At 38.0% G+C, this 115,343-nt stretch carries 133 protein-coding genes, 2 pseudogenes and 2 riboswitches (2 of these 137 cut by a window edge); of the genes and pseudogenes, 23 read left to right on the top strand and 112 right to left on the bottom strand.

All coding sequences use genetic code 11. The features are described 5' to 3' along the window. Together I6N90_RS07360 and I6N90_RS07365 are read right to left on the bottom strand one after the other, a co-directional pair. A protein-coding gene (locus I6N90_RS07360) for a sensor histidine kinase (RefSeq protein ID WP_197934900.1) crosses the window boundary here: on the bottom strand, nucleotides 1–580 show its beginning. 1,208 nt of this gene lie to the left of the window's left edge; 580 of the gene's 1,788 nt are visible here — the first part of the coding sequence; its start codon is at nucleotides 578–580; its stop codon lies beyond the left edge, outside the window. Continuing rightward, nucleotides 577–1,260, bottom strand: a complete 684-nt coding sequence (locus tag I6N90_RS07365; protein ID WP_197934901.1) for a response regulator transcription factor — start codon at nucleotides 1,258–1,260, stop codon at nucleotides 577–579. Before I6N90_RS07365 ends, I6N90_RS07360 begins: the two co-directional genes overlap by 4 nt. A gap of 109 nt (nucleotides 1,261–1,369) precedes the next feature. Here I6N90_RS07365 and I6N90_RS07370 point away from each other — a divergent pair, with 109 nt between their 5' ends. Next, nucleotides 1,370–2,497: a DUF418 domain-containing protein gene (locus I6N90_RS07370; protein WP_197934902.1), complete on the top strand. Its 1,128-nt coding sequence runs from the start codon at nucleotides 1,370–1,372 to the stop codon at nucleotides 2,495–2,497. A 46-nt stretch (nucleotides 2,498–2,543) separates the two neighbouring features. Here the strand turns inward: I6N90_RS07370 and I6N90_RS07375 are convergent, their stop codons facing one another. Next, nucleotides 2,544–3,971 carry an amidase family protein gene (locus tag I6N90_RS07375; protein WP_332262423.1) on the bottom strand — a complete coding sequence of 476 codons (1,428 nt, stop codon included), beginning with the start codon at nucleotides 3,969–3,971 and terminating at the stop codon, nucleotides 2,544–2,546. Between the two features lie 105 nt (nucleotides 3,972–4,076). Between I6N90_RS07375 and I6N90_RS07380 the strand changes: the two genes are divergently transcribed. After that, entirely contained in the window at nucleotides 4,077–4,547 is a 471-nt protein-coding gene (locus tag I6N90_RS07380) for an NUDIX hydrolase (RefSeq protein WP_197934903.1), read from the top strand. An 8-nt stretch (nucleotides 4,548–4,555) separates the two neighbouring features. On the opposite strand, the gene I6N90_RS07385 is transcribed toward I6N90_RS07380, so the two are convergent. After that, nucleotides 4,556–5,164, bottom strand: coding sequence for a zinc dependent phospholipase C family protein (locus I6N90_RS07385; protein ID WP_197934904.1), 609 nt, complete (start codon nucleotides 5,162–5,164; stop codon nucleotides 4,556–4,558). Nucleotides 5,165–5,331: 167 nt separating this feature from the next. Then, a pseudogene (locus I6N90_RS07390) lies at nucleotides 5,332–5,958 on the bottom strand (FMN-dependent NADH-azoreductase); the annotation flags it as partial. Between the two features lie 252 nt (nucleotides 5,959–6,210). Between I6N90_RS07390 and I6N90_RS07395 the strand changes: the two are divergent. Then, complete coding sequence (locus I6N90_RS07395; RefSeq protein WP_197934906.1) at nucleotides 6,211–6,921, top strand: TioE family transcriptional regulator; 711 nt, start codon at nucleotides 6,211–6,213, stop codon at nucleotides 6,919–6,921. A 31-nt stretch (nucleotides 6,922–6,952) separates the two neighbouring features. Here the strand turns inward: I6N90_RS07395 and I6N90_RS07400 are convergent, their stop codons facing one another. From I6N90_RS07400 to I6N90_RS07420, 5 genes are all read right to left on the bottom strand, one after another. Continuing rightward, a complete protein-coding gene (locus tag I6N90_RS07400; RefSeq protein WP_442950946.1) occupies nucleotides 6,953–7,246 on the bottom strand; it encodes a His/Gly/Thr/Pro-type tRNA ligase C-terminal domain-containing protein in 294 nt (97 codons plus the stop codon). A 403-nt stretch (nucleotides 7,247–7,649) separates the two neighbouring features. Beyond that, nucleotides 7,650–8,837, bottom strand: coding sequence for an MFS transporter (locus tag I6N90_RS07405; RefSeq protein WP_232242746.1), 1,188 nt, complete (start codon nucleotides 8,835–8,837; stop codon nucleotides 7,650–7,652). Nucleotides 8,838–8,911: 74 nt separating this feature from the next. After that, nucleotides 8,912–9,190 (bottom strand): hypothetical protein, encoded by a 279-nt coding sequence (locus I6N90_RS07410; protein WP_197934907.1) that lies wholly within the window; start codon nucleotides 9,188–9,190, stop codon nucleotides 8,912–8,914. Between the two features lie 79 nt (nucleotides 9,191–9,269). Further along, the gene (locus I6N90_RS07415; RefSeq protein WP_232242749.1) at nucleotides 9,270–9,752 is read right to left on the bottom strand and encodes a DUF6376 family protein; all 483 of its coding nucleotides are present in this window, start codon (nucleotides 9,750–9,752) and stop codon (nucleotides 9,270–9,272) included. A gap of 206 nt (nucleotides 9,753–9,958) precedes the next feature. Further along, nucleotides 9,959–11,095, bottom strand: a complete 1,137-nt coding sequence (locus I6N90_RS07420; protein WP_332262445.1) for a serine hydrolase domain-containing protein — start codon at nucleotides 11,093–11,095, stop codon at nucleotides 9,959–9,961. A 261-nt stretch (nucleotides 11,096–11,356) separates the two neighbouring features. Between I6N90_RS07420 and I6N90_RS07425 the strand changes: the two genes are divergently transcribed. Beyond that, nucleotides 11,357–11,719, top strand: coding sequence for a c-type cytochrome (locus tag I6N90_RS07425; protein ID WP_197934910.1), 363 nt, complete (start codon nucleotides 11,357–11,359; stop codon nucleotides 11,717–11,719). A gap of 79 nt (nucleotides 11,720–11,798) precedes the next feature. Here I6N90_RS07425 and I6N90_RS07430 read toward each other — a convergent pair whose 3' ends face one another. The 8 genes from I6N90_RS07430 to I6N90_RS07470 all read right to left on the bottom strand — a co-directional run bounded on the left by I6N90_RS07430 (nucleotide 11,799) and on the right by I6N90_RS07470 (nucleotide 18,070). Then, the gene (locus tag I6N90_RS07430; protein ID WP_232242751.1) at nucleotides 11,799–12,323 is read right to left on the bottom strand and encodes a YfiT family bacillithiol transferase; all 525 of its coding nucleotides are present in this window, start codon (nucleotides 12,321–12,323) and stop codon (nucleotides 11,799–11,801) included. A gap of 72 nt (nucleotides 12,324–12,395) precedes the next feature. Continuing rightward, nucleotides 12,396–13,334, bottom strand: a complete 939-nt coding sequence (locus I6N90_RS07435; protein WP_332262424.1) for a helix-turn-helix transcriptional regulator — start codon at nucleotides 13,332–13,334, stop codon at nucleotides 12,396–12,398. 98 nt (nucleotides 13,335–13,432) lie between these two features. Beyond that, complete coding sequence (locus I6N90_RS07440) at nucleotides 13,433–14,152, bottom strand: YebC/PmpR family DNA-binding transcriptional regulator (protein ID WP_197934911.1); 720 nt, start codon at nucleotides 14,150–14,152, stop codon at nucleotides 13,433–13,435. Between the two features lie 318 nt (nucleotides 14,153–14,470). Next, nucleotides 14,471–15,133, bottom strand: a complete 663-nt coding sequence (locus I6N90_RS07445; RefSeq protein WP_197934912.1) for a DNA alkylation repair protein — start codon at nucleotides 15,131–15,133, stop codon at nucleotides 14,471–14,473. A 44-nt stretch (nucleotides 15,134–15,177) separates the two neighbouring features. Further along, the gene (locus I6N90_RS07450; protein ID WP_442950947.1) at nucleotides 15,178–15,891 is read right to left on the bottom strand and encodes a class I SAM-dependent methyltransferase; all 714 of its coding nucleotides are present in this window, start codon (nucleotides 15,889–15,891) and stop codon (nucleotides 15,178–15,180) included. Between the two features lie 18 nt (nucleotides 15,892–15,909). After that, a complete protein-coding gene (locus I6N90_RS24680) occupies nucleotides 15,910–16,881 on the bottom strand; it encodes a GNAT family N-acetyltransferase (RefSeq protein ID WP_232242755.1) in 972 nt (323 codons plus the stop codon). Nucleotides 16,882–16,923: 42 nt separating this feature from the next. Continuing rightward, the gene (locus I6N90_RS07465; protein ID WP_197934914.1) at nucleotides 16,924–17,325 is read right to left on the bottom strand and encodes a hypothetical protein; all 402 of its coding nucleotides are present in this window, start codon (nucleotides 17,323–17,325) and stop codon (nucleotides 16,924–16,926) included. A gap of 208 nt (nucleotides 17,326–17,533) precedes the next feature. After that, nucleotides 17,534–18,070, bottom strand: coding sequence for a GNAT family N-acetyltransferase (locus I6N90_RS07470; protein ID WP_232242760.1), 537 nt, complete (start codon nucleotides 18,068–18,070; stop codon nucleotides 17,534–17,536). Between the two features lie 467 nt (nucleotides 18,071–18,537). On the opposite strand from I6N90_RS07470, the gene I6N90_RS07475 reads away from it, so the two are divergent. Then, nucleotides 18,538–18,924: a helix-turn-helix transcriptional regulator gene (locus I6N90_RS07475; RefSeq protein ID WP_197934915.1), complete on the top strand. Its 387-nt coding sequence runs from the start codon at nucleotides 18,538–18,540 to the stop codon at nucleotides 18,922–18,924. Between the two features lie 196 nt (nucleotides 18,925–19,120). On the opposite strand, the gene I6N90_RS07480 is transcribed toward I6N90_RS07475, so the two are convergent. From I6N90_RS07480 to I6N90_RS07605, 26 genes and pseudogenes are all read right to left on the bottom strand, one after another. Then, nucleotides 19,121–19,531: a VOC family protein gene (locus tag I6N90_RS07480; protein ID WP_197934916.1), complete on the bottom strand. Its 411-nt coding sequence runs from the start codon at nucleotides 19,529–19,531 to the stop codon at nucleotides 19,121–19,123. A gap of 12 nt (nucleotides 19,532–19,543) precedes the next feature. After that, entirely contained in the window at nucleotides 19,544–20,113 is a 570-nt protein-coding gene (locus tag I6N90_RS07485) for a histidine phosphatase family protein (protein WP_197934917.1), read from the bottom strand. 19 nt (nucleotides 20,114–20,132) lie between these two features. Next, a complete protein-coding gene (locus I6N90_RS07490; protein ID WP_197934918.1) occupies nucleotides 20,133–20,465 on the bottom strand; it encodes a low molecular weight protein tyrosine phosphatase family protein in 333 nt (110 codons plus the stop codon). A 34-nt stretch (nucleotides 20,466–20,499) separates the two neighbouring features. After that, nucleotides 20,500–21,180 carry an HAD family hydrolase gene (locus I6N90_RS07495; protein ID WP_197934919.1) on the bottom strand — a complete coding sequence of 227 codons (681 nt, stop codon included), beginning with the start codon at nucleotides 21,178–21,180 and terminating at the stop codon, nucleotides 20,500–20,502. After that, nucleotides 21,170–21,721, bottom strand: a complete 552-nt coding sequence (locus I6N90_RS07500; protein ID WP_197934920.1) for a YfiT family bacillithiol transferase — start codon at nucleotides 21,719–21,721, stop codon at nucleotides 21,170–21,172. Before I6N90_RS07500 ends, I6N90_RS07495 begins: the two co-directional genes overlap by 11 nt. Before the next feature lie 20 nt (nucleotides 21,722–21,741). Then, complete coding sequence (locus I6N90_RS07505) at nucleotides 21,742–22,254, bottom strand: hypothetical protein (protein WP_197934921.1); 513 nt, start codon at nucleotides 22,252–22,254, stop codon at nucleotides 21,742–21,744. A gap of 46 nt (nucleotides 22,255–22,300) precedes the next feature. Then, a pseudogene (locus tag I6N90_RS07510) lies at nucleotides 22,301–22,755 on the bottom strand (GrpB family protein). After that, nucleotides 22,756–22,905, bottom strand: a complete 150-nt coding sequence (locus I6N90_RS25420) for a nucleotidyltransferase family protein (protein ID WP_197935772.1) — start codon at nucleotides 22,903–22,905, stop codon at nucleotides 22,756–22,758. Nucleotides 22,906–22,963: 58 nt separating this feature from the next. Beyond that, a complete protein-coding gene (locus tag I6N90_RS07520) occupies nucleotides 22,964–23,227 on the bottom strand; it encodes a hypothetical protein (protein WP_197934922.1) in 264 nt (87 codons plus the stop codon). 209 nt (nucleotides 23,228–23,436) lie between these two features. Then, nucleotides 23,437–23,739 (bottom strand): hypothetical protein, encoded by a 303-nt coding sequence (locus tag I6N90_RS07525; RefSeq protein ID WP_197934923.1) that lies wholly within the window; start codon nucleotides 23,737–23,739, stop codon nucleotides 23,437–23,439. A 318-nt stretch (nucleotides 23,740–24,057) separates the two neighbouring features. Beyond that, nucleotides 24,058–24,921: a phosphotransferase family protein gene (locus I6N90_RS07530; RefSeq protein ID WP_332262425.1), complete on the bottom strand. Its 864-nt coding sequence runs from the start codon at nucleotides 24,919–24,921 to the stop codon at nucleotides 24,058–24,060. A gap of 76 nt (nucleotides 24,922–24,997) precedes the next feature. Then, a complete protein-coding gene (locus I6N90_RS07535; protein ID WP_197935773.1) occupies nucleotides 24,998–25,522 on the bottom strand; it encodes an SMI1/KNR4 family protein in 525 nt (174 codons plus the stop codon). 18 nt (nucleotides 25,523–25,540) lie between these two features. Continuing rightward, nucleotides 25,541–25,900, bottom strand: a complete 360-nt coding sequence (locus I6N90_RS07540) for a cupin (RefSeq protein ID WP_197934925.1) — start codon at nucleotides 25,898–25,900, stop codon at nucleotides 25,541–25,543. Next, nucleotides 25,887–26,693, bottom strand: a complete 807-nt coding sequence (locus I6N90_RS07545) for an aminoglycoside adenylyltransferase domain-containing protein (RefSeq protein ID WP_197934926.1) — start codon at nucleotides 26,691–26,693, stop codon at nucleotides 25,887–25,889. Before I6N90_RS07545 ends, I6N90_RS07540 begins: the two co-directional genes overlap by 14 nt. Nucleotides 26,694–26,777: 84 nt before the next feature. After that, nucleotides 26,778–27,290 carry a hypothetical protein gene (locus I6N90_RS07550; RefSeq protein ID WP_197934927.1) on the bottom strand — a complete coding sequence of 171 codons (513 nt, stop codon included), beginning with the start codon at nucleotides 27,288–27,290 and terminating at the stop codon, nucleotides 26,778–26,780. Between the two features lie 55 nt (nucleotides 27,291–27,345). Then, a complete protein-coding gene (locus I6N90_RS07555) occupies nucleotides 27,346–27,927 on the bottom strand; it encodes a metallophosphoesterase family protein (RefSeq protein WP_197934928.1) in 582 nt (193 codons plus the stop codon). A 29-nt stretch (nucleotides 27,928–27,956) separates the two neighbouring features. Then, nucleotides 27,957–28,301: a DinB family protein gene (locus I6N90_RS07560; protein WP_197935774.1), complete on the bottom strand. Its 345-nt coding sequence runs from the start codon at nucleotides 28,299–28,301 to the stop codon at nucleotides 27,957–27,959. A gap of 58 nt (nucleotides 28,302–28,359) precedes the next feature. Beyond that, a complete protein-coding gene (locus I6N90_RS07565; RefSeq protein WP_232242761.1) occupies nucleotides 28,360–29,010 on the bottom strand; it encodes an HAD family hydrolase in 651 nt (216 codons plus the stop codon). 171 nt (nucleotides 29,011–29,181) lie between these two features. Then, nucleotides 29,182–29,523 carry a hypothetical protein gene (locus I6N90_RS07570; RefSeq protein ID WP_197934930.1) on the bottom strand — a complete coding sequence of 114 codons (342 nt, stop codon included), beginning with the start codon at nucleotides 29,521–29,523 and terminating at the stop codon, nucleotides 29,182–29,184. 158 nt (nucleotides 29,524–29,681) lie between these two features. Further along, complete coding sequence (locus tag I6N90_RS07575; RefSeq protein ID WP_197934931.1) at nucleotides 29,682–30,173, bottom strand: hypothetical protein; 492 nt, start codon at nucleotides 30,171–30,173, stop codon at nucleotides 29,682–29,684. A gap of 208 nt (nucleotides 30,174–30,381) precedes the next feature. Then, complete coding sequence (locus tag I6N90_RS07580; RefSeq protein ID WP_197934932.1) at nucleotides 30,382–31,269, bottom strand: PhzF family phenazine biosynthesis protein; 888 nt, start codon at nucleotides 31,267–31,269, stop codon at nucleotides 30,382–30,384. A 35-nt stretch (nucleotides 31,270–31,304) separates the two neighbouring features. Continuing rightward, nucleotides 31,305–32,051 (bottom strand): hypothetical protein, encoded by a 747-nt coding sequence (locus I6N90_RS24685; protein WP_232242764.1) that lies wholly within the window; start codon nucleotides 32,049–32,051, stop codon nucleotides 31,305–31,307. A 124-nt stretch (nucleotides 32,052–32,175) separates the two neighbouring features. Further along, the gene (locus I6N90_RS07590) at nucleotides 32,176–32,316 is read right to left on the bottom strand and encodes a hypothetical protein (RefSeq protein WP_197934933.1); all 141 of its coding nucleotides are present in this window, start codon (nucleotides 32,314–32,316) and stop codon (nucleotides 32,176–32,178) included. Nucleotides 32,317–32,509: 193 nt separating this feature from the next. Next, nucleotides 32,510–32,998, bottom strand: coding sequence for an SRPBCC family protein (locus tag I6N90_RS07595; RefSeq protein WP_197934934.1), 489 nt, complete (start codon nucleotides 32,996–32,998; stop codon nucleotides 32,510–32,512). Nucleotides 32,999–33,013: 15 nt separating this feature from the next. Next, nucleotides 33,014–33,358, bottom strand: coding sequence for an ArsR/SmtB family transcription factor (locus I6N90_RS07600; protein ID WP_197934935.1), 345 nt, complete (start codon nucleotides 33,356–33,358; stop codon nucleotides 33,014–33,016). Nucleotides 33,359–33,450: 92 nt separating this feature from the next. Then, entirely contained in the window at nucleotides 33,451–34,023 is a 573-nt protein-coding gene (locus tag I6N90_RS07605; RefSeq protein WP_197934936.1) for a dihydrofolate reductase family protein, read from the bottom strand. Between the two features lie 207 nt (nucleotides 34,024–34,230). On the opposite strand from I6N90_RS07605, the gene I6N90_RS07610 reads away from it, so the two are divergent. After that, the gene (locus tag I6N90_RS07610; RefSeq protein WP_197934937.1) at nucleotides 34,231–34,713 is read left to right on the top strand and encodes an NUDIX domain-containing protein; all 483 of its coding nucleotides are present in this window, start codon (nucleotides 34,231–34,233) and stop codon (nucleotides 34,711–34,713) included. Between the two features lie 332 nt (nucleotides 34,714–35,045). Here the strand turns inward: I6N90_RS07610 and I6N90_RS07615 are convergent, their stop codons facing one another. The 17 genes from I6N90_RS07615 to I6N90_RS07690 form a co-directional block, all read right to left on the bottom strand. Beyond that, on the bottom strand, nucleotides 35,046–35,492 hold the full coding sequence (locus I6N90_RS07615; RefSeq protein WP_197934938.1) for a VOC family protein: 447 nt from the start codon (nucleotides 35,490–35,492) through the stop codon (nucleotides 35,046–35,048). Continuing rightward, on the bottom strand, nucleotides 35,455–35,604 hold the full coding sequence (locus tag I6N90_RS07620) for a hypothetical protein (protein WP_232242765.1): 150 nt from the start codon (nucleotides 35,602–35,604) through the stop codon (nucleotides 35,455–35,457). Before I6N90_RS07620 ends, I6N90_RS07615 begins: the two co-directional genes overlap by 38 nt. Nucleotides 35,605–35,690: 86 nt before the next feature. Continuing rightward, nucleotides 35,691–36,188, bottom strand: a complete 498-nt coding sequence (locus I6N90_RS07625) for a GNAT family N-acetyltransferase (RefSeq protein ID WP_197934940.1) — start codon at nucleotides 36,186–36,188, stop codon at nucleotides 35,691–35,693. A 106-nt stretch (nucleotides 36,189–36,294) separates the two neighbouring features. Next, nucleotides 36,295–36,846: a GNAT family N-acetyltransferase gene (locus tag I6N90_RS07630; protein ID WP_197935778.1), complete on the bottom strand. Its 552-nt coding sequence runs from the start codon at nucleotides 36,844–36,846 to the stop codon at nucleotides 36,295–36,297. A 14-nt stretch (nucleotides 36,847–36,860) separates the two neighbouring features. After that, complete coding sequence (locus I6N90_RS07635; RefSeq protein ID WP_197934941.1) at nucleotides 36,861–37,334, bottom strand: GNAT family N-acetyltransferase; 474 nt, start codon at nucleotides 37,332–37,334, stop codon at nucleotides 36,861–36,863. Nucleotides 37,335–37,379: 45 nt separating this feature from the next. Continuing rightward, entirely contained in the window at nucleotides 37,380–37,997 is a 618-nt protein-coding gene (locus I6N90_RS07640) for an FMN-binding negative transcriptional regulator (RefSeq protein WP_197935779.1), read from the bottom strand. Between the two features lie 187 nt (nucleotides 37,998–38,184). Then, on the bottom strand, nucleotides 38,185–38,661 hold the full coding sequence (locus tag I6N90_RS07645) for a DinB family protein (RefSeq protein ID WP_197934942.1): 477 nt from the start codon (nucleotides 38,659–38,661) through the stop codon (nucleotides 38,185–38,187). A gap of 72 nt (nucleotides 38,662–38,733) precedes the next feature. Continuing rightward, a complete protein-coding gene (locus I6N90_RS07650) occupies nucleotides 38,734–39,078 on the bottom strand; it encodes a cupin domain-containing protein (protein ID WP_197934943.1) in 345 nt (114 codons plus the stop codon). A gap of 23 nt (nucleotides 39,079–39,101) precedes the next feature. Beyond that, the gene (locus I6N90_RS24690; protein WP_197935781.1) at nucleotides 39,102–39,593 is read right to left on the bottom strand and encodes a GNAT family N-acetyltransferase; all 492 of its coding nucleotides are present in this window, start codon (nucleotides 39,591–39,593) and stop codon (nucleotides 39,102–39,104) included. Between the two features lie 9 nt (nucleotides 39,594–39,602). Then, nucleotides 39,603–40,145 (bottom strand): hypothetical protein, encoded by a 543-nt coding sequence (locus I6N90_RS07660; RefSeq protein WP_197934944.1) that lies wholly within the window; start codon nucleotides 40,143–40,145, stop codon nucleotides 39,603–39,605. Nucleotides 40,146–40,182: 37 nt separating this feature from the next. Continuing rightward, nucleotides 40,183–40,344 (bottom strand): hypothetical protein, encoded by a 162-nt coding sequence (locus I6N90_RS07665; RefSeq protein WP_197934945.1) that lies wholly within the window; start codon nucleotides 40,342–40,344, stop codon nucleotides 40,183–40,185. A gap of 27 nt (nucleotides 40,345–40,371) precedes the next feature. Next, a complete protein-coding gene (locus tag I6N90_RS07670) occupies nucleotides 40,372–41,472 on the bottom strand; it encodes a DUF5071 domain-containing protein (protein ID WP_197934946.1) in 1,101 nt (366 codons plus the stop codon). A 12-nt stretch (nucleotides 41,473–41,484) separates the two neighbouring features. Beyond that, nucleotides 41,485–42,000 carry a hypothetical protein gene (locus tag I6N90_RS07675; protein ID WP_197934947.1) on the bottom strand — a complete coding sequence of 172 codons (516 nt, stop codon included), beginning with the start codon at nucleotides 41,998–42,000 and terminating at the stop codon, nucleotides 41,485–41,487. 150 nt (nucleotides 42,001–42,150) lie between these two features. Continuing rightward, the gene (locus tag I6N90_RS25425) at nucleotides 42,151–42,330 is read right to left on the bottom strand and encodes a CDI toxin immunity protein (RefSeq protein ID WP_442950955.1); all 180 of its coding nucleotides are present in this window, start codon (nucleotides 42,328–42,330) and stop codon (nucleotides 42,151–42,153) included. 50 nt (nucleotides 42,331–42,380) lie between these two features. Then, nucleotides 42,381–42,584 carry a hypothetical protein gene (locus I6N90_RS07680; protein WP_197934948.1) on the bottom strand — a complete coding sequence of 68 codons (204 nt, stop codon included), beginning with the start codon at nucleotides 42,582–42,584 and terminating at the stop codon, nucleotides 42,381–42,383. Between the two features lie 305 nt (nucleotides 42,585–42,889). After that, nucleotides 42,890–44,446: an ABC-F family ATP-binding cassette domain-containing protein gene (locus I6N90_RS07685; protein ID WP_197934949.1), complete on the bottom strand. Its 1,557-nt coding sequence runs from the start codon at nucleotides 44,444–44,446 to the stop codon at nucleotides 42,890–42,892. 109 nt (nucleotides 44,447–44,555) lie between these two features. Continuing rightward, nucleotides 44,556–45,356 (bottom strand): helix-turn-helix transcriptional regulator, encoded by an 801-nt coding sequence (locus I6N90_RS07690; protein ID WP_197934950.1) that lies wholly within the window; start codon nucleotides 45,354–45,356, stop codon nucleotides 44,556–44,558. Between the two features lie 244 nt (nucleotides 45,357–45,600). Between I6N90_RS07690 and I6N90_RS07695 the strand changes: the two genes are divergently transcribed. Together I6N90_RS07695 and I6N90_RS07700 are read left to right on the top strand one after the other, a co-directional pair. Then, nucleotides 45,601–46,305, top strand: coding sequence for an ABC transporter ATP-binding protein (locus I6N90_RS07695; protein ID WP_197934951.1), 705 nt, complete (start codon nucleotides 45,601–45,603; stop codon nucleotides 46,303–46,305). 2 nt (nucleotides 46,306–46,307) lie between these two features. Beyond that, nucleotides 46,308–48,632, top strand: a complete 2,325-nt coding sequence (locus I6N90_RS07700; protein ID WP_197934952.1) for an ABC transporter permease — start codon at nucleotides 46,308–46,310, stop codon at nucleotides 48,630–48,632. A gap of 50 nt (nucleotides 48,633–48,682) precedes the next feature. Here I6N90_RS07700 and I6N90_RS07705 read toward each other — a convergent pair whose 3' ends face one another. Then, entirely contained in the window at nucleotides 48,683–50,275 is a 1,593-nt protein-coding gene (locus I6N90_RS07705) for an MDR family MFS transporter (protein ID WP_197934953.1), read from the bottom strand. Nucleotides 50,276–50,300: 25 nt separating this feature from the next. Beyond that, a complete protein-coding gene (locus tag I6N90_RS07710; RefSeq protein ID WP_197934954.1) occupies nucleotides 50,301–50,720 on the bottom strand; it encodes a MarR family winged helix-turn-helix transcriptional regulator in 420 nt (139 codons plus the stop codon). Between the two features lie 277 nt (nucleotides 50,721–50,997). Between I6N90_RS07710 and I6N90_RS07715 the strand changes: the two genes are divergently transcribed. Beyond that, nucleotides 50,998–51,288: a hypothetical protein gene (locus tag I6N90_RS07715; protein ID WP_197934955.1), complete on the top strand. Its 291-nt coding sequence runs from the start codon at nucleotides 50,998–51,000 to the stop codon at nucleotides 51,286–51,288. A 98-nt stretch (nucleotides 51,289–51,386) separates the two neighbouring features. On the opposite strand, the gene I6N90_RS07720 is transcribed toward I6N90_RS07715, so the two are convergent. The 3 genes from I6N90_RS07720 to pyk form a co-directional block, all read right to left on the bottom strand. Continuing rightward, nucleotides 51,387–51,653: a CD3324 family protein gene (locus I6N90_RS07720; RefSeq protein ID WP_197934956.1), complete on the bottom strand. Its 267-nt coding sequence runs from the start codon at nucleotides 51,651–51,653 to the stop codon at nucleotides 51,387–51,389. Nucleotides 51,654–52,101: 448 nt separating this feature from the next. Beyond that, nucleotides 52,102–53,058 (bottom strand): EamA family transporter, encoded by a 957-nt coding sequence (locus tag I6N90_RS07725; protein ID WP_197934957.1) that lies wholly within the window; start codon nucleotides 53,056–53,058, stop codon nucleotides 52,102–52,104. A gap of 189 nt (nucleotides 53,059–53,247) precedes the next feature. Next, nucleotides 53,248–53,357: riboswitch (purine riboswitch) on the bottom strand. Nucleotides 53,358–53,433: 76 nt separating this feature from the next. After that, the gene (pyk, locus tag I6N90_RS07730; protein WP_197934958.1) at nucleotides 53,434–54,852 is read right to left on the bottom strand and encodes a pyruvate kinase; all 1,419 of its coding nucleotides are present in this window, start codon (nucleotides 54,850–54,852) and stop codon (nucleotides 53,434–53,436) included. Nucleotides 54,853–54,961: 109 nt separating this feature from the next. Here pyk and I6N90_RS07735 point away from each other — a divergent pair, with 109 nt between their 5' ends. Beyond that, nucleotides 54,962–55,735: a helix-turn-helix domain-containing protein gene (locus tag I6N90_RS07735; RefSeq protein WP_232242767.1), complete on the top strand. Its 774-nt coding sequence runs from the start codon at nucleotides 54,962–54,964 to the stop codon at nucleotides 55,733–55,735. 61 nt (nucleotides 55,736–55,796) lie between these two features. After that, a complete protein-coding gene (locus tag I6N90_RS07740) occupies nucleotides 55,797–57,845 on the top strand; it encodes a molybdopterin oxidoreductase family protein (protein ID WP_197934959.1) in 2,049 nt (682 codons plus the stop codon). A gap of 173 nt (nucleotides 57,846–58,018) precedes the next feature. On the opposite strand, the gene I6N90_RS07745 is transcribed toward I6N90_RS07740, so the two are convergent. The 3 genes from I6N90_RS07745 to I6N90_RS07755 all read right to left on the bottom strand — a co-directional run bounded on the left by I6N90_RS07745 (nucleotide 58,019) and on the right by I6N90_RS07755 (nucleotide 60,905). Then, complete coding sequence (locus tag I6N90_RS07745; protein ID WP_197934960.1) at nucleotides 58,019–58,423, bottom strand: fibronectin type III domain-containing protein; 405 nt, start codon at nucleotides 58,421–58,423, stop codon at nucleotides 58,019–58,021. Nucleotides 58,424–58,734: 311 nt separating this feature from the next. Then, the gene (locus I6N90_RS07750) at nucleotides 58,735–59,706 is read right to left on the bottom strand and encodes a 2-hydroxyacid dehydrogenase (protein ID WP_197934961.1); all 972 of its coding nucleotides are present in this window, start codon (nucleotides 59,704–59,706) and stop codon (nucleotides 58,735–58,737) included. 23 nt (nucleotides 59,707–59,729) lie between these two features. Continuing rightward, a complete protein-coding gene (locus I6N90_RS07755) occupies nucleotides 59,730–60,905 on the bottom strand; it encodes a PstS family phosphate ABC transporter substrate-binding protein (protein WP_197934962.1) in 1,176 nt (391 codons plus the stop codon). 184 nt (nucleotides 60,906–61,089) lie between these two features. On the opposite strand from I6N90_RS07755, the gene I6N90_RS07760 reads away from it, so the two are divergent. Beyond that, nucleotides 61,090–61,236, top strand: a complete 147-nt coding sequence (locus I6N90_RS07760) for a hypothetical protein (protein ID WP_197934963.1) — start codon at nucleotides 61,090–61,092, stop codon at nucleotides 61,234–61,236. A gap of 63 nt (nucleotides 61,237–61,299) precedes the next feature. Here the strand turns inward: I6N90_RS07760 and I6N90_RS07765 are convergent, their stop codons facing one another. The 8 genes from I6N90_RS07765 to I6N90_RS07800 form a co-directional block, all read right to left on the bottom strand. Further along, nucleotides 61,300–63,135 (bottom strand): polysaccharide deacetylase family protein, encoded by a 1,836-nt coding sequence (locus I6N90_RS07765; RefSeq protein WP_197934964.1) that lies wholly within the window; start codon nucleotides 63,133–63,135, stop codon nucleotides 61,300–61,302. Nucleotides 63,136–63,144: 9 nt separating this feature from the next. After that, nucleotides 63,145–64,503 (bottom strand): MBOAT family O-acyltransferase, encoded by a 1,359-nt coding sequence (locus I6N90_RS07770; RefSeq protein ID WP_332262426.1) that lies wholly within the window; start codon nucleotides 64,501–64,503, stop codon nucleotides 63,145–63,147. A 116-nt stretch (nucleotides 64,504–64,619) separates the two neighbouring features. Continuing rightward, a complete protein-coding gene (locus tag I6N90_RS07775) occupies nucleotides 64,620–65,045 on the bottom strand; it encodes a GNAT family N-acetyltransferase (protein WP_232242770.1) in 426 nt (141 codons plus the stop codon). Nucleotides 65,046–65,486: 441 nt separating this feature from the next. Then, entirely contained in the window at nucleotides 65,487–65,744 is a 258-nt protein-coding gene (locus I6N90_RS07780; RefSeq protein ID WP_197934966.1) for a hypothetical protein, read from the bottom strand. Between the two features lies 1 nt (nucleotide 65,745). Next, entirely contained in the window at nucleotides 65,746–68,349 is a 2,604-nt protein-coding gene (locus I6N90_RS07785; RefSeq protein ID WP_197934967.1) for an ABC transporter permease, read from the bottom strand. Next, nucleotides 68,346–69,029 carry an ABC transporter ATP-binding protein gene (locus tag I6N90_RS07790; RefSeq protein ID WP_197934968.1) on the bottom strand — a complete coding sequence of 228 codons (684 nt, stop codon included), beginning with the start codon at nucleotides 69,027–69,029 and terminating at the stop codon, nucleotides 68,346–68,348. The genes I6N90_RS07785 and I6N90_RS07790 overlap by 4 nt, the downstream gene beginning before the upstream one ends. A gap of 92 nt (nucleotides 69,030–69,121) precedes the next feature. Further along, nucleotides 69,122–70,123, bottom strand: a complete 1,002-nt coding sequence (locus tag I6N90_RS07795; protein WP_197934969.1) for a sensor histidine kinase — start codon at nucleotides 70,121–70,123, stop codon at nucleotides 69,122–69,124. A gap of 1 nt (nucleotide 70,124) precedes the next feature. Then, entirely contained in the window at nucleotides 70,125–70,808 is a 684-nt protein-coding gene (locus I6N90_RS07800; protein ID WP_197934970.1) for a response regulator transcription factor, read from the bottom strand. A 567-nt stretch (nucleotides 70,809–71,375) separates the two neighbouring features. Between I6N90_RS07800 and I6N90_RS07805 the strand changes: the two genes are divergently transcribed. Together I6N90_RS07805 and I6N90_RS07810 are read left to right on the top strand one after the other, a co-directional pair. Beyond that, nucleotides 71,376–72,335, top strand: coding sequence for a cation diffusion facilitator family transporter (locus I6N90_RS07805; RefSeq protein ID WP_197934971.1), 960 nt, complete (start codon nucleotides 71,376–71,378; stop codon nucleotides 72,333–72,335). 137 nt (nucleotides 72,336–72,472) lie between these two features. Further along, the gene (locus I6N90_RS07810; protein WP_197934972.1) at nucleotides 72,473–73,018 is read left to right on the top strand and encodes a GrpB family protein; all 546 of its coding nucleotides are present in this window, start codon (nucleotides 72,473–72,475) and stop codon (nucleotides 73,016–73,018) included. A 98-nt stretch (nucleotides 73,019–73,116) separates the two neighbouring features. Here I6N90_RS07810 and I6N90_RS07815 read toward each other — a convergent pair whose 3' ends face one another. After that, nucleotides 73,117–73,797 (bottom strand): serine/threonine protein kinase, encoded by a 681-nt coding sequence (locus I6N90_RS07815; RefSeq protein WP_197934973.1) that lies wholly within the window; start codon nucleotides 73,795–73,797, stop codon nucleotides 73,117–73,119. 339 nt (nucleotides 73,798–74,136) lie between these two features. Beyond that, on the bottom strand, nucleotides 74,137–74,706 hold the full coding sequence (locus tag I6N90_RS07820; RefSeq protein ID WP_197934974.1) for a hypothetical protein: 570 nt from the start codon (nucleotides 74,704–74,706) through the stop codon (nucleotides 74,137–74,139). A 164-nt stretch (nucleotides 74,707–74,870) separates the two neighbouring features. Between I6N90_RS07820 and I6N90_RS07825 the strand changes: the two genes are divergently transcribed. After that, nucleotides 74,871–75,671 (top strand): (2Fe-2S)-binding protein, encoded by an 801-nt coding sequence (locus I6N90_RS07825; protein ID WP_197934975.1) that lies wholly within the window; start codon nucleotides 74,871–74,873, stop codon nucleotides 75,669–75,671. 54 nt (nucleotides 75,672–75,725) lie between these two features. Here I6N90_RS07825 and I6N90_RS07830 read toward each other — a convergent pair whose 3' ends face one another. Then, nucleotides 75,726–76,466: an EcsC family protein gene (locus I6N90_RS07830; RefSeq protein ID WP_197934976.1), complete on the bottom strand. Its 741-nt coding sequence runs from the start codon at nucleotides 76,464–76,466 to the stop codon at nucleotides 75,726–75,728. A gap of 281 nt (nucleotides 76,467–76,747) precedes the next feature. Here I6N90_RS07830 and I6N90_RS07835 point away from each other — a divergent pair, with 281 nt between their 5' ends. Beyond that, nucleotides 76,748–77,125 (top strand): hypothetical protein, encoded by a 378-nt coding sequence (locus I6N90_RS07835; RefSeq protein ID WP_197934977.1) that lies wholly within the window; start codon nucleotides 76,748–76,750, stop codon nucleotides 77,123–77,125. Nucleotides 77,126–77,228: 103 nt separating this feature from the next. On the opposite strand, the gene I6N90_RS07840 is transcribed toward I6N90_RS07835, so the two are convergent. The 3 genes from I6N90_RS07840 to I6N90_RS07850 form a co-directional block, all read right to left on the bottom strand. Then, complete coding sequence (locus I6N90_RS07840; protein WP_197934978.1) at nucleotides 77,229–79,055, bottom strand: APC family permease; 1,827 nt, start codon at nucleotides 79,053–79,055, stop codon at nucleotides 77,229–77,231. A 132-nt stretch (nucleotides 79,056–79,187) separates the two neighbouring features. Beyond that, a complete protein-coding gene (locus tag I6N90_RS07845; RefSeq protein WP_197934979.1) occupies nucleotides 79,188–79,619 on the bottom strand; it encodes a YciI family protein in 432 nt (143 codons plus the stop codon). 353 nt (nucleotides 79,620–79,972) lie between these two features. Then, nucleotides 79,973–80,707, bottom strand: a complete 735-nt coding sequence (locus tag I6N90_RS07850; protein ID WP_197934980.1) for a DUF1361 domain-containing protein — start codon at nucleotides 80,705–80,707, stop codon at nucleotides 79,973–79,975. 141 nt (nucleotides 80,708–80,848) lie between these two features. Here I6N90_RS07850 and I6N90_RS07855 point away from each other — a divergent pair, with 141 nt between their 5' ends. Beyond that, the gene (locus I6N90_RS07855) at nucleotides 80,849–82,036 is read left to right on the top strand and encodes a voltage-gated chloride channel family protein (RefSeq protein WP_197934981.1); all 1,188 of its coding nucleotides are present in this window, start codon (nucleotides 80,849–80,851) and stop codon (nucleotides 82,034–82,036) included. Here the strand turns inward: I6N90_RS07855 and I6N90_RS07860 are convergent. Further along, on the bottom strand, nucleotides 82,021–82,896 hold the full coding sequence (locus I6N90_RS07860) for a radical SAM/SPASM domain-containing protein (RefSeq protein WP_197934982.1): 876 nt from the start codon (nucleotides 82,894–82,896) through the stop codon (nucleotides 82,021–82,023). The genes I6N90_RS07855 and I6N90_RS07860 overlap by 16 nt on opposite strands. Nucleotides 82,897–82,954: 58 nt before the next feature. Then, complete coding sequence (locus I6N90_RS07865; protein WP_232242775.1) at nucleotides 82,955–83,428, bottom strand: thiol-disulfide oxidoreductase DCC family protein; 474 nt, start codon at nucleotides 83,426–83,428, stop codon at nucleotides 82,955–82,957. A 109-nt stretch (nucleotides 83,429–83,537) separates the two neighbouring features. Then, a riboswitch (guanidine-I (ykkC/yxkD leader) is annotated at nucleotides 83,538–83,636 on the top strand. A 73-nt stretch (nucleotides 83,637–83,709) separates the two neighbouring features. Between I6N90_RS07865 and I6N90_RS07870 the strand changes: the two genes are divergently transcribed. Next, on the top strand, nucleotides 83,710–84,084 hold the full coding sequence (locus I6N90_RS07870; RefSeq protein ID WP_197934984.1) for a DMT family transporter: 375 nt from the start codon (nucleotides 83,710–83,712) through the stop codon (nucleotides 84,082–84,084). Further along, complete coding sequence (locus I6N90_RS07875; protein ID WP_197934985.1) at nucleotides 84,081–84,395, top strand: DMT family transporter; 315 nt, start codon at nucleotides 84,081–84,083, stop codon at nucleotides 84,393–84,395. The genes I6N90_RS07870 and I6N90_RS07875 overlap by 4 nt, the downstream gene beginning before the upstream one ends. 61 nt (nucleotides 84,396–84,456) lie before the next feature. Here the strand turns inward: I6N90_RS07875 and I6N90_RS07880 are convergent, their stop codons facing one another. The 6 genes from I6N90_RS07880 to I6N90_RS07905 form a co-directional block, all read right to left on the bottom strand. After that, nucleotides 84,457–84,672, bottom strand: a complete 216-nt coding sequence (locus tag I6N90_RS07880; protein WP_197934986.1) for a cold-inducible protein YdjO-related protein — start codon at nucleotides 84,670–84,672, stop codon at nucleotides 84,457–84,459. A gap of 59 nt (nucleotides 84,673–84,731) precedes the next feature. Beyond that, nucleotides 84,732–85,817: a lactonase family protein gene (locus I6N90_RS07885; RefSeq protein ID WP_197934987.1), complete on the bottom strand. Its 1,086-nt coding sequence runs from the start codon at nucleotides 85,815–85,817 to the stop codon at nucleotides 84,732–84,734. Between the two features lie 45 nt (nucleotides 85,818–85,862). Further along, nucleotides 85,863–86,582: a DsbA family oxidoreductase gene (locus I6N90_RS07890; protein WP_197934988.1), complete on the bottom strand. Its 720-nt coding sequence runs from the start codon at nucleotides 86,580–86,582 to the stop codon at nucleotides 85,863–85,865. A gap of 139 nt (nucleotides 86,583–86,721) precedes the next feature. Further along, the gene (locus I6N90_RS07895; RefSeq protein ID WP_197934989.1) at nucleotides 86,722–87,369 is read right to left on the bottom strand and encodes a cell wall hydrolase; all 648 of its coding nucleotides are present in this window, start codon (nucleotides 87,367–87,369) and stop codon (nucleotides 86,722–86,724) included. Between the two features lie 115 nt (nucleotides 87,370–87,484). Continuing rightward, nucleotides 87,485–88,837, bottom strand: coding sequence for a DUF6080 domain-containing protein (locus tag I6N90_RS07900; RefSeq protein ID WP_197934990.1), 1,353 nt, complete (start codon nucleotides 88,835–88,837; stop codon nucleotides 87,485–87,487). A gap of 26 nt (nucleotides 88,838–88,863) precedes the next feature. Then, a complete protein-coding gene (locus tag I6N90_RS07905) occupies nucleotides 88,864–89,781 on the bottom strand; it encodes a decaprenyl-phosphate phosphoribosyltransferase (protein ID WP_197934991.1) in 918 nt (305 codons plus the stop codon). A 139-nt stretch (nucleotides 89,782–89,920) separates the two neighbouring features. Between I6N90_RS07905 and xerS the strand changes: the two genes are divergently transcribed. Beyond that, entirely contained in the window at nucleotides 89,921–91,015 is a 1,095-nt protein-coding gene (gene xerS / locus I6N90_RS07910; protein ID WP_197934992.1) for a tyrosine recombinase XerS, read from the top strand. A 75-nt stretch (nucleotides 91,016–91,090) separates the two neighbouring features. Here the strand turns inward: xerS and I6N90_RS07915 are convergent, their stop codons facing one another. The 8 genes from I6N90_RS07915 to I6N90_RS07950 form a co-directional block, all read right to left on the bottom strand. Continuing rightward, nucleotides 91,091–91,612 (bottom strand): ADP-heptose synthase, encoded by a 522-nt coding sequence (locus tag I6N90_RS07915; RefSeq protein WP_197934993.1) that lies wholly within the window; start codon nucleotides 91,610–91,612, stop codon nucleotides 91,091–91,093. Nucleotides 91,613–91,735: 123 nt separating this feature from the next. Beyond that, nucleotides 91,736–93,085: a DUF4129 domain-containing protein gene (locus I6N90_RS07920; protein ID WP_197934994.1), complete on the bottom strand. Its 1,350-nt coding sequence runs from the start codon at nucleotides 93,083–93,085 to the stop codon at nucleotides 91,736–91,738. Continuing rightward, entirely contained in the window at nucleotides 93,082–94,218 is a 1,137-nt protein-coding gene (locus I6N90_RS07925) for a DUF58 domain-containing protein (protein ID WP_197934995.1), read from the bottom strand. The genes I6N90_RS07920 and I6N90_RS07925 overlap by 4 nt, the downstream gene beginning before the upstream one ends. Nucleotides 94,219–94,228: 10 nt before the next feature. Beyond that, nucleotides 94,229–95,194: an AAA family ATPase gene (locus tag I6N90_RS07930; RefSeq protein WP_197934996.1), complete on the bottom strand. Its 966-nt coding sequence runs from the start codon at nucleotides 95,192–95,194 to the stop codon at nucleotides 94,229–94,231. Between the two features lie 12 nt (nucleotides 95,195–95,206). Then, the gene (locus tag I6N90_RS07935) at nucleotides 95,207–96,130 is read right to left on the bottom strand and encodes a polysaccharide deacetylase family protein (RefSeq protein WP_197934997.1); all 924 of its coding nucleotides are present in this window, start codon (nucleotides 96,128–96,130) and stop codon (nucleotides 95,207–95,209) included. 49 nt (nucleotides 96,131–96,179) lie between these two features. Continuing rightward, nucleotides 96,180–96,848: an MOSC domain-containing protein gene (locus I6N90_RS07940; protein WP_197934998.1), complete on the bottom strand. Its 669-nt coding sequence runs from the start codon at nucleotides 96,846–96,848 to the stop codon at nucleotides 96,180–96,182. 227 nt (nucleotides 96,849–97,075) lie between these two features. Continuing rightward, complete coding sequence (locus I6N90_RS07945; protein WP_197934999.1) at nucleotides 97,076–98,713, bottom strand: amino acid permease; 1,638 nt, start codon at nucleotides 98,711–98,713, stop codon at nucleotides 97,076–97,078. Between the two features lie 110 nt (nucleotides 98,714–98,823). After that, nucleotides 98,824–99,549, bottom strand: coding sequence for a phosphonate ABC transporter ATP-binding protein (locus tag I6N90_RS07950; protein WP_197935000.1), 726 nt, complete (start codon nucleotides 99,547–99,549; stop codon nucleotides 98,824–98,826). A gap of 155 nt (nucleotides 99,550–99,704) precedes the next feature. On the opposite strand from I6N90_RS07950, the gene I6N90_RS07955 reads away from it, so the two are divergent. Together I6N90_RS07955 and I6N90_RS07960 are read left to right on the top strand one after the other, a co-directional pair. Beyond that, the gene (locus tag I6N90_RS07955) at nucleotides 99,705–99,929 is read left to right on the top strand and encodes a hypothetical protein (RefSeq protein ID WP_197935001.1); all 225 of its coding nucleotides are present in this window, start codon (nucleotides 99,705–99,707) and stop codon (nucleotides 99,927–99,929) included. Between the two features lie 143 nt (nucleotides 99,930–100,072). Then, a complete protein-coding gene (locus I6N90_RS07960) occupies nucleotides 100,073–100,810 on the top strand; it encodes an HAD family hydrolase (protein ID WP_197935002.1) in 738 nt (245 codons plus the stop codon). 12 nt (nucleotides 100,811–100,822) lie between these two features. Here I6N90_RS07960 and I6N90_RS07965 read toward each other — a convergent pair whose 3' ends face one another. From I6N90_RS07965 to pdhA, 11 genes are all read right to left on the bottom strand, one after another. Further along, nucleotides 100,823–103,042, bottom strand: a complete 2,220-nt coding sequence (locus tag I6N90_RS07965) for a type IA DNA topoisomerase (RefSeq protein WP_197935003.1) — start codon at nucleotides 103,040–103,042, stop codon at nucleotides 100,823–100,825. 25 nt (nucleotides 103,043–103,067) lie between these two features. Continuing rightward, nucleotides 103,068–104,126 (bottom strand): glucosaminidase domain-containing protein, encoded by a 1,059-nt coding sequence (locus tag I6N90_RS07970; RefSeq protein ID WP_197935004.1) that lies wholly within the window; start codon nucleotides 104,124–104,126, stop codon nucleotides 103,068–103,070. Between the two features lie 53 nt (nucleotides 104,127–104,179). Continuing rightward, nucleotides 104,180–104,497 carry a hypothetical protein gene (locus I6N90_RS07975; protein WP_197935005.1) on the bottom strand — a complete coding sequence of 106 codons (318 nt, stop codon included), beginning with the start codon at nucleotides 104,495–104,497 and terminating at the stop codon, nucleotides 104,180–104,182. A 198-nt stretch (nucleotides 104,498–104,695) separates the two neighbouring features. Beyond that, nucleotides 104,696–106,183 carry a glutamate synthase subunit beta gene (locus I6N90_RS07980; protein ID WP_197935006.1) on the bottom strand — a complete coding sequence of 496 codons (1,488 nt, stop codon included), beginning with the start codon at nucleotides 106,181–106,183 and terminating at the stop codon, nucleotides 104,696–104,698. A gap of 221 nt (nucleotides 106,184–106,404) precedes the next feature. Next, nucleotides 106,405–106,899 carry a dihydrofolate reductase gene (locus tag I6N90_RS07985; RefSeq protein ID WP_197935007.1) on the bottom strand — a complete coding sequence of 165 codons (495 nt, stop codon included), beginning with the start codon at nucleotides 106,897–106,899 and terminating at the stop codon, nucleotides 106,405–106,407. Between the two features lie 36 nt (nucleotides 106,900–106,935). After that, the gene (locus I6N90_RS07990) at nucleotides 106,936–107,895 is read right to left on the bottom strand and encodes a thymidylate synthase (protein ID WP_197935008.1); all 960 of its coding nucleotides are present in this window, start codon (nucleotides 107,893–107,895) and stop codon (nucleotides 106,936–106,938) included. A 277-nt stretch (nucleotides 107,896–108,172) separates the two neighbouring features. Next, the gene (locus I6N90_RS07995) at nucleotides 108,173–108,703 is read right to left on the bottom strand and encodes an acyl-CoA thioesterase (protein ID WP_232242777.1); all 531 of its coding nucleotides are present in this window, start codon (nucleotides 108,701–108,703) and stop codon (nucleotides 108,173–108,175) included. Nucleotides 108,704–108,786: 83 nt separating this feature from the next. Next, on the bottom strand, nucleotides 108,787–110,202 hold the full coding sequence (gene lpdA / locus I6N90_RS08000; RefSeq protein ID WP_197935009.1) for a dihydrolipoyl dehydrogenase: 1,416 nt from the start codon (nucleotides 110,200–110,202) through the stop codon (nucleotides 108,787–108,789). 3 nt (nucleotides 110,203–110,205) lie between these two features. Continuing rightward, nucleotides 110,206–111,507 carry a dihydrolipoamide acetyltransferase family protein gene (locus tag I6N90_RS08005; protein WP_197935010.1) on the bottom strand — a complete coding sequence of 434 codons (1,302 nt, stop codon included), beginning with the start codon at nucleotides 111,505–111,507 and terminating at the stop codon, nucleotides 110,206–110,208. A 65-nt stretch (nucleotides 111,508–111,572) separates the two neighbouring features. Beyond that, nucleotides 111,573–112,550: an alpha-ketoacid dehydrogenase subunit beta gene (locus tag I6N90_RS08010; RefSeq protein WP_197935011.1), complete on the bottom strand. Its 978-nt coding sequence runs from the start codon at nucleotides 112,548–112,550 to the stop codon at nucleotides 111,573–111,575. Between the two features lie 30 nt (nucleotides 112,551–112,580). Then, nucleotides 112,581–113,648 (bottom strand): pyruvate dehydrogenase (acetyl-transferring) E1 component subunit alpha, encoded by a 1,068-nt coding sequence (gene pdhA / locus I6N90_RS08015; protein WP_197935012.1) that lies wholly within the window; start codon nucleotides 113,646–113,648, stop codon nucleotides 112,581–112,583. Nucleotides 113,649–113,933: 285 nt separating this feature from the next. Between pdhA and I6N90_RS08020 the strand changes: the two genes are divergently transcribed. Next, nucleotides 113,934–114,671, top strand: a complete 738-nt coding sequence (locus tag I6N90_RS08020; RefSeq protein ID WP_197935013.1) for an alpha/beta hydrolase — start codon at nucleotides 113,934–113,936, stop codon at nucleotides 114,669–114,671. A gap of 43 nt (nucleotides 114,672–114,714) precedes the next feature. Here the strand turns inward: I6N90_RS08020 and I6N90_RS08025 are convergent, their stop codons facing one another. Beyond that, the gene (locus I6N90_RS08025) at nucleotides 114,715–115,224 is read right to left on the bottom strand and encodes a low molecular weight protein-tyrosine-phosphatase (protein ID WP_197935014.1); all 510 of its coding nucleotides are present in this window, start codon (nucleotides 115,222–115,224) and stop codon (nucleotides 114,715–114,717) included. Between the two features lie 3 nt (nucleotides 115,225–115,227). Next, nucleotides 115,228–115,343: the end of a trimeric intracellular cation channel family protein gene (locus I6N90_RS08030; protein ID WP_197935015.1), read on the bottom strand. It continues 553 nt past the right edge of the window; 116 of the gene's 669 nt are visible here — the last part of the coding sequence; the start codon falls outside the window, past its right edge; the stop codon is at nucleotides 115,228–115,230.

A 115,343-nucleotide genomic window follows, 5' to 3' on the forward strand; every position in this document is an offset into this window, starting at 1 on the left:
GAATCGAGGAGTTTTGAGAGTCTGGAAACTCGATATTAACAACTTCCCCACTTATTGTTTGGTCAAGAATTGAAATATCTGCTTCCACAATATAACTGCTCATTATTTTCAAAGACTCCATCTCGATTAAAAAGGGATCAAGTCCCTTTCCGTACCCTTCGTCCAAAAGGATTCCTCTTACCGTTATTTCATCACCGATTCCGACCTTTTCTTTTATGAGTTTGGTCTGATCGTAGAAACTGAATAAAGGTATTTTTTCAATCATTTCTTCAGTAGTACGTATGTCGATTCGGAAGGGACTTTTATGAATGATGTCGCCATTTGGACTTATGAAAGCAACCTGCGCTTGATTTTTTTTAATAAATGCAGCTGATTCTTTGTGCACTCTCCATTCATCCCAGTTTTCGTCAACATATTGCTGAGTAAACTTTTCAAAGTTGAGTTTAAGGCTGTTCACTTTCTGATTTTCATAAAAATCTTCGAAGAATAAGAGCTGGCTTGCAGTTAGCAGTACATAAAACACGACAAAAAATGTAGCGGTTAACCCAAATAGTTTCAAGGTTACTCCGTATCGTCTCATAAATTAACCTCTAACTTATACCCAACTCCTTTAACAGTCACGATATGCTGTGCTTCAGTAGCAAGTTTAGCTCGTAACTTCTTAATATGCGTATCAACTACTCGATCATCTCCGATGTAATCAAAACCCCAAACATGATTCAGCAGTGCTTCACGTTTCATTACAATTCCTTTGTTTCGAACTAAACAACAAAGCAATTCAAATTCTTTGGGAGCCAATTCGATTTTCACTCCACATATCTCGACGTTTCTTGCTTGCTTATTGATGACAACATGACCAAATGACACGATATGATGCTCTAGCCCCACCGTTCCGTAGGCACGTTTCATAAGCATCGACGCACGCGCGATAAGAACTTTAGGGCTAAACGGTTTTGTTACAAAATCGTCGGCACCAAGCTCAAAGCCCATCAACTTGTCTTCATCGTCACTTCTTGCCGTTACTATTATGATCGGAATGGAGGACTGTTTCCGAATCAATCGGCAAACACTCCATCCATCCATTTCTGGCATTGAAATATCAAGAACGACCAAATCAATTTTTGCTTCTTGAAACCGCTCCATTGCTTCTTTACCATGCTTCGCCGCATAAACCGTCCATCTATCTCGTTCGAAATAATCAGTCATAATTTCTGTAATTCTACACTCGTCCTCTACCAACAATACTGAATAGCTCGTCATAGTTTCTCCTCTGTGTTTTTTATGTGTCCATATAACTGATATTCGAACACATAAATTACATTTCTCGAAGTTATTCTTACTCTTACCTACATAAATGGAGAGTGAGACAATGGTTTATAATCGTATAGAATTGTTTGATGGGATGAGAGGGTTCGCCTTACTAGGCATATTGCTTGTCCATATTACTGCATTTCAGCACAGCTTCGGTTACGAACCTAACGAGGATGCCCCATTAATAGATATCATCACTATTCGATTTGTACAAATTGTTGCGGAAGGAAGCTTTATTTCATTATTCGCCCTCATGTTCGGTATAGGGGTTATGTTATTAAAACGTAGTTTAGAGAAAAAAGGTATTAATCCTTACCCGATATTTTCTCGACGGTTTTTATTTCTATTTGGAGTTGGTATCGTGCATGGTGTCGTGTTATGGGAAGGTGATATTTTGTTATCATATAGTCTCGCAGCGATTTTCTTATTATTGTTTTTCATGCGATGCAAACCAATAACATGTTTAATCTGGGGTATCACATTGATGATAGGTCCACCTTTTATCTCCATTCCACTAAGGTTTTTCGGCCACATAGAAAGTTCCTACATTAATGCTATGGACATCGTTTATTTATTTTTACCATACTCAAAGTTCGTCATATTGCTAGATTATTTTTACCATTGGGCGGATGCGTTACCCATTTTTCTTATTGGAATGTATCTCTTTCAAACTACTCTATTTACGAATGCTAGAAGCAAACAAAAACGTAATCGCAATATTTCCTTAGCGTTACTTGTACTTGGATTCACTCTTAAAGCGTTGCATTATGTAGCGAAATACCCGATTGGGGAAGATATGCTTGTTATATCTCAATTTCTAGTAACGTTAGGCTACGTGTATGGAATCACTTTTCTTTATACAACAGTTGTTGGTAAGAGATTGTTTCTACCATTCGAATATATAGGTAAAATGTCCATGACGAATTATGTAGCGCATACAGTTACTTTTACTTTAATTTTTATACCCGCTGGATATTTGTTTGAAGGAATTGGCCTAATCGAAAAAATACATATTTCCTATGGCCCGATAGTCGCAGTAGTTACTATCTTCCTACAAGTATTAATTAGCAAATGGTGGTTATCCAAATTTACTGCTGGTCCTATCGAATGGGTATGGCGTCTATGGACTTACTGGAAATGGACACCGATCACAAAGCGAGACTTATCGCAGGTTGTTAACAGCTGAACAGTCTACGTTTAAAATGATAGGTCCCCATTATTTGTATAAATATTTATAAGGCAGGTGGCTTCCTAAACGTAGTTGATTGCTCATAATTATAGGCCAGTGACAACAATGTCCCCTCTGAAAATGGTTTACCCATAAATACCAAGCTTTCAGGTTGCTCGCAATTAACTCCTGCTGGAACGGTTATACTGGGATAACCTGCAACTGGACATAGACTTAAAATCTCAGTTGTCATAATCGCGTCTAAGTTCCATACGTTAAACGTTTTGTCTAGCCCTAATGTTCTTGTGCTAAGAAGATTTTTTTCGCGAGTATTTAAGTAGACTTCCTCAGTCAATGTACCTGAAGTTGCGTCGACCAACTCTAACAACTTTTGACCATATTTTAGACATGTTTCTGGATGGTCTTTATTAAAGGCAATAATGTCACTAAGCGTGCTCATTTTTGTATGACCTCTAACAGTAGAGAGATAATGATTCATTCCTGCCTTCATTTCATAAATAGAAACAGTAAAGTAATCATCTGGTGTAAAATCGAGATGTACATTTATTATTTCTGCGCCAAGATTTTTAAGTTTTATTACTGCATCACTTATGACTTGTTGCTCTTCATTGCTAAGTAATTCATTTCGTTGTGTACATATGCCAATTCGTTTCCCTGAAATACTGTTTTTTGTAGCTTCAAAATAAGATGTTTCTGGAAAATACGTTGTCTTCCAAGTTGCATCATCATTCTCATCGAACCCAGCAATAGCATCTAACATTATTGCAGCATCCTCTACCGTACGAGCAATTGGTCCAGCAGTATCTTGACTATTCGAAATAGGAATGATACCTTCTCTGCTAACTAAACCTACCGTAGGTTTAATACCTACAACGAAATTATTTCTTGATGGAACAATGATGGAGCCGTTTGTTTCAGTGCCGATTGACCCCATCGCAAAATTTGCAGCTACCGCAACTGCAGAACCTGAACTTGATCCGCCGGGAGTAAGCAACTTGTTGTATGGATTGATTACATGTCCACCTCTTGAGCTATACCCATCAGGGATGTCATTGGCGAAGAAATGAGCAAATTCACACATATTACTTTTTGCAAAAACAATAGCTCCGCTCTCTCTTAGCTTACGTATAATATAAGCATCATTCGGAGCATACAAGTCAGCTAATGCAAGTGAACCAGCACTTGTTCGCATCTTGTCACCTGTGTTTATATTGTCTTTAATGATAATTGGCACACCATGTAACAATCCTCGGGAACCTTTACTTTTACGCTCCAAATCGAGCGACTCAGCTATATGAATGGCATCGGCATTTAATTCTAATATAGAGTTAAGTGCCGGACCTTTGCGATCATAGTTAGCAATACGTTTGATATACTTTTTTGTTAGCTCTACGGAGGTTACTGTTCCTTCATCGAGTAATTTCGCCAATTGTACAATAGTAAGTTCGATGATACTATTCGTAATATTCACTCCTCTTTGTATAAATGTCCGAAATAATTATTAATTGTATGTAATAATTGGAATAGTGTACTTTTATATTATCATACATTAATGTACAGAAAGTAGGGATATGAATTGAGTCAAAATGGAATTGTACTCATAGTAAGTGTAGCCATCATTAAAGATGATAAAGTGTTGTTTATTAAGGAAAACAAACCTTATGCTCAGCGTAAATGGAATTTTCCAGCCGGTCGTATTGAACTAGGCGAGGCGATACTTGAGGCTGCCTATAGGGAAGTAAAAGAAGAAACAGGATATGAAGTAGCTCTAACAGGGACAACTGGCATTTATAATTTCATCAGTAGTTTAAATAACCATTGTGTGTTATTCCATTTTACAGCCGAGATTACTGGTGGTTCATTACTATTAGAAGAAGGAATTATTGATAGCAACTGGATTAAGATAACGGACCTTCCGCACTTGGATGAAACAGAACTTAGAGACGGGAAAGTCTTGAAGCAGATCATTCAAAATATTACAGATGATAATATCCATCCATTGACCATTTTTAATGATGTTATGTTTAACACTGAAGTTAATAGGTAAAAAATACGCTATTGTAATAATGGTTTTACATGCAAAACCCCCTGCTCGACTGAAGTCTCTATATACCCAATTATCTGATCAAACGTATATAGGTTAAGTGTTTCAGTAGTAATGTCTTTATCGTTCTCCATATCGCCTAATACGCTAGGAATGAATTGTTCAACATCTTTGGACGTAACTTCTTCTAAATCTAACACTGTTGGCGCATAAATTAGCATCCTTTTTATTTCATCTGCAAAACCATAATAGTTTAACAATTTTCCATTCAGCAATCGAAAATCATTGTGATGTAAAGTATGTATTTCTCTATTTGCTTCCATTCTATTTTTGAGCCAAGGAAGATAAAAACCTTTCACCCATATATCATCGGCAATAAGATGAGTGAAATATCCGAGTATATAATGACTATCTATGTGCGTTCTATATTTATGTAAAAATCCGTTAAAATCTAAATGTCTTGAAAGATCTTTACTATTGCCTGCAAAAAAATGCGAGATGTCTTTTGTGGGAACAGCATCGGGAGCAATATTACCGAGTAAAAATAAAGTTTTATTCTCTATCGACATATATTGGGCAATTTTATTTGCAATAATCAAGTGCATCAACCGTGACCCCATATATTCTACATCCTTTATAAAATAGTTTTATTATGCGAGTTTATCATATGTACATTCTGATTTGACCGAATTACATTCAACTATCAGTTAATTATCATTTATAATTGACAATACAAAAAGAAGAGGTGACATCATCGTCATCTCTTCTTCTATTTTTGAACGTTATTTTAGAAACTAGCAGCTACTCCAGCTACTTCTGCCAAACCTTTTGCAATGATGTCAGCAGATTGATCTTTAAATTGGTTATGACCTTCGATAATAACCTCTTCAGCGTTAACTCCGAATAAACCAAATGCTGCTTTAACTGGTTTGATTGTTGATTCAATAGATGCCATTGGCTCAACAGAATAAACGCCACCACGTGCATTTAGCAATACGACCTTCTTATCACCCACAAGACCTACTGGACCTTCAGCAGTATACTTAAACGTTTTACCAGCTTGAGCAATGTAAGACATGTAAGTTGTTAGTGGAGCGGGTGCAACAAAGTTCCATAGCGGGAATGCAATAACGATTTTATCTGCTGCAAGGAATTGATCCAAATAACGATTAGCAATATCTGCTGCCTTCTGCTCTGCATCTGTTAATGGGTAACCTTGAGCTAGTTTATATAGACCTGTAATAGCGTCGTTTCCGTAATATGGAAGCTCTACATTGAATAGATCAAGCTCTGTTATCTCGTCAGATCCATTTGCTTCTTTATAAGTGCTAAGGAATGTTTCATACATTTGTACACTTACCGCTTGGTCGGCAGGACGATCATTAACTTTAATAAACAGTACGTTAGCCATGCTGTAATCTCTCCCTTGATATCTCTTTTTAGTTTGACAATTAACAGAAAAAGGATGGTTTGTTAGATTAAACTAACTGTGCTTTGTAAAAGCACATTAACACCAAAAAAAATATGCAACTGTCTAAAGCACATTATAGGGGTGTTTATATGAAAATTCAAGCGGTATTTTTTATAACATCGTTATAACTGGCATTGCTTACAATAAACGTATTTGGTATAGTGGGAATCTACTTTCATTGGAGGTGGAACGATTATGCGGTTATATAAACCAATTGAGATTGCTCGGGAGCTTGGAATAAGTACGAGCGCGCTACGACATTATGAATCTTGGGGTGTTGTTCCCGCACCTGAACGTGCGTCTAATGGTTATCGCCTATATACAGAAGTCCATGCTGCTTACTTTCGTTGTCTTCGAAAAATGGCTTCAGGTTACGGTATCGCAATCACATGCGAAGTACTTCGTCATATTCAAAACGCCGATATGGATGCTGCTTTTTGGCTTGTAAAGGAACAACAGGCTCAGCTTCAACAAGAAAAATCTATAACGGATCAGACTTTATCGTTGCTTCAACAACCCTCACTACAGCTAACTGTTAATAAGAAGTCTAAAAACCAAATGTCCATTGGTGAAGTTGCTACTTTTACTGGTGTACAGACATCAGCTATTCGTCATTGGGAAAAAGAAGGTCTTCTCACTCCTAATCGGGATCCAGAAAACGGATATAGAGTGTTCACTCCCACTCATGTTAGACAAATTTTACTAATACGAACTCTTCGTAGAACGGTATATTTTTTAGATAATATGAAAGAAATCGTACATGCAGTCGAACATCAAGATCTGGAGAAAGCTAAAGAAGTGACGGAGCAAGCTTTGGTAAGTATTCATGAACGTAATCGTGAACAATTTTACGGTGCCCATCAATTAGTGGAGCTATGTAAAACGGTCGGTTTAGTTGTAACATGAGGCTGCACGAATGGCAGCCCCATGTAACGATTTAGTGTGCGGATTTTAGTTCAATTTCTATTCGTATTTGATCAATAAACGATTGTAATTGTTTCGATCCTACATCGCCTTCTCCCCGCTTACGAACGGATATCGTTCCATTTGTCCGTTCACTTTCTCCAAGGACAACCATATAGGGTACTTTTGAAAGCTGCGCTTCACGAATTTTGTATCCTAACTTCTCATATCGAGCGTCAACGTCTACTCTAAATCCTTCTGAGCAAAGCGCTTGCTTTACTTCGAGAGCATAATATAAGTCTACATCTGAAACCGGTAATATTTTCACTTGAACTGGCGACAGCCAAGTTGGAAATTATCCACTATAATGCTCTGTTAATATCCCCATAAATCTCTCCATTGAGCCATATAAGCACGCATCCCGCAAAGGGAGCTTGTAAACTCGTGGTTCCACCCTAATTCTGGCCTCATAATAAAATCAAGGCCCTTATTAGTATCCTGTAACGGGGATCAATCGGTGACGATTACTACCACTTGCTACGAGCAGGCGGATTCCACGTCACAGCTACAAAGGGGTAACTTCTAACTTCATCACTGAAGGAGCAGGAGCTTGCAGCAATCGCACCTCTCTCTGTGCAGGTTGAATGTTGGAGTCATGTCTTTGATCTTCGCTTAGTAGTATTGCATGGACTGAATTATAAATCCGTTTGGAATAATATACCAATACAATATTATACAGTTGTCTCCACTTGTTTTTGAGGTTTAAAGATAAATCCTAATAAAGCAAACAGCAGAAACGCGCATCCCAAAAAGATGAATATACTGTAAGGTGATATATACTTGATGCCAAATCCGCCAAGTGTTGGTCCCAAGATACTACCAATACTGAAGTGAATCGAAGTAAGAATATTGGCTGCTGGCAATATTGGACGTGGTAAAATATCGGCTGCATACGCTAGTCCCAAAGAATAGAACGATCCTACCACACCACCAGAAATAATGAACAATACAAACAGAAGTGGCACATTGTCTTGTGCGACTGGAATCATACAAAACGTTATCGATCCGATAATACCGCATGCTATTAATATCGGCTTTCGTCCAATACGATCGCTCCATATGCCAAGCGGCAGTTGCAGTATTAAGCTGCCAATTCCAAATGAGACTAGCAATAATGATATCCATTGTTGGCCTAGATCAATTCGCATGCCATATAACGGGAAGTTACTGTTCATAGATGCTTCCATCAGACCAAAGAGGAAACCTGGAATAAGGACAAACCACGCGATCCGATACGTTTTTACGTAACGATTTTCTGCTGAAGCACCGCTTGAAGGTTTTTCAGGAAACTCATTTTTCATTCTAAGTACGAGTAATAGAACAGTGAGGAAAAACGTACCCGATACAAAAAATGGAGCAAACTTGCCAAAGTGCAATAAATTTATCCCAAGTGGTCCTAAGCTGAAACCAAGACCATAGGACATTCCATATAGGGATATAAATCTACCCCGTCGATCGGCAGGACTTGAACTCACTATCCAAAGTTGAGTCGCGTAATGCAAAGCACTATCGCCAACTCCGACTAGCAGTCTTAAAATAAACCAAATTGTAAGTGATTCGGTAAATGGAAATAATACATTTGAGAAGGTTACAAGTGAGATCCCCACAATTATAACTTTTTTGTATCCAAAACGTCTTACTGGTCTCTCGATGAAAAACATCGTACAAAAAATACCGATATACATTGCAGCTGAGTTAATGCCGTTAAGATCCGAAGAAACGCCTCGTTCTTCTAGCATAATAGATAGTAGTGGTAGTAAAAGTCCTTGACTTAAACCTGCTACAACAACAACAAGCAATAAAGTGATTAAACGAACGCGACTAGTTAGTGTCGATGATGTTATTCCTTGCGCTAACAAACTTGGTGCACTCTCCTTGAGTTTCAAAAACTCTTGATGTTATCCTACACGCATGTGTTTGGATTCTGGGTTGATTAAGTAAGATCTCTAAATGATTGTATGAATGCTGTTGTATCACCTTGCAAGGTGTACGAGAATACACCTTGTTTTGTATGCAAATAAAGTATTCCTTCATCTCCTCCCATTTGTCGGAACGAAAGATCATGTACGTCCTCTATTTCAAATTCACGATGTGCAGTTACAATTTTGTTAGCATACAGATACATGATCCGATCATCTCTGATCGTCTTCATCTCTAGCCCATTTAGTTTTCTTTCGACTTTGTAATAGGGTTGTACAGCGATCCAGTTCATTCACAAACCTCCTTATTTTTACACATAAAAAAGGAGCGAACGCATCGCTCCATTTACTCGTTTAACGGTACATGTCGGATTATTGTGGCGTTAACTGGTTGACCTGAGACAACAGCTCATTGATTTTATTTACAGACTCTGGAATTCCAGTTGATTCGAATGCTGCTCTTCCTTGTTCAATATTGGTTAAAGCTTTATCAATGCCACTTTGCAACGTCTCATTGTATTGCACAATTGATTGATGTATTTCAGTTGCATAATCTGGAACGGTTATGCCAGCATAAGATGTTACTTGTTCTTTTAAGTCCACCAATTGTTGCTTCAGATCGGTACGTGCAGTAGCATCTGTTAAGGCTTGTTCAGCTAAAGTTGTCATTTCAGTTCCAAAACTAGTGAGCGATTGCATGTAAGCAGTTGTTTCAGTTGTGAAATTAACTGTTTGCTGAGCACTATCCAATATTCCGCATCCTGGTAATACAAACAGTGCCATTGCTAACAATATCGTTATCCCTTTAAGTTTCATTCCGAATCCATCCCCTTCGTATTGTCGTTCGTTTATCATTTCTATAGGTACGTCTTATTGTTGTACCCATAAATTATACTACGGAAACGGAAAAAACTGGTTTCATCGGTGTTTTTATTGCTTGAATGCAATCATTACATTATATATCTTCATGTTCACCGTTTCAATCGGAAGAAATAGGTCAATAAGAAAAATCCCCGAACTATAGTAGCCCAGGGAAATGGATTATTAGTTAGCCACATTAATTACTTCAAACTCGACCAAATGATTTGTTTCGTTCCAAGCACGGAAAGCGGAACCCATGAATAAATGGAAGGTACAAAAAAGGTTACGACCAAATCTTCAACAGGATCTACGAAAATAGCTGAACGTCCCGCACCCTCCATCTGATATGTTCCAATGGACTCGTAAGACAAATGATCGATAGCAAGGTCAATTCCAAGAGCGTGACCTTTGTCTTTAATTTTGCCACCCCAATGATATGCTGGTACGTTAAATAAATGTCGTTTAGTAAGTAGTTCAACTGATTTTCTTCCTAAAATGCGTTCTCCTTCGAAGGTTCCGCCATTCAGTAACATTTGGCCAACTTTCCAGAGATCGAACAATGTTGAATATAGACCACTGTCAGATTTCGGCGGGCGTACATCCCCTTCAACCGTTTCTTTATTTAAATGGTCAATGTCATATTGCACTACGGCAAGTACTTCGGAGTGAAGATTTTGTGGAACTTGGAAAAATGATCGCTTTAAGTTTAATGGTGTAATGATGTTTTCGATTACATAATCTTCGTATGAAATACCTGAAACTCGGTTTATAATTTCTCCTAATAATGCAAATCCCATCGTTGAATAGTTGTAGGCTTCTCCTGGCTGGCAAACAAGTGTGCCAGTTAATACTTTACGAATCCAATCGTCTGTACCATGAGCGCCCCACCATTGACGAGGATACGGTTCATTGAAGTAACCATTTACAGGCATAATTCCCGACGTATGAGTCAGTAGATTAAATATAGTTATGTTTTGGTGGGTAGGGTTATCAAATTCGCTTAGGATAGTCGCCACAGGTTGATCGATGAATAACTTCCCATCTTCAATTAACTTGACTATACTAATTGCGGTAAACATTTTGGTAATGGAGGAGAGATTTCGAATCGAATCCGGTGCAAGTTCGCCTTCTTGTGTAACACCATTCAGTACACCCATAGATCTCGAAGCTACGATTTTTCCATGCCTGGAGACGAGATAACTAGCACCTTGAATTTTCTCTTGTTTCACCAATTGTTCAAAATGTTTGTCTAGCTTGTTCAGTTGACTGGAATCCATACCAACATCTTCTGGTGTTGCATCAAGTGGACCTTCAATGACTCGCCAATTCGTAATCACTTCGTTCAACCTATTCCCCTACCTTTCATGTATCTAGAAATATATTCTAATTGATGGTAAGGATTGGTGTCTAGGTAGAAAATTATTTAAAGTAGATTTATGTAATAAATCAATGTTTACTATCATTTCGGTCACAAAGTGCTAACAATCGTTCTCTCCCAATAGCTCGATCGGGTCATACGGCTGACGTGTTTTTACCGATATAATGAGAGATAATAATTGCTACAGCGTACTTTAAATTCACAGGGAAGGAGTTTTATTATGTTTAAATGGATGATGGCTATTATTGCCGGATTAGCGAGCCTATTAGCTATTTATCTCCTCATGTTTCAGCTACCACCGAAAGAAGTGAAAGTGCCTGATACAACAGAGATAACGATTCCTCAAACCACTGTAGATATTGCTAAGGCGGAATCGGTCTACAAAAGTAATTGTATGAGTTGTCATGGTAATGAATATCAGGGAACAATGGGGCCGGCTCTTAAGCAAGTAGGTTCAAAGATGAGTCGTGAAGCTATTTACAAAAAGATTGTTAATGGCGGCGGTGGAATGCCTGGATTCGAAGGACGTATTGAGGAACAAGACATCATTAATATTACGAATTGGCTTGTGGACTTTAAATAAATCACTAAGCATGCAAAAAGTTAGAGGCTATTTCCAATTGATTTATTGGAATAGCCTCTTTCTATGAGCGGTGAAGATGTTACCAGCCCATACGTTCCTTTAATGATGTTATATGTGCAAGATGATGCCTGCCATGCCATGAATATATACCGAGATTCGTACATAATGAAACAACTTCTTTTGATTCCGGATGGAAGAAAGTTCGATTAAATTGTTCTTCAGTCATCATTGATAGTAACGTAGCCCATCTGCGATGCAGCACCTCGAGCAACTGTATTGACGTTTCAATTGGCTCGTCAAAAGTATCGGACAGTTCCGCCCAACGATCTTCGTAATATGGCCTTATCGAAGGATTTTCTTCGGTCAATGCAAGCTTAAAGCGTATGTAACTATTCATGTGACTGTCCGCAACATGATGAACCACTTGCTTAATATTCCAACCACCTTCGCGGTATGGTGTAAGTAACTGTTCTTCCGTTAACCCATCAGTTGCTTCTTTTAGTTGCTTTGGTAGTTTTGCAATATGCTTTATCCATACTTGCCGCTGCTCATTATCAATTACTCCAGAATGCTCAAAAGTGCCTATCGGAAATCGAAGATCCATCGTATCAATCCCTCCTTGTTATAATGAACAATTATAACTTACCTATAGTTTTTTATTAAGATTGAAAACAGATTATTTTGGTTTGTAACGAAGGGATAATTGAGATGCTTGTTCAAATAATTCGGATTTAAGCTCAGGAGGATCAATAACTTCAGCGTCAAGGCCAAGTGTGAAGAAAAAGGATACTGCCCATTCCCACTCTGAAATTGGACAATCAAATTTAAGTTGCCATTCATTTTCGTCTATATGTTTCACAAATTGTCCTACGTGATGATCCTGTTCGGCAAATAGCGAACCACGATAAGTCAACTTTGCTTTAATAGGTATCGTTTCGTCTGATTGCTTTTCTATAGCAACGGATTCCACAACTGTCGATTTTTCTTGCTCAGGTTTGGCCGACCTCTCTAAATAATTGAATCGATCTACTCGGAAAGTACGCATTTCATTATGCTGAAGTGAATATGCTTCACAATACCAAAAGCCATGTGCTGTATAAACTCGTTTTGGCTGCATGTTTATCCATTGCTCATGACGTTCGGAGCGATAATGAACTCGAATCCACGATGATTCCGATGTATAAGCAAATAGCTCTTCTAGCAATGGAGTCTCATGAGATCTAATTGGAACATCCATCTCTACATGTTTTAACATTGGTTCGACTCTCTCTAGTAGACTTGAAGGAAGTGAAGCTCTAATCTTGTCCATTACAGTCCATCGTGCTTGTTTGAATGGGGTGTCCTTTAACTTTGTTAACGTGTTCAGAGCGAACAACATCGTTAGCGCTTCTTTCGTGTCAAATTGTAGTGGCGGTAACTGGTATCCCTCCATCATTCTATAACCACCGGCTGGTCCTGTTATCGCATATAGTGGGATGCCTATCTCTGACAGTGCTTGCATATCACGAAATATCGTTCGTGTAGAAACTTCCAGTTTGCTCGCTAGTGATTGTGCTGTTTCCGATCTTTGCTGCAATGCTATTATGATCGCCATGAGCCTGTCAGATCTTTTCACTTGAATGACCTCCTTTACTATGAGAGTTTAAGTTGTATTTATTGGATTGCAGTGAAAAAGCCGCGATTCATTATCGCGGCTTTTTCTATGTGTACGTACTAGTCTTCTAACTCTACATTGTGGAACACCTGTTGAACATCTTCAAGATCTTCAAGTGCATCAATCAGTTTATCGAATTGGACTTGTCCATCTGCAGGTAAAGAAATGTAGTTTTGTGCAAGCATCGTAAGTTCAGCAACCGTAAACTGATCAACGCCAACCTTTTTGAATGCTTCTTGTACGGCATGGAATTGATCTGGAGCGGCATAGACGATAACGGAATCTTCTTCTTCAAGAATATCGCGAACGTCAACATCAGCTTCAATCATAATTTCCATTACTTCGTCTACTGTTTTTCCTGTTAGTCCAAATACAGCTGTAGATTCGAACATATATGCAACGGAGCCGGATACACCCATGCTTCCGCCGTTTTTGTTAAATGCTGAACGTACTTCAGGTGCAGTACGGTTTACGTTATTCGTCAAGGTATCAACGATAACCATTGAACCATTTGGACCAAAACCTTCATATCGAAGCTCCTGGTAATTATCGTCGCCGCTTCCTTTAGCTTTATCTAAGGCACGGTCGATAATCGCTCTTGGTACGTTATACGTTTTGGCACGCTCAAGTACAACTTTCAAGGCACGATTGGACTCTGGATCTGGCTCGCCTTTTTTGGCTGCTACATAAATTTCAACACCGAATTTTGCATAAATTCGACTTGTATTAGCATCTTTGTTTGCTTTCTTATCTTTAATATTGTTCCATTTACGTCCCATGCTGATCCCACTTTCTTCTTCATTCATTTATTCACTAACTATTATAACGATTTTTTGTGTGTTTGGACAGGCTTCTCATGCTCTCTAATCGTTTTATTACTCTTTTTTCTCCCTAAAGTTTCCTTATAGCTCCCATAAAGCGCAGCAATAATACTGATTACTAAAGCAAATAAATATGTATGGTCTGTTATTATTACTCTAAAAAGTATCATTGTTTTTACTAAAAAGAAAAGCGGTATTAGATTGCAAACTAACACAGCTGCAAATAAAAAATATTCTTGTTTTTTGCTGATTCGGTGAACGTTACGCCTACCTTCTCTACTTTTCTTGTTGTAAGCGAATGATTCGTAAAGCTTCTCTTTTACTTAACGGTTTTAGCTCATTTGCATCAACAAATGCAATGACTGATTTTGGATTACATTTACCATACTCCCTTAATGCCCAACCAATGGCTTTCTGATGGAAAAACTCCTTGGAATGAGCGTGTCTGCAAATACAATCGTATAGCAGATATTCGTCCGTATCTTGTTTGTAATGTAATTGATGAAGGATTGCAGTACGGTTTAGCCACATATTATCGGACTCTGTCCACTTCTCAACATATTCCTTGCGAGCTTCAGGGTACGCCTTGAAAATAGTTCCAGCAATATGCGCTGCTATTCCATCAACAGAATCCCACCACGATTTAGTTGTAATCAAATACTCAATCATAGGAAGGTCGACAGGAGTTAATTTCTTCTTGATAAGAACCAACATATCTACCGCGACAGATTGCAATTCTCGCTCAGGTAACTCCCATAATAAAGGAATCCATTCTTTCTGAAACGGGTGATTCTTCAGAAATGCTTTCATGTGTGCTCTTCGTTCTGGTGTTTTGATGCCAAGATGAACAAAAAGATTTTTCATATAAGCGTCCATTTTCACTGCATTTTCTCGATTTCCATGTAATCGAAGTGTTTCAACTAATAACTCAATACTCATCAGGTTCCTCCTGGAATGATCGGCTATATTGTTTAATCAATTTTTTATTGAAGCTTTCTAACGACATATGTAATGCAATCCGAAGTAAGTAACACAGGCACATGTTGACGTTCTATTTCGAAAGAAAGAGGTTTTACAAGTCTGCTTAGTACTTCCCAGCCACTATAATGATAATCTAAGATTGCAAACGTTCGTTCAGTGGAGAGAAGAATTTCGAACATAGGATCAATTTGAATATCTGCTTCTATAATGCTTTCCCTAATATTGGAAGCGATGATGATGCAATTAATGCCATTAATCTTTGTGCCTACTACCATCTCTTTAAGCTTATTTTCTAGTGCATCTTCTGAACTTAAATGCTCTAGTGCTGAAACAGCGACAATAAGGTTATGTGTTAGAGGAGGAATAAAATAAGATTCAATATCCGAATGAACAATTTCAATATAATCCTGAACGCCAAATTGTATACAATATTGATGTAGTCCATTTACTGCGGATTCTAAAAGATCCACTCCGATCACTTTCCCGGAGTGTGATTTCAAAAACTCGGCAATCGGAATCGTATTTCTCCCAACACCACAACCCAAATCCAATATACTAAAGGTTTCGTATGGATGGAGTTTTGGTAAAAGATCCATAACCGTTTTAACTGGTTTATTCATCCAAGAACCTGGTTCGAATAATATATTTTGTTCGTAACAATTATCATGATACGATTTTTCTTCGTTTCGAATATGTGAGATGCGATCCACTAGCATTCCTCCACTCTACTTCGATTATTTCTCTAAGTACACCAAACTCAATTGATCATGAATTGGTTTTGTTGATACGATTTTGTAACCCAGTCTTGTGTAGAACTGAATATTTTTATTGCTTTTGCTACCTGTATATAGGGAATACTTCGAACTTTGTTTGAAAGCTAATTCGATCCCTTCCAATAATCGTCTGCCTATCCCCTTATTCTGAAAGTTCGGATGTACAATTAGTTTGCCAATATGGCATATGTCCTCTATAGATCGAGCTCTAACGGAACCGACGATTGTACCATCATTGGCAACTGCTTTTAGAAAAATAAAATGCTGAAATTGTTCATGTACAGATTCAATTGATTGGACAAGCGGCTCAATGGAAAAGTCATTATATATTTCCGCTTCACTAATGTAGGCTAACTTTTGAAGAGCGAGAATTTGTTCTGAATCTGATACGTTAGCTTCTTTTATCATAGGGTGTATATCAGTCATTTCGAGTTTTAGGTCGGTATTAGCTTTAACATTACTTAACACGACAGACTCGTCTATTTGCCGAATAGGTATGTCCCAATAGTGTCTTAATAGTCGTTCCTTCTCCTGCATAGTTACGAGGTTAAATCCATACCTTTCATAAAAACGGATAGCCCAACTAGCAGTTGCCCAAGTTCCTATCAGAATAGGCTTTTCTGTTTGTTGTAAAATATGCTCTATTAGCAGACTACCAATACCATTGCTTCTATTTGTTGTTCGAACATAGGCATGACGGATTAGGCTAACATCACCCTTATCCTGTAATCCCATCACACCGATCAGCCGGTCTTCTCCATCCAAATAACCCCAAAAAACTACTCCGTTTCTCATCTCCGACTCTACTTCTAAGAGACTCATGTAAGGATCATGATAACGATCTTCGGGAATGACCCCTTTATATGCAATTGCTGCATCGTTAATAATCGCAGTGATAATCGATGCTTCTGATGGGTGGCATAATCTAATCAATAGTAAACACTCCTGTTTTAAGAAATTGAATTTATATTTCTATTACATATCCGTATCGCCTGTTAATTTCAGCAATGATAATATACCGAAATTAATGAGCGAATTAAAGCTTGCCACTAAGTAAAAAATGATAGAATCATCAGTGAATAATTCATCTTTTTCTCCACTTATAAGTAGAACTGCAGCTACTATAAATATAGGAATGATGAAATGGAGAGCAAGCTTTATGGCGATATGTTTAGATGTTTTTTTCTTGAAGTAATGATTAAGTACTAATGCAGTAGGCATCACTAGAAAAGTCACACCAAGTAAACTAATTAGAAAAAAAACGAGGAAATCTGCCATCTCTTTACCTGAGATAAACAAAGTAATGATCGTTGAACTAATTAAAGCTGTAGCCAATATCGTTACTGTAATTGTGATTATTTTGTTTGCATTTTTCAATAGATAGCCTCCCCAAAATATATATATATTTGTGAAATCATACTTCTAAAAGAACTATTGCAAGTATGCGTGCTATTCAAGTGTATTTTACCACAAGTTTACATATACGAGTTTGAGAAAATTATTCCACAATAAATAAAAACACCATTTTATACATCAAAAAAGCCCTCTCCTAAGTAATTAGACGAGGACTTATAATCTACTATTTCTACATATTTATCGTGATCCAATAATTGCATACACCATCTTTAATTCTAGCTAACTCACCATTACTTGCTTCAATTACCTTTCGTGAAGGAGTGTTTTCTTCATTAACCGTTAATAGTATTTTATTAATGTCTTTTTCAACTGCTTTGGCAACCAGTTCTTTTAAAGCTAGTTTCCCATATCCCTTTTTACGTTCAGAAGGGCGAATCGCATAGCCAATATGACCTCCGTGCTCAAGCAACCTTTCATTGAGGTGATGTCTTAGCTTACCATAACCTACAGGTTGTTCGTCTACAAAAAACCAATATAAGGTTTGAGGGACAAACCCTTCACCTAAATTAATTCCCTGTGATATCTCGATATTTCTATGTAACTTTTGATAAAACATTTCGAGGTCGTCAGATAATAAACTGTTTACAAAACCATTTTCCCCTTCGCCCATCTCTTGAATCATAAGAAAGATATCTTCGTTTTCTACACGGTTTATTGCTCTTAGCGTTAATGTCATCATTATCACCTCATTGTTAGTCTTATCCATTAGTTAACCACATTAACATCTGCCAATACAATACATAATTGATCCTCAACGAAACCGATATGTAGAAGAAATATATCCTTCTTCCCTTAATTAGATCCATCCCAGCATACTCTAGCAATGTATAATTTGGGTTCTAATAGCTATCATATCCGACTATAAAAAACCTCTATTTAGTATAAAAAGGGTACAGCAATATTAAGCAGCTATTAATATTCGATGTGCTAGCCTCTATTTCCTCTTTATTCCATTTGTTTTGAATGATTTTATATTTCTTACCTTTTTTTAAAAATTTCTAAGTGCGATATAGTTTGCTTTTAATATGAAGTAACTAGATACGAATAGAAAGTGGCAACAGATAGATTTAAATGTTGAAAAGCGAACATATTGCGGACGATCATGTAGTGCGTTATACTTGTTTAAAGTAGGCTTCATGGAAAATATGTGCATTTTATAGGAGAGTGAAAGACATGGCTAGAAACCAGTCGCCCCTTGAGAAAGAAGAATCGCTTGGTAATGTAGTAAAAGTCCAACAAGTCATTGATTTTTTTGTTCTTTCTGAACTGAATTCATATGGTCGACGCTACCAGGGGCAACTTGAGGAGTCCATTATAAAGAGTCTAAGCAATGTTGGTGTCGCTAAAGGATACTTAACGAAACGTCTCCAAAAACTCTCAGCCGAAGGCTACGTTATTAGACAATGGGAAGATGATGATCGATATAATCGTTATTACGAAATATCTGATTCTGGTTTGGATTATTTTAAAAACATGATGATCGATCTTCCTACTCGAGTCAAACTTGCACAAAAAGTCTATAAACAATTTGAACAATACATTGAAAAAAATGGACTTTGATATTGATAGAAGAACTTAAATTACATATACCAGGATCTACAAAGACGCTTACCGTCTTACTTTGAAGATGACAACAGGTGGCAAATGTAAAAAGAATATACTATCCCATCCAAAGATAATAGCGACAGTCATGGCTAAAAAACAGAGCTGTCGCTGTATTATTACGCTAATTTACTCTTTATTGTTACATTTTCGCTTAAAAGCTACAAACACCCATATGATGACCATTCAGTTCTATAAAGTTAAAATACTTAAGATTTCCTTCATCTACTATTGGATCTACAGTAACTCCTTTTTCAATAAGCAAAAGATGTGCTCTTTCAATATCTGTTGTGTAAAAGTTCATAAAAGGATGTTTTATACCATTTTTAATAAAACAAAGTGGATTAAAATCTTCCGATTCAACTAAAGTTATCATCGCATGACCTAGCATAGCATTTGCTGATTTGCCCGCTTCAATTTCATTTGAAACATTAAGTGCAACATACCCTGCTTCTTCTTTCCATACAAACGAACATCCGAATACGTCTATGTACCATTTCGTTGACTCATTTAGACTTGATACGGGAATGAAGTTACAATCAATTCTTTGGAATATGTTAATCACAATAACCACTCCTTAAGTAGATTCGATATCCCACAATCTAATCACATCTATTAACTTGTTCTTCTCAAAATGTAGCTTATATATATCAGGCATCGAAGTAGTTTGCCAGAAATTAAAGTCAAATCGTATATCATAATAATTTAAGATAAGGGTCATAATGTCTCCGTGGGTCCCTATTACTATTTTCTGGTTTTTATAATCATTTAACAATCGCTCAATTACGTGTACTCCTCTTTCTTGTGCAGTTACGCTCGATTCACCATTTGGAAATGCTAATAGCTTATCAGAGTAAATATTGTATTTAGCGTCGTTAAATAATAGCGGTGAGAAGTCACCGATTGCTCGCTCCCGTAGATCTTCTTCAATCCGAATATCATTTAAGAACTCATTCGCAGCTGGTCGAATCGTTTCAATAGCTCTTTCATAAGGACTAGATACGAAGTGGTCAATCGCTTCAACTTTTAAGATCTCTTTTACAGTTAATGCGTCTAACTTCCCTTTACCTGAGAGACCTCTCTTCCGTTCTTGCCCTTCAACAAATATGGATTGTGCATGTCTTACGAAGTAAACAAAAGTAGACATAATTATGCACCCGCTTCATTTAGTAATCTGGTACTTCAATATGTTCAGAGACTCTCGATTTTAGTATCTCAATTAACTCTTCGTCCATAAACGTATATTCGTCAGGAATATCTAGTCTTATGACACGTTTTTCATTAATCTCATAACCGAATTTGGACTTCAGTCTTCTTATGTGCTTAGTTTCCATCACAAAAATAATATCAGCCCATCCAATATGCCCTGCTGTTACTTTAATTCTCGCATTTTCTTCAGTACCTGCTGATCTCACATCATATATTTTATATTCGTTAAAGATTTTTTCCGCTGTAAGACTTCTCCATTTATTTCTGCTGCATATAAAAAGTAACTTCATTACATTCTCCTCTTATAAATCTTAGTTAATATGCTCATATATCTGATAACATCTGTTTTAGTTCAGATAGATCTTTTAAAATGTAGTCTGGCTGAATATGTTCCGGTAATTGTTTATTATTTCGATTGATCCATGCTGCACTTATTCCTAGAGCTTGAGCCCCTTTAATGTCACTTATTAATGAATCACCTACATGTAAAACGTCAGCTGTCGCTAGTCTATATTTACTAAGTGCTTCTCTAAAGATTTCAGGACGAGGTTTATAAGAGCGTACATCTTCACTCGTAAGTACACCGTTAACTTGAATGTTATGGTGTTCAAGGGCAGCCATCACGTCATCGGAATCAATATTTGAGAGGATATAAATAGGAATGGTGCATGATTGAAGAAAATCTATTGAATCAGCAAATATTGCAGGTTTCTGCCAATGTTCAAACTGTTTTTGTATTATTTCTTCTGCCACAATACTTGAATTGAAATGTAAAATCGTTTCTCTCAGTGACTCTACCCCGAGCGTTCGTTGAAGTTTAAATGATTGTCCGTAACTATTGCCAAACATGTTTGAGAAGCTATTCCACCAATAGTGTCCAATTTCAGCAAGTGTACATTCCTTAAGTGATGCAGCTCTTATCTGTTCATAAATGGGTGGAAGAATATCATCATCCTCGTGAACTACAGTGCCATAGAAATCGAGAAACAATGCTTTAGGTTGCATCAATCTTCCATCCCATCCGTTCAATTAATGATCTGATTTGAGAAATATGATGGTTATTATGCCAGATGAAGCGCTGAAGTGCGATATCTAATGAGATTTTCCCTAATACTTGTGTATTAAAGTTTCTTTTGAAGTTTTCTGGATCTAATCCCGCAAGGAGTATCGTAAAGCGAGTATGAAGCGATTCAAGTAATAACAATGAAGTTTCAATTGGAACATCTCTATAATCGTGTAGCTCCGCCCATAATTCCTCATGATACGAACTTGCCATCGGCTCATCTTCAGTAAGAGCACGCTTAAACCTTAAATAGGCGTTCATATCATTATCAGCTAAGTGATGGATAATTTGCTGAATTGTCCAACCATCCAAGCGGTATGGTGTGTTCAGTTGTTCAACTGTCAAATTTCCAGTTAGATTCCTTAATGTTTCAGTAATTTCATTAATGCCATTAATAAGATTAATTCGATCTTCATTCGTTATGATGTGACTGGGCTCAAAATATCCAATTGGAAAGCGCAGATGATCGATCTGCTGAACCATTTCATATCCAACCCCTTTAATTATTTTAATGGATAACCATTTAGATACTTCTTCATTAACTTAACGGAAATAGCCAGAGCTTCTTCTCTATTTTCTGCTGGCCCAGCTATCATTTGTCCATCATCTGCACTCCATTTTCGATCTTGTGAAGTATTCATAATCGAAACCTGCGTAAAATCTTTATTAATAAAGATAGTACCAAACGAATAAAGTTTCGTATATTTATTATCTACATAGCTGTAGATCAAAGTACCTACTCCCTGCTTGTCAAAAGAAATATTTAACGTTTTTCTTGAATCGGGTAATGGTAGCAGCTCATTCGGCAAATGGATAGTTCCATCAAAATCCTTTGTTCCGTTTAACTTTTTTGAAAAATATCCATCAATTTTTATTGTAAAGCTTCTTGTTTTTTGCTGATCTTTTAATCCAACTTGATATTCAACTGCGTTAATCTCAATATCTATTGATTTTGGATAACTGTACCAAACATAAAGACCAACGATTAATGCGATTGAAACTATAATTGGGATCACGAGTATCTTTTTCGTTGTAGGTCACCCTCTTTTCGCTTGATATATTTCAATAATCAGAATTACCAGGATTCCATTCAACATTCTGTGACCAAACATGAGCCTTTTGGATAATTTCCCAAACGACAGGCCCTTTTCCTTCAACATATTTAGGCCGATCGTTTTTAAATAGTGCCAGTAATCGATGTTTTTCCTCGGCATATCTCTTACAATCCATTGGATGTTCTCTTAAATAGTCTCTGAAAAGTAAGGTCAATTGTTCTGAGAAACTGCCAGCTTGTCTAACATGAATATGTGTTCTTCTTGTACCAGGAACTTCTCGGAAATATCGTTTTGTTTTATCTGGATTATCGGTTTTGCTTCTAAACCAACCACTGAAGTAGAACCAACATGGTCTATTCTAACTGCGACACCTTGCAGGTTATTTCTTAGTTTACAACCAATTTCGTTGAATAAAGATATCCATTCAGGATTGTATGCTGCAATTCTCCATTGATCTTCCATTCAAAGTTCTCCTTCAATTAGTGTAAGTTTTGGCCACGTTTCAAGCCATCTCTTGCTGTGAAATCTTTTATAAAAGTATTCTATATCGGTGAAGTGCTCACTTCTTCTAATAACTAGATCAAATAAATCTATTAACCCATGAGGAGCAATAACTTATGATGGAGATTAGCTCTTGTTCTAGCATAATAGTCCCCTTATAAATCTTATATTAGAACAAATTTTTCACTTGACCATACTTCACTTTCACCTTGTTATGACGTGTCCATTCCATTAATGTAATCACCCCGGAGTCTTTATCTTTATGGAAACTGAAATGTAGATTAGTCGTTACATATTTTTTATTATGAAGTTTAACACCTATACTTTGCCAAAAATAACCTTGAATATAAATGATTTCAATGTCTGCAGCATGTACTTCATTATTATAAATTGTAAGAGACTCACTTTTGAAATGAATCCATTTAGGTTTCATTAACAATCGTTTTATGAACATTACTACTAAAAAAAAGCACATAAAAATAGTTAGACTAGTTAAAACATAAATAAAGACGTTATCAGAATTAAACATTAAGTAAACTTGCAAAAAGATTTGGATAGTGAAACTGAAAATTACGATTGTAGTTCCAAAAGGATGTTTTATGCTGTATGTAGTTTCCAAATGATTCATCATATCTCCGTTCATTAGCTTTTTTTATTAACTGATTCATCTTCAAGAAACAATTCTTTTATTTCTGGTAAATCTTTTTCATCAAATTCATCTTTCGCTATTTGTATTTCTTTCATGAAGATTTCTTTTTCTTCTTTGGTAGGAGGATTAAAAGTTGGCTTTCCGTAATTCGTAGCTTTATTAACTTTATCATAGATTGCAAAAAGTGCAGTTGAAATGATTGCGAAATTCAAAATTAATATACCAGGCAATCCAAATCCTAATAACGCAAATATATTTGCAAACAGAAAAACTGAAAACACTAACAAGTAAGCCATAAAACAAACACCTCCTTAAGGTAACCGCTTACTCTCTGATCACTATGACGCTCTACTGCCAAATAGGTAACGGGAATAAACACGATAAATTCTATAAAAACAGCTAGAAATAGCCACATTAATGATTGCATCGAAATAAATGAGTCATTTAGAGCCAAATAGATTCACCCACTTAGGTTAGTTAGCTGCTTTTCATTCATACTATAATCATGATTGATAGCAAAAAGCATGAAACTAGCATCGATGTAAATATACAGCAATATCAGGTGTTGCATCCCAAATATATTGATCCCACTCACTTTGTGATTCACCTTCTTTTTATGTCAATAGCTTTTCGCTCAAATAACGATTTCTAATTAAAATCCCTTGTACAACAAAAATAGTATTCTTATACATCGGCACTGTAAATCTTCTTTTTAATAATATCCAACGTAAGCAGGCTAATGCTTCAAATAGTTCCATTTCGGAATCTGAATAATTGCTACGTAATAAAAATTCCTTGTAATAGACGCCTGCTTTTCGTTCTCCAAAATAGATCTTCATTATTAAGAGCGACCAGGCAATATCAAATCTTGGATCACCCAACTGACCATTTGTCCAATCAATAATGGAAAGTTTTCCATCAGACTCTACTACGTTGGCTAAATGGAAATCTCCATGAATAAGATGATTATATGTTAAGTTTGCTTTTGAAATTAATTCTATTAAACGTTCATAGATATCAAGATGTTCTTCTGCTCTTGAGTAAAAATAATCAACAAAATCATACTGCTTAACGATCTCGGTATCTATTTCTTTCACTGGAAATTCATGCACCTGCAGTAGTATTCTAACTAACTCATGCAGTTTTTTCTTATCTAATTTAGTGATAGATGGGCCATCAAAACTCGTTAATAATACTTGATTTTTATTATCATCTACTCCTACGCCATAAGGCTTAGAAACGGATATGCCTTGCCTATTAAGACGGTCTAGCAAGTTAAATTGGATTGACACATCTGGTCTAGACTCTTTACTCCATACTTTCAACACAAAACATAAATCATTAGACGTAATTTTTACTACTTCAGCTTCTAGTCCAGAAGTTAATGGGCTGTATTGAGGATAATTATCTTGAACCAGTAAGGCGATAATATCTTTGTCATAATCTGACCAAGTAATTCGTTCAAGTAAATGATTCACTGGATACATCCCCTTCAAATCGTTTTATATGTAACGATGTTAAGCATTTCGTAAAGCTAATTTATTGAGCATATAGTCAATCGACCTCATTGAGGTAATTTTCGATAAAAGCAAATAAACTTTTAGCACGAGTAGATCGGTCACCACAATCATGCCAATAAGAAATCACTTGCCCTAATGTCCCGAACTCTGTGGGATCTGTATCAAGACACAAATTGTCTCCTCCACCATTCTCAGCGATTGGAATCCACTTTGGATTCCATAAAACAGGTTTAATAGTTTCCTCAATTTCAGGAATTAAGTCATCGCCTGGGTCAAACTCTTCCTGCAAAAATGTCCAAGTATCGATTATTTGTGAAATTGGCATTAATGTTAAGTTGTTAATAATAGCACTGCTTCCAATTTTCCAATCCTGTCCATTGTGTATCCGATAAAAACATTTCAATTCCTCTGGTAGAGTAACACCAAGCGTATTCTCAAGCTGATCTAACTGTTCATCCGTTGCACCTGGCTGCAAATATAACGATTGTTCAAAGTTTTCATCCTCTTGTTGACCTTTTTCAATTAATAATCGCCATAGTTCTTCAGCTCTAACCAACATAATAATCACCTCACACGATTAAGTTATAAACAGCTCTTTCATTATTGGCTCCAAATCTTCACTTTCAATCACTATCGCCGTCATTCCTTGATCAGATCCAGATTCATGTTGCTCCTCCGCAGTCCAAAAAGCCGCAGTTCCAGAACTTACTTTGACTTTAATTCCTTCGTCCCCGCTGACCCATCCTTCACCATTGATGACTAGAAATAACTGACTAATTGGTGCTTTATGAAGCCCTACAACACCTTCCTGTCCGATATAAATACAACCGATATAAATTTGTTTATTATGTTTGACGATTTTTGAAATAATTGATTCTTTACTCTCGTAGCTAGTAATGTTCTGGCCTGCTTCTTTGCTGAAATCAAATATTCTCATAAGTACTCACCTCTAAGTTGTTCTCTTGTTTTAATCTAATTAAGTCATTTATTTCAGTTAACATATACGTAGCGAAGTTTACTAACAGCACTTCTTCTACTTCAATTTCTTCAACTTCACCATTATATTTTGCAAGACATTGACATATTAGATCCTCATATTCGATAGGTAATTCATCAGCAGCCCATTCGCCACCCTCTCTCTTTGAAGCGATTTTTGAATCTCTTAAATAAAATAGCGTTCTAGAAAGATTCAATACGTAATAGTCAGGATTACCGACTATCCCTTCTACTGCATTTTCTACGTCAGATACAATGGATTGTACATAATATTGATCATGGATTGGCTTAAAAACGGCATCAATAGGCTTACCAAAAAGAACGACCCCGCGATGATAGGTTATAACAAAATGTGCTGCTAGATCGGCATCATCGTAACCTCCACAAAAGTAATCTATATTGTCCCTATATTTTTCTTTGTGATATGCTGAGTAATGGAATTCAAATGGCGTTGGATAAACAAAATCGTTAACCATTGACTCTAAAACGATACTTAACTCAATTCCTTTTGCTAACTGAATCTCGTCTTCTAACTGAATGAGTTTCGCAGCAATTTGCTTATAGATTTCAATATCTTTTTTTTGCTGAACTACAATCAAAAGATCAATATCACTCCGTGTAGGGTTAAAACAACCCATAGCCATAGATCCATGCAAGTAAACACCTACTAATGAATCGCCCATTTCACCCTTAAAGAGACTGACAATACTATTTAGAACGGATTGGTAACTCATATCATTTTTTCATCCAATATGTCTGCTTCTTTAAAAGGACTTAAGCTCATGTTTTCACTCATTTCGTGTTAGTTCAATTAATAGTTAGTAAATTCTATCCTTTAGCTCTTTATCCGCAAACCAAATTGTAATCGTTTCTACTTTAACCCCATCTAATTGTATGCAGTACTCACCATTTTCATATAGATCTAGATGCTCTTTATTTGATTTGAATCCTTCAGTTACTAATGAAGCTATACTTGATTCACGGTCTTCTCCAACTTTTATTGAGAATATGGAGTATTTTGAGTTAGAAATCTGTAGTGAACTCACTCTACCATACAAATCATTGTCTCTATCTCCTGAGAAACCAATTAATATGCCTTTGTTTTTATAATCTCTCTGAAAGCCGCCAAATCCTTCGTGACGTATCCCTTCACCCCAAAGAGCAATAACATCTTGCTCTGACATACCAAGTTTAATGTTCTCAACGGTAATGTTCTCGTTTATCGTTTCCAAACTAATTTCATCTTGCTTTAGAATAAGAAACCAAAGTAAAGCAACACAAATAATTATTAATAAAATGCTGAGTAAGACAGATGCCTTTTTTAGTCTCATACTATTCATCCTCAACAAGTAATTGAAATACTAGCTATATTCATACGTTCAGCAACTAAACCTCAATAATCTGATATCCGAAAGCATTAATAATCTTTGTATTTTTATATTGATGAAAACGCTGGTTTCTTCCGTAATTCAAGTGGCCATGTAATAAAAATCGCGGGTTATATTGATCCATAAACGAAATAAAACATTGAAAACCTTTGTGACAAAGATCTTCTCCGTCACCAATTTTATATGCTGGAGCATGTGTAACTAAAATATCAACGCTTTTTGTTAATTTTTGTTTTAATCTAAGTTTAGCCATTCTCCATCTCATCTGTTTTTCTGTATATTGAAATTCTCCAGGGCTATAGCGATTACTACCACCAAGCCCCATTATTCGAATACCGTTATAAGTAACTACGTTATCCTCAATACATTCACAGCCTTCGGGTGGCCTTGATTTATACGAAATGTCATGATTACCATGAACATATAACAACGGAACGTTTATCATCGTTACTAGAAAAGATAAATATTCTGCTTTAAGATCGCCACAAGAAATAATAAGTTTAATGTCCTTAAATCTTTCAGCGTCAAAATGATCCCAAATGTATGTTGATTCTTCGTCGGAGACAACTAAAATTTTCATATGATTCCCTCCGTATTTTAAAGAATTTTTCAATGATCCTCATTCGGAATATCAATATTTCTACCTATAAAACTTGGACTAACAGGTGTGATAGATTGCTCTCTTGCCCAAATGGATAGTTGACCGATATGATGGATTTCATGTGCGATTAGATGCCTCAATATTTCACCCTTTTTGAAATATTCAGTCATCCATGATGGGTTCACGATTTCGTGTTCATTTGATCGTGTCCACGTTCTAAGATATTCGTCTATTTCTTTTCTGAGGTTCAGTGATAACTCGAAGACAGCGTTCAAATCAATATCCTCTCCAAAATCGATTGAAACATCCGGTTGATTATAGATCGCTCTTATCCAACTGTATTCAACATCAATAAACTACTCATTGTATTGCTCCTTCACTAGATGTCTATTTTAATCAAAGAAATGTGAATCATTTCAAAAAGTTGATGATTTCACGTAGTTCTTGTATTCTAGCTGTTGGTCTTATATCCATCTTATCCATCTTCTCAGCATCACCATTATAAGATATGAACAGGATTCCAGCCGCCATTGATGCTTTCCCATCAATCCATGAATCTCCTACGGATATCCATTCTTCCGGGGATGTAGTCTTATATTGATTCAATACATAATTAAATCCATCAGAAGCTGGCTTAAGAGTATTCATCATTTCCCTTCCAACCAAACAATCAAAATAATGAAAAATATGATTTTCTTGCAGTGCTTTTTCTGCTGCATGGACGGAATTATTAGTAACAACAACCAAGTGAAAGTCCTCTTGCAATTCCATTAGAAGTTCTTTAGCTCCTTTTTCAAGGACAGCATCTTTCATTCCATTAATTTCATATTTTTTAGGGATGTCCCACATCTCTTTTATCAACGCTTCCGTCATCAAGTTGCTTCTTATAGCTGAATCAATAATCGTTGATGTTGTTTGTTCAGCAATATTTATTTCTTTAGAAACTATTCCTTTGGAAACTAAAAACTGAAAGGTATCATTTTTCATCGATGAAAAATCAATATTTGATCGTAATAATGTATTGTCCATATCAAAAATAATGCCTTTACACTTTTTCTTCAAAACTACACTCACCTACTTCCATTTCCGAATTCTTTATAATCTAGATTAGCATAAAATAAGGTGTTGTCTATTACTTCCTATTTTGGGTTATCGTATAATCATATTATCTACGATATTCATATAAAAAGAATCATTCATCGCTTTGCACGAAGAATGATTCTACTGTATCGGTTATTGTACGATTAATGTTTGTATTGCTGATTCCGTGGAACCGAAGCCATTATTTAGTTTAACTTTGAACTGATACGTGCCGGGAGCTAATGTCACCGTTTTGGAAGCTGATTGCGCATTCGTACCATTTTCTGAAAGGAATCCTTGGAAATTGTTGATTAAGCTTCCATTCTGATAGAGTTCCCACACATCTGCATTATTACCAGATTGAATAGAAAAACCAATTTGATATGTTCTGTTCCCTAGATCTACAATGGTTACATTTGGTGTAGCAGGTAAACCCGAATATCCGCTCAAGTTAACATCTAGTGGAGCCGAAATAATAACAGTTCCATTTTTCATATGAGCTTTTACATAATAACGTAAATAAGTACCTATATCACCTTTGTCTTCGCAAGTTGTCCACCTTATCGCAAATGTACCATACTATAGATAGTGGGCAAGGGTAAAAATCTATACGCAGGGATAAATTCTTAGAGTTCGTTTAACTTAAATAGTAACTATCCGCTCGATTTATTATTAAAATATTGCTCTAACGCTTCGATCATTTCATCCCTTTTTTCACTTGATCTCATATCTAATTTGATTGGCTTCTTTTTGTTACTAATGAATAATTCTATACCAGTTCTATACTTGTATTCGATCAATTTATAATGCTCGATCTGTTCTCTTTCAATAAAATGATAACTTACTTTAATACCCTTTTCACCTAAGTAAGCTGGGTTGTGGAAAATAAAAAACACCGGGAAAGATATAATAAACATCAGCGTTATTGTTAACTCCATGAAAATCATTCCATATATCATATGAGCAATCATAATACTAAAAAAAATGAGAATTAAAGCCGCATTTTCGTCACTACTATCAAATTTGAATACGATCTGCCCAACTTTTCTTTTTGCTTTGTTTGATGCAATTACTAAAAATAACAAGAAAATAATTTCAAGAATAAGTAAACTGACAACTACGACCGTATCGAATTCATTTCCCATTTGTCTGCTTTCGACCCTCTTTTTGAGTGACTAGAAGTTCTAATCATTTCTTTTATTAGCTCTTCATACCTGTACAAATTTATTTAGCAGCGTTCTAAATGTGTAATATACAATGGCGAAAAGAAAGAATAAGAAAACAACTTCAATCCAACCTACCCCTATTAAACTGATTACAAATGTAACAATTAATGATTCTATCATTAATCGCTTATTCAGAATCATAATGTATCTCCCCAACATAAACAGCTGTTCCAGAAATAAATACTTCCATCAACGTATCGCTCTGTTTATTGACTTCTACGTATACTCTGCCGTCTTTATTCATTTCTTGTCCTTGCTCAACCGTAAATGCATACTTATGTAACTCTGGTTTAATGTAAGTTAAATAATAGGCACCCATTACACCAGACGCTGTGCCAGTAACAGGATCTTCAACCGTTCCGGAGTACGGCGAGGAAAAGTGTCTAGCATGCATTTGTGAACCTTTATCAAAAGATTGCAAACAAAACGGGTGAATCGATGCCTTAGGGTTTTCACTCAATACATCAGGAAATAAATGATTGTACGGTTTCATATTTGAAAAACTACTCAGATTTTTGACTGGAATCAATAAAGTCCACGTGCCTGTGCTCCCATATACGATCGGATGTTCAGAATCATATGCGTCGCTAGTTAACCCCATCGTTTGAAACAACTGTTCTATGCTTCCTCCGAATGGCGTAAATTGTGGGTTTCCTTGCTTCATTTTTATCAATATTCCATTGTCATACGAGAAAGTAATTGGTAGAATACCAATGTTTGTTTCGATCGTTATATTGTCAGAAACTATTAACCCTCTACTTTTCAAACAATAAAGAGCAGCTATAGTAGCATGTCCGCAAAGGTTAATTTCATGTCCTGGAGTAAAAAACTGCAACTTCAAATCTGCATATGCAGATTCTAATACAAAGACAGTCTCATTAAATCCTACTTTCTTTGCAATTGCGAGCATTTCATGATGATCCAAATGATCAGCTTCCATAACTACACCAGCAGGATTACCCATATTTGGAGTTGATGTGAATGAATCGTAATGATAAATACGTAAATTATCCATCTCGTTTTCCCCTTTTTAAAAGTTGAGCAACTATGCTACTTCTCATTAACCAACCATGTTTTTGCATCCTCAGGATCCACAAAATACGCAATACTCAAATAATGATAGTCATGTTTTTTGATCAAACTATTGAGCATCCATTTGGTTCGAAAGTTAAGTCCTACTATCGTTAACTTGTGAATATGCTTACCAATACGATTTAGGCTTTCTACTAACTCGACCAATACTTCTCTAGTAATTTTTGTATCATAAAGGTCGATCCAAATTCTAAGCGACTTGTTCGTTTGCTTTATGAACGCTTCTTCTGCTTTCATCGTTTCAAATAATCTAATGTGTTCTTTGAAGAAGCTGCCGTATTTGAGACAATGGACTTCTCCTCCCTTTATATCTCCGCTTAAGTTGATTTTTGCTACTTTATAGCTAGGAAAGCTAGACAATGGGCTATTTTCGTAAATTAATTTCATATATTCCGTCTCATTTTCTTCCCAAACATATTTAATACGTGAATTGATTACTTTGATAATTTCTAGCTCATCACCTTCATAGTTTTCTTCATCAAGATAGACTGGCTCAATTGGGTCAGGAGTTACTGTAGGAGTAGACGAAGGTGTGGGGGTTGTAGTCTCAGCTGCTATTGTGGCAATTGGAGTTGCACTATCAATTTGTATTGTTGGAGAAGGTATTTCGCTATTTATCGTTTCATTTGAGGTGGAGATAGCATCAATTGAGTATTTTTTCGCATCTTTTTGGTTGCCACATGCTGTTAATAGGCTTAAAATCACTAGAAATAAGAAGATTTTTACTTTGAAAATGGCAAGCACCTCTTTTGCATCATTTATAGATTTATTAAGTTATATTGTTCCCCTTCTTCAGTAGGGAACTTATCTGCTATTCCTTCATATTTGCTCATCGATTCATATCCCGCAACTTCTGATTGATATCATCCAGAGATCGTTGTAACTGTTCCATTCTTCTTAGACCCGAATATTGATTGCCAATTATTCCAGTGATGCCAACGAATAAGAGAATGATAATAAGTATAAGCATGTTAGTGACTTCAACTCTCTTTCAAACTTTTTATGTAAAATTACATTCATCAACGATATGGTTTTAAACTCTCTAACTATAATAACGTAATTATCCCTAAATTTGTTTCTTCTGATTGTATTATTCATACAAAAGAACCTTACAAAGATTATTTATATCCTGTAAGGTTTTCTTTCACATTAACTATATAGAGTTACATTTTGGCCAATTGCTCAGACAAGCGGTCTAACGTTTGATTGCCACCTTCAATAGCTCCGAATTTCTGTACTACATAGTTACGTTCTTCAGACGTCTTAAAGAGTAGCTTCATCGTTAGAGCGGTTTGATCGCCAAGGTCGCTAAAAGTTACAGTCGTTTCAAACTGACCAGGACTATCATCATTACCGTCACTTGCAGCATAGACAAGTCGTTCCGGCTTAACTACTTCGATGAATACGATTTTGTTCGGATAATTAACACCGTCTGGACCGTGCAGGTCAAATCTCCAAACACCGCCTACACTTACTTCGATTTCATGAATAGTATTCGTGAAACCTTTTGGCCCCCACCAATTCGCTAGATGCTGGGGCTGAGTCCAAGCTTCCCAAACTAAAGTTCGTGGCGCGTTGAAATGACGATTTATAACAATCTCTCTGTCTTCAACATTCATACTAAACGTTTTATCTATATTATTTTCACCCATTTTATTTCCCCATTCTCATTTTGTATCATTGTTTTGCGAATTGTTTGCTTTTTCCTTTAGAACTTGCAAATATTCGTCTAACCGATCAAATTTGTCTTCCCACATTCGCCTGAAGGAACTTATCCATGAATCGAGCTCTTGAAATGGTTCCGGGCGAAGTTGATAAATCCTTCGATTCGCTACCGCATTCACTTCTACAATTCCGGCATCAAGTAATACACGAAGATGTTTGGACGCTTGAGGTTGACGAATGTAAAGCAACTCAGAAACTTCACCGACTGTCAAAGGACCTTTTCTTAGTAACTCTATGATTTGGATTCGGCTAGGTTCAGCAAGTGCGTTCATCGTTGTCATATCCATCTTGAGCCCTCCTATCCGTTAACATTAATGTATTAAACATATTGTTCATAATGCTTTGTTGTCAAGCTTGCGCATAAAAATTAGTGTTATTCTTACTTATCTAAGCGATAGATCAGACCTATGACACCTGATTCGAAAATACGATTTTCGACGAGCTTTAGTTTGATCTGATCAACTAGATGACTTAGCATCGGCAATCCTTTGCCGAGTAATATTGGATTGATATTAATTCGATATTCATCAATTAGGCCAAACTGAGAGACTTGACTTGCGAACTGAGGACTACCGAGAATGATGATATCACCGCCCTGTTGATTTTTAAGCTTAATAATTTCTTCTTCCATATTTCCCTTTACAAGGAAAGAGTTCTCCCATTCCGCTTTATCTAGAGTTGTAGAAAATACAACTTTAGTCGTCCTTTTGATCCATTCAGCATGCGTCTTGTCGTAGTTTGAAGCAGATGGGTTACCTGGCACCGAAGTCCAATATTGTTGCATACCGAGATATGTTCTGCGCCCCCACATCACTGTGTCTACCGTTGTTAATATTTCTTTCGAGTAGTCTCCAAGTTCATCAGTGAAGTTAATCCAGTTAATGTCCCAATCTTGAACTCCTTGTGCAAATCCATCAAGCGATACGTTCAAATACAAGATTACTTTTCTCATTTTTTATTACTCCCTTATTTTTGTTTTATAGAACCTATTTTTACGTTATCTTTATATACAAAATATACCTATTTGAGAATATTCTTGTCAAGGAATATTATGAAGTTGTTTTAGTCGTTTCATGTTTACACTTTCCCTCATATTGAAAAAAATAACATTAGAGGCTATCATTAAAGACTAAACTAACAATGAGAAATGAGGTTGAATATGGAGAAGTTCAGATTACGGGCAGGAGCGTTAATTATTGAAGCTGGATCAATATTATTAATAGAGTTTAAGAATGATAATAATGATGGTGTTCATTATAATCTTCCTGCAGGTGGAGTAGAACTGGGAGAAACACTTATTGAAGCGGTCAAACGAGAAACTAAAGAAGAAGCATCTATAGAAATTGAAGTGGGTTCAGTTGCATTTGTATACGAATACCAACCGAGTATTAACAATAATGTATATGGTGACACCCATTCAGTAGGCATAACTTTTGAATGCAAACTAGTAGGGAATTCCACTCCTAAGCTACCTGAATATCCTGACTTCCGCCAAGTTGGAGTTAAATGGGTACCACTTTCTGAGCTATCTTCTGTTCAACTTTACCCGGAGATTACTAAAGATATCCTTGATTATTACGAAGGAAAAGTCTATCGGAATTATGTTGAGGAACACCAACTTCAAGCAGAAAAACAAAAATAATTGGTCTTGCCTTGTTTAATTTTTTCTTATCCTTCAAAGCTAAATAGGCAAGGCCACAAACATGTGCGGTAGCATATGTGTGGCCTGCAACATAAACTGCTTCGCAAGTTTCGCAATAATTTACACCTTCCTAGCAAGATCTAAACTAAAAGCTCTAAGAAGGTACAAATACATCGAAAATCCTAAGACCATACTCAACACAAATGATACTGTTAAGCATCTTAACCAATCGTACTGACCGATAAAATGTAATAGTCCAAAGGATGTTACGAAACAAATAATCTCCACGATTATCGTAATTAGAATTACTTTCTTTTTTGTCATTTAGTCTCCTACCTTTGTTTTTCTATCCATTCACTTAAATAGGGTACATAACCGATTTTTTGAGGTTTATCTGGCAACCAAGCAATAAATTCAAGGCTATTTCCGTCCGGATCATCAAAGTATACAGCTGCAGCAGGCATCCATGTATGTACGATTGGTTCGATCGGTTCTTTTCCGAAAGCTGTCCTCGGTTCGATTCCTCTTTCTTTTAGCCATTCAATACTATTCACAATCTTAGCTAAATCAGTACCAAATGCAAAATGGCGTTTATTAACTTCCACTCCCTTTGGCACTTCCCAAACCCCGAGCAATTGCTTTGTTTCTCCGATATAAAAGAAAGCGACATTTCTTTCCTCAATCGTTAACGATAATTCCAGACCGAGCTTTATATAAAATCCAATAGACTCCTGTAAATCACTAACCTCTAGATGAGTTTCGTATAAGTTGTTTATCATTACTTCCATCTCCTATGTTAGCAATCGTTAAGTTAGTTCCAGGTCTTTCTTCCAATAAAGTTACATAGTTGTCCATAATTTTCGTAACTCTTAGTTTAGTGAAATATTCCATTAAACTTTCAACTCCGTTATTCAAACCTTATTATAAATCCTGTTTTTTCATGCCGTATTAATCTTGTTGAGTAAACAGTCATCTTCTCACCCCATCGTATCGATTTCTTTTACCATTTCAATAGCCACAATTTTTTTACCTTCATGATTCTCTGTTATTTTGCTTCCGCAAGGGGTAAATCCATTTTTACTATAAAAGAGCAGAGCTCTCGTATTCGTATTATGGCAAAACAACTTCAATTTTTTAAGGTTATGCTCATCTATAGCTTTGTTTATCATCGTTATAAGCAAATACGTAGAAACGCCATGTCCCCTGCCTGAGTTTGATACGATAACATTTTCTAAATAACAAGTTTGTTCCTCGTAGTTAACGTCAAATAAATTGGCAAAGGCAATGGGAATATCGTTGTCTTTCACAATCACAGTTGAACTATACCTACTTTTAAGGTTTAGCTGGATTTGATCAGTCGTTAATGGATATGTAAACTTAGGTCCCAAATAAAAAAGTTCTTCAGGAGATTGGGGAAACGTACAAATGATTTCTAGATCATACGTTGTTACATTTCTATTCGATAATTCAAACATAATATCTCCCCCTTCAATTAAAAATTACTGATTGCTCGAAATTTGCTATTGTAGCCACTTAATGATCATATCCCTATCTTATTCAAAGCTTAAATTCTTTCGCCTCCTATATTTTCTTTCTCATATATATCGCAACTTCGTTAGCTGCATCACCCTGGTCATTATACAAGGACAAATCAATGCCTTCGATCGTAAAACCACAGTTTTTGTAAAAATGTATCGCTGGTGCATTCGTATTTTGAGTTTCTAACGTTACAGCTCTAAATTGATTATCAGCAGCTAAACGAAACACTTTTTCTAATAATAGCTTCCCATAGCCTTTTCTCTTAAAGTCCTGATGAACTTGAAAATGCCAAATGAGAAGCGTATTGTTCCAAGCTTGAGGTTCAGTAATTGCAAACGCGACCAAATTGTTATCAACATAGAGCCCTAAGGAGTGCTCCATCTTAACAATTTCGTTATATCGTTTAATATCTTCGTCATCATTCATTTCTTTCTTCACGTATGGTTCAGCTAGCTCTATTAGATTTAATTGAATCATACAAGATTGCAACGTTTCTAATTTAACGGCTTCATATTTTTGATTAGAAATATATCCAAAATCTCCAAGAGAATTAAAGTCGTTTGATGAAAGTTCCACGAGCTTCTTAATAATCACTAGATTCACCTCTGTTACCCTAATTGTAGTTCCCAGCGTTCTTCAACAACGTTTTGATTGGATAAAAATTGTGTTTTAGTTTCAACAATATTAAATCCAAACAATGCATACATTTTACGTGCAGATACAAATAAATGATTTGTCCATAAAATTATTGTTTTATAGCCATTAGCTTTGCAAAAATCAATCGATTTTTGTATTAATAATTTCCCATAACCTTTTCCTCTTTGATCGGTTTCAATAAGAAACCAACGCAACTGGGCTGTTTCATCACTTACTTTAACAATACCGATTGATCCTTTCGTTTCTCCATCAACATCAATAAGCCATACGTTTTCTTTAGTAGGTTCATAGGTCTCTAAAAAACTACTTACTGAATCAAAGATGAACGAATTAAATGACTCATCAAAATTGTATTCTTTGTTATAAATTCGACAATGTGATTCAATGACGTAATCAATATCTTGTTTATTAAAAGTTCTGATCATATACTCACCGCCATTTGTTTCATATCACTCACACCAATAAAAGTTTTATACTGATTCATTCAAGTTGTTCTTCATTAACTTCGCAATACTAAGAGCATCCTCACTTTGTAATTGCTCAAGATTATCCACGACTCTTTTTCGCCTTTCTTCAGAATGATTTTGACTTAGCTTCCATTTGCCTTCCATTCTAGTAATGGATAATTTGAATGCTACGATCCCTTTCGATAAACCTTCTATAAAAGTTTGATTAGTTTCATCAAATTTATATGAACTACTTTTTCTTTCATATTTTGCTACTAGTTTTTCAAGTGTGCTAATAACTTCCTTCTGATCTTCGATTATTTCAATATATCCATAAACATGAACAGCTACATAGTTCCAAGTAGGAACAGGCAAAGTCGATTCATACCATGATGACGAAATATAAGTATGAGGACCAGGGAATATGATTAGAACTTCTTGCCCCACTATATCTATCCATTGTGAGTTAGGTCTTGCAAAATGACTGTATAAACATCCTTCATTCCGATTTAACAGAAAAGGAAGGTGAGATGCAGTTGGAGTATTATTCTCAGCTGAAACTATAATGCCAAAACTATTACGATCAATAAAGTCATAAATTGTCGTTTGATCTTCAACAAGAAAATGTTTTGGAATATACAGTAGCCTCAGTCCTTTCTCTTCTGATAGAATTTAATGTTCGTTTCTGTTTTTTCTGACTTCTTCAATTAGCACATCAAGTTTTTCTAAAATCTTTTGGTCGTTTTTGGCTTTCACCTTCAACTGTACTTCAATCATTGAAATAACTATTATAATTATTATCAATAAGATAACGACCATTTCCCACCTCTTAATTTATAGTTTTCAAATACTTCAATATTTGTTTTTTGTGGTGTTTGTCATGAGAGATAAATGCTCTTAAATAACTCCGAATTGTAAATTTCTTTTTATCCCCATCTTTGTACTCTTTGATGTACTCCTCTTCTTCTAACCCGCTTGTAGCATTAATAATTTTAGTTCTATATTCAATAAATTGATCATTTAAAGACACAACTGTTTGTGTTGTCGCATAAGCCCGTGCGTTTTCATTAAATTCGTTAAAATTGAGATGTCTTGAAGTAAGTGGCGACCCATTTTTAATTGGTTCAATTGCTTCATCATAAAAATATTTATCCCATAACATCAGATGGCTTAAAATATCCTTTAGTGTCCATTTACCTTCAGCTATTGGAATATTCCAATGCTCTTCTTTTATACTTTTTAACTCCACTACAAACGTAATGTAGGTGTTAAACTCTTCTACCATCTCTATTGCTGTCTTAGCCATAACAAGTACTCCTTTTATGATAAAAATGATCGTTCTCTCTATTCCTCTACAATTATTTACCAATATATAAATTTAATCAGTTACCGCTATTCGATCACCTAAAGTCGTAGGTTGTGAAATTACCAGAAACTCTATTGACTCATCCGATTTATTAAATATTTGATGTGGTGTTTCCGGAGGAATCTCAATACCTTCAAAGGGGTTAAGTTCATATCGTTCCCCATTTAGCTCAATGGTTGCTTGTCCTATAAGTATGTAGAAAAACTGCCATGATATTTGATGGAAATGCTTTTCTTCATATGTTCCTGGAGGCATTTTTTCGTGAATAATGCTTAAATTATCTCGATTAAGAAAACGCCATCCATCACAATTAAGACCCCACTTGTAGTGGGCGACTGATTCTTTATTTATCTTCATAGAGAACCTCTTTTCTGTAAAAATTAAACGATTACATATTTCAATACTGGCAGCTTCATCTCACTATCAACTGTTGAATCTTTTAGACCTATTCTATGAGCACCTAATCGCAAATAAAATTGTTCAGCATTCGGATCACTTTTTATAACAAATGAAATGATTTCAGTATGTTTCAATGTGCTCAGCAAATGGTTCCATAATAACTTACCTATCCCAGTTCCAATCGAATCTGGCTTAACAAAAAGCCAAACTAATTCTGGTTCATCATTTGTTCTGAAATGGTAGTATCCTTTAATATTCCCCGCTACTTCATACACAAAAACTTGTTCATCTTCAATTTCTCGGTCCGTAATCTTTAAATGTTCACGTGCAGCTTCTAAATAGTCAGCCTTATAATTCCAATGTGATTTTGAATCAAAAGCTAACTCACTTAAGAGTTCTGCTTCATAGGGCTTAGCTCTTCTGATCTTAATAATTGCTCTTCCTTTCGATTTAAAATATAGTAGTATATCGATATATCTATCTTACCCTTCCAACAGCTCGCCATCTTTTCCATAATACTTATAGTCATCAAATCTATGTCCGCCTATAGATTCTGGAAGCTCAATCCAAGTAACTTTAGCTATTTTCGGATTAAACGTTTGTTGTATTAGCTCCCCATTTACTCTTACTTCCATTTTAGCAATTTCATTTTTATCATTTGTTACAATCATCATTGATCTCTTCACTTTATCAGTCATATCAGGTAAGAAAGTACTAAATGATTCACCTCTTCTAACCTCAATAAAATGCCACTTATAATTCCCTTTTTTATTTCTTGTAAATTGAGCATAGCCGGGACTTTCGTCTACTAATAATCCCACGACCCTTGAATCGTCTACATCATTTATAGCCAAAATTGAAATAGAGTCTTTTTCATAACCAGGAATAGAATGAATGGCTTTGATAATTGATTTTTCATCATTGCCGTAAAATGTTTTAGGGGTGTTAAAAATAAATACCGCAATGATAACTAATAAAAATATTCCACCTATTAAAACAACTTTGACTCTGTTTGAAATTTTCACCACACTCCTTAGTAAGTTAATTGTGCATTTATATCATTTAATATATTTTCTCAACTGTGTTATACAGCAACGTTTCTTTTTCTACTATTTTAATATCACTGTGAAAATGCCCGACATACCACTGTTTAAATTGCAGATTGCTCTTAATGTTTTCGAAATAATCACTTAATTCATCTGGCACGATGTTCGTTTTTCGCAAGCTTTCTTATACCTTTGTCAATTGTCTTTATCGTTTTGTTTCATAGCTAATAATTAGTTTCAATATTTTTTTAGCAACTATATGACTTTCTACATCCATTTCACCTGTAGTTGGATGATTAGCTATTTCAGATATTTCTTTTTTAAGTTCCAACATATAATTTATTGGCATTTCAAGCACTAAATAATGCAGGCAATAAACTTTCCATTCTTCATCATCGGTAGCTAAAACACTTTTAATATGAGGTATTATTTCCTCAGGTAATTTTAGAAGTACTTTAGAAACATGACTCGCAATTGGCCAGTTTATGTCTTGAAGCCAAACTATGAGATGAGGAATTAGTGGAATAAGATCGTATCTATGTAATTTGTTGAGATTTTCAACTCGTACATTATCACTTTTGTGTCTAGGTAAAATGATGTTCTGTTTATCCCAGCTTATTAAATCACTACTTTTCCAAAGATCACTATCATAATAATCGATGCACAAAGAGTTTCCTGCTTGTCTAAAATTTCTAGTGAATTTTTGTCGTGCATAAAAATCAATATGCGCATGATTATGATATCCAGTAGATTTTAGATATGATTCCTTACCATCTTCACTGACAGATAACGCATCCGTTGATAAACTTTTAAATACACTACTGCTACCTATCAGTAATAATGTTTCAACATGTTCATTAATATCTAAAACGTCTTTATTCTCACGATAGTTATACTGGAAAGAAAATCGTTCCAATTTATTGTCCTTTTGAATTACGATTTCAATTTTCTTTTTGCTACATCTTTTACAATTACCTCTGATTTGTTTCCACTCATGTTTTTTTAATTGAATGGAATGGTGCATCATGACTAGATCGAAGGAATTGGAATTGTCAGACCAACCTGTTCTTAAGTAATCCGTCAAGTTATTCTTTTTTGATTCGATATAAATGATATAGTTAGTCATATTACCTAAACACTCGAATAAAGATGCTAAGTTAATTAAACTTAGTTCGTCTCCAAAGATGACATGGCTCTTCTCTTGATCTCGAACAACGTATAGTTTTGAAAAATCTAAAATTGGCATTAGGATATGATACTCTTTCTTCCCTATCGAAACTGTTGTACTATCAAATGTTATTTTCATCTAAACTTCCTTTCAAGATATTTTATATTCATATTCACCAGTAATTATTAATTTCTTATTCTCAAAATCATGTAGTAATCTTAATGCTTCAGAACAGATCTTTTGTCGTTGAATATCATCCAAATGGACCAAGTTCATGGTAACTGAATCTGTCTCCACACTACATAAATAAATGAGAGCCATCGCTTTTAAAAAGTCGTATCCTTTGCAATAGTCGTCATAAAGAGCTTCCATAACTCCGCTGCATTCTTTTATACTTGTTATTTGTGTCAAAGAGGTCAATAAAGAGATTAATCTCTCTTGTTCAAATCGTTCCAGCTTAATAACATTTCTAATTTGCTTCTTTGTTTCGTCGAATGCATACTTATTGCTATAATCTCTTGATATGAAATCTAAGTATTCTTTACTTCCAAAGTAATTTTCTAGCTCTTCATGTTCATAAATCCATAACTCAAATTGTTTTAAATTTAAATTATTTCTTTGAAAATTGTATAAATAACGTTGTGCTGATACTAAATCTAATTTCATTAATATCCTCACCTCTTTAGCTTTTCGAAAATGAAAAAATTTGTAGCATATGCCCATCATATTACTAGTTTTTACAAATAAATTTCTACTCTAATAGGATAATTTCCGTTAGCATCTCTTAGATAGTCGTTGCTTGTAATCTATTCTTACTTAATTGAAAACTATTTCGTAAATCCTATTGTCATTCCACCACTTAATCCACGTATCAAAAGCTACAGCAATTACATCATCATAATACTTAACGATTCTCGTTAATGAAGCTTCTATCACTGGTAGGTTAAGGCTATCCCAAACTACATAATAGTTATCATCGAAATCGATATATTGAATACGAAGTAATTCATCTAAATATGAAACTTCAAACTTATATTTATCACATTTTAATCCACTTTGCCCCTACTAGAAAACCCGAAAGCATCTTCCATTCTTCTACTGATCTCGATAGATTCATCTAGATTGTAAACTCGTGTTTCAGTACCAAGCGAACAAATACATTCATTGAATAAAACACCGTAATAAGATTCTACTTTTATCTTCCGTTTTAATTGTTCAATTCGAAATTTACGTTTTTCCTTTTCAGTCACTTTTTATCATCCTATTCCATTAAAACACCTGAAGATCTTCTTAAAGTAGTTCAAATTTATTTTTCAAAAACTTATTTACGTCGTTAATTATCAAAGTGATTATTGTTTTAAGTTATTGAAGCCACTCGTTTCTTGAATGCACCAAATCCCACATACTACCAAAATAATTATAATACTCTTATAAAAATATGGATATAGATGCCGAGCTAATCTTACTGTCGCGTGCCAAGCTTAACATTTAGATATCTTTGCGACAAAACAAAAAGACCTACCCGCATCGATAACAGGTAGGCCATTTACTACGATTAGAATACTTTTGTTGTCCAAGACTCACAGTTCCACGTTTCCGTCACAACATCTGTGTAAAACTCAGGTTCGTGAGAGATAAGAAGAATGCTTCCTTTGTACGCTTTTAGTGCACGCTTAAGCTCGTCCTTCGCATCAACATCCAAATGGTTTGTAGGCTCATCGAGTACGAGTAGGTTGGATTCACGGTTGATCAATTTACAAAGGCGAACTTTTGCTTTTTCTCCACCGCTTAGCACCGTAATCTTACTTTCAATATGCTTCGTCGTTAGACCACATTTTGCAAGTGCAGCACGAACTTCAAATTGATTAAAGGATGGGAATTCGCCCCATACTTCTTCGATACACGTTTTGTTATTCGCTTCTTTCGTTTCTTGTACGAAATAACCGATTTGTAGATTTTCCCCACGCTCTACTATTCCAGATAGAGCTTGAATTTCTCCCAAGATGCTACGTAACAAAGTCGTTTTACCGATACCATTCGCACCTACGAGAGCAATTTTTTGTCCACGTTCCATCTTAAGGTCAAGAGGTCTAGAAAGTGGCTCAGAATATCCAATAACAAGATCCTTCGCTTCGAAAATAAGTCTGCCAGCTGTTCTGCCTTCTTTAAAGTTGAACTGTGGCTTCGGCTTTTCCTTAGCAAGCTCGATAACTTCCATCTTATCAAGCTTCTTCTGACGCGACATCGCCATGTTACGAGTTGCAACACTTGCTTTGTTACGTGCTACGAAATCTTTAAGGTCCGAAATTTCTTGTTGCTGACGTTTAAAAGCAGATTCAAGTTGCTGTTTTTTCATCTCATGTACTTGTAGGAAATGATTGTAGTCCCCTACGTAACGTGAAAGCTCCTGATTTTCCATATGGTAAATCAAGTTGATTACACTATTTAAGAAAGGAATATCATGTGAGATAAGAATAAATGCATTTTCATACTCTTGCAAATAACGTCTCAGCCATTCAATATGCACTTCGTCCAAATAGTTTGTCGGCTCATCCAGTAGAAGAACATCTGGTTTTTCTAGAAGAAGCTTTGCAAGCAATACTTTCGTACGTTGCCCACCACTCAAATCGTTAACGTCTTTATCAAGACCAACATCCGTTAGTCCTAGACCACGAGCAGTTTCTTCGATTTTTGCATCGATTAAATAAAAATCTTGGTTTGTAAGCGTATCTTGAATCGTGCCGACATCCTCAAGCATTTTTTCAAGTTCTTCTGGAGTAACTTCGCCCATACGGCCGTACATGTCATTCATTTCTTGTTCCATATCGAACAAGTATTTGAACGCACCTTTCAAGACGTCGCGGATCGTCATTCCTTTGCTAAGCACTGCATGCTGATCCAAATAACCAACGCGCATACGCTTTGACCATTCAACTTTACCGTCATCCGGTTGTAATTTTCCTGTAATAATGTTCATGAAGGTAGATTTACCTTCACCATTTGCACCAATTAGTCCGATATGCTCACCTTTCAGCAAGCGGAAGGATACGTCGTTGAAGATGGCGCGATCTCCAAAGCCGTGACTTAGACGTTCTACATTTAATATGCTCATTTATAGACACCTTTTCTGTTAGAGTTGATACTTGCTATATTATAAGCGTTTTGGTGTGTTCAACTCAACACGAAATTAGCAAAAATGTCGAAAACATGCGAAGAAACATCTATTTTCGATAACCTTCTTTATTCTTAACTCTACCAAGGAAATGTGTCATTAATACAGGTAACGATATAAGTATCGGTGGGTCATCTAGTTGTGGGAGATGAAGGATAACCTCTTGTGGCGGAACTGGTTCGTAAGCTTGTACGATAACTGGCAGTCTCGAACGTGTGCGCAAAGTCATCTGTGGTAAAAGCATGTCAATTGCTCCCGTTCCCCATGAGATCGTTGTCGCCATCAAAAAGTAGATGCCAGGTTTAACATTCGGTAGCTCGAACTCGCCTAGTGATGATTGCAATGTGCCATAAATCGGAAATCCTTCAGGAATAGGTTTTTCAAATAAACCGATCAATATAACACCGTTAAAATCGTGTTCTGTTGTAATCGTTCCGCGAACGGAAGCATTTTGCGGAAATGCAAATGTAGAAGTTTGCCAATTATCTAACTGTTTTAACGATTCCAAATGAAGATTGGCTTGTTCGCCTGAATTTCGGAAATGTGCAGGTGTCATTCCTACTCGCTCTGTAAACCTCGTCGTAAACGTTCCTAAACTCTGTTGACCAATTTCCAAACTTATATCACGCACACTTAAGTGTGTCCGCAAAAGTAGATCCTTTGCTCTTTGCAGCCTCATGGATGAAACATAATACAGTGGTGAGATACCCATACGTTCCTTAAATAATCGTGCAAAGTGATATGGACTATAGGCAACATGGCTAGCTAATTGATCTAAAGTTAGTGGATCATATAAATTCCGCTGTATAAATGCAATTGCTTCATCTATTTCAGTTTTCACTGTGGACAACCATTACACCTCCCTCACCTGGTAAAAGAAGTAAATGAAACAGTTGTATTCTATCATCCTCTACCACGATCTGTCCAATTTAATACAGCCTTTAGAAATCGGTCCTTCGACCGAAATTAAATCAGCCTTACGATGTCGGTCTCTAGGTGGATAACAGTACAGTCCATCGACCGTATCTGGAAACTACTACAAGAGTTAGAATTGTTTTCATAAAGATTAACGCAACAGCGAGGAGTTGTAATTAATGAAAACACTAATCGAATTTAAAAACGTAACAAAACAATACAAAATAGGTGAAGTGCAAATCGATGCTCTTACTGGTGTAGACTTCTCTATTTCGGAAGGAGAATTTGTCGTTATTTTAGGCGCAAGTGGTGCAGGTAAAAGTACAATATTGAACATCCTTGGCGGTATGGATACAGCTACTTCTGGTCAAGTGTTTGTTGGTGGTCAAGAAATTACAAATGTAAATGAAAAGAAATTAACAGAATACCGTGGCGAACAAGTTGGGTTCGTCTTTCAGTTTTATAATCTAATTCCGAACTTAAACGCACTCGAAAATGTAGAATTTGCTACTGAAGTATGTAAAAACCATCTGAATGCTAAAGAGATTTTACATAAAGTTGGACTAACTGATCGCATCAAAAACTTCCCCTCTCAGCTCTCTGGAGGTGAACAACAACGAGTTGCTATAGCTAGAGCCGTGGCCAAAAATCCTTTATTGCTACTATGCGATGAACCAACCGGCGCTTTGGATTATGTAACAGGTAAGTCCGTCTTAAAGCTTATTCAAGATTTGAATAGAGAAACGAAAAAGTGTGTTGTCCTGGTCACACATAACTCAGCATTAATTCCTATGGCAGATAAAATTATTAAAGTGAAAAGCGGAAGGATTGAAAGCATCACAATTAATGATAAAAAACGAAGTGTTGAAGGGATTGAGTGGTAATTATGAAATTACCTTTGAAACTGTTAAGAGACACAAAAAAATCTATCGGGCAATTTATAGCGTTAGTTTTGGTAGTCGCAGTGGGTGCATTTTTTTATGCGGGGCTTATAACGTATAGCAAAGAACATCGCGCGTATCTTGAAAATTATTTTGAAGATCATAATTTAAGTGATTTGAATGTATATTATGATCGAATAACGAAAGAAGATATAACCACGTTGCACACAATCGACGGTATAAAAAAATTAGAAGCTCGTTATACTTTTGATGCTACGCAAGTGTTTGAAGATCATAAAGCTGTTTTAAATATTCATTCGATCCCGAACAATAATGAAATTAATACATTAACATTAATTAATGGGGAGATTCCTACAAAAAAGGGAGAACTTTTTTTAGATTCTCATTATGCAAAAGAACATCAATTCGTTGTCGGTGACCAAATAAGTTTAAATACTAATGGCAAAGATATAACGTTCACAATAAGCGGTTTAGGTGAAAATGTTGAACATGTTAAAAAGAACGCAACACAAGACCATAAATCACATGGAATTGCTTATATAGCTGAAGTGTCGCTTTCTGAAATCAAAAACGATATTCACTATAATGAAATAATGATTGATGCACAAGAAGGTTTTGATATCGATACATTAGGGAAATCCATTGAAGTTGAGACCAAACATCTACCTTATTTAGAGCAAATAAGTAAAGAACGTTCCTTTGGTTATTCTCAAATCAAACAAACGATGTATAACAATAATATGATGAGTACAGTTGTTCCTTTAGTCCTCTTCTTAATCGCATCCATCATTCTATTTCTAACGATGTCAATGACGATTGATTCTCAAAGAAATCAAGTTGGCATAATGAAAGCTTTAGGTGTAAAAAATAGTAGCATCATGCTCCATTACATGGGTTACCCTGTTCTAATAGGTGTAATTGGCTCATTCCTTGGTTGTGTTATAGCCGATATTGTATTTATCCCAGTAGTTTCCGAGTCTAGTGCAAGATCTTACTCTCTACCCGACATTACATTTTCACTTTCTTGGTTTTCGATCATTCCACCACTCATCTTCTCGAGTAGTTTTGGAATGTTATCTTGTTACTTAAGCGGGAGAAACATACTAAAGGAACGTGCAGCACAAGCAATGCGACCTAAACCACCAAAAAAGATAAAAAATCTACTTATTGAACGAATACCAGGTATATGGAGCCGATTATCCTACAGCAACAAACTCATTTTGAGAAATATATTTTTAAATAAACAGAAAGCTATAGCGAGCTCCATAGGTATTATCGGAAGCACTGTATTATTGATCATATCATTCGGCACACAAGCTGGTTTACAAAAAGTAGTGGATCAAATTGAAGATGTTTACACATATGATTTACGAATAGATTATAAGGTTGGTACATCTGCTGATTCATCACAACTACCTGCTGGTATTGTAAATAGCTATTCTTTATCCTCGTTTCCAGTTGAGTTTCATAAAGAAGAGGCAAAAGAAAATGCTACCTTAATTGTTACAGAAAAAGATAACAATCTTCTTCATTTTTTTGACGAAGATGATAACCGTGTATCTCTAGAAGACAATGGTGTTCTAGTACCCCAATCATACGCTGACACATTCAACATCGCAGTAGGTGATACGATTCAATTATCATTTACTGCACCTGAATTTAAAAACAAGTCGATTTCATTGAAAGTGAATAAAGTATCTGCTCAATTTTCGCATCCATCATTTTACATTACACCGGCCTATTTAAAAAGCTTTGGCATAGACTACAGTCCAACCTCACTTTTAGTTAAAGTCAGTAGCTCTGCTGATACGACAAACGTAAGGAACTCCTTTGAACAAAACAAAAATGTAGATACCATCTCAGATAAAAACGATCTTAGGCAAACAGCCGAGTATATAATGAAACAGAACAATTTTGCATTCGTATTTTTTATCATTTGTGCCGTCGTACTCTCATTTGGCGCTATCTATACGATTTCTTCCATAAACATTTATGAAAGGAACCGTGAGCTTGCAACACTTAAAGTACTTGGATATCAAAAAAGTAAAATAAACAGACTAATCTTCTTTGAGAATATCATTTTAACTACATTTGCGGTCATTATTGCTCTACCGATAAGTGGAAAGTGTTATGAAGTCATAGTAAAAGCAATGTCTAGCACACATCAACAGATTCCTGATCAATTAACACTTTATACGATGGTGATTTCCGTCATTCTCGCCTACTTACTCACTCTTCTGTCTAACTTACTGCTTCGAAGTAAAGTAAATAAAATCAATATGATCGAATCATTAAAAAGTATTGAATAATAGAGAAAAGCCATGGCAGGTTCCCCCGTCATGGCTTTCATTCTGAGACGTTATGATTCTGTTACTGGTTCACTTTCAATTTCTTTATTAGAAGTACGTAGCGGTATTTCTCGTAAAAATAAGGTCAACACAAACGCTATGACAACTAAAGCTGTACCAGCCAAGAATACGACCGTTAAAGATGAACTAAGTGCTTCCCGTAATGTAGCAATCAATTGATCGACTAATGGCTGTACATCTGCTGGCACACTTGTTTTAATCTTTTCGAGCATTGGTTGATTAAGCAATATTGTAGGATCATGGAACGCCGCAAGCTGCTTTGCCACCTCAGGATCAACCGAATCCAAGTTAGTCCCTTCATTAGCCGCCATTAACTTCTCCATATTTTTCGTAAGCGTAGAAGTCATCAGTGTTCCCATTATGGCAATTCCGATTGTGCCGCCAAGATTACGGAAAAGCTGAGATGAAGCTGTAACTACACCAAGCTCAGTAGGTTTCACTGCATTTTGAACCGTTAATGAGAATACTGGCATTCCGACTCCAAGTCCAATCCCGAATACAATCATAGCAACAACCGCTAGCCATACGCTGTTCATAAATGCCATAATGAGCATTCCCGCAATCATAATAGGTAATCCCATTACTGCATATCGTTTGTATTTACCTGTATTCGTAATTTTTCGTCCAATTACAGTACTCATAATAACCATTGCAATCGACATTGGCATTGTCACATATCCAGAATACGTTGCTGAGATTCCTTCAACCCCTTGAACGTAAAAATTGATGTAAATGAGTGCCCCCATCATACCTGCGTTCATTAGAAATCCAACTGCATTTGAGATCGTTACGATGTCGTTTTTGAATAATGAAAGTGGCAATACAGGACTTACTGCCTTTTTTTCCACAAATATGAATATAACAATTGAAACAATGGCTGCTATAAACAATCCAATAATTTCGAATGAAGCCCAATCATATTTTGTTCCTGCCCATGAGAATCCAAGAAGAAGCGCAATAATGGCTATACTTAAGAAGAAGGAACCTGCATAATCAATTTTTTCGGCAGGTTTACGTTCAACCTTCGGAAATAACGCTAGAATCATAAAGAATGCTACTACTCCAAGAGGTAAGAACACCCAGAACAACCACTTCCATGCGAAGTTATCAACGAGCCATCCACCGAGTGCTGGGCCTAGTACGCTTGAGAAGCCAAATACCGCCATCATTACTCCTGTCCACTTGCCACGCTCCCGAGGAGAGAACAAGTCCCCTACTGCTGTAAATACAGTGGACATAATAACGCCTGCCCCTAAACCTTGAATACCACGGTAAATAATAAGCTCAATTATATCTCTTGAAAATCCCGTCAGAAACGCACCAATCATAAAAATGACGATACCAGCGAGTAGAAACGGCTTTCGCCCATAAATATCCGACAACTTACCTACAAGCACAGTTGCTAGTGTTGAGGTCAGCATATAAATCGTAATAACCCAGCTATAATGCTCCAATCCATTGAGTTCAGCAATAATACGTGGCATTGCTGTACTGACAATGGTCTGATTAATAGCCGAAAAAAACATGGCCATAATGATAGCAGCCATTATCGTTAACTTTCGTTTATGTGATAAATGTTCCATACTCGTTCCGCTCCCTACTCAATTCCTATTGTTCAACACGAACCATTTTCTCTAAAATATCTGTCACTAACTGAGCTTCTTCCGTGCTTAACTTTTTCATATAAGAACCCACTATATCTTCTCGTATGGCCTGCGCCCTACGTAATATATCATGTCCAGTATCCGTCAGCTCCACCAAAATAACTCTACGATCATTCATATCGCTTACTCTTTTCACAAAATCTGATTTCTCTAAACGGTCGATCATAACCGTCACAGCGCTTGGTTTTACCTCCATCCGCTCAACAAGCTCGGTTAGACGGCACCGCTTAAATTCTCTGATGTAATAGAGCATATACAATTGAGTTCCAGTAATTTGTCCATCCATTTGCTTAATAATTTCTGATCCAAATACACGACTCAGCTGTGAAATTGAACTCTGAAAACGACTATTTAGTGTTGTCATGTAACCCTCATCCCTCATATAGTTTAGTACTATATATTTAAACTATTTAAATAATAATGAATCTGATTGCGACTGTCAAGTAACCTTTGTAGAGCCTGTTCCATTGTTGGGAAAAGCTCAGTCAGTCACTTCCACTTATACTGACACTCTTCGTCATTTAAAAATAAATATCTGTCGATAAGTATACTTTCACATGGGCATGTTGTGACAAACATTTTACCCATCATCTGATACCATTATTACCATGTCGCCTATATATTGCAGAGGAGTGTTAGGAATGAAATTGATTATGAATGAAAACTTCAATAATGAAACCATTGCGTTTGATGGATTCAGCTTCAAAAATTGTTGCTTTACGAACTGTGTTATCATCATTACTTCTTTGGATTTTAATTTCGAAGGCTGTTCTTTTTATGGATCTGCCCTACATGTTAATCCCAATTTACCGGTGTTCGAGGTGTCCCATCGTCTGTCACAATCCGCTTACGATACAGATACTCAATGTTTCCGGGACGATTATAAATATCCAAGAACAACCGTGCCGCTCCCAGTCACTTCGGTCCATTAATGACTCTCACCACATAGACAAAAAAAGAAGAACCTCTGCCCACTGCACTGTGGCACATGGAGGTTCTTCTTTTACTTTCCATTCAATTGGTTTCATGCTTAGCGAGCCTTTACAATAATCTTACGAATACTTTCACTCGAAAGATGATATTTGCGTTCCAGCTCCGCTACTGAAGCACCATTTGTGTAACATTGGAAAATCTCTTTGTTTCTTTCTGCCAGCAGCTTCCGAGTGCCGCTAACTTCTCCCCAGCTTGCACGCTGGTTAGATGGCTTAGGGATGTAGATCAGGTCGCCTTGAATATATTTTTGCAGCTCTAATAGCAAACTAGGGGGAAGCACGTCTCTTCCATTTTTGTAATTCACAGTATAAATCCTCCTCGAATAAGTTGATACGTTTGGCTTGCGATAGGTTATTGAATGCGAAAATTTTCATTTAAAGCCGCCTCCCTTTCTTAGTCAAATTTTGTGGGGTGTTCCCCTGCTTCTTATGAAGCTTCATTTTCCATTATAATGAATAATGTATCCGTTAACAATCCTTTGTTACAAATATTAGGTTACTCTTTTGAAAGTAAGAAGAGGCCCATAGGCCTCTTCGTTTAAGGCGTCTCCGATTAAACGGAGACCACCTCTAGGATTTGAATCAAATTGATCAGCTCCTTTCATCCATATTTCGTCGGCCCGACATCATAAGTATACTTCCAGTTCGTGGAACTACGCCAGCGAAAGAACAGCTATAAAAAAAACTTTACCAGACTCCTCTTAAGTTGATAAGAAGATCTAGTAAAGTTTAAATTGTGTTCATTACTAACGACTAACCGGATGTGACAGCATTTGATTTCTTGCTTCTCATCTTAATAATTTCTGGATATGCTACACCTATAAGCACAATAACTACACCGATCCATTGTAGGAAAGATACTTCTTCATGTAGAACAAGTGAAGATAACATAACAGCGACTGGAAGCTCCGCTGCACCTAATATGCCAGCCATTCCTTCTCCGATATGTGGAACTCCATATGCGAACAATAGAGGCGGTAAAAAGGCACCAAAAAATCCTAGTAAAGCACCGAACAAGATTAGACTGCTAAATATTTCTCCATTCCAAAGGAATTCTGGAGGGAATACGATAAATACGAACAGTAGACCACCTGTGAGCATCCATTTCGTACGTGTTACTGGATGTTCATTCGGAACAACTTTTCCACTGAACAACATGAACAAGGAGTAACTAACTGCTGCTAACAAACCAAACACGATTCCTAGTATGTGGAACTTTCCTATGCCTTGTTCAATCATACCTGCAGCAAGAATTGTACCACTAAACAATATAGCTAGTGTTAGATAAATAATTTTATCTGGACGTTTTCGCTTAATAATCGATTCGATTAGAACACCTATCCAAGCGAACTGGAACAATAATAGTATAGCAAGTGATGCTGGCACATAATGAAGGGATTGATAATATAGAAGACCAGTCAATCCGATTGGAATTCCTGCTGCCATTAGAAGCAACTTCTTTTTCCAAGTAAAGCTACTTACTTTGTTTTGAACAGAAGATTTCTCTGCCTTTAACGTACCTGTTCCAACTTTGTTTTTCTTTTTAAGATCGATAAATAGTGCAAGTAACCAAGTCAATATAAATCCAACTAGGAGTTGTGTACCAACCACATCACCAAGTGTGTACCCTTCGTCGTATGCTAACACAACAAACGTGGATAGTATGCCGTAACTTGCAGCGGCAATAAATACAGCCAAAATATGTTTCATTCTCTTCTCCTCCTCCAAAGTTGCGAAGCAGACTTCCTTCGTAAGCGTTTGCTTATAGCTTGCAAAACAAACTTACTTCGTCAGCAAGTGCTTAAAGTTTGTGTAGCAAACCCCATTCGCATTCTGGATTAATAATTAAGTACATACACAAAAACGCAAAAAAGCTACGGATAGTAAGTCTTATTCGTTAGAATAAAGCTTACCATTCGTAGCGTGGAAGTAAGGCTTCCCGTAGATACCCCCACCCTGTGTCCAAAAACGTTATGTGGGGTTATACGAATTGTTAGTTGTCGTTTATGTGATGACCAGAGTCTATTATTACTCCTAAGGACTAGTTATGTCAATGGCTTTATTTACCTGCTAATGTTGACTGTTCTATTCCATTTGGTGAATACGGATTAAATTGGTAGCACCAGCTTTTCCACTTGGAACACCTGCAGAAATAATAACAAAATCACCTGACTGCAATAAATTAGTTCTGCTGCCATTACGGATCGCCGATTTAAACATTTCGTCCGTTGTCGAAGTAGCTTCACCCTTGATCGGGATTACACCACGAACAAGTGTTAGACGTTTAAGGACATGGTCGTGTGCTGTAATCGCAATGATTGGCGCTTTAGGATGGTACTTAGATACCATACGTGCCGAGAATCCGCTCTCCGTTGGCGTCAAGATTGCTTTTGCATCAAGTTGCAAGGATGAACTTACAACAGCTTGGCTAATTACTTCAGTTACTGATGAGGATGGAACAGTCATCTTCGATTGGAAAAGATCCCCGTAGTTAATCGTTGACTCAGCGCGAGTTGCGATCATCGACATCATTTTTACAGATTCAAGCGGATATTTCCCAGCAGCAGTTTCGCCGGATAACATAATCGCATCTGCACCTTGAAGCACAGCATTAGCTACGTCACTTACTTCAGCGCGTGTAGGTCTAGGGTTTACTTGCATGGAATCGAGCATTTGAGTAGCAACAATTACGGGCTTGCCTGCTAAATTACACTTTTGAATCATCTCACGTTGAATCATCGGTACATCTTCAGCTGGAATTTCTACTCCAAGATCTCCACGGGCAACCATAATACCATCTGACACTTCAATGATGGAATCAAGATTTTCAACGCCTTCTTCATTTTCAATCTTAGATATAATTTGAATATGTCCTGCACCTGCTTGTTCAAGCAATTGACGAACGTGAAGAATATCTTCAGCCTTGCGAACGAAAGAAACCGCGATAATATCTACGCCTTCTTTAACTCCAAAAGCAATATGGCGAATATCTCTTTCTGTTACTCCAGGCAATGTCGTACGAATGCTCGGAAGATTTACACCTTTACGTGGTTTTAAACGTCCTCCGTTCATAATCGTACAAATAATTTCAGTGCCCTCAATGGATTCAACGATAAGTTCTATCAAACCATCATCGATAAGGATTCGACTACCGATTGTTACAACTTTCGGCATATCCTCATAATTAACAGCGACGCAATTTCCGTCTCCAACAATATCTCTACTAGTAAGCGTCAGTTTTGCTCCAGTTTGCAGCTCGTAACTATCTTCTTGCAAAGTTCCAATTCTAACTTCTGGACCTTTAATGTCCATCATCACCGCAACAACTGCAGAAGCTTCAGCAGCTGCTTCTCTAATCAAGCTGATCCGTCCACTATGATCAGAAAGTTCGCCATGTGCCATATTCAAACGAGCAACATTCATGCCCGCATTCATCATTTCTTTTAGTATTGAGATCGAATTACTCGATGGTCCCATCGTACAAACAATTTTTGTTAAACTCATTTTTGTATTCCCTCCATCACTCTGTTGTGACTATTGTAGAGGAAAATTGGGACAACGTACACGTATTATAGTATGATAAACAGACTATTGTATGATGAGGTGTGGTATTTTGTCGATTGATGGCATGAGACTTGACAGTGGGATGAGCTGGTTCGAAGAAAATAGCCTGCAAGCAACAAACGCATCATTTGTCATAGCCACTTATGGGAAATGTATTTATTGGATCGATGGTGAGAAGACGATTTTGGAAAGAGGAGACTTTCTGCTTATTAAAGCTGGCGTACATTATTATGGTAAAAGTGTACCTACTGTTTTCCATGAAAAGTTTGTCATTCAGTTGTCAATAAATGAAGACATATTATTTGCTTTGCCCCTCTTGTTTACAAATTCATTTGTTAAATCGAAGGCCGGATGTTTTGATCTCATTTTAGAAAGACTTCGAACAGTATGGAAGGAATGGCAAGATGCAATACCCTACTGTTCATTCCGCGCTTACTCGATCGTACTTGATGCTTTTTCACTTTGGTGTAGAGAACTGGATCGGGGAGATGAAGCGACCATAACACTTCAACACATTGAGAAGATGAAAGCTTATATTGGACAATACTATCGTGGCAAAGTAACGAAGGATGAGCTAGGTGCTTGTATTGGCAGAAGTCCCAATCATGCAGCTGCGTTGTTCCGCCGGGTAACTGGTCAAACGATTAGCGATTATGTTCATGCCACTAGAATTCGCACTGCAACTTATATGTTGAAGGAATCCCTTTTGACCATTTCTGAAATAGCTGAATATCTCGGTTACTCCGACGTATCCTATTTCCAGCGCATATTCAAACGGATTATCGGATTGTCACCAACTCATTATTTAAAGATTCAAATATAATGGTAAACTATATACACGTACTTATCGTTATTTCGAACATAATAAATGGAGTGATTGGAATATGACTACGTTTCAAACAGACGGTGTAGTCCGTTCTGTATGCCCTTTTGACTGCCCAGACACATGTGGGCTACATGTTACGTTTTCTGAAGGAAAAATAACGACGATTACAGGTGATCCCGATCATCCCATCACAAAAGGTGCAATATGCAATAAAGTTAGAAATTTGCCTGAGCGCATTTATCATCCTGATCGACTGCTCTATCCAATGCGCCGTGTAGGGCCTAAAGGAACTTTAGAGTTTGAACGAATAAGCTGGGATGAAGCTTATGAGGAAATTATTTCGAAGATGAAGAATCTGTCCGAGCAATATGGTGCTGATTCCATACTTCCGTATAGCTTTTATGGCAATATGGGTGTTTTGAACGCGGAAGGTATGGATCGTCGCTTCTTCCATCGTTTAGGTGCCAGTCAACTAGATAGAGCGATCTGCAATGCTGCAGGTTCAAAAGGGTATAGTTATACGATGGGCGGATCTCTTGGCATCGATCCTGAAGATACTGTTCATACAAAGTTATTTCTCATTTGGGGTTGTAATCTCGTATCAACAAATATGCATCAAACGATGCTTGCAACAGAAGCACGCAGAAAAGGTGCCAAAATCATTCATATCGATGTACATCGCAATCGCACTTCAGCGTGGGCGGACGAATTTATTCATCTGTTGCCAGGCAGTGATGCAGCACTTGCACTAGGCATCATGCATATTCTCATCCGAGACAATTATGTAAATGAACAATTTATAAACAACTATACGATCGGTTATGAGGAACTTAAAGAGCAAGCAGCCCAGTACCCTCCTTCCATCGTTTCTGAAATAACTGGGGTTCCCGTTGAACAGATTGAAGAGCTGGGTAAACTTTATGGTACGACCACACCTTCATTCATTCGTATTGGCAACGGACTTCAACATCACGACAACGGTGGTATGATGCTTCGCACCATCGCATGTCTGCCTGCTTTAACAGGACAATGGGCAGAACTTGGCGGCGGTGCTATGAAAGGGAATGGCTGGTATTCCCGAATTAACAATGGTGCTCTTGAACGCGAAGATTTACTTCCTGACCCGAATGTTCGAACCGTTAATATGAATCAGCTTGGAGATGCATTAATTGATCTAACACCTCCTGTGCGCATGTTATTTGTCTATAACAGTAACCCAGCGATCGTAGCGCCGGATCAACAAAAAGTTCGTAAAGGACTTCTTCGAGAAGACCTGTTTACAGTAACTCACGATCTATTCTTAACAGATACATGCAAATATTCGGACATTGTATTACCTGCTACTTCACATTTTGAAAATATTGACCTCTACTCATCCTACTGGCATCTATATATGCAAATAAATGAGCCAATCATGGATATCGTTGGTGAATGCAAATCCAACTTTACTTTGTTTAAAGAATTGGCACTTCGTATGGGCTTTGAACGTGAGTTGTTTGATCTGACAGAAGAAGAAATGATTAACGTAGCTTTAGATGTTACTCATAATCCGCTACTGGAAGGAATTACTTACGACTCCCTAAAACAAAATACATGGATGAAAGCTGGGGGCGGTAATCTTCCGCCAATTATGGAGCGAATTCCTACGCCTAGTGGTAAAATAGAGCTTTATTCGGAGTCGATGAGTAAAGCCGGATTGTCGCCTGTGCCGGAATATACGCCGCTTAGGGAACCGCTCACTTATCCATTCTTAATGATGACGGGACCCAATCATAGCTTTATTAACTCCACTTTCGCTAATCAACCTCGATTGCAAAAGCTGGAAAAAGGTCCGATCCTTCATATGAATGAACAAGATGCATTGGAGCTAGGACTAAACGAAAGTGACCTCGTACTTGTGAGAAATGACCGTGGTGAAGCGGAATTAACTCTAAAGTTAGGTACTGACGTACTTCCAGGTGTACTTGCTACACAAGGGTTATGGTGGGATGATGGGCAAGGTAGAAGAAACCCTGTGAATGCATTAACTCCTCAGCGTCTAGCTGATATGGGTGGCGGAGCTACATTTTTCTCAAATCGTGTTGAAGTTATAAAGGTCAATCGCTAAAAAGAACTAGTTATGTCGCTACACATCTTGAAATAGACATTAACAATGTAAAGAGCAGTAACAAGGGGGCTCCCTTTGTTACTGCTCATATTTGTATGAGATTCAACTATCCAAACTCCCGTTAATTTTGCTCGGCAGCCCCTATTGTATTAATCATCGTTAACAACATTACATTATTCTGTGGGTAACTTAATGCCTATAGGATGACTATAAGGAGAAATGTTCCCTGCCGCATCTACTGCCCTTACGGAATATGAATAAGGAGTTCCCGGAGTTAACCCAGTATCTGTAAAGGTTAACGTTGTACTGGGCACAGTTCCTACTAGTATGCCAAAATTAGAGCGATATACTTGATATGCGACAACGCCAACGTTGTCGGTGGCTGCATTCCAATGAAACGATATACTTGTAGAATTGCCTGTAATAAATTGAAGACCGGTAGGTGCCGTTGGCGCTTGTGTATCTGCGCCGGTCGCAGATACAAGCGAAGGCACTACGCTACCTATCAGAGCCCCCACAGTCAACATGATAATTGCTTTCCTTTTTAAAGACTTCCGAGCGTTAAGTAATCTTTTCATAAAAACTCCCTCCACGTCTCTGTAAATTTTAAAAATAATACTTACTACAGACAGTTTCAGTTCACCCTGCTTGAGCTAAAGGTAAATACCGACCCCCTCAACCACTCTATTGCAAACAACTAAATTTATGTTAAATTACATAAATTATACCTTTTTCCAAACCTACTACAAGGGGAAAAAGAACTAGAATAAGATTGGATAGAGATAACAAAAAGTCGAAAAATAAAAAGCCCACTTCAAACTAATTAGAAACATATCGTCTTCTAATTAGCAGTAATGGGCCTTAGATTCTAAATAGTCATTTTCTTCCCTTACTCTATAAACTCAGGCACAAGATAAAGTGGTTCTTCCCCTTGTAATACAGCAACTAAATTACGCGCAGCTACCATTGCCATTTCGTCACGAGTCTTAAACGTAGCGGATCCAATATGAGGAAGAAGCAGTACATTTGGAAGTCCAAGTAACGGATGATCCTTTGGTAATGGCTCTTGTAAAAATACGTCTAATCCTGCCCCACGAATCGATCCCTCTCGTAATGCGTCAATTAATGCACCTTCATCAACTGTTGCACCACGGGATGCATTAATAAAAAACGCAGATGACTGCATTAGTCCTATTTCCCGTTTACCAATCATACCTTTAGTTGCATCAGTTAAAGGCGTTAGTAAAACGATAAAATCATTGTTTTCAAGCAACTCATCTAACTCAGCATATTGAACGCCAAACTTCTCCTCGGCTTCTAGTTTCCTTGTACGATTATGATATTGAACATCCATTTCAAACCCGAAAACAGCTCTCCTAGCAACTGCTTCTCCTATACGTCCCATGCCAATAATGCCGAGCTTCGCATGATGTACGTCAATACCATATAGGTTTTCACCGTCACCACGTTTCCATTGTCCATCCCTAATATAACGATCCAATTCAGCAACACGTCTTGCACTACCAAGCATCAGTGAGAACACAAGATCTGCAACAGTTTCGTCTAACACTTCAGGAGTATGCGTACCGAGTACGCCCTTCTCCTTCATTGCTTCGATGTCGAAATGGTTATAGCCCACACTAACTGTACTGACGACTTTGAGATTTGGAGCTGCTTCGAGTAACAATGAGTCAATCTTTCGCCCAGCTGTTATGTAGCCGTCAGCAGCACTTAATCGTTTATATAACTGATCTCTCGGAATGGTGTCTTCTTCTTCCCAAAGGTCAATTGTACAACGCTCTAACAAATACGCCTTAACTGCATCTGGAATAGCTCGATCGATGAATACATGTGGTTTCACTGGAAAGACACCTCATCTAGTTGTTAGGGTATGGATATCGGTGTATAGCCGGTTTTCTCTACAAGTTCTTGCCCTTGCTCCGAAATTATCCATTCGATAAAAGGTTCGACATTCGGATTGTCAGTACCTGCCGTAACAGCATAAAAAGGACTAGAAAGAGGATAACTTGCATTTGCTATGTTTTCTCTATTTGGTTCTACACCATCTATTTCTAGCAACCGAATATCACCGTTTTTGACCATCTGTGTGGAATAATATAGGAAAGAGTATCCGATCGCATTCGGATAATTTCGATAATCTGCTGTTTGCTCGATGATACCTCCCATCCCTCCAGCGACATTTTCTATTGGTGGTGTCATTAGCATTTTATCTTTCATTAAACGTTGTAGTGCTGATTGACTACCGCTACCTTCTGGTCTTTGAAATGCTCTTATGTTTGCATCTTTGCCACCCAATTGAGACCAATTCGTTATTTCCCCAGCATAAATGTTTTGTATTTGTTCCTTCGTTACACCTTTAACAGCATTTTTAGAGGAAACAAAAAAGACAAATGCTTCACTACCTATTGGCGTTAGTTTAAACTCGATCCCCATACTTTTTGCCCTTGCTAGTTGGTATTCTGAAGGTGCAGCTGCAAATATGAGATCAGCTTTTCCTGTTAAAAGATTTTCATACGCTTGAATCGTTTTCGATACTAAAACTTCACTTTTATTATCATATGAACTATATTCCTTTTCTGGATAGACTGCTTGAACAAATGCAGAATACAACGGATACAAAGCTGTCGCTCCATCTAAGATTGGGAGATCTTCATTAATCTTAAAGGTAGATGTTCCCTTTAATTTTACAGCCATCGACCCTTGTGTAAACGGTTCGTAGTCATATAACTTTACTTCAGTTTCTACAATTTTTGTGAATCTATCATGATAACTTTTTTTTATTTCATATCCTGCAATGAATACAATTAAAATGAGTAGTAACGTTCCAGCCCCTTTAAAAAAATATTTTTGCTTTAACCATCCACATAACCCAAAGATTAAAGTAAGAATGATTACTGCTGTGGTCCAAAACACGACTGAAGTATAAAACGTACTACTATTCCCAAAAGAAACCATCATATAAACGATAAATCCAGCAAAAATAATTAATGGAATACATATAATGGCAACCATTACTTTATCAAAAAGAGTAATTTTCATTATGTACTAAGCCCCCGTTTCCCCATGTATTTCCATCATAAGGAAGTTAGACAGTGATGAACAGTACCATATTCGTATGGTACCATACCGCTCATTGGTTCACATTGCCACGATAATCTCCTAAGGCATCGGGAAAACTAAGCTTGTTACTAAATCAGTTTAATTATCGAATGGAGGTTATTACTTGGGGCGCCATAAACATCAAACATCTGCAGGTAAAAATCATGCTTATGCAACAAACTCAAAAATAGCCGAAAATAACGTTGCCGCATCTACTTCCGAGCATCGAAATCAGAAGGGACATATTCCTAACAGTCCTTCCACTGGCTAAACGACACAAAAAGGCTATCGACAATCCCATTTAGGGAACGTTGATAGCCTTGATCAAATACGCTTATTTTCCTTGAAGTTGCTTAACTAACTTTTCGCTAGGTACTTCTGGTCCACCATTGATACGTTTCAATGCGAATAAACTTTCCGGATTACCTTTTTCAATTACGCTGATGCCTGTTTTTACTGTCAGAGTAGAACGGTACCCTAAATCTTTAAGCATCTGCTCTGATTGGTGGGAATAATATCCGAATGGATACGTGAAAATAGTTACTTCTCCACCAATGAATTGTTCGATTTGACCTGCCATCTTATCAACGTCAGTAATAAAGTTTTTACTATATTCACCTGCAGTTTCCTCTTGTTTTGACAGAACCCCATTACGAACGTTTGGATCATCTGGATTAGTTTCATGCATATCGAAAGTATGATTTTGAATATCGATAACACCTGATTTTTCCATCTCCCTCGCTTGGTCCCATGTAAAATGAGGATAAAACTGCTTGCCAGGCAAACGATGCTCATTCCGCCCAACAGACCAGCCGATGATCGAAATCGTTGCGTTCATATCTAGTTCTTTCAGTACAGGATAAGCATATTCGTAGTTGCTTAAATATCCGTCATCGAATGTAATAGCAACCGGATTATCCGGCAATTCCTTCTTTCCATCGACATAATCAATGAGATCACTGATCAACACAGCATTGAATCCCGCTGCCTTTACAGCTTCCATATCGCTCTTAAACTTAGCAGGAGGCGTTATAAGTGAATTCGGCTCATATGGATCGTCATCAATATGATGATAAACAAGAATTGGAATTTCCTTTTTTTCTGATGCTTTCACAACAGGACGAGTAAATGCAACTTCCGCTCGTTTGCTCACATTTTTACTCGTTGTTAGATGTCCAAATCCATTTGGCACATAGACGTCAGAGTCTTGGAAAATATAGCCAAGCATCATTTTGCCTACTGAGTTACGATAATGCATCGTATCATAGAAATATCGCGGATCACTGCTAATTGTACTATAGCCAGAGAAATCCCAGAAGTCTGTCACGTTAGCGAGCTTCGTCCAATATTGTTTTAAAGAATCCATATCGTAACTTAAAAGTTCTTGATCAGATGTTGCTCCTGTTATTAACCGGAAAGTTGCCCCATTTGCTTCTGCGTATTCTTTCATACGTTTTAGTGCTTCTACATTTCTGTCCAAAGCAACTGCTTCTAATTTGCCAAACGGAGCAAATGCTGCCTTGTTAGCTAACATGTAGTCTTCTAGAACATCAACTTTCTCTGCATCTCGTTTTACTTTGTTGTACACACCTGTTTCAGGAATGAACTGAGAGTATTCAAATGGATCTATCGCTTTTTTGAAGTAGCCTTCAAGTTTCGAATATCCATAAGATGGATTAAGCTTTAAATAGTCCACATAAAACTTTATTTTTGACTCACCGGATACTTTAGCGTGTAAGGACTGTTTAAAATCAGTCGCCTTTTCATTAAAGTGGCTAATCTCCTGTAAACTCATATGGAGTACAATATTTTTCGGTTTGTACTCATCCATAATATAGATCAAAGTCTTCTCATAATCATGGAAGTCACCGCCATACATGAGCATACTGTAGAAGCTAGCATCATCTCCGTAATACTTGTTCAGAAGCTCCGGTGAAATCGATCCCGATTTCGAGCCGCCAATAATATAGGAATTGTACTTTTCGTGATTTTGGTCCAAATAACTAATTTTCGCTACACGCGGATTGTTAACCATATTGTAGGAATGCCACTTCAGCACTTTGTCGCCGAACACACCGAACGGATCAACAACATAATTGAACCCTGCAACTACTGTTACAGCGAGTGCCAAGGAGGTAATAAACGCGATTATCCATTTGCGTAAAGTCATTACGTCACCTCAGAACTGGAAATATAAAAAATTGGATACGGATGTCATTTGTGTAAGCGAGATGCCAAGCAGGAAAGCTGCTGCGACAGCATGTCTGATTCGAGGTTTAAAGTCCTCTGTAAGCTGTCCAGTGTTGCGGGCAAACAATGTGATGGCGAGGCCAATAACTAGTAACACAATCGTGTATGCGTTATAAGCTGCAAACGTCGTTATTTTATCAATAACCATTGTTACATTCATGCCAGCAAAGTCTTGCAAGCTAACCATCTTTTTCATCACTTCCCAAGCTTCAGCACTTGAGTCAGAAACGAAGAGTATCCGAGTACCCACAACACCTGCAAACGTCAACGTCCATGCAAGAATGAACGGAAGTTTAAATTTGTTCCGGTACATAAAGTGAGACATACAAACGAAAATACCGTTAATTAGTCCCCAGAAGATGAACTGCCACCCCGCTCCATGCCAGAATCCCGAAACAAAAAACGTCATCATGACTGCAAAATAGAAGTTGAAACTTCCGCTTCCTTTGCGATAGAAACTACGGAATATGTAATCCGATAGAAACTTCGATAACGTCATATGCCAACGCTGCCAATATTCACGGAAGTTTCTTGCTTTGTACGGCGAGTTAAAGTTGTGCGGCAATCGAATGTTGAACAATAATGCTAGTCCAAGTGCCATATCCGCATAACCCGATAGATCAAAATAATAAGAAATCGTAAAACCAACTGATGCTAACCAAGCCGTTAATGTGTCACCTGCACCAACATTCGCATAGAAAGCTGTCGCATAACTCGTGAGTGGATCGGCTAACATAATCTTTTTTGCACAACCAATGGAAAATAAGAACATCCCCATCATAATGTTAGTTCCATTAAGGAATCCCATACGCTTGTCCTGATATTGAGGAATAACGTCACCATGATGAACGATTGGTCCTACAATAAGTTGTGGGAAAAACGTAATGAACAATAGAAAATCAATGATCGGTGTTTCTTTCGTATGTCCTCGATAGCAATCGACCAAATAGGCGATTAGTTGGAACGTATAGAAAGAAATACCGAGAGGCAATACGATCTCAAGTAGTGGAAAACCTTGTCCGCTAATCATATTAATATTTTCGATGGCAAAGTTTGCGTATTTGTAATACCCGAGAAAAGCGATATTTAACAGTAAGCCTATTGTGATGAGCAGTCGTTTACTCCAATTGGCACCCTTCCGCCCTGCTCGAACAATAAGACTTCCTATTGCAAAATTGACGAAAATATCAACAATAAATAACATAACAAAGTTGCCGCTGCCTTGTGCATAGAAATAGATGGATGCCATCACAAGCCAAAGCTTTGCAACGTTTTGCAGTCTAAACACACTAAGTAACCTATAGACTAAAAATGTAATCGGCAAAAATATAAATATAAACGTATAGGTAGAAAAGATCACGAGGTCAACCTTCTTTCACTCATATACATGAAAAGCAGCTATGTCTATAATTGCTTAATCATTCGAACATGGGGAATATTTTCCTCCAAAAATTCATTAGAATCCACCGTATACCCTAGTTTCACATAAAATCCAGAAGCTTGTGTCTGAGCATGAAGCTTTGCTTTTTCTAAGCCCAGCTCTCTTGCCACTTCCTCAAGCTCTGCCATAATCGCTCCTCCGATTTTATGTTTTCGGTACGACTCCAGCACACAAATTCGCTCGATCTTTGCAACGCCTTCTACCTGGCGTATTCTACCCGCTCCAGCAGGTTCGCCATTATATCGTACAAGTACATGTTTGGCTTCGTCCTCATACTCGTCAATCTCTACTTCTTCTGGTACACCTTGCTCTCTAACGAACACATCTTTACGGATACGGTAAGTCTCGTCCAATTGTTCTTTTGTCTCTACACGATGTCTTGTAATCATGGCCTTATGCCACTCCCTTCATAATTTCCATCTCTATTATAATAGCTTCTGCACGAATTGCCAAAAAAGATCGAAATTTCTCGATTCGAGCAGGTAGATGCTTCAGATTGAAGTGACACCAAATAATATTCAATATTACCATTTACACACATGTATTATGTATATTTTTTGAACTTGTTTGTTATTAGTTTATGCCCGTTAGTTGAGAAAAGGCAGCCGATTTAATCCGGCTGCCTTTTCCTGTTTGATTATTGAACTATCGTATCCCATTAACAATGATAAATTAGCCATCTGCCATAGTTGGAACTATCCTGCCAGTTAGCTCAACAAGGCTGTCGATTTATGCTATGCTCCCCTAATAGCAGCAGGTTTTTTATTATTTCACCTGTCTACAATTTGGGTTGTATATCCGACGCTGGGCAGTCACTTCTTCATACTTTTTTAACGCGAACCTTTCGTCAATAAAGAATGCTTCATAAAAACAAGCTTTACCTTTTGCTTTTGATAAACATGTCGTTCATCAAAAAACTCATTATCTTTAAAAAGGTCAATTAAAGCCTTAGTAGCGGCTTGCATAGCTAGAGCTTCATCTTCGAGCAAATAATAAGCGACTTGATAACCGTAACCTTCGTATTGCTTCAATACGTCTGCCTTCCGTTTCACCTCTAGGTGCTTAGTCACTCCCCTATCAACGGCCACGCTAGATGCTCTCCTGCTTTAGAGCATCTATAATATTTTCTTTTTTCACTTTGGAGCTGGAGTATAACATGGCTGAAGTAACAATAACAAAGACAGCAACAATAACATAAATAATACTTATCCAAGGAAGTGCAAACTGATAGCTAAAGCTGTTCATCAATGACTTGTGAATGAGGTACATCACAACTACACTGATGGGCAGTCCGTAGAGCAATGACTTTATACCATAAAAAATACTTTCGTAATTCATCATTTTATTAAAACCTTTTGGTGTCATACCTACAGATTTCAGCATAGCAAATTCCCGTTTTCGCAGTGTTATACTCGTCGAGATTGTATTAAATATATTCGCAACCGATATCGCTGTAATAAGCAGGATAAAACCATAAGTGAATACAGACATTAAAAAAATCATCTGTTCTTCCTGTTGTCTACCTTGAAACACATTGTAAACATTCATATGGCTCTCTTCCATCTCTTCTATTTCCTGTTGAGTAGCCATTGGATCATCACTTTTCAGGTATAGTTTTAAATAGCTATGAGCATTATTCATATCCTCAATCAGTTGATTCATGACTTGCTCAGATCCAATGATAGTTATATCTCCTAATCCCCCTGAACTAACCCCCATTGGAAACTGGTCCGTTAATTGAGCGATTTTCACTTTTTTAAGCTTCGTCTCTAATCCTGCTTCCCCTTCTTTAACGAACAAATCTAAGTGATCACCAAGCTTTTTATGAACCATCTTGGTTTCAACATACTTCCCTGCCACTGCATCCTCATAAGGGACTGTATCAATTACAATGGCTGACAAATTTTTCGGATCAGGATCAATAAGCTGATTATAATCTGCACCTACTTGCTTGGCATAAGCTTGAAGGTTTTTGTGATCTAATGCATGGAAAGTAATAAAGTACTGGTATTTCCCGTTATTTAAGAGATTGGGATCTACTTTTACCTGTTCTTGCAACTCTTTAGCGATTTCTGCCTCAGGAATCCATGCGTTCATTGATATTTGTTTCGTAACACTATATTCCGTTATATCATCCAGAGAAGTTATCGCGTTTAATACTCGATCACTTATTTCCCCACTCCCTGTTGATACTTGTATATCAAAATTCACACCACTCTGTGACAACTCAAGCGATTTCTTCATATTATCAGTGAAATAAGAAACGGCTAAAAAGAGAACGATGCTAATGACGAGTGAAAATACAGTTGCTTGGTACCTTCGTTTGTTTCTTTTTAAATTTTTTAAACCAATTTCAGCTTCAATGCCAAATAGCTTACGAATAAACTTCGATGTCTTCACTACCTTACCTGTAAGTTTAATATCTATGGATTGCCTAATGGCATCAATAGCAGATATCTTAGATGCACGCATTGCCGGGATATACGTGGATATAAATATCGTCAATATGGAAACTGCACAAGCAATCAGAATGGAATAGGGGGTAACAACTAAAGATAACTTTTCAGTTACCCCCATCGCTCCTTTGATTGTGGAGTTAATGAACGAGAACGTTATACTAATTCCAATAAGACCACAAACGATTCCAATTGGAATACTAATCGCACCAATAATAGCTCCCTCAAAAAAAACAGAGTTTCTCTTTTGTCTTTTCGTAGCCCCAACACTCGATAGCATGCCTAAATGGCGAGAGCGCTCTGAGACCGAAATAGCAAAAGCATTATATATTAATGAGACTGATCCAACGACAATAACTCCCATAATTATGGCGCTTAATGAAAAAAGAGTTGCTTGCAATCTATCATTGTTCGTTACACCGTAGTATCGCAGCAAGCTTTTATTATAATTAATGGACTTTATATCTATATTATTTTCCTTCGCCAACGTTTCCGCATGCGTGTACAAGGATTTTTTCACATTCTTTAGTACTACAGATGCATCTACGGTTTCGTTTGCTTCAATCAAGCTTTCATCGACATAGGTTACGACCGTATAACCGGGCGCCCATGTTGGCTCCCATATGGGACGCTTTATGAATCCTACAACCGTATAACTTGCAGTTATTTTGTTTTTTAATGTTTCATCAATTGAATCCGTATTTAATCCAATGTTCTGATCGAGTAGTTGCTCTTCACCCGAACTATTTGTGTAAATCCGTTGACCGACTTCAAGTGTTAATCGATCACCTATCTTATATTCTACTTTAGCGTTTGAGGCAATTTCCTCTGACAAAACGACCTCATTCTCGGCTTGCGGAAAACGTCCCCTATTTAGTTCAATCGGAAACTGTTCAAAGCCTTGATCATTATACTCCTTGATAAATAAATAAGGCTTGTTTACATTTTGTGACCCTGCTAATGGAGCGTAACCGCGATCTTTTGTGATAACAACACTTTTTGTTTCTCCATCTTTTTGGATCGCTTCAAGCTGATCTTTATTTACATCTTTATAAAGAACATGCCATTCTCCATTGTCGGCAATCGACTGCTTTTTCATTAAGTCCAAAAAAGATACACCAAGCGTTACTACAGCTGTTACCATTGCGACTGAAATGATGACGCCAATCATCGTAACGAGCGTACGTCTCTTATTTTGCTTCAAATGTCTGATCGTTAGTTTATTTACAATGTTCATGGACGAACCACCTCATCCTTGGCGATCCTCCCATCTTCAATCACAATCACTCGGTCTGCTTGCAAAGCAATTCGCTCGTCATGGGTAATGACAATTAGAGTCTGATTGAAGGTTTTATTGAACATTTTTAGTAAATCGATAATTTCACTGCTATTTTTACTGTCTAAATTTCCCGTTGGCTCATCAGCCAGCATAATAGCTGGATTGCTAATAAGTGCTCTACCGATTGATACCCTTTGCTGTTGGCCGCCGGAAAGCTGATTGGGCAGATGGCCTAAACGGCTTTGTAGATTTAACGTCTTCACGATATCATCAAATTGCTTTTTATCTACCTTATGTTCATCAAGAAGCATCGGCAGTGTAATATTCTCTTCAACAGTGAGAACCGGAATAAGGTTATAAAATTGATAGATAAGACCGATTTGTCTACGTCTAAAGATCGCCAGCTGTGTTTCATTCAATTTATAAATGTCTGTATTTTCAATGAGCACCTTACCGCTTGTTGGTCTGTCCACACCGCCTAACATATGAAGGAGCGTTGATTTCCCAGATCCTGACGGACCAATAATAGCGACAAACTCACCTTTTTTCACTGAAAAAGAAACATCATCAAGTGCCTTTACTGCCGTTTCACCTTTTCCATAAATTTTAGACAGACGATCTATTTTTAATATCTCCACTTTAAAACCTCCATGAATTAGCTGTTGGTTTTAGTATATCTGTCTCTAATGACTATCAAGTGACTTATAAATGACAGTTTAGTCACTTAACCTTATATGATCTGTTTATAAAACTTAATTCGGAACTGTGTTCCGCTCGATGGAAGGCTTTGAACCTCTATATGTCCGTTTTGGCTAGTTATAATACTGTGAGCCATCGCAAGACCAATTCCGATACTACCTTCACTAGCATTTTTCCCCTTATAGAAACGCTTGAATATATAAGGAAGATCTGCTTTTGGAATTCCTACGCCATTATCAGTAATGTGCATCTCCGTATACAGCGCATTTTCTAAAAAAGAAATCGTGATCATTCCGCCGTCCTGCGTGTGCTCTACACCATTTTTAAAAATATTGATCAAAGCTTCAGCTGTCCAATTTAAATCACCTACAAAAGAAACGGATTCTTCACCCGTTATCGACACCGTTATTTGCTTAACTTCTATCGGAATTTGAACAGACTCTAATGCTTTATAGATAAGCTTTCCTACCGCTATTTGATCTTTTTTGAAGGGTATTGTACCTGCATCAATTTTTGAAAGTTTTAATAAAGAAGATACAAGCCATTCAATCCGTTCAAGCTGAATCCGAATATTCCGTGTAAATTCTGTTCTTTTAACTACCGGCAAATCAGCGTCGCTTAATAAATCTGCCATCATCATCATGGAGGTAAGCGGGGTTTTGAGCTGATGAGAAATATCCGAAATAGCATCGGTAAGCTTGAGTTTATCTTGTTGAAGGATAGAGCTATGTTCCGACAATCTTAGAGTCACCTTATAAATATCATTTTTTAATATACTAAGTTCACCTTCTTGATTATCACGAACATCTAGCGCATAATCTCCACCGCTAATTTGTCGTAAGTATCCTGAAAGCCTTTCGATCTCACGATATCTCCATCTCGTATGTAATAAGCTGCATGCAATTAGGAGTATAGAAGTAATGATAATGAGTACCACAGCAGCAAATGAAATAAAAGCAGCGACAGCAATAGCCGCTAGACTGATTAAGCACATCACAATGCATTGGATTTTAATCTCTCTATTACGCAGCATACTAATCACCAACCTTATAGCCTAAGCCGCGTACTGTTTTAATAATTTTCGGATTTTGCGGATTATCCTCTAGCTTTTCCCGTAGCCTTTTGATGTAAACCGTTAATGTATTATCATTCACAAAATCGCCCGCAACATCCCAAATCCTCTCAAGCAGCTGATTTCTTGAAAGAACCTGTCCGATATGGTTAGCGAAAATAAGCAATAAGCGATACTCTAAAGCAGTCAATAGAATTTCATCATCTTGTTTGTAAACTTTACCTTCGAGCGTATTAATTCGGACATTTTCGACTTCAATTATCGCTTTCGTTTGTGGCTGCTTCTGGTATCTGCGCAGCACCGATTTGATCCGCGAGAGAAGCTCACGAATACGAAAAGGCTTCGTAATGTAATCATCTGCGCCCATATCAAGTCCCATTACAACATTGACCTCTTCATCAATTGCCGTTAAGAAAATAACCGGTATATCGCTGCGGTCCTTTACTAGCTTACATAATTCATAACCACTACCATCAGGCAGTGACAAATCAAACAAGCATAATGCGAATTGATCAAGTTCGTCTGCTAGTACCTTTTTTGCTGAAGCAACATCATAACAAATTACAGTAGTGAATTGATCCTGCTGCAATGAATATTCAAGTCCAGATCCGATCGTTTTATCATCTTCCACAAGCAATATTTTCATATGATTATCATCCTACCTTTATTTTACTTTGAGAAAACAAATGAAGTCATTTATTGTATCATATTTGATACAATGCCTTAATGCTAGATTATCTTCCTACAGAAAAAAGATCGCGCTCCTACCTGATGTAGAAACACTACCCCTCTGACTAACTTCATTTTTACCCAGCTTGTTATACCACATTTTCACGAAGGATTATATCCATCTGATGGCACGTTTGTAGAGGTAATCTTCAGTGATGGTGTTACAAATACGGATGATACTAATAACGATTGACTTTTGATATAACCACAACTATTACTAAGAATACCATTCTATCTGGTATATCTTAGAGAAATTTAGGTGATTTTTGTGAGTGAAACACTCGAATAGCCACGTTATCGTGATCTGAATCAAGGGGTATGTGCTGAAGCTCCCATCCTTCGCTCACTTTGGGATCGTTTTGATTTTTCCTTGCTGTTAACATTTATTCTCGTGAACTGCAAAAGTCATGATCCAGATTGAAGTGACAATAAATAAAGAATATAATGTCTTAAAAAGGTTTAAATATGGAGGAATTGTTAATTTATGAGCAATTGGATCTCGTTAATTAAAAAAGGCAATACCTCTTCTGCAACAGCAGCGTTAGGAAATACTGGTCTTGCTATTATTAAAGCAATCGCTGCATCAATAAGCGGCAGCGGTACAATGTTTGCGTCAGCTATGCACTCCGTGGCAGATGCGATCAATCAAGGTTTTGTCTTCATAGGTAGCGTTCTTGCTGAACGAAAGCCTACTGAAAAATTTCCAACTGGATTTGGTCGGGTAGTCAATCTCTTCTGTATGATTGCCGTTATCGTCGTTACAATTATGGCGTACGAAACCTTCCTTAAGGGCATTAAGCTTCTTAAGCATCCAGAAGAAGCAACCAACTTTTGGCTTAACTTTATCGTATTGATGATCGCGATAATAATTGATGGTACTATTTTGCTCAAAGCGATGAAAGAAATTATAAAGGAAACACGGGCAGATGCAAAAGGTTTAGGTATCGTTTCTTCTGCATTTCGTAATGCAGGAAGAGCTGCTCCTCCTACTCGCCTTGTCTTTTATGAAGATATAGTCGCAACACTCGGTGCTATATTTGCGCTTCTAGCTGTTATTCTTGCGGAGTTTACTTCGTTCAAACTTATGGACGGAATTGCGACCGTTTTGATTGCTTGCTTAATGATTGGTGTTGCCTTCAAGGTTGGCTACGATAATATGGTCGGGTTAATTGGGGTGGCAGCTCCTAAAGATGTTGAAGAAAGAATAGGGTCGCTTATTCTGAATGATCCCGATGTAACTGATATTGGACAGATGAGAATTGTACAGGAAGGTCGTAATTATCATGTAGAAGCTTACGTAGAATTACGTAAAGGATTTTCACTCGCGGAAGCTACTGAGATCAATTTGCGGATTCGTACGAAACTAATAGCCGATTCTGATGTCGCTGATGTCACTTTAGGCATTATGGATGACAATGGTATCGTGACTTGGAAGCGTAAATAACCTAATAGGAGTGCATCGTGGACGTATTCCAAGCGAAAGCTCGGTTGCGTTCTTTTTTTGTCTAACGATTAGAACTGCTATATAATCAATACACCTAAATATAATTTTCTAATATTTCGATCAGTAAAGGAGAATTTATGATAGATCATAGCAGTTCTGACGATTACCCGATCTGGGCATACGAAAAAGTTGAAATTGTATCTCCAAACCCTTTATGGATTGAAAAAGGTAAACAGGAGTCCGCGCATTTAATTCATCGCCTTTCTCCATTAGGAGTAATTGAAATTGAGCATATTGGAAGTACTTCCGTATTGGGTTTACCTGCTAAACCAATTATTGATTTAATGGCCAGCTTAAAACATTTCGATCAAATCGACAAAATCATTGATACACTATCAGACTATGGATGGCATTACGTTCCACCTGAATTGGATCTTAGACCGTGGAGAAGATTTTTTGTTAAAGTCAACAATGACAGACGTGTAGCTCATCTGCATCTTATGCATGAACATGAAGAACGATGGAACCAGCAACGAATGTTTCGTAATAAATTAATAAAAGATCCTACCTTAGTAAAACAATATGCTGCTCTTAAAATGGACTTGTCAAGCCAATATAAGAATGATAGAGAAGCATATTCCGAAGCGAAGAAAAACTTTATTATGAATGTGTTACATTCGTAGTCTTTTATTATCTAGCCTGGTTAGTAATGAACCGAATGTTCCATAATAACGCACAAAAAAAGAATACGTCCCCGCAAGTAGACGTATTCTTCTAATCACTATTTCATAAATCGTGAGAACAACTGACTTATTCTTTGTGCATATTCATCCAGATTACTACCCGCCTGGTCTAGTTTCCGATAACCGCTCTTAATTGAATCCAAAAGCCATGAAGGAATTGCTTTGCCTTCAATACTTGGATAAATCGTATCATATGCCCATACGAGATGCTCCCAGCGTTTGTCATCGCCCTCCACTACGTATTCAGAGACATCCAGCACTTTCCCACGGCCGCTTTGACTGATGACATTTTTAAGATGAATATCTCGTGGGTTAAGGCCGCGCTCGTACGCAAGTCTTCTTGCTTCCTCAACATCATCAATAACCGTCCTTGGCACTTCGATGCCTTGCAACAAACAATCCAGCAATGTTGGACCTGACTCGTAGCTGATGACTAAGTAGTTTCTACCCTCACCATAATACTCTGGGAAATAAGGAATTCCCTCTAATCGTTCATATACACTACGTTCCATCTCTTTTTTGTGCAGTGCTTGCTCTGTATATATTTTAAACGCATATGTTGGAGTTAAATCATATACAAACACGGCCGCATCGGTTCCAAGTCCGACACAATGCAATCCATCTGCATAACCGCTAATTGTTACTTCCTCATTCCGCTCGTTACCCTCAACCAAAATTTCTCGAATAGCAATCTCTGCTTTTTTCCATTCTTGTGCCATGCCAACTCCCCCTCTACCTTCCTATACCCCATTAATACGCTAGAATAACACGAAAGCTCCATATTAAACAGATCGGATGTTTACAATGAACAAGATAACATTGTATCTAGCCATATGTTTGACGATAGCTTTTCCCATAAGAAGAGTATACGTGTAAATAATGACTTTAATGAGCTTTTTAGACGATTGATGACTCGTACTTCACCTGAGTATGTGGCTGAAAACACCGAAATCTGGTTTCTATTTCGAATTTATAAATAGGTAAAGAAGGTGCCCCAAAGCCCATGGCTTTTGGGGCACCCTCATGTTCGATCCCTATAGATAAAGCGATTAGGCCAGTTAATTGTGAATCACTTTTTTCGTTATTTCTTTTCCTTGTTCATCGTAACCAACGATCGTTACATTTGTTGCAGTTTTTGAGTAATTAAATGGAATGACCTCTAAGAAATTTTGTTTACTTACCATTTTCTCAATTGATTCCTGACCATTTGAAACAATTAACTTATGTAATCCAGAATTCACCTTTACTCCTAATACTACACTTACACCTTCTTTTGCTTGGATTACTTTTGCTTGAATCGTTTCTTTTGAATGACTTGCTGAAGCAAATCTGTACCTATCAAATTTCCTAATTCGTGTAAACTCTGCTATTCCGAATTCACCTTCATAGGGTTGTACATCATACAAAGTAAAGACATGACCTTCAATTGATACGTTTTTCAAAAGGCGACTACTAGTACCAATGCTAATGTCCGTAGCGATTTGAATCTCCGAATCATTTGCACTAATATTGTTTACATCAAACGGTTCATTATCCTCTTTCAAAAATACATTCATTACGATAGAAACAGTTAAATAGATGAAACATAAAATACATGCCACATATATAACAGCCCTAAGTGATCTCATCGTTAACGCCTCCTCGTTCTATAGACTTATCTATACTAGAAAAAGTTGCCATAAATATAGATTAACCCTACTTATAATTGACAATGCAAGTACCCACTTCTATAATGATGTGTAGTTCTTTTATTGATAATGATAGTCATTATATATTATATAGGAGGCTTCACATGTCTAACGAGGTGGATTTCACACTAATTAAAACGTATTTTCACACTTCACCTGAAGGCGCTGATGCTCCATGCTTCGAACTTCACGCTCCACTCTTATTAGTTAAAGAACGTGCCCTAGAAGCTTTAAATGAAGCTGTTAAGCTCAGTAATGCTTCTGGGCTCGAGTTGCCTGCTTCCTTTACTGGCATGACGTTTTTCAATTTAGGCTTTATGAACCTCATTTTTGGTGCATTGTATAATCGCATGCTGCGACTACCTTTGAAAGCGATGACATTACAACTTGAAGCACATGACGACCATGCACATCTTGGTTATAAGTTGAATGAATTAGATTGGTTAATTGTACCAGAAGAACAAACAAGCCGTGAAGCGATGCTTCAAGCAGCTTGGATTGAATATATAAGAGAAACCGCTATTCCAGCAATAAATGGAATTGCAGATGCAGCTGATCTAAGACCAGATATGATATGGAATCAATTTGGCTCTGCGATCCATTCATCACGAGAATACTTAAGAGCTGCAGTACCTATCCCCGGTCTTGCTGACAAAATTGATGCAGATTTTTTGATCGTTGAAGCATTGCCTGCTGAAGTATTTAATCGCAGACGTAATCCTTTTGTACATAAACCTCGTTATTTACCTGATCCGTGGTCAGCACCTGATGGAACGTGCATTATGAAATCATCCTGTTGTATGTACGATCAACGTGATGATGGCATTAAATGTTATACATGTCCAAAATTGTTGCCAGCAGAGCGTGAAGAACGCCGGGTTAAAGTTCTTGCTGAAATATCGTAATCATGATGAAGCTGACGCCGAACGAAATTCGGCAGTCAGTTTTTTTACTCTAGATTAGCAATTAGCGCTATCCGACAATCTCCTTGTCCGAAAGCTGTTTATTGCGAACTTCCCTAATTCTTCAACGATGCTGTAGTTGGCCCATGCTCCTGCAACAGCTCCAATACCCGGCACCAGTGTCAGCATTTTGCGGAAGTCGATCGCATCCCTATATTCCTTCTGGAAGTTTTCCCAGTTCAACTCTTTGTAATATGCCGAATCTGAGGACCATTGAAGCTTTTCATTGTTCCATTCCCGAATCCGCTTCAAGATTTGTCTACGCCTCATATTCTCCGAGTATGTTAACTGGAATAGCGTTAAGATGAAGATTCGCTCGGAGAAAACATTGGTCGAATAGCCGTACACATGTGCAAGCTCGAATAGCATCTTCATCTTGATTGCGATAAGAGCTGGGAAATCTACCACGCTTAACAAAATCCCCCCAGCACCTGTTCCAGCTCCCTCGGCAGTAGCAATCTTTTGATATGTGGAGATGACTTGTTTAGCAAGCTCGTCAGACTGCTCCAATGTAAGTGAACTTTCAATGGTTCTCTTCGGTGTGTACTCTGCTCCAAACAGAGTCGAGCGGACTATAACTTTAACAGTTCCAGTAATTGTGTTCTGTACCTGGTCTGGAATTATAGAATTAATTTTGTTTCCGACCTTCTTTGATGCTTTCTCTAACATACCAGGTGTCTTGTAAAAACTGTTTTCCCAATCTTTTAACTCTTGCCACATTTTTTCCTCATAACTCATTCAGTTCCGCTCCTCCGTAAATCTTCATCTCTATTTTCCAAGTTTAATGCTTTAATTTCCAGTCTACAACTTTATATCCGATTCAACACATCATCTACATTGTAATCGACAAAAAAAACGCTTACATATATCATAAATAGCTAAACCGTACTAGATACATATAGAAATTGCCTATGTTAAAATGACGACATAGCACATATTTACAATTTTAGAAGGGTGAAGGAGGTGTTTTTTAAGCGTCTGTTGTAAACCGAATCAAAAAAATTAAAAGGAGCGTGAAGATGATGAAAAAAGTTTGGTTGTCTATATTGTTAAGCTCTGCGTTACTGATATCCGCTGTTCCTGTATCAGCTGTAGGTGTCAATGTTGCTGGTCCTGTAAGTGCAGCACCTAGTTTTTCTTGGTATGTCGCTGATGAAAAAAGTGTTACCGGTGGGGGTAAGCTAATCGTTGATGTTACTGGAAGCACTCATTACAGTTCCAGCTTTATATGGTGGGGTATCCAAATCAAAAATAGTAGTGGACAAATTGTATTCGAATCAAATGACATGTTAGATAGATACACAGTATCTAACCTCCCATACGGTACGTATAAGGTAGTCGTTTTAGCTCATGATTTTACTACTATTCACAGTCTTGATACGGCATTTCTACCATAACGACTGATTATAAGGAACTTATTCTAAAATACGGAAGTGCTGTGCGTGTATGTAATCATGCAACGATCACAGCACTTTTTCTTATACCTTCATATGTCTAATCCTATTTCTTCAAGTGATAAGGAACCGTCGTAACGATCACATTTCTCCGATATAACAAGTGCGCTCGAATTAACAGGCTGGATTGGTTGTGCAATATATTGTGCCAACCCTTTTTGGGAATAAATTGTGGAATGATCACAGTAACCTGATAATTCGACTCTCCCGCTTTCCTTTGAACTGTATCAATAAATTTAGTTAAAGGCTGAATGATGCTTCTATATGGTGAATGCAACGTTACTAATCTTATTGATGGCTGCCATTTGTTCCATTTCTCTTCAAATGCTGCCTCACTCTCCCGTTCAAACGGAATATGAACCGCAATAATCTGCTCCGCTCCAAGTGATTTCGCATAGTTAAGCGAATTTTCCACAACATGGGTGATACCAGCAACTGGTACAATGATGACATTCCCTTCAATCGGTATAGCTGCTTCACAAGTTGTAATTCTTAGCTGATCGGCTACTGCTTCATAATGTTTTCGGATACGATGGAACAGGAATATAATAATCGGTAAAAACACTAACACCGACCAAACTTGTGCGAACTTCGTTAAAAAGAACATCATCGTTACGATCAAGCTAATCGTCGCTCCTGTAGCGTTCACGATTAACTTGGGCAACCAGCCAGCAGGCTTTTCCCTAATCCATTTGATTACCATACCCGTCTGTGAAAGTGTAAAAGGAATAAATACACCTACTGCGTACAGCGGAATAAGATGTTCAGTCTGTCCTTTAAATGCGATAATCAACAAAATAGAAAAAAATCCGAGAATAATGATGCCGTTTGAATAGCCAAGCCGATCGCCACGCACCGTAAACATTCTCGGTATAAATTTATCGTTAGCTAAATTAACTGCTAACAATGGGAAGGCAGAATAACCCGTATTAGCCGCAAGAATTAATATTAATGCCGTTGTCCCTTGTATAAAATAGTACATAAAATTTCTCCCGAAAGTCTGCTCTGCTATTTCAGATACAACGGTAACATGATGCTGGGGACTTATCCCATAATAATAAGCCAGAAATACGATACCAGAAAATAGAATAGCAAGTAAAGTACCCATTGCTACTAGCGTTTTGGCAGCATTATGTGGTGCTGATTCTTTGAAGTTAGGAATAGCATTCGATATAGCTTCAACACCGGTTAGAGCAGAACTCCCTGATGAAAATGCTCGAAGCAGCAGAAACAAACTGATTCCCGCTACTGGCGTTCCAATTGATGTATGTAACTCAGGTGACACATTTCCTGCTAAGATGTTATAAATGCCGACGCCAATTAATATAAACAACGCTAACACGAACAAATAAACCGGATAAGCTAATACTGAAGCCGATTCCGTTACCCCCCTCAAATTCAGTATCGTAATAAACAATACAAATAAGATAGCTATGATCACATTATAGTCATGTAAGCTTGGAAACGCTGACGTAATCGCATCCGTTCCAGCAGAGACACTTACCGCTACGGTCAATATATAATCTACGAGCAGAGAGCCACCAGCTATTAGCCCGGGGTACAATCCTAGATTTCTTTTGGAAACGACATAAGCCCCACCACCATGAGGGTAAGCAAAAATAATTTGCCTATATGACAAGATAAGAGCTAGCAATAATATAAGAACACCAATAGCGATTGGAATCGAATACCAAAAAGCCGCGACCCCAACTGTTAGTAGTACAATCAATATTTGTTCAGGACCATAGGCCACGGAAGACAATGCATCAGATGATAAAATGGCAAGTGCTTTCGTCTTATTTAGTTTCTGTTCGCCGAGCTCATTTGATTTTAACGGACGTCCAATTAAAAATCGTTTAAAAGAAGACATCATTTCTTCATTTCACCCTCACCGTTTTGTTTGTATACTACCCCGCTATCTTTTCAATTAATCTTATATATAAAAATTTCACAGCAAAAAGACCACTTTAGAAGTGGCCTTATGACGAAAATCTTCAATTACAGCTTACTTTTTCAACTCTTCAACTTGTTTACGAAGTGCAATTTCTTTAGCGATCGATTCTGGATCCTCCGAAATGTCTTCAGCTTCATAAACTCTTCTTAATTCAATTTCACCTTGACCGAACCCATGTGGATCCGGCATACGTAGCGCCCATTCAATCGCTTCTTCTCTCGATTTAACGTCAATTAACGTATAACCTGCGATCATTTCTTTTGCTTCTGTAAAAGGACCATCAAACACTTTTGGTTTCCCACCTGCTTCTGGATAAGATATCCTAATGCCACTAGAGCTTGGGTGCAGCCCATCCGCAGCGAGCAATACTCCCGCTCTTACTAACTCTTCGTTATACTTTTGCATCGCTTCAACAAGTTCTGGGCTAGGCATTTTGCCCGCTTCTGAATCAGTAGTTGCTTTAACAATCATCATAAATCTCATTTTGAAAACCTCCCATTTTTTAGTGAAGCTTTTGTATACCATTTTAAACCTTCTCGTGTAAATAGTTGAGCTATAACGATTAAATAAAATGATGGCGTCGTAATGACTCCAACGATAAGAAACACTTTATAATTGCTCGGAAAGTAAATTAGCAAGTTGCACAACTGCTGGAAATTTCCTATAGCTGAATGCTCCTCCTACAAAAACGAGTGCCGGCCCTTAACCAACTTTGTCAAAAGCAATTTTTGTACCATCTGCTTAAGTTACTGTTTACATGGAAACTCCCCTTTATTGTTCATTTCCTTGCTTCTATATAAGACGACGAATAAACAATGACAATTTCGACATGCGAATTATTGTGATGAGCTCATACCATGGCCTTCTTCCTTCTTACTGTTGTAAGAAAATGTTCTGATTATTAAGTAACAAAATAATTGAACCAAAAACAGTAATAAAACAAATTTTATAAGCATGCTACTCCGGACGTACCAATCCCAAACCATTTCTTTTATAATCAACTCTGGTTCATCAAGAATATCCCAACTGTTCCATCTATTAAATCTTCCTATATAGACACCAATGCTACTTAGGAACATCGTAATGACTATAAACAAACCAGCCATATATTTATTAAAGACGTTACTTACTAATTGACTCATTTGATGAATCGTGTATGTAGATAGTATTAAACCAATTAATGCAGTAACAAAAGCAAGCGTTAGACTATACCAAAAGGGCATATCGTCCCAGAAAATCTCCTCACCTTGACGTTCAAAGTATCTAAAGCTGTGAATCATTTCTGTAAACAAATAAGCGGCATTCGGCAGAAAAAAAAGCCATCCAACACCTAAAATGAAAACTAAAAGTTTATTAACTAACGACCAGCTTGAGTTGTAAAGAAATGTGATAGCAATTGAAAAAAATATAGGAACCCAAGCTAAAAATATATCCCACGCCAAAAAACTATACATATTCGTATTTGTTTTGTTTTGCATAAGTTCTGCAACAACTAAGCAACAAACCGTTGCTAAAAGTAAAACAATTAAAAGTTTTATATTTACAAATGGATTAATACGAGATGTTTTCATTGGCTCTCCTTTGCTGAAATAATGATGGTCTACGGAATATTTTTATATCGTTTAGTTAGCTTTCATCGTAAAATAACAATTAACATTAACTAATAGGATCGATTCATACACTAAGCAATTGAATAAGGAGTAATCCCGATTATGAAACAAATGAAATGGCTGCTCCTACCGATTGCAGTTGGTGCAAGCGCTGGAACTGTGTCTGCCCTATTTTTAGTCAGTTTGGATTTCGTCACAAGTCTTCAAACGAGTCATGTCTGGCTTCTGTGGCTACTACCGTTCGGAGGAGCATTAGTCAGCTATATTTATATGAAATATGGCAAAGACGCTGGGCGAGGAAATAATTTAGTAATCGAGCAAATTCATTCCGGCTCTGGTTCAGTACCATTGCGAATGGCACCGCTCGTACTTTTCGGAACATTATTAACTCACTTATTTGGTGGATCAGCTGGTCGAGAAGGTACTGCAGTTCAATTAGGGAGTAGCTTATCAGCGTCGATTGGTAAGTTATTTAAATTAAAGGTATCCGACCAACGACTTATCGTATTATTAGGTGTAAGTGCAGGGTTTGCCTCTGTTTTCGGAACACCGCTTGCAGGAACACTTTTTGGTTTAGAAGTATCAACGAAAGGTTCATTACGCTTTCGAGCTTTGCTACCTTGTCTAGTTGCGAGTTATATGGGACATTATGTAACGTTAAGCTGGGGAATAGAGCATAGCCACTATGTTATTGGAGTCGTTCCTGGATTAGACTGGCTAGTCATCGCAAAGGTTACTTTAGCTGCTATCATTTTTGGTGTGGCTGCATCATTATTTGTTCATTTAACTTCAACGATCAAAAAAAGAATGACACAAGTCATTGCGCATCCCGTTCTACGAAGCTTTGTAGGTGGATGTATGATTATTGCTCTTGTTCTCATTATAGGAAGTCGAGACTATTTAGGTCTAGGACTTCCGTTAATGGACGCAGCTTTCAATAGTACGGTATCATTTACTGACTCTATATTGAAGATGCTGTTTACTGCTGTTACGCTTGGAACAGGATTCATTGGCGGTGAAGTAACACCTTTGTTCGTAATTGGTTCAACGCTTGGCAGTGCGTTGTCCGCTTTTCTGTCGCTATCTGCTCCATTTCTAGCTGCACTCGGATTAGTATCTATTTTTGGTGCAGCTTCAAAAACTCCGCTCGCTTGTATTGTGTTGGGTTTGGAGCTTTTTGGATGGGATGGGGCACTTTATTTCATACTCGCTTGTTATATTAGCAATCTTATCTCTGGGCGATCTAATATCTATGAAGCTCATATCCGCAACATTCAACCAAAACGTTGACGGTAACCACATTTCCGGCAAAGCTCTTCAACGGCTTCTCTTCGAGAGAAGCCTTCATAGAGGTTATTCGCTCGCTCACTTTCAACAATGTCCGAGAAGTGTTTATCGTGAATATTACCGAGATTAATAACCCCTTCCCCATCTAGACAACAAGGAATGACCGTACCGTCAATCAATACCCCTGCTTGATTCCGAAGGGCATGGCAAAAGCCTTTCCCATCATCCTCCGGTTCTTTCAAATCCGGCCACTTAAATTCGGGGTCCTGATTCAAATAAATACGGTCTGCAATCTTTACTCCCGATCCAGGCTTGAATTTTTCTTCGATCTGATAATCAAGTTCAAATGCTTCTTCAATCATCCCTAATAATTCTCGGTTTTTATCCTGTTGTTTATTAACTTCATTATTCATATCTAAATTCCAAAGTCTAAAAGAAATGATGATGTTGCTGAGAACTGTCGCTTCTCTAACAAAAGACAATATTTCAGCTAAATAACCTGCTTTATCTTTTGAACCAGCATGTCCATCAAAGCTATGGAGAGAGAAATTAATTTGTCTAAGTGCAGGTTTTCCAAGCAATTTTTGTTTGTTTTTTGTAATTAATGTTCCGTTAGTTGTAATATTTACTTTAAAACCTTTCTCATGACTAATATCAAGCAGCTCATCGATTTTGGGGTGAAGTAGCGGCTCACCTTTTACATGAAAATAGATGTAGTCTGTGTGCGGTTTTATTTGATCTAACGTTTTCTTGAAGTCTTCAACGGTTACAAAACCTTTGCCACGAAGTGTCGGCGGACAAAAGTGACAAGATAGATTACAAATGCTTGTTGTTTCTATATAAAATTTTTTAAATCTTTTCATGTTCTAACGCTCCATCTGTATAAATTCATTTTGTTATGCACATAATTTCGGTAGTTTATTATTCAAAGCTCTCAGCAATGCCTACGCCACCATCAAGGAATCGAGCCATTACCGCTTTAGTTGGCATAAGACACACATCGGATTTCCCGAACCAACGATAGCGATTACGAGCCACCCAATCGTAAACGATGTTACGAATCGGAGGCGGTACGATAATAAACACATATAACAACGCCCACCATCCACCAAGTCTCTGTGCCACACGAAGTGCTGCACTAGACTTGATCCAGTACTTGCCATTGTCATAAAGTACAAAAGAATCAAACGTTTTGTCTTTCAGACTGCCTTGTGCCAACAATTGTTTGCCAGCAGTCGATTGTAATGCAGCGAATCTAAATTTCCCTTTATGATCATGCTTAACGAGGAAACGTGTAATGGTTTGACACATATGACAATGACCGTCAATCAATGCAACTAAAAGATTCTCATTACTGCGTTCATTATTCATGTTTTGATTAATGTCATTAATCATTAAATGGTTCACCTCTTCAACAGCTCTTATGTTTATCCTAACATATCGAACCCGAACTTGCACTTGACCCCCCTCTCTAGATGTACTATAATCAAACGAAACCTAAAACAATTTAGTTTTCTAGGGTTCCGCGGCATATGCCGGTCTGGACCGAGGGAGAACACGCAGCTCTGCTGCGGACACACGGAGGGACAAAAGCCCGGGAGATATCTTAACAGATACTTCTGCGGCTTTTTTTGTTTTTCAAAACTAATATCAAGTAGAAAAGGAGATCAACAAGCATGGAAAAAGTACAAAATAAATACTGGTTACTCGTCGTTGTAGCCGCTTGTTTCGAAGTGGTTTGGGTTATGGGTTTGAAGCATGCTGACACTGTTCTCTTTTGGACAGTTACTGTCGCAGCGATCATCGTTAGTTTCTGGCTATTAATCTATACGGCAAAGAAGCTTCCTACAAGTACGGCATATGCCGTTTTTGTTGGGCTAGGTACAGTTGGTACAGTAATTGTAGAAATGACCGTATTCGGTGTACCATTCAGCTGGGCTAAAGTAATTTTAGTTGCTGTATTGCTTACTGGTATTATTGGTTTGAAAACCGTCACTCACGGGAATCCCGATTCGAGTGCTGAACAAGGAAAACGAGGTGATCACGCATGAGTTGGTTATTCGTCATTTTGGCAGGGTTATTTGAAGTCGTTGGTGTTATTGGTATCGCTCAAATTAATAAGAAATCGTCCTTTTTAAACGCAGTCATTATGATTGGCGGATTTATGATTAGTTTCTTTTTCCTTTCACTTGCAATGAAAGATATGGCGATGGGAACAGCGTATGCGGTTTGGACTGGTATTGGTACGGTAGGAAGCGCGGTTGTCGGTATTTTATTTTTCAAGGAATCAAAAAGCTTATTACGAATCTTCTTCATCCTACTTGTCTTATCTGCGGTTGTCGGTTTGAAACTTATTGATTAATATTTATTTAAAGGAAACGCCTCTAGTCCACATTGGATTAGGGGCGTTCTTATTAGATCAATTAAAATTCGGATTTCGGCTTGCGCGGCTGCGACTTCACTTTATTCTGAACTGGTGGCAAATGTCTCATACTACGAAGCATTGGCCCTTTACAAATCGGACAAAGTTGTTCTGTTGTGGAGAACTCGTCTCTTACCCATGCCTTGCAATCTGCATTTTTGCATTTCCAAATCTTAGTTGGTTTTAAATTAGGGGTTGTGTCTGATTGAGTAGTCACTTATGAATTATTCCTTTCGGTAACACCGTTAATTGTTAAGTACATGAATTAATTTTTCTTTAATTAAAATAAACTGGAATGACGCATACAGGTTTTGATGCTTCTATGGAATAGCCCGTGTATCTTAAATTTCCGTTCTCATTGTTAACGTGGAAAGTTACAAGATTATTTGTATCTCTATTAGCTGCTATCAAATAATTGCCGTTTGGTGAGAGAGCGAAATGACGCGGATGTCCGCCTTCCACAGAAATATGTTGAATAGGTGATAACTGTCCTGTTGACTCTTTTACTCCAAACACAACAATACTATCGTGTCCACGATTAGATCCGTAAATGAATCTACCATCTTTCGAAATCGTAATTTCTGCACAACTGTTTTCCCCTACAAAACTTTCGGGAAGTGTACTGACTGTCTCTAGAACTGTCAACTCTCCCTCAACTTGATCATAAGAAAACACAGTAATGGTAGAGTTCAATTCATTAATCGAATAAGCAAATGTAGCATTTGGATGGAATACAAAATGTCTTGGGCCAGATGCACCTGAAATAGCAACTTCGTTATGACGAATTAGTTTATTGTTTTCCTTATCTACGGTATACCCCACAATCTTATCAATACCTAGATCGGGTACAAATAAGAACTGACCATCCGGGCTAAAGAAACTGGAGTGTGGATGTGGTTTGTCTTGATCTTCAGTATCAACGCTTCGACCTTCATGCTGCTGGACATCAAGTAATTGACCAATACTACCATCCTCTGCAATACGAAGCAAACCAATCATACCACCATGATAGCTAGAAACGATTAAATGACGATTTTCATTGTCCCGCTGAACATGGCAAGTTGTCGAAGTTACTGTCAAGCGACGGTTTAATAAAGTTAGTGCTCCGTTATTCTTATCAATTCGATAAGAGACGAGTTCTCCAACCTTCTTACCATCCTCATTTGCCCCTTCGCCAATGGAATAAAGTAATCCACGATCCGAATCAACATTTAAAAAAGTTGGGTTCTTAATACCTGTCGCAACATTGATTTCTGTTAATTCACCGTTACTTTCATTGCAAGTGTAGACGTGAAGACCATTTTCATTCGCTTCTGCATATGAGCCCACAAATACGAGCATTTGACGTTGTTCAGCTGTCACAACCTATTCCTCCCGCAATCAGATCCTTATTATTAACCTTTATGATTAGGATTTATCCTTACCAGGAATACAAATACCATCCGTACATATTCCATCCGAATTCGCTTCATCTACTTGAAGTAGAGTAGGATATTTCTCTTCCCATGCCTTATTCAGCGTATCTAGAAATACAGCAGGAGATTGAGCACCAGACACAGCATATTTACGATCAATAACAAAAAATGGAACGCCTCTAATACCTAGGCGGCTACCTTCTTCTTCTTGTTCTCTGACCTTATCTGCATATTGTGTAGATTCAAGTAATTGACGTACGGCTTCACGATTTAAACCGACTTCTACTGCTAATTCCAATAAGCGTGCATGGTTAGAAATATTGTCGCTATCCGTAAAATGCGCTTTAAGCAATCTTTCTGACATCTCAGCACCTTTACCTTGATCAGCAGCATATTGAGACAATCGATGTGCATCGAATGTATTTAGATCAAGCATTCCATCGAATCGGAAAACTAAACCAACTGCTGCAGCTTGCTCCGCTACATTGTTGCTCGAAGCTTTCGCCTGATCAATACTCATACCGTATTTTTTCGCTAACATCTCATGAACACTTGCATTTAAGCTGGAATCCGTGTTTGGGTCTAATTCAAAACTTTTGAACTCTAACTCAACATGATCTTTATGTGGAAACTCACTTAATGCTGATTCAAATTTTCTCTTGCCAATATAGCAAAACGGACAAACAAAATCCGACCATAATTCCACCTTCATCTTCTTACACCTCCTGTAACAATCATACAAAGCACATTATATCATGTTCTGTCTGTTAGGACGAATCTATTCAGAAACAAAAAAAAGCACATTCGATCAACGATGTTGTTCGAACATGCTTCCTACTGAATATAATTCATTAAACTGCGAAAATATGACTTCCGATTTTCCCAACTTGTTTACGTGTCCATATCCAAGATGATGTGGCTATATCCGGGTTAAAATAATACAACGCTCCATTCGTTGGATCATAACCTTGAATGGCTTCGAGTGCAGCCTCATAAGCGATTGGATCAGGCTTCAGATTATATTGCCCATCATCTATAGCTGTAAAAGCACGAGGAGAATAAATAACAGCTTCAACTGTATCAGGAAAGCCCGAAGATGCGACTCTGTTCATGATAACTGCACCTACTGCAACTTTACCTTCATAACTTTCTCCTCTTGCTTCTCCATGAATAATTTTTGCGAGCATATCTAATTCATCACGACTGACAGAAGCTTTCTCAAGTGCTGCCCATGTTGTCGATCCTTCTAAGCCATTGTTCTTTAATTCATGATCCTTATGAAATAACAGGATTGAATGACGTTGTAGCACCTCGTTTAGTGTATCTAAGTTTGAATGAAAATACATATATTCGAGCTCTTGATGACTTTCAATCAACTCATCATAATTTACATTTGTATATATGATTGATTCGGACGCTGAAGCTTGCATTGGCATTCCGAATAAGGTAGACATCCAAATGGTTATAACGAGTGAACATACAACAAATCGATTGTTCATATTGGCCTTACTCCCTCCATTTGCCATCGACATCTCAATGACTCGTAAGAGTGTATCATAGGACCAATATAAATGTAACCTGCAAACTAAAATTACAAATATTTTCTAATAAAAGTTATTTAACCTCTTTATTACCCAATTGCACGTATGATTCTTTTATTACTTGTAACGAATCGTTATGTTTGATCACATTATTGCCAAGTGTAACGATTGTACATGTGATAATAAAAATCATACCGATCATTCTTAGCTTACCTCGCTTCATTCCCATTAAGAAAGACGCTGCAAGCAAGAAAACAGCAAACAAATAGTGACCCGCATACAAATATAGATCGTATTCAAATACAGCAAGGCCGTATCCAACAACGAGATGTAATGCAATGGCAAAACCAATATAAACCGCCATCGTCCAAGCTTCTTTTGTACGAATGCCACGTACAAAACCTGCAATGGCTAGTGCTAGCAAAGCAAACCCGATTATCGTTACGTATATTGGGTATGGCTGAGAAAGATTGGTAGCAAAAGCAACGATTCCAGGATTAATTAACGTCATATCAGGTGTTAGAATTGGGCTAATAAATAACATGTATACAGCTTTCCAGTGATGTGCGAACGAAAAAGGTGCTGCGTAAGTAAAGCCGCCATTTTCTAGGTTTTGCTGCATATTATTGAACCAAGACTTACCATCAAATAGTAAGAGCTGCATTCCAGAAAATATGACTATCAAAATAATAAAATAAACACTTATACGAATGATTGGACGAATCATTTGTCCATATTTTTTTGTAAAGAGGGTTACAAACAATGCTCCGAAATAAGTAACGATATTAGTCAACGTTATGCCAAAGTTTAAAAACGCTAAAGTCGCCGCTGGCCACTTTCCGAGATTACTCCCCATATCAACATAAGCTAAATAGAGTACGGATAAAATAATTACAAACTGCGCATAACCGTAAGAATCAGGTATCATTGCTGTAAATATCGTATAAGAGCTAACTCCAAAGAAACTTGCGAACCAAAATGGAAAACCAATTCCAACTTGACCATCATGGTCGCCTCTTCTTCGTAAATAATAATAAATGAGCACAGCACTTAGAGCATTGAGCGCACTTTGTACGAATAAGAAAAACAAATTCCCGCCAGCCAATTCTGAGATTTTGTAAAGATTTCCAGAAAGCAAACTCATAAAAGGGTGAATGACTGTCATGTTCAAAAAACCATAATAGAAGGAAGGGTCAAAGTTAAATATGTTTAGAAAAAATGGTGCACCATAAAATGGACTATGCTGAGAAAGCACTTTTGCATTTTGTTCCATATAAGATAAAAAAGGAATATTCATAAAAATATATAAAGCGGAAAAACAAAAGAAAAGCACTGCAGCAACTACATTATCTCTGCGATTGTGAAATAGGAACGCAGCAAAAGAATTAAATTTAGTCGATGCATGAGGATGAATCAAGTTATTCATGAAAACGAACCACCATTCTTATTGTGTTATTCAAAAACAGCCATAATAATTACAGATACAATTACATAAAGGATAACAGTTATCATAATAGGTTTATCCTCGAGCAGTACTCGATCTGGCGCTCCGCCCTTCTGCTCCATATGAATAAGGTAAAGATAACGGAAAATACCATATACGACGAAAGGTATCGTCCACATCAAATGGATCGTACGACCTGAAGTAAAAGTAAATAACGAGTAACAAATGATCGTTGAGGCTGCGACAATTCCGATAAGCTGATCCAATAGAGCAACTGAATACTGACTAAGTACTTTGCGATGCGCTTCACTATTTGTGTCCATAAGAATTAGTTCATGTCTTCTCTTTCCAATTGCAAGAAATAGTGATAATAGCATCGTACATAATAGAAACCAAGGAGTAAATGGCACATTGATAACAAGTCCACCAGCAAGTGCGCGAAGTACGAATCCTGCCGCAATAAGCATGATGTCAATAATGACAACATGTTTGAGAACAAGCGAATATAACATATTAATAATAAAATAGATAAACAATACAACACTAAATAGCGGCTCAAGAAATAATGATAATAGCAATGAACCAACTAGTAGAGTACCTCCGAACATGAGCGCTAATTGAGGATTAAGCTGACCTGAAGCCATTGGCCGGAATCTCTTCGTTTCATGATGACGATCCGCTTCACGGTCTACGTAATCATTCATAATATAGACGGTTCCTGACACAAAACAAAAGAGAATAAAAGCAATTGTTGATTTTACAATATTTTCGGCATTCATGTGTTGAAAAGAAAACAAGAGAGCAGCAAATAGTAATAGGTTTTTGGTCCATTGCTTCGGCCTTAGTTGGCGAATAAGCAACTGGATCGTATTCGCACGAGTATCTGCGAATTGTCCTGCTACTATTTCTTTACTTTTAAACGACATTACAAAAATCCACCTTCCAAATGTTTGAATCAATTTAAGCTTATATTGTACCCTAACCATTCACTTGATACAATAAAGAACCATGATAGTAAAAAATAGTATGTGAATCTTTACTTGATCTGTAAGGAGACCAAAGCAGATGAATATTATTAAGCAGAAGGATCGACTTGAGCTAGAGGCCAAACTCCCTACAATGCCCTGGTTTATAGAACAATTTATTAGTTACAAGTTACCCGATTTATCTCCTTCTTCATTAGTAGAATATATGCGAGATTACGATACATTTTTAAAGTGGTTAATGGCTGAAGGTTTATCAGGAGCAGGTTCGATAAAAGAAGTTACGTTACTAGAACTTGAAACATTAAGAATGGAGAGCATCGATAACTTCAGAATGTTCCTTTCTACCTATAAACCAGAACGAAATAATCGCACAACGATTTCACGCAAACTTTCATCTCTTCGTTCACTCTTTCATTATTTGAGTCAAATTGCAGAGGATGAAGAGTTTTATCCGTTATTAAAAAGAAATGTAATGGCTAAAGTAACAATAAAGCGAACACATAAACCGAAGGATACAGCTGCTAAGCTAGAAGGTAAACTCCTTCAAGAGGAAGAAATCTCAGAGTTTCTATCGTATATCCGAATTCATTATGGCACCGATATTGTAAAGAACAAACAAGCTCTTTATTCGTATGAACTTAATATGACGCGTGACGCTAGTATGATTAGCTTTATTCTTCATTCTGGTCTACGTGTATCCGAATTAGTCAACTTAAATGTAGAAGATATCGATATGAAGAAACGGCTCTGTTATGTGTACCGAAAGGGTAAAAACGATGACACGTTCAAGACGCCAGTTTACTTCAGGCAAGAGGCCATTGATGATTTAAGTAGTTATTTGGCAGTAAGAGATGTTAGGTACAAAGCGCCTAAGCGAGAGAAAGCACTTTTTCTTGCGATAGCGAATGGGAAAAACGAAGGTTCTCGAATGACTAAACGAGCAATACAAGCGATGGTTCTAAAATATGCCAAACGATTCGGCAAGCCATACCTCTCCGTCCATAAGCTTCGACATTCGTTCGCAACGGACTATTACTTGCAAAATGATATTTACAAAACTCAGGAACAACTTGGTCATGCCTCACCAGAAACAACTCAAATTTATGCTCATCTTACTGACAAAACGATGGCAGAAGCAATTGACCGTAGAAATAAAGAAGGCAAGTCAGATTAACGCATCTTCACCGCGCTTAATCTTCTTGCCTTCTTTTCTTTATGTACAGCCCAATTGGAGCTGTTTATCTGTAGGTTATAATTCCATGTCCACGGAAGAAATGCCCTCTTCAACAGCAAATTCAAAATCTTCAATATCATATACTTGCACTGGAACTTCAGCTTCAATGAGCTTATCTTGAAATTCATATTGATCAGATAGTAGTGGAATTTCTAGTCGTAAACCCGTTAACAACATTTCCGTTTCAATGGGATCGAATAACTCACCGTAATGTGCGTTATCTACAGCGTGTACAACTGTAAATTGAATCATTTCATTCAGTAGCAGTGCTGAGCTTTCCCGCCATGGCATTTGCAGCGCTTTTTCAATTTTTTTGCGATTTAAGGAATCTTCAAAAAAGGTTATTAATTCATTGATTTTGGTCTTTACATGACCATCATCATCGGGATCTTCCATCACAGGATCTGTTCCATCTCTCATATCATAAAGCTCAGCTATTGAAGAATACGGTACAACAAAATCTACCGGACGACTTGGTACAAGAAGATGTCCATACGTAGCAATCATCACAGCTTCAATTACAAAACGTCGACGCATGGTGTTTCCTCCTGTCTCTACACGTAATAATTAGCACTTCCATAATATTATACAATATTAGATTGGCCGTACAAGATAGTTATTTGTCCATCTTTTCATAAAAAAAGAACAACAGCATTGCTGTTATCCCTTCTTCCGTATTTGATCTAACCAGCTTTTAAATCGATTGACGATATCATTTGAAGGCTCCTCGTTGCCATAACGAACCTTTTCATAAGTAACAACAAAGTCTTCAAGTTCTTTTGAGTTTGAATTTTCTAACTTATTTGCAGATGTGTGCTCAGCAACTATTTCTCTTGGCGTTAAGTAAGTTCTAGGTGAGTATCCATTTTTCACTTTTTGTTTAAACCATTCATAATACAAAAAGCGAACTTTTGCCCCATTTGTAGTAAGATCGTTCCATCCTACTTCATGTGACTGCCGCCTTAAAATGATATCTGTCCATTTATTGTGGAATCTATTTCGCCATTTTGAAGCATTGAGCAAACTTTCGATCTCATCATCGTAACCTGTATCCTGATAACCTGTACCTGCATTTTTTTCTAATAGCTTCTCTTTAATTAATTTAATCATTCGATATAACCCCCGAACGATCAAATACAACATAACTATTGCCACTAGAGCGACTAACACATAACCGATAAAGATGAGCACCCCCTCGAGCAACGCCCAGAACAATGACGGAGAATTTGAGTCTACAGGAGGTAGTATCATTTCTGCTGGGGGAGGTTCGTCCTCTACTAATACATTTGATGGTGCATCTCTATCCAACCACGAAAAAAATGTTCTTAGCAACATCATTACTTTCTCATATATCCATGCATGTGCAGGCTTGAACATTGCAAATCCAATTAATACTATCATTAACAATCCTGTGAGCAGGCGATTACGATTTCTCGACATCGTAGATGCTTTTGATTTACGAGTATCCACCAATTCTCTAGAGAAATGTCGTTCATTCGTAAGAATGAAGAATACGATAATTGTAACAAATCCTCCACCATTTAGGAGCGGCATATAACTGACTAACTTATCGAGCTTAAAAAAGATTAGTGGCTGAATGATCACATATCCGAAAATACAAGCCAAAATAAATTGTGGACTAGCCATCGTATTCCAGCCTCGTTGCTGTTGCTGAAATCCTCTGTCTGCAATATATGCTGCAACAATTCCTGTGAGAAATAGCGGAACAATATCGAAGTATTCCCCCGATAACAGCCAAATGACAACGCTTGCTGCAAAACCAAGAACTACAGCTGTTACTACTCGGAATACTCTACGGAAACTATCTTCTTTATTAAATATGAAAGACGGCGCAACGAACACGAATAAAAGAGAAATGATCCACCAAGGTATACTATACGCTGGAAGAGCATATATTGCCGTCGTTAGAAGTAGCGGGAATAAAAAAACAATTTCCGATAAAGCAATTACAAAGGGGGTCACTATTCGAACCAATTTGCTTAAAGTCACGATACGTATCTCCCCCTATCGTTGACGGTAACCTCAGATTTAAAGGTATCTTTTTGAACTGCCTCGGGTAAATACCATATAGAAACCGTATTACCATTTTGCATTAATGAGTTAGCTGCTAACTCTAAACTATCGCTCCAATATGAGGTAATAATAACAATGTCACGGTTTGAATACCGTTTTAATGCTTCAAGCATAAGTAGATCCATGAATAAACTCGTACGTTCAATAACTAGCTTCGCCATCAATTCATATAACATGAAAAGATGTTCCTGACCTCGACCAGGTTCTATATGAATATGATCACTATTTCCTGACATTGGCATGTTAGCAGTGAATCCAACGTCCATACCACGACTTATGGCTGCCTCTGCTGCACCTGCTGCCCATTCAATCCCTTGCTCGATAACTGCTTCATTTGTTACATTTCTCCACATGCCTTCTTTATCATCCACATTTAGTAAAATCATCAAACTGCGATCGGCTGTAAAGTCATATTGATGTACTTGAAGTGTACCAGCTCTCGCAGTGGCCTTCCAATTCACTTGCTTCATCGAGTCTCCCGACTGGTAGTTGCGAGCACCGACGATTACAAATGGATCTGGTATTATAAATCTTTTCACTTGCTGTTCACCTTGCAAGCTTTGACTAGGCAGTTGTTCGAAAGGAACTACTGCTGGTTTCGGATACACTATAAGTTCATCCTCAAGTGGAATTTGGATATGACAGCTTATGTTCCCGAACAAATCACCACTCGTTAATGAAACGGTACTAAGTTTGTACCAGCCTCTCCGATTTGGAGTTATTCGATTGGTTCGAGTTAGCTTCATATAACCGCCTAAACTAAATAAACTTCGATGGTTTTGATAAACTTGCCCGCTACTCACATCAAAGTTGTCTTGTTTACTGAAATGCAAATGGGTTGATAGCTGTGATTCTACTCGAAGCCAAGGTACGGGAAGACGTTTTTTGTTTGAGAGCTGCTCAACAAGTTCAATCTCATCTCCTCTAAAACAATGTTTCACCTTGAAGCGTCTCACATAATGAAGATTCCGAAGGACATATCGTTTAAAGATGACCACTTGTAAACCTGCAATGACACCTGCTATTACGATTAAGTCAATAATGAACATACAGAGTCTCCTATCTTATCCATACATCAGCTTCTGCTGGAACGATAGTTTGACGAATGATTTCATCAATAATCGCATCTGCCCCACTATGGGCACGAGCAATTCCCCGTAATGACAGTCGATGCGCCAAAACTGGCTTTGCCATCGCTTTTATATCATCTGGCGTTACAAAGTCTCTTCCTCGTAAAATAGCATGTACTTGTGCTGCACGCAATAATGCTTGACTTCCACGAGGACTAACCCCTATTGAAATATCTTCACGTTTACGTGTTGCTTCTACTATTGCAAGCAAATAGTTTAATACATCATCTTCCACTCTAACGCTAGAATACACTTGCTGCGCAACTTCGATTTCCTCATTCCCAGCGATAGGTTGTAGTGTGCTTAGTGGATCTTGATCCTTGAAACGTTTAAGCAACGCTAATCCTTCATCAGTTGAAGGATAGCCCATCTTAATCTTAAATAAAAATCGGTCTAGTTGCGCCTCTGGTAAAGGGAAAGTACCTTGATGTTCAACCGGATTTTGTGTCGCAATGACCATAAACGGACGATCTAGTAGTTTCGTTTCCCCATCTACACTGACTTGTTTCTCCTCCATACATTCAAGCAAGCTCGATTGCGTACGTGGAGTAGCACGATTAATTTCATCTGCTAACAGCAGGTTTGTAAAGATAGGTCCAGGTCTAAATTGAAAATCCCCAACCTTTTGATTGTAGAAATAAATACCACTCAAATCGGAAGGCAATAGATCAGGAGTAAATTGAATACGTTTGAATGAAAGTGATATCGATTTGGCAAAACTTTTCGCTAACATTGTCTTTCCAGTACCGGGTACATCCTCTAGCAAAACGTGTCCCGAAGTAATTAACCCAATTAACAATAGGTCAATGACTTCTTCCTTACCTATTATGACTTCCCCAATATTCCTTTTCACTTGTTCTGCCAGTAACTTCACCTCTTGAAAAGACATGCTCATATCTCCCTTTATTCAGATCGATTTATGATTACGTTCCTTTTGAAGTTTTTGCAGTTCGCTCCAACGTATAAGCTTAATTCCAGCACCTTGGAGCGTTTGTATAATCTCAGGATCACGGAATATGTTATACTCCATATTTCTCTTCTCTGGTTCAAGATGGAACGATTTTAGTTCCTCCGTTAATAACGAAGGATGAATAATGAGCTCCGTAACTCCTGGCTTTAAGTTCGAAAGCAACTCTATCATATTGGTTTTGAAACTATCGTACGTTTCTTCTTCCTGTAATTGGAATGGTAACCCAACTAAATAATCTATGATCACAACACCTTTCGAATCTGCTAATGCAGCAATAGCTGCTGCTTGTTCTTTCATTTCTGGTGGTGCTATTTGGCCATTTTCCATCGTTAAATATCGTGGTAATCGAAACGGCAATCCATAGGAAGCGCATACATCAAGCACCTCAACCATAAAATGTTTTCCTGTTCGCAGTCCATATAGGCTACCCATATGATTATCTGCATGTGTAGGGGTCATGCCAAGCTTCAGCGCTTTCTCGAGTTGATTGATAAGCTCAATTGTTACATGTTCTGATGTCGCATGTTGTTCAAAACCTAAGCTGTCTTTATAAAAATAACCTTCTTCTGTTATTAGCGTAGAGACATCCGCGCTACTTGTAACCGGCCCCCAGCTATACGGTCCCCATTCACTTGTAAAAGTAAAATGAATGCCAACATCATATTGTGGATTCTCCGCACTCCAAAGTGCTCCATCTCTTGCCCAAGCACATGGCATCATTAATGTCGCTGAGCTTATGGCTTCTTCTTTTAGTAACTGCTTTGCAGCTGCATTAACGGAGTAATTTAAGCCGAAATCATCTGCATTTACAATTAATAAACGATCCTCTTCTTTGTAACCAAGTGCTGTTGCTAAATTCATATTATTTCCCCCTAAAATGAGATGGCAAATTTCACATATTTATTAATGTTCAGTCATTGATAAGTTTATCTAGTCGTTTAGATAATTGATTTTTCCAGCTGGCAGCTAATGCATCCACCGCAAGCAATTTCTGTATAGCCTCTACATTGTCCTTTTCCACATACATAACGTGATTAGCATCTGCGATTGAGAACTGCTCTGGATGTCTCTCGATTACGTTAAAATGATCACCTACACTGATGTAACCTTCCTGCATAACTCTGAAATAGAAGCCAGTATATCCTGTCTGCTGCGAAAGTAATGGTAACGTAGGCAAATCATTTCTAATACCGAGTTTAAAGCAAGGTTGTCTAGGCTGACTAATTTGTAGAGTCACTTCACCAATTGTAATGATATCACCTACAAACAGATCATCTTCTGTCCATCCGGATATCGTGAAATTTTCACCAAAAGAACCATGTACGAACGGACGATCAAATTGCTCTTCCCAATAAGGATATCTCGAATGAAAATACGCGCATATCGCTTTATCTTCCCCGCCATGATTAATCATATCGCCTTGGCCGTCACCTTGTATTCCAGTTTTACTAATAAATACTCTTTCAACTATTGCAGTTTTAAATATGCCGCTAAGAACTTCTTTGCTGCCATGTTGAATCATTTTTGGTTCTCCGACAAGAAGTGAAGCTAGAGATGCCGAAGTTTGTACACTGTTCATATAATCGACCTCTATTCTATATCTAGTAGTCTCATCTATCCGTATTATAAACTTTATAGGCAGATGTTGGCAAAAAAAATAACCTCCAAAGAGATTAATGATATTAATTATTGCAAATACATTTTTTGTTTCGACAGGTTCCAATACTCTTAAACGTTGGTATGTCGAAACCGTCTGTTTCCTGTAGCTTATTGCGCTTCCCCGGGAAATGTTTCTGAATTACCCCATCATTTCCCGTCTATCCAACTATATTTCAGCCCTCTATTTAAACGAACATCCATCACTTTTATGCCCAGTAACAATGCCGCTAAACAAATGAAACCGATTAAATCTACATACAATGCAGTAATAATAGTACTTGCAGCTAGCCATACAAATGCTACTATTTGAAAGGCTGTACTCCATGAGCCAACATTCCATGGTGCATCATGCCAAATTTGTTCAACGTTCGGTTCTACATATGTTGATGTCTTTCTTGATTCCCACCAGAGCTTTAATCGCAATCCAATTGGGATGGTATATGAGACATGAAGGGAAATAATTGCAATCGATAAGAGTGGCAGAAGAAGACCATCTTCTCGAACAATCAGTACTATGATAATCATCAAAACTGCTAGCATAGCACTTACCCATCCTGTATGTTGAGGTTGTCCGCGATGAACGCAAATTTTAGAAAGCTGATTACTAAATGGAATCGTTTCATCTCTTGCTAAACTGAATAGCGCTCTAGAGCAAACTAACATCGATTGTTGCCCGCTTCCCCATAATGAAATAACGATCAAAACTGCAATAATAGATGATCCTCCCCACCCTGCCATCGCACTTTGGAGAAAAAGAAGTATCCCTTCTAGTCCCATAAGAGATATAGAATACCCTTGCATTAGGTTTAGTCCACCAGTCATACCCATTGTCAGTGACATAAATGTAAGCAACACTAATCCAATGACAAACGTATAGGCAGTGGACAAAAATATCGCCCAAGGTACACGAATGCTTGGTTCAACGGTTTCTTCCGCACCTAACGCTGCTCCATCCATCCCCACAAATAATTTTAAAAGAAGCATACATCCGAGCAAAAAGGACCCTGATTGTACGTTTCCATCGAACGAAATGGTTTGAAATTGATACAGCAGTACTGGCGAGTAGCCACCAGGCCAAAACAACCAAACCAATCCTGTGAGTACAGAAATCACTATAAACAACTGTAACCAAACTGCAAACTGCCCGAATTTTTCAAGCAATACGAAACCCCACTGATTAAATGTAGCTTGAGACAATGCAATAATCGCAACAATCGACCAGAAAGATGTTGGTGAAGACTTGTACCCTAACATTTCCGATACTAGATAATCAGCTATAAAAGCACATCCACCAATATAAAGTGCTAACAAGGCTAGATGACCAGCTGTATGAAACCAACCTGCTCTTACACCCCATACACGACCTCCAAGCTTATAAGCAGTATGATAGATACTGCCAGCTGTTGGTATGGCAGATGATACTTCCGCTAGTGCTACACTAACGCATATCGATAATAAAGCTATTATTGGCATAGCAAATCCTATTACTGAAAGTCCTCCTTCATTTATAGCTGGTCCAAACAGAAGCGAAGCACTTCCTATCAACGCCATCACATTAAAAGATAGACCTATTGCAGACATACCGCCCCATCTTCTTACTAGCAATTGTGCAATGCCAAAGCGATTTAAATCATATTTATCTTGAAATAGTTGCGTCTCAGCACCATATCTCAACATACTCTGATATCTGGAACGAGCTACACCTTCCTGAACCTTATATGCGATGACTATAAAAAATAAACAAGTGCTAAGCGCTAATATCATTCCCAAAATAGTAGCTATCATTTCATCACCCCTACTCTACTCTATGAATAGGTATCAGTAGAAATGCTTATGAAAGAGCAAAAAGACCTCTTTCCGCAATTTTTCCATGCGGGTAAGAAGTCCATTTATTTTTAAAATTGCATTTTCTCACGTTCTGTAAGACGCCTTCCGTAAACATCTACAACAAGATTGCCTTTATTCAGTCCTAATATCCGATCGGCATATCGTTCAGCCCAATCTCCTTGATGCATGACAGCGATAACAATTTTCCCTTCATTTTTACAAAGTGCTTTGAGCTCACTGAGGACGATATTTGCCGCATGTGGATCTAATCCCATAACAGGTTCATCTGCAACGATAACTTTTGCTCCATGTACGAGTGCTCTTGCGATTGCTATTCTTTGACGTTCTCCGCCACTTAAATGTTTTGCTTTCATATGTGCTTTGTCGAGAAGTCCTCGATTTTCAATCATATCCATCGCACCCATATAATCATCGCCACGCATCATGCCTGTCCATCTTCGCCAAGCTGGTGTCTGACTCACAGATCCAATAATGACATTTTTGAGCCCACTTTTTTCTGGATATAAAAATGGCTTTTCTTCAAGATAAGCAACTTGCTGCTTCACTTTTAACTTCGTAAGCCATCCTTCTTCGAAAACTTCTTTTCCATTAAATTTATAAGACCCTGAAGTCCATCGCTCTTGAAGCGCCAAACATTTCAGTAACATGGACTTTCCACTACCACTGCCGCCCTTTACCGCAATAAAATCCCCTTCATATGCATCAAAACTTATATCGTTTAATAATATCGGTCCACCAGGAATTCGTTTCGTCAATCCTTTGACCCGTAACATTTTACGTTCCCTCCTGCTTCCTGCAATTGTTTCTATTAATCTAGTGTACGGTAAATAAAAAACTCTTTCCACACGAACAAATGTTTGGTATAATCATTTATAAGAACAAGTGTTCTATTTATATAAACCAACTATTCAAAGGAGGCTAGATCATCATGAAAACCAACTGTGAAAATTTCCGTTACGTAGAGAAGTATCGTCCTTATCGCGATTTAACTTTTAAATTTTATAACAACGGACGTCTTGTCATTATTGACAATAGCAATGAGGAGGTGATCAGCCCAAGAGACTTAAGGAGCGATAGTCGCGATTTTTATATCCGTAGACGAATTGCTTTTATTAAAAACCAACTAACTGCTTCCCAATTAAAATATGCATAACTTAAAAAGAGGCGAGATCGGAGTGACCGATTTCGTCTCTTTTTGATTATAATAGTAATAACCCTTACATTGACTAGACACTAGTATATACGGTAGATTGTTCATACAGTAGCATTTACTGCCGCAAAGGAGACTTGTAATTAATGAAGCAAAAAATTATGTTTGATTTGGATGATACGTTAGTTTATTGCAACAAGTACTTTTTTTATGTGATCGATCAATTTGTAGATTCGATGACTACTTGGTTCGGTGGATCTGAACTTGTGACAGCCGGATCAGTCCGAGATATACAGAACGAAAGGGATATTATTCTAATCGGGAATACGGGATTTAAGAGCGAACATTTCCCACAGTCTTTTGTCGATACGTATATCCACTTCTGCGATTTAACAGGGAGAAAACGATCTGCAACAGAAGAAGATTTTCTTTGGAAGCTCGGAATAAGTGTATACGACCATGCTACGGAACCATATCCTAATATGGAGCAAACGTTGGATGACCTTGCAAGCGAAGGTCATGAGCTTCATTTATATACGGGTGGTGAGCTATTAATCCAACAACGTAAGATCGAAAGTATGAATCTAGAGCGATACTTTGAATCGCGTATCTATATTAGACAATTGAAGGACAATGCAGCACTCGAAACGATACTGTCTAACGGTGCTTTTGACCGAAAACATACTTGGATGATCGGTAACTCCATTCGAACGGACGTTTTACCTGCACTTACAGCAGGAATTCACGCCATTCACATGCGCACGCAAGAAGAATGGCATTACAACGTCGTCCAAATTAATGTTGAGCCAAAAGGAGCTTTCTTCACTCTTGATCAACTAAAGGATGTTCCTAGCACTATAAATGGATTTCTGAATCGTGCCTAGCACGGTTCAGCGTCATTCCACTGCAAGTTTGCCTGTCTCCACATTTTGGACGATGATTTTACCTTCAGTCGTCGTCCCATCCTCTAATACTAACTTTAACTTAGCTGTTTTCCCTTTTTCCACTAACGCCTTCACTTGAGTTTCCGTTAAGCTCCGGCCATAACTTTCCTTCCAAATAACAAACTTGCATCCTACTTTGTAATTGGAGCATCCATATCCTTTACGCCCCATAAAGATTGACCCGCCACAACCTGGGCTCGGACAAGTAGCAATAATCGTAGGTACACCCGGCACCTCAGCTTTTTTATTCGTGACAGAAGCTTTGCTTGTAGAACGTTTCCCAACTGAACTCCGTCCCTTTTGGGGCGTCGAAGACGCTTCTGCTTCAAACAACAACTTATCCGCACGAGACTGCTTCCGAACCTTCTCAACGATCATCGTTGCAAACTTCTTCACATTTTCCATAAACTGAAGATCAGATGCACTGCCACGTGATATATCATTTAATCTACGTTCCCACATGCCCGTCATCTCAGGAGAAGTCAGTAATTCAACACCAGCACCACGTATTAGCTCAATTGCTGCGCTCCCCTTTTGGGAGATCATAATCCGTTTACCTTGCATAGAAACATAACCAACATTTTTGAGTCGTTCTATCGTTGCTGCACGAGTTGCAGGTGTCCCGAGACCTGAGTCCTTCATTGCATCCCGAACTTCTTCATCTTCGATTTGTTTACCAGCACTCTCCATCGCTTTAAGCAACGTACCCTCTGTATAATGCTTAGGTGGCTGTGTATCTTTTTCTTTCATCAATGCATCACTACAATGAACAAATTGATTAGCTTGAACGGAAAACGGCTCATTTACTTCCTCTTCTTCATCCGTTTCTTCATCTTTTTTGCTCGACTTTTGCTTCTCTTTATCCTTCTTCTGATCACCATAAATCACTTTCCAGCCTAAGCTTAATAACTCTTTCACCGAAGTTTTGAAGCTTTCCTTTTCTACTTCAGTAATAACTGTATGCGATTTATATTCTGCAGGAGGATAAAACTGCGATAAAAAGCGTCGAACGATAAGGTCATATAGCTTTTGTTCATCTGGCGACAAACCGTTCGCTTTTCTATATGTAGGCAATATAGCGTGATGATCTTCTACCTTCGTCGGATTACAAATAAACTTGTTACCTTTATGGACAAGGTTACGATTAGCACCTTTTACCCACTCATCATAAGCGGTTCCTTGCAAAGCATTTAACGTTTTATGCATTTCCGGAATGTTTTGTTCCGTTACATAGTTGGAGTTGGTACGCGGATACGAAATCACTTTATGTTTTTCATAAAGTGCCTGTGCAGTATCCAACGTTTTTTTAGCTGAAAATCCGAGTTTTCCATTGGCCTCTCGCTGCAACAGAGTTAAATCATACAGCTTGTACGGATATTCCTTAACGTCCTTTACTTCATAGGATGTTATGCTGCCTTCTTTGCCCTTCACCTTCGCTACAATGGCTTCTGCTTGCTTTGGGTCAGTCATGCGTTCCCCTTGCCACATTCCACGATACTGAGTCTCTTGCTGGACAAAATGTGCTTCCACTTCAAAAAACTTAAGAGAATCAAAAGCCTCAATCGTTTTTTGGCGATCATAAATAAGCGCAAGAACTGGAGTCTGAACGCGTCCTACCGATAGCAGTACATTATGTTTTGTTGTGAACGCTCGTGAACCATTCATGCCAATGATCCAATCCGCTTCACTTCGGGCAGTAGCCGCTTTCGTTAAGTTATCGTATTCCGAACCATCCTTAAGTTCAGCAAAACCTTTACGAATCGTTTCCGGCGTAAGATCGGATATCCAAAGTCTCTTGACGGGATGTTTAAGCTTTAGATGACGCTGAATAAGCGCAAAAATATATTGGCCTTCTCGCCCTGCATCGCAACAATTAATGAGCGCGTCACATCGTTTGGCTAGATCGCCAATTACTTTGAGCTGATCAATTGTTTTTTTGTTAGGGACTAACTTAAACGGAGACGGAATAATAGGCAAGTCGTTAATATTCCATTTTTTGTAACGATCATCATAGGCATCTGGCTCTGCTAAACCGATCAGATGTCCAATCGCCCATGTAATGATATAATGTTCACCTTCTAAATAAGTGCGATTATTTTTTGCTTTAGGATCGATAGCTGCTGCTATATTTCGTCCCATGTCGGGTTTCTCCGCAATTATAAGTGTCTTCAACTCTAAGATCGCTCCTTTGCGGTAATTATTTACCCTCCTGAGTCAATTCAATCTCATTCATGATCATTGTAAATATCGAACGGACACCATTCGACCAGTTAGGGTCTTCGGCGTATTCGCGGTTAATCCACGTAAAAGGATCCGTTTCTGCTGGCTTGTCCTTACTAAGACGCGTAATTGTACGAGCTGCAATTTGTGAAGATTGGTCAATCGTCGTATTAAACTCTTCCCAGCTATGGAACACATTAAACGGATTGTTTGCAATTTCTTTCGCTTTTTTATGGGTACGTGGAACAAATCCTTGTTCCTGACCGGTAATCGCAAACATAAATGCAGGATGAATATCGAATTCTTTAGCCGTTTTTAGTATAGCATCCATATATTTGGGTTCAGCGAGAATAGAGTTTCTCTCTTTTAGAAATGCAATAAGTTTATCACGATCTACATGCTCATACTTTAGCTCAGGCGGTAAAGCATTCTTACTAGTTACTGGTGCAACAGTTTCCTGGTTCGCGTTCTGGGCTATTGGCATTTGTGAATCCTTATTGTTGATATCGTTAGTTAAAGACCAGCCGAACATTAATGTTACAACAACAATGAAGATACTTAATGTGCTAAACAAATAAAACTTTTTATGTATGTTCCATTTTATTAGCTGATCACTAGCATAGGGTAGTCGTAGCGGAATTATTTCGGCACTTGAAGAAGCCTTCGCATTAGTTGCTTCAATTGTAGCGGATTCGCTTTTACGATTTAATCTAGCTTCTTGTTTACGAGTCCACTCTCTTAAAGGTAATGCAATACTTTCATCACTCTGATCCAATTTCATACACAGCAAAAAAATATCATCCGCGCTAACAGGTCTTTGATGCTCTAACACCGTCGTGCGAATGAGTGTGCTTGTGAGCTGCCTTTTTACGTCAACCGTAAAGTGAGGAAGCTGTTTATGTATAATCCTAGTCACAGCATCAGCTACGATTTCTGCTCGTTTATCATGTGGCATTGTTGCATACTTTGATTGAACATAAGTACGAATATTTTTAACATCTGTAGGTGTTAATACGTAGGCGCTATCTGTAGGCATGAAGATCTCCCCTCCACACACATCTCACACCGATTTTACCACAACTTTCCTGCTTATGGTGAAGTTAGATTTGCAATGGCAGTCTGAATATGATTCTGTTCAATAAATGCCTTTATTTGCTCCTTCTCACTAAACGTACACTGATATTCACAATCACAGTCTTCGTCTTGCGGTACTATTTGTACAATTGTTCCATCTAGTGTACATATAACAAGAATTGAAAAAGCGATTAAGTCATCTGGGATCGGTGCTCCAGAATCTAGTTCTGGGCGAAGTACTATATCTACCCACTGATCGTCCCTACGCTCGATTATAGGATTGAACTCCTTAAACTTTAGTTCGGTTATCGTGTCCAAACCATATTTTATCATAATCGGAATTCCTCATTTCATTGTTCAGTTCAAAAAGGTCTTTACAAGTATGACCGATTTATCAAAGGCTATCAAGCAAGAAAAAGGTTTAACAGTATATAGTAAGGTCTATCAAGCAAGAAAAGCGCCCGAAGGCGCTTCTATTAGCTAGTATAATTGCTATTTCAATTCATAAAAATGTAGATTTAGCCACATCCATTATGGAAGCATAGATGAACCTGTCAAATATTTATCAACTTCACGAGCAGCTTCACGACCTTCGTTAATCGCCCAAACGACCAAACTTTGACCACGACGCATATCGCCTGCTGCAAATACTTTTTCTACATTTGTGTTGTATTTTCCATATTTCGCTTTTACGTTTGTACGACGATCTTGTTCCAGACCAAGTTGCTCGATCAACGTTGTTTCAGGTCCTTCAAAGCCAACCGCAATGAATACAAGGTCTGCTGGCCATACTTTTTCAGTACCTTCAAGCTCTTTATAAATCTTACGTCCCGTTTCGTCAACAGTACGTTCGATTTGTACCGTATGAAGTTCCTTCAACTTGCCATTTTCGTCACCGATGAATTTTTTTGTCAATACGGAGAATGCACGAGGATCTTCTCCATACAACGCTTTAGCTTCCTCTTGTGCATAGTCAAGCGTATACACATTCGGGAACTGTGGCCAAGGGTTGTTGATCGGATCACGCTCAAGCGGCGCCTTACCAACCGTACCGAATTGAGTAACAGACTTACATCCATGTCTGAGGGCAGTTGCTACACAGTCCGTACCTGTATCTCCGCCGCCGATAACGATAACATCTTTATCTTTTGCTGAGATGTATTGTCCATCTTCCAAGTTGGAGTCAAGGTAACTCTTAATTGTTCCGTTCAAATAATCCATCGCCATATGAACGCCGTCCAAGTCACGGCCTTCTATCTCGACATCACGTGCACGAGTAGATCCACCGCAAAGTACAACTGCATCAAATTGCTCAACGAGCTCGCTTGCTGTAATATCTTTGCCAATTTCCGTATTTGTTACGAACGTAATGCCTTCTTCAGTCATAATATCAACACGACGTTGTACAACATGTTTCTCAAGCTTCATTGTTGGGATTCCGTAAGTTAGCAACCCGCCGATGCGGTCAGCACGCTCATAAACCGTTACTGTATGTCCAGCTTTGTTGAGCTGAGCTGCTGTAGCAAGTCCTGCAGGGCCTGAGCCAACAACTGCTACACGTTTGCTAGTACGTACCTTTGGAGGATGAGGGACAACCCAGCCCTCTTCAAAGCCGCGTTCGATAATCGCATTTTCGATTGTCTTGATCGTAACAGCATCACCAATCAGACCTACCGTACATGAACCTTCACATGGTGCTGGACAAACTCGACCAGTAAACTCTGGGAAGTTGTTCGTCTTATGCAGACGTTCCAATGCTTCACGCCACAGACCTCTATAGATCAAATTGTTCCACTCTGGAATCAAATTGTTTACAGGGCAACCAGAGACAGAACCAGCAAGTTCCATTCCTGTATGACAATAAGGTGTACCACAATCCATACAGCGTGCACCCTGTGTACGGAGTTGCTCGTCTGACAAATGCTTATGAAATTCATTCCAGTCATTAATACGTTCAAGCGGGTCGCGATCGGCCGGCAATTCGCGCTGATATTCCATAAATCCAGTAGGTGTTGACATGATCGCAGTTCCTCCATCCCTGTTTCCCGATTGCATTAGAAATCATTCTATTTCAAACTATATCGGGAATTCATATTTTATTCAACAATAAACTTTCACGAGAAAGCCGAGAACTATATTATACCATGCTAGCATTCTATTGTTTACCGCGTTAATGGACTATACGTACAATCATTTGCATTTTATGACGAATTGTTCGTCAAATCGTCAATGCCGCGACTTTAAACCTCATTATTTCGCTTAAAATGTTGCCATGTAAAGTTGAATTTATTTTTTTCATCTTTTTCTCTAAACTTGCTTTCTACCAATTGCCACTCAATCATTGAGAAAGTTGGAAAAAAAGCGTCAGCACTTTCAATTTCAACCTCTACATCTGTCACCAGAAGTGTATCCGCAAAAGGTAGGAACAACGAATAGATCTCGGCACCACCGATAACCATTAGTTCTTCATTACCGAATTGTTGAATCGTTTCTTCTACAGAATGAACAACCTCACACCCCTCTATTACTAAGTTCGGTTGCCTTGTCAAAATGACATTTTTTCTGTTAGGGAGTGGTCTTCCTAATGATTCATACGTCTTTCGTCCCATAAGGACGGTTTTCCCCGTAGTCGTCGCTTTGAAAAAAGCCATCTCTGCAGGAAGATGCCAAGGCATCTTGTTATCGACACCAATGGCACGATTACGATCCATTGCTGCTATTAATGTAATAGACATATCTATACCCTCCCTTTCAACAAAACAAACCAATAATTAAACAGCTACAGGAGCTTTTATGGCTGGATGCGGATCATATTGTTCAATAGTCAGATCAGAAAGCTCGAAATCAAATATAGACGACTTGTTCTCATTCAATTTCAATATAGGCAATTCCTTAGGTGCTCTCTCCAACTGAATCTCAATTTGATCCAAATGATTGGTATAAATATGTGCATCACCAAGCGTGTGTACAAAATCTCCTACTTGTAAACCGCATTCATGTGCGACAAGATGCGTGAGGAGTGCATAACTAGCAATATTGAATGGAATACCTAAAAATATGTCACCACTGCGTTGATAGAGCTGACAGGAAAGCTTACCTTCCGATACATAGAACTGAAACATCGTATGACAAGGTGGAAGCGCCATATTACGTGGCACATCTTCCGGATTCCATGCGGAAACCATTAATCTTCTTGAATCCGGATTCTTTTTGATCATTGCAATAACATCCTTGAGCTGATCAATTGTTTCCCCTTGCGATGTCTTCCACTCTCTCCACTGCTTACCATACACATTGCCAAGCTCTCCGTATTTATCCGCAAAGTCGTCGTCAGATAGGATTTGCGCTTTAAATGCATCCATCTGCTCGTTATATTGCACTGCAAAAGCAGCATCGGATTGTGAACGCAATCCGAAATCGGTCATATCTGGACCCCTGTAATCAGTACTCTCAATCCACTTCTTAAACGCCCACTCATTCCAAATGTTATTATTATGTTGAAGAAGATAACGAATGTTTGTATCTCCTTTAATAAACCAGAGCAGTTCGCTTGCTACAAGTCGGAAAGGAACTCTCTTTGTGGTTAGCAAAGGAAATCCTTCGCTTAGCGGGAAACGCATTTGGTAACCAAAAGTAGAAATCGTACCCGTTCCAGTTCGATCATCTTTTCTAACGCCTTTATCCAGCACGTCTCTCAATAACTGCAAATAGGCTTGTTCGCTGTTACTCATAATCGATTTACTCCTCTCAAAGTTTTGCGCAGCAAAACTTACTTCGTAAGAATATGCTTAGTTTTGTGCAGCAAAACTTACTTCGTAAGAATATGCTTAGTTTTGCGCAGCAAAACTTACTTCGTAAGAATATGCTTAGTTTTGTGCAGCAAAACTTACTTCGTAAGAATATGCTTAGTTTTGCGCAGCAAAACTTACTTCGTAAGATTACACATTGTATTTCATAGCCAGTCGCCCGATTTGTCTATATGTAGACAAAATAATCATCATTATACCACTAGTTGATCGACCTGTCCTGCTTTCGTTTTTTTCGTAACTCATATCTTTCAGGTGCAGATGCAAAAAGATGCTGCTCAAGCTCGCTTTCTGGCACTACAGAAGGAACACGACAACTTTTACCATTCTCATCAAGTGCTACAAATGTGAAGAAAGCTGTGACCATTACTTTGCGAACACCAGAATACAAGTTCTCTGAAGTTACAGTCACATAGGTTTCCATTGAGCTCCGACTTGTCCATGAAACGAATGCTTCAACCTCAATCACTTCGCCTACTTGAATAGGTGCTAAAAAATCGAGACTATCTGTGGAAGCTGTTACAACACGTGTTCTTGAATGTCGCATAGCAGCAATAGCCGCAACTTTATCCATATACTCCATTAGTTTACCACCAAACATCGTATCATGATGGTTCGTATCAAGTGGGAATATAAGTTGCGTCATTAATGTTTTAGATTCGCTTGCACGTTTTGATTCAGGTTGCATCATACGATCAAACTCCTCTCGCTTCGCATCTTTCCCTCTCATCATGCATTATATGCACAAAGAGGCCGCGACGGCTCAAATGTGCCGCGTGACCTCTTTGTTATTGTTAATTATATAAGATGATTCAATTATTTAATGAAAGTATGAATTGGGTGTCCAAGAGCAACTTCAGCTGCGTCAAGTACGATTTCACCAAGTGTTGGGTGAGCATGGATTGTAAGAGCGATATCTTCAAGAGTAGCGCCCATTTCAATACCAAGAGCAAGCTCAGCGATCATGTTAGAAGCTTCAATTCCGATAATTTGAGCGCCAAGAACAAGACCGGAGTCTGCATCAGCGACAAGTTTCACGAAACCTTCGTTTGCGTTAAGCGACATAGCACGTCCATTGATTGCGAACGGGAATTTGCCAACTTTAACGTTATGACCGTTGTCTTTTGCTTCTTTTTCGCTAAGTCCAACGCTTGCGCATTCTGGATCAGAGAAACATACAGCAGGTACACATTTGTAATCGATAACGCTTGGCTGACCGGAAATTGCTTCAGCAGCTACGCGACCTTCGTACATTGCTTTGTGCGCAAGCGCAGGTCCAGCAATAATATCGCCGATTGCATAGATGTGAGGAATGTTCGTACGGCATTGCGCATCAACTTCAACCAAACCACGATCAGTCGTTTTCACGTTGATCAGGTCTAGGCCTAGCTCGCCATCCGTATTCGGACGACGACCTACAGTTACTAGCAAGTAGTCTGCAGTTACTTTTTCTTCTTTGTCACCAACTGTGTAAGTTACAGTTACATCGTTATCCGTTTGCTCAGCGCTTTTCGCTTGTGCACCAGTAATGATGTCAACATGAGTACTTTTCAGTTTCTTCGCAACGATGGAAGACATGTCTTTATCGAAGCCTGGAAGAATAGCATCAGAACCTTCGATAACAGTAACCTTCGTGCCGAATTTGGAGTACATTTGGCCAAGCTCAATACCGATATATCCGCCGCCGATTACTACAAGGCTTTTCGGAATTTCAGGAAGAGACAAGGCGCCAGTGGAAGAAACGATACGTCCGCTGAATGGGAATGCTTTAAGCTCGATTGGACGTGAGCCTGTAGCGATAATACAGTTTTTAAAACGGTAACGAGGCGCTTCTTGATCGTTGAATACGCGCGCTTCGTTTTCGTTGATGAACATTACTTCACCTTGGAAGTATTGAACTTTGTTCGCTTTAAGCAAGGAAGCTACGCCGCCTGTAAGCTTTTTAACGATTCCGTTTTTGAATGCTTGAACTTTAGTGAAGTCAACTTTCGCTTCGCCAACTTCAATACCGAAAGCGGAAGCATGGCTGATGGATTCATATTGATGTGATGCCGAGATTAGCGCTTTGGAAGGAATACATCCAACGTTCAAACAAACGCCGCCAACATGTTCTTTGTCTACGATAAGCACATTTTGACCAAGTTGAGCTGCACGAATTGCTGCAACATATCCACCAGGACCTGCGCCAATGATTAGAGTATCAATATCTAATGAAGCATCTCCAACTACCATTCGTTAAACCTCCATTATGAACAGTTCAGGTTGACCCAGAAGCTGTTTGATATAATTCATAAAGTTTTGAGCAGTTGCGCCGTCGATTAAACGGTGGTCGAAGCTAAGGGAAAGCGCCATAACTGGAGCAGCTACAATCTCTCCGTCACGTACGATTGCTTTTTCAGTAATACGGCCAGTACCCAATATCGCAACTTCAGGGAAGTTGATTACTGGAGTAAAGAACATACCGCCAGCAGATCCGATGTTGGAAATGGAAATTGTGCTTCCTCTTAGTTCATTAGCTGAAAGCTTGCCATCGCGGCCACGTACAGCTAGGTCACGGATAGAGTCTGCAACCATAAAGAGGTTTTTACGATCAGCATCTTCGATAACAGGAACGATCAAGCCGTTGTCTGTATCTGTAGCGATACCGATGTTGTAATATTTACGCAATACGATTTCTTGATTTTGCTCATCAAGCGTTGCATTCATAATAGGGAACTGACGGCATGCTGCCACCAATGCTTTTACGATGAACGGCAAGTAAGTAAGCTTGGAGCCTTTTTTCTCAGCATATGGCTTGTATTTCGCACGCAAAGCAACAAGCTCTGTTACGTCTACTTCATCCATGATCGTTACATGAGGAGCCGTGTATACCGATTTAACCATCGCGTTAGCGATTGCTTTACGGATACCTTTGAATGGTACGCGCTCTTCAGGACGATAAGCTGTGCCTGCTGCTACTGGTGCAGCAGCTTTTGGTGCTGCTTCTGCATTACTTTGTGCTTGTTCTGCAGCTGGAGCTTCAACTGCCCCTTGTGCTGGCGCGCCGCCGAATCCAGTTACGTCATCACGAGTAATACGTCCGTTTTTACCAGTGCCGCTTACTTGTGTAAGGTCTACGCCCTTTTCACGAGCAAATTTGCGAACGCTTGGCGTTGCAAGAACTAATGAGTTAGTAGCTTTTACTTCAGCTTGAGGTGCAGGAGCCGCTGCCGGAGCAGGTGTGCTTGCAGCCGCTGGAGCAGCTTCTTCTTTTTTAGGTGCTTCTACTGCAGGAGCAGCTTGCTCTGGAACGTCACCTTCTGCGTCAATAATAGCAACTACGTCGCCAACATGACACACTTGACCGTCCTTTACAAACACTTCTAGTACTTTGCCGTTAACTGGGCAAGGCACTTCCACAATAGCTTTATCGTTCTGTACTTCCAAAATAATATCATCGTCAGTCACTGTAGCACCCGGCTTAATGAGTACTTTAATAATTTCGCCTTCATGCAAGCCTTCGCCGAGTTCCGGGAATCGATATTCGAATTTAGCCACCGATGGTAACCTCCTTTGAAATTCTAATCTTATGTGAGATGAAGAGTGTCGCCACTCTTCATGAATTAAAAGTTAATTACTTTATGTGCAGCTGCAACAACGCGAGCTGTAGATGGCAACCAAGCATCTTCCACTTGTGCAAACGGATATACAGTATCTGGGCCAGCAACACGAAGAACTGGTGCTTCTAGGTGAAGAATAGCTTTTTCGTTAATTTGTGCAATAACTTCCGCAGCTACTCCAGATGTTTTTTGCGCTTCTTGAACGACAATCGCACGGTTTGTTTTTTGGATAGAAGCTACAAGTGTATCAATATCCAAAGGTACAAGTGAACGAAGATCGATTACTTCAGCTTTAATGCCTTCTTTTTCAAGCTCATCAGCAGCTTTAACAGCTGTATGAACCATCATGCCGTAAGCGATAATTGTAACGTCGCTACCTTCGCGAACAACGTTAGCTTTACCGATTTCAACTGTGTAGTCGCCTTCTGGAACTTCAGCTCTGAACGCATGGTACAGGTTAAGATGCTCCATAAAGAATACAGGGTCATTGTCACGAATTGCTGCGATCAATAGACCTTTTGCATCGTAAGGGTTTGAAGGAATTACAACTTTAATACCAGGTGTTTGAACTGCCAAACCTTCTAGTGAGTCAGTGTGCAATTCAGCCGCTTTTACACCGCCGCCGAAAGGCGTACGGAATACGATTGGTGAGTTGTAACGACCGCCAGAACGGTAACGCATACGTGCTGCTTGGATAAACATTTGATCCATTGCTTCATATATAAAACCGACGAATTGAATTTCAGCAACTGGACGGAATCCTTGGATACCCATACCAACTGCCAAACCGCCAATAGCAGATTCAGCAAGCGGTGTATCGAATACGCGCTCTTCGCCAAATTCACCTTGTAGTCCTTCAGTTGCACGGAATACGCCGCCGACCTTACCGACATCTTCACCGAATACTAATACGTTTGGATCGCGTTTAAGTTCAACGCGCATCGCATCACGGATCGCTTCTTTCATATTCATTTGAGCCATGTTAATAGATCCTCCTTTGCTTAGGGCTTATTATTGGAAATCAGCTTTTTGCTCTTCAAGATGCTGTGGTGTAGTTTCAAACATCGAATCGATCAAACCTGCAACAGTCATTTTCTCAACTGCTTCAGCTTTTTTGATCTGTTCGTTTACAGTTGCCTTCGCCTCTTCTTTTACGCGAGCTGTTTCTTCATCAGACCATAGTCCTTTGCTTTCCAAGAACTTGCCAAAACGGATAAGTGGATCTCTTGGAGCCCAATCTGTTTCTTCTTCTTTAGTACGGTATTTGGACGTATCGTCTGCCATTGAGTGAGGACGGTAACGATACGTAATCATTTCGATCAATGTTGCTCCGCCGCCATTACGTGCATGCTCTGCAGCATCACGAACAGCTTTAATAACTGCAAGAACATCCATACCATCAACTTGAACGCCTTTGATGCCGGCAGCAATTGCTTTGTGTGCAACTGACAATGCAGCTGTTTGTTTTGCGTATGGAGTAGTAATTGCATAACCATTGTTTTGTACAACATAAATCGCCGGAAGCTTAAATGCTCCAGCAAAGTTTAGACCTTCATAGAAGTCGCCTTCTGATGAACCACCGTCACCAGTGTAAGTGATTGCTACGCGCTTCTCACCTTTTTTCTTGAATGCCATAGCAACGCCAGTAGCATGCAAGATTTGAGCACCAATAATGATTTGTGGCATAAGTACATGAACATCCTCAGGAATGTTACCACCTTGTTGATGTCCGCGAGAATATAGGAACGCCTGGTAAAGTGGAAGTCCATGCCACACAAGTTGCGGCATATCACGATAGCCTGGGCAAATGAAGTCATCTTTATTAAGTGCATATTCGCTTCCGATCATGGAAGCTTCTTGTCCTGATACTGGTGCATAGAATCCTAGACGGCCTTGACGACCCAAGTTTACTGCACGCTCGTCCCATGTACGAGTGAAAACCATGCGGTACATAATCTCTTTAAGTTGGTCATCAGATAGGTCCGGCATAAATTCTGGGTTGGTTACGTCTCCATCGAGTGACAACACAGTTAGCGGTGTGACCGGTTCTGTTTGAACTTCGTATGGCAGTTTGCTCATTTTGAACGCTCACCTCAATCGAAATATTTGAAAATCGTGTATCTCTGTTATAGAATTATTATAACCCTGTTTAACGATATTGGTCAAAGCAAAAAACAAAAAAAACGTTGATTATTCGCCCTTTCTAGTCATTCTGTCACAAAATTGTATATGCTACAGAGTTAAAAAAACAGTATAACAGCATAATACAACAGCAAAATAATACAAGCTTGTCCCTTCTTCACCTTACTATTGTTTACCCACTGTAGCCGTATTCCATTCAATAATACAGAAGGAGAATTTACAATGTCCGATGATCGTTATTTAAAACGAACTATTTTGAAAGAAACAGTAACCAGCAAATGGCTGCCAGAAGGTGAACGCAATTTACGCGTATTCCTTCCTCCTGGTTATAACGACTTGCTTAGTTACCCTGTTGTATTTTGCCAAGATGGCGAAGATTTTTTCAACTTTGGCCGAATCGCTACAACAGCAACTAAACTTATTTTAGACGAAGGATTAGAACCTTTCATTATAGTAGGCGTCGATGTGGACAAAAAGGTTCGTACAGCCGAGTATGCTCCTGATGGAGATCGTCACGCCGCTTATGTTCGTTTCTTTGCTGAGGAACTGTTGCCGTTTATCGAGGAACGTTTCCCCGTTCGACGTGAACCTGAGCATCGATTATTAGCAGGCGACTCACTTGGCGGTTCAGTGTCCCTTCACATTGCACTGCAATACCCTCAATTGTTCACTCGAGTTATGTCTTTGTCTGGTGCATACTACGGCATGTCACAAAGCATTATTGGCAACTGCTATGACCTCAGTTGGCTAACTATTTATATGATTGTCGGGTTACAAGAAACTGCTTTCGAAACCGATACGGGAGTATATGATTTTGTCGCAATCAATCGTAATGCTAAGGCACTTCTGGAGCAAAAGGATGCCAACATCTTTTATGAAGAAAAAGATGGCAAGCATCAATGGGGATTCTGGCAACAAGAAGTACCTCAAGCTTTGCGCTTCTTTATTGAAGTAGAATAACGTTCATATAATGACAGAAGAAAAGGCTGACTAGACGTTGGATTTATTCCAGCGCCAAGTCGGCCTTTATTTGTTTGAGGAGCGCTCTGCATCCTTCATCTACTAGTTCATATACAAACGGGAAATTCCCTTCATAGTATGGGTCCGGCACATCCGCTATCCCACGGTCTGGCAACAACTCCATGAAGGTTAATACTTTAGCACTGCTACCATTCGCTGCTCCAATCTTCGGGACAGCATTTGTTATTAGCTCGTTAACATCTTTTAAATTTTTTGTATCCATACAAATGAGGTAATGAAATGAGCTGAAATCTGCCTTATCAACCAAGCGCGATTTCATTCCTTCATATGAAATTTGATGTTCATCGAGTATTTTTCTCGTTCCTTCATGAGGCGGATGTCCAAGATGCCAATCACCTGTCCCGGCAGAATCAATTTCGATTCGATCTGACAAACCTTCTTCTTTGACCAAATGACGCATAACAGCTTCGGCCATTGGTGATCGGCAAATGTTACCTAGACATACAAACAAAATTCGTGCTGCTGACTTCATCGATCAAACATCTCTTTTCTCAAATTGGTTTCGGGTTGTTCCAGGTAAAACAGGATCAGTAATAAATGCTCCTTTCAGTGAGCGACGCGGCAACTTCCACTTGAAATAAACCGATAACA

Origin of the sequence: Paenibacillus sp. GSMTC-2017 (genome assembly GCF_016019935.1) — a bacterium.
Taxonomy (GTDB): Bacteria; Bacillota; Bacilli; order Paenibacillales; family Paenibacillaceae; genus Pristimantibacillus.

Excerpts from the sequence above, each read along its gene's own strand:
- I6N90_RS07470 (WP_232242760.1), bottom strand. The coding sequence starts at position 18,070 with ATGGATAAGACTAACAATGAGGTGATAATGATGACATTAACGCTAAGA.
- I6N90_RS07930 (WP_197934996.1), bottom strand. The coding sequence starts at position 95,194 with ATGAGCATGTCTTTTCAAGAGGTGAAGTTACTGGCAGAACAAGTGAAA.
- I6N90_RS07960 (WP_197935002.1), top strand. The coding sequence starts at position 100,073 with ATGAAGCAAAAAATTATGTTTGATTTGGATGATACGTTAGTTTATTGC.
- I6N90_RS07610 (WP_197934937.1), top strand. The coding sequence starts at position 34,231 with ATGGAGAAGTTCAGATTACGGGCAGGAGCGTTAATTATTGAAGCTGGA.
- I6N90_RS07805 (WP_197934971.1), top strand. The coding sequence starts at position 71,376 with ATGAGCAATTGGATCTCGTTAATTAAAAAAGGCAATACCTCTTCTGCA.
- I6N90_RS07550 (WP_197934927.1), bottom strand. The coding sequence starts at position 27,290 with ATGAGACTAAAAAAGGCATCTGTCTTACTCAGCATTTTATTAATAATT.
- I6N90_RS07670 (WP_197934946.1), bottom strand. The coding sequence starts at position 41,472 with ATGAAAATAACATTTGATAGTACAACAGTTTCGATAGGGAAGAAAGAG.
- I6N90_RS07450 (WP_442950947.1), bottom strand. The coding sequence starts at position 15,891 with ATGCTAGTGGATCGCATCTCACATATTCGAAACGAAGAAAAATCGTAT.
- I6N90_RS07830 (WP_197934976.1), bottom strand. The coding sequence starts at position 76,466 with ATGAGTTATGAGGAAAAAATGTGGCAAGAGTTAAAAGATTGGGAAAAC.
- I6N90_RS07440 (WP_197934911.1), bottom strand. The coding sequence starts at position 14,152 with ATGGGACGTAAATGGAACAATATTAAAGATAAGAAAGCAAACAAAGAT.
- I6N90_RS07575 (WP_197934931.1), bottom strand. The coding sequence starts at position 30,173 with ATGGGAAATGAATTCGATACGGTCGTAGTTGTCAGTTTACTTATTCTT.
- I6N90_RS07955 (WP_197935001.1), top strand. The coding sequence starts at position 99,705 with ATGAAAACCAACTGTGAAAATTTCCGTTACGTAGAGAAGTATCGTCCT.
- I6N90_RS07980 (WP_197935006.1), bottom strand. The coding sequence starts at position 106,183 with ATGTCAACACCTACTGGATTTATGGAATATCAGCGCGAATTGCCGGCC.
- I6N90_RS07385 (WP_197934904.1), bottom strand. The coding sequence starts at position 5,164 with ATGGGGTCACGGTTGATGCACTTGATTATTGCAAATAAAATTGCCCAA.
- I6N90_RS07915 (WP_197934993.1), bottom strand. The coding sequence starts at position 91,612 with ATGCGTCGACGTTTTGTAATTGAAGCTGTGATGATTGCTACGTATGGA.
- I6N90_RS07365 (WP_197934901.1), bottom strand. The coding sequence starts at position 1,260 with ATGACGAGCTATTCAGTATTGTTGGTAGAGGACGAGTGTAGAATTACA.
- I6N90_RS08025 (WP_197935014.1), bottom strand. The coding sequence starts at position 115,224 with ATGAAGTCAGCAGCACGAATTTTGTTTGTATGTCTAGGTAACATTTGC.
- I6N90_RS07850 (WP_197934980.1), bottom strand. The coding sequence starts at position 80,707 with ATGAAAACATCTCGTATTAATCCATTTGTAAATATAAAACTTTTAATT.
- I6N90_RS07555 (WP_197934928.1), bottom strand. The coding sequence starts at position 27,927 with ATGAAAATTTTAGTTGTCTCCGACGAAGAATCAACATACATTTGGGAT.
- I6N90_RS07605 (WP_197934936.1), bottom strand. The coding sequence starts at position 34,023 with ATGAGAAAAGTAATCTTGTATTTGAACGTATCGCTTGATGGATTTGCA.
- I6N90_RS07785 (WP_197934967.1), bottom strand. The coding sequence starts at position 68,349 with ATGAACATTGTAAATAAACTAACGATCAGACATTTGAAGCAAAATAAG.
- I6N90_RS07890 (WP_197934988.1), bottom strand. The coding sequence starts at position 86,582 with ATGAAGGTGGAATTATGGTCGGATTTTGTTTGTCCGTTTTGCTATATT.
- I6N90_RS07410 (WP_197934907.1), bottom strand. The coding sequence starts at position 9,190 with ATGAACTGGATCGCTGTACAACCCTATTACAAAGTCGAAAGAAAACTA.
- I6N90_RS07845 (WP_197934979.1), bottom strand. The coding sequence starts at position 79,619 with ATGAGATTTATGATGATTGTTAAAGCAACTACTGATTCAGAAGCGGGC.
- I6N90_RS07825 (WP_197934975.1), top strand. The coding sequence starts at position 74,871 with ATGTCTAACGAGGTGGATTTCACACTAATTAAAACGTATTTTCACACT.
- I6N90_RS07765 (WP_197934964.1), bottom strand. The coding sequence starts at position 63,135 with ATGACTTTACGCAAATGGATAATCGCGTTTATTACCTCCTTGGCACTC.
- I6N90_RS07490 (WP_197934918.1), bottom strand. The coding sequence starts at position 20,465 with ATGAAGTTACTTTTTATATGCAGCAGAAATAAATGGAGAAGTCTTACA.
- I6N90_RS07520 (WP_197934922.1), bottom strand. The coding sequence starts at position 23,227 with ATGAAACCTAAATGGATTCATTTCAAAAGTGAGTCTCTTACAATTTAT.
- I6N90_RS07570 (WP_197934930.1), bottom strand. The coding sequence starts at position 29,523 with ATGAAAAATGGAACTGTTATTATTTCGGCTCCACTAGATGTTAACTTG.
- pyk (WP_197934958.1), bottom strand. The coding sequence starts at position 54,852 with ATGAGTTTAACAAAAATTGTTTGTACGATGGGACCATCGAGTAATTCG.
- I6N90_RS07580 (WP_197934932.1), bottom strand. The coding sequence starts at position 31,269 with ATGGATAATTTACGTATTTATCATTACGATTCATTCACATCAACTCCA.
- I6N90_RS07715 (WP_197934955.1), top strand. The coding sequence starts at position 50,998 with ATGAAATTGATTATGAATGAAAACTTCAATAATGAAACCATTGCGTTT.
- I6N90_RS07535 (WP_197935773.1), bottom strand. The coding sequence starts at position 25,522 with ATGTTGGTTAGAGCTGAAGAACTATGGCGATTATTAATTGAAAAAGGT.
- I6N90_RS07675 (WP_197934947.1), bottom strand. The coding sequence starts at position 42,000 with ATGAAATTAGATTTAGTATCAGCACAACGTTATTTATACAATTTTCAA.
- I6N90_RS07540 (WP_197934925.1), bottom strand. The coding sequence starts at position 25,900 with ATGAGAATATTTGATTTCAGCAAAGAAGCAGGCCAGAACATTACTAGC.
- I6N90_RS07895 (WP_197934989.1), bottom strand. The coding sequence starts at position 87,369 with ATGAACAATCGATTTGTTGTATGTTCACTCGTTATAACCATTTGGATG.
- I6N90_RS07475 (WP_197934915.1), top strand. The coding sequence starts at position 18,538 with ATGGCTAGAAACCAGTCGCCCCTTGAGAAAGAAGAATCGCTTGGTAAT.
- I6N90_RS08020 (WP_197935013.1), top strand. The coding sequence starts at position 113,934 with ATGTCCGATGATCGTTATTTAAAACGAACTATTTTGAAAGAAACAGTA.
- I6N90_RS07590 (WP_197934933.1), bottom strand. The coding sequence starts at position 32,316 with ATGCTTATACTTATTATCATTCTCTTATTCGTTGGCATCACTGGAATA.
- I6N90_RS07975 (WP_197935005.1), bottom strand. The coding sequence starts at position 104,497 with ATGATAAAATATGGTTTGGACACGATAACCGAACTAAAGTTTAAGGAG.
- I6N90_RS07485 (WP_197934917.1), bottom strand. The coding sequence starts at position 20,113 with ATGTCTACTTTTGTTTACTTCGTAAGACATGCACAATCCATATTTGTT.
- I6N90_RS07870 (WP_197934984.1), top strand. The coding sequence starts at position 83,710 with ATGGAAAAAGTACAAAATAAATACTGGTTACTCGTCGTTGTAGCCGCT.
- I6N90_RS07625 (WP_197934940.1), bottom strand. The coding sequence starts at position 36,188 with ATGTTTGAATTATCGAATAGAAATGTAACAACGTATGATCTAGAAATC.
- I6N90_RS07495 (WP_197934919.1), bottom strand. The coding sequence starts at position 21,180 with ATGCAACCTAAAGCATTGTTTCTCGATTTCTATGGCACTGTAGTTCAC.
- I6N90_RS07620 (WP_232242765.1), bottom strand. The coding sequence starts at position 35,604 with ATGGAATATTTCACTAAACTAAGAGTTACGAAAATTATGGACAACTAT.
- I6N90_RS07695 (WP_197934951.1), top strand. The coding sequence starts at position 45,601 with ATGAAAACACTAATCGAATTTAAAAACGTAACAAAACAATACAAAATA.
- I6N90_RS07810 (WP_197934972.1), top strand. The coding sequence starts at position 72,473 with ATGATAGATCATAGCAGTTCTGACGATTACCCGATCTGGGCATACGAA.
- I6N90_RS07645 (WP_197934942.1), bottom strand. The coding sequence starts at position 38,661 with ATGGCTAAGACAGCAATAGAGATGGTAGAAGAGTTTAACACCTACATT.
- I6N90_RS07705 (WP_197934953.1), bottom strand. The coding sequence starts at position 50,275 with ATGGAACATTTATCACATAAACGAAAGTTAACGATAATGGCTGCTATC.
- I6N90_RS07745 (WP_197934960.1), bottom strand. The coding sequence starts at position 58,423 with ATGAAAAGATTACTTAACGCTCGGAAGTCTTTAAAAAGGAAAGCAATT.
- I6N90_RS07595 (WP_197934934.1), bottom strand. The coding sequence starts at position 32,998 with ATGGGTGAAAATAATATAGATAAAACGTTTAGTATGAATGTTGAAGAC.
- lpdA (WP_197935009.1), bottom strand. The coding sequence starts at position 110,202 with ATGGTAGTTGGAGATGCTTCATTAGATATTGATACTCTAATCATTGGC.
- I6N90_RS07950 (WP_197935000.1), bottom strand. The coding sequence starts at position 99,549 with ATGTTACGGGTCAAAGGATTGACGAAACGAATTCCTGGTGGACCGATA.
- I6N90_RS07925 (WP_197934995.1), bottom strand. The coding sequence starts at position 94,218 with ATGTTCATTATTGACTTAATCGTAATAGCAGGTGTCATTGCAGGTTTA.
- I6N90_RS07800 (WP_197934970.1), bottom strand. The coding sequence starts at position 70,808 with ATGAAAATATTGCTTGTGGAAGATGATAAAACGATCGGATCTGGACTT.
- I6N90_RS07860 (WP_197934982.1), bottom strand. The coding sequence starts at position 82,896 with ATGAAAAGATTTAAAAAATTTTATATAGAAACAACAAGCATTTGTAAT.
- I6N90_RS07700 (WP_197934952.1), top strand. The coding sequence starts at position 46,308 with ATGAAATTACCTTTGAAACTGTTAAGAGACACAAAAAAATCTATCGGG.
- I6N90_RS07820 (WP_197934974.1), bottom strand. The coding sequence starts at position 74,706 with ATGAGATCACTTAGGGCTGTTATATATGTGGCATGTATTTTATGTTTC.
- I6N90_RS07935 (WP_197934997.1), bottom strand. The coding sequence starts at position 96,130 with ATGAATTTAGCAACAGCACTTGGTTACAAAGAAGAGGATCGTTTATTA.
- I6N90_RS07425 (WP_197934910.1), top strand. The coding sequence starts at position 11,357 with ATGTTTAAATGGATGATGGCTATTATTGCCGGATTAGCGAGCCTATTA.
- I6N90_RS07415 (WP_232242749.1), bottom strand. The coding sequence starts at position 9,752 with ATGATAAACGAACGACAATACGAAGGGGATGGATTCGGAATGAAACTT.
- I6N90_RS08010 (WP_197935011.1), bottom strand. The coding sequence starts at position 112,550 with ATGGCTCAAATGAATATGAAAGAAGCGATCCGTGATGCGATGCGCGTT.
- I6N90_RS07945 (WP_197934999.1), bottom strand. The coding sequence starts at position 98,713 with ATGATAGCTACTATTTTGGGAATGATATTAGCGCTTAGCACTTGTTTA.
- I6N90_RS07940 (WP_197934998.1), bottom strand. The coding sequence starts at position 96,848 with ATGAACAGTGTACAAACTTCGGCATCTCTAGCTTCACTTCTTGTCGGA.
- I6N90_RS07815 (WP_197934973.1), bottom strand. The coding sequence starts at position 73,797 with ATGGCACAAGAATGGAAAAAAGCAGAGATTGCTATTCGAGAAATTTTG.
- I6N90_RS07840 (WP_197934978.1), bottom strand. The coding sequence starts at position 79,055 with ATGATGTCTTCTTTTAAACGATTTTTAATTGGACGTCCGTTAAAATCA.
- I6N90_RS07500 (WP_197934920.1), bottom strand. The coding sequence starts at position 21,721 with ATGGTTCAGCAGATCGATCATCTGCGCTTTCCAATTGGATATTTTGAG.
- I6N90_RS07995 (WP_232242777.1), bottom strand. The coding sequence starts at position 108,703 with ATGATGAGAGGGAAAGATGCGAAGCGAGAGGAGTTTGATCGTATGATG.
- I6N90_RS07835 (WP_197934977.1), top strand. The coding sequence starts at position 76,748 with ATGATGAAAAAAGTTTGGTTGTCTATATTGTTAAGCTCTGCGTTACTG.
- I6N90_RS07775 (WP_232242770.1), bottom strand. The coding sequence starts at position 65,045 with ATGATTACAAGACATCGTGTAGAGACAAAAGAACAATTGGACGAGACT.
- I6N90_RS07795 (WP_197934969.1), bottom strand. The coding sequence starts at position 70,123 with ATGCTGCGTAATAGAGAGATTAAAATCCAATGCATTGTGATGTGCTTA.
- I6N90_RS07755 (WP_197934962.1), bottom strand. The coding sequence starts at position 60,905 with ATGAAAATTACTCTTTTTGATAAAGTAATGGTTGCCATTATATGTATT.
- I6N90_RS07905 (WP_197934991.1), bottom strand. The coding sequence starts at position 89,781 with ATGTCGTTTAAAAGTAAAGAAATAGTAGCAGGACAATTCGCAGATACT.
- I6N90_RS07525 (WP_197934923.1), bottom strand. The coding sequence starts at position 23,739 with ATGGCTTACTTGTTAGTGTTTTCAGTTTTTCTGTTTGCAAATATATTT.
- I6N90_RS07740 (WP_197934959.1), top strand. The coding sequence starts at position 55,797 with ATGACTACGTTTCAAACAGACGGTGTAGTCCGTTCTGTATGCCCTTTT.
- I6N90_RS07615 (WP_197934938.1), bottom strand. The coding sequence starts at position 35,492 with ATGATAAACAACTTATACGAAACTCATCTAGAGGTTAGTGATTTACAG.
- I6N90_RS07650 (WP_197934943.1), bottom strand. The coding sequence starts at position 39,078 with ATGAAGATAAATAAAGAATCAGTCGCCCACTACAAGTGGGGTCTTAAT.
- I6N90_RS07545 (WP_197934926.1), bottom strand. The coding sequence starts at position 26,693 with ATGAGTTACCAATCCGTTCTAAATAGTATTGTCAGTCTCTTTAAGGGT.
- I6N90_RS07990 (WP_197935008.1), bottom strand. The coding sequence starts at position 107,895 with ATGAGTAACAGCGAACAAGCCTATTTGCAGTTATTGAGAGACGTGCTG.
- I6N90_RS07725 (WP_197934957.1), bottom strand. The coding sequence starts at position 53,058 with ATGAAACATATTTTGGCTGTATTTATTGCCGCTGCAAGTTACGGCATA.
- I6N90_RS07875 (WP_197934985.1), top strand. The coding sequence starts at position 84,081 with ATGAGTTGGTTATTCGTCATTTTGGCAGGGTTATTTGAAGTCGTTGGT.
- I6N90_RS07395 (WP_197934906.1), top strand. The coding sequence starts at position 6,211 with ATGCGGTTATATAAACCAATTGAGATTGCTCGGGAGCTTGGAATAAGT.
- I6N90_RS07370 (WP_197934902.1), top strand. The coding sequence starts at position 1,370 with ATGGTTTATAATCGTATAGAATTGTTTGATGGGATGAGAGGGTTCGCC.
- xerS (WP_197934992.1), top strand. The coding sequence starts at position 89,921 with ATGAATATTATTAAGCAGAAGGATCGACTTGAGCTAGAGGCCAAACTC.
- I6N90_RS07970 (WP_197935004.1), bottom strand. The coding sequence starts at position 104,126 with ATGCCTACAGATAGCGCCTACGTATTAACACCTACAGATGTTAAAAAT.
- pdhA (WP_197935012.1), bottom strand. The coding sequence starts at position 113,648 with ATGAGCAAACTGCCATACGAAGTTCAAACAGAACCGGTCACACCGCTA.
- I6N90_RS07635 (WP_197934941.1), bottom strand. The coding sequence starts at position 37,334 with ATGATCAGAACTTTTAATAAACAAGATATTGATTACGTCATTGAATCA.
- I6N90_RS07855 (WP_197934981.1), top strand. The coding sequence starts at position 80,849 with ATGAAACAAATGAAATGGCTGCTCCTACCGATTGCAGTTGGTGCAAGC.
- I6N90_RS07985 (WP_197935007.1), bottom strand. The coding sequence starts at position 106,899 with ATGTCTATTACATTAATAGCAGCAATGGATCGTAATCGTGCCATTGGT.
- I6N90_RS07865 (WP_232242775.1), bottom strand. The coding sequence starts at position 83,428 with ATGATTAATGACATTAATCAAAACATGAATAATGAACGCAGTAATGAG.
- I6N90_RS07445 (WP_197934912.1), bottom strand. The coding sequence starts at position 15,133 with ATGAGTATTGAGTTATTAGTTGAAACACTTCGATTACATGGAAATCGA.
- I6N90_RS07685 (WP_197934949.1), bottom strand. The coding sequence starts at position 44,446 with ATGAGCATATTAAATGTAGAACGTCTAAGTCACGGCTTTGGAGATCGC.
- I6N90_RS07430 (WP_232242751.1), bottom strand. The coding sequence starts at position 12,323 with ATGGATCTTCGATTTCCGATAGGCACTTTTGAGCATTCTGGAGTAATT.
- I6N90_RS07710 (WP_197934954.1), bottom strand. The coding sequence starts at position 50,720 with ATGACAACACTAAATAGTCGTTTTCAGAGTTCAATTTCACAGCTGAGT.
- I6N90_RS07900 (WP_197934990.1), bottom strand. The coding sequence starts at position 88,837 with ATGAATAACTTGATTCATCCTCATGCATCGACTAAATTTAATTCTTTT.
- I6N90_RS07600 (WP_197934935.1), bottom strand. The coding sequence starts at position 33,358 with ATGGATATGACAACGATGAACGCACTTGCTGAACCTAGCCGAATCCAA.